Origin of the sequence: Pseudomonas sp. Kh14 (assembly GCF_900291005.1) — a bacterium.
In the GTDB taxonomy this organism is placed as follows: Bacteria; Pseudomonadota; Gammaproteobacteria; order Pseudomonadales; family Pseudomonadaceae; genus Aquipseudomonas; species Aquipseudomonas alloputida.
This window is the reverse complement of the sequence record NZ_OLKJ01000031.1, coordinates 1-115,343: the sequence shown is the minus strand read 5'-3', so window position 1 is coordinate 115,343 and position 115,343 is coordinate 1. Positions and strand designations below refer to the sequence as shown.

The window sequence follows — 115,343 nt, the reverse complement described above, 5'->3', positions numbered from 1 at the left end:
TACAGTGGTGCAACATGATTATTCACGCCTGGCACGAAGCCTGCTCAAGTCTCTACAAGGGCGTACTTCGCAGACCGGGAAACCGGGCAGTTCTTGGGAGTCGACCTTGGTGAACAGAGTATTGGTAGTCGATGACGAACAGACTCTTGCGCAGAACCTGCAAGCGTATCTGCAGGCGCAAGGCCTGGAAGTTCATGTTGCCCACGACGGTGCCAGTGGTATCGAACAGGCTGAAAGCCTGGCACCGCAAGTAGTTGTGCTGGATTACCGCCTGCCCGACATGGAAGGTTTTCAGGTTCTGGAGGCTGTACGCAAGAACAGGCAATGCCACTTCGTGCTGATCACCGCCCACCCCACCGTCGAGGTGCGTGAGCGGGCCGCCGAACTCGGAGTGAGTCACGTCCTGTTCAAGCCGTTCCCACTGATGGAGCTGGCGCGTGCGATCTTCGACCTGCTGGGCATCGAGCGCCGGCGCAGGGCCACGGACAACCCGGCCGAAGGGTTCGTCGAACGACGCCAGAACAGGAACGAATCGTTCCCCCTGCAGTTGTACGATGGAAGCTGGGTGTTGGCCGACCGCCGCCGTAACGGCGCCAAGCCACCAGGGCCCGACGACGATCAACTGCTCACAGGGGAATAGCGGCGCCCGCACCCCTGGCCGAGCCAGCCTGCGACGCGCCCCTGAGCGGAGTCGCAGGCCATGCCAGAAGCATTCGATGCAACCCCGGAATCTGCAAAGCCTGCACTGACGTCTTCGCGGGCATGCCCGCTCCCACAGGATGTATGCAGCCCACAGACCTGTGATGTACCTGTGGGAGCGGGCATGCCCGCGAAGAACCCAGCAAAAATTTCCGCCTACCCCCGCGAACTGCTGGCCCAGGCCCGCCTGCAAGCCACTGACGAGCGCCTGCTCGACTGCCTGGAACGCCTGACCTGCGACACCCCCGACACCTTCACCCGGCGCCTTGGCCTGACCCTGCATTACCCGGTACTCGACAGCCACAGCCTGCTGGCCAGCACCCCACGCTTCGACAAGGTGGCCTTGGCCCAGTGCCTCAAGCGCGAATGTGTGCTGATCGAGCAAGGCGGCCAGTTGCTGGGCGTGTTCGCCGACCCCTTCGACCCCGCTCGCCTGGCCTGGATCGACGACGTACTGCAAGGCGCGCCGCTTTACCTGGCCCACGCCGCCGACCTGGCCACCTTCCTGGCCCGTCATGAAGAAAGCTTCCACGCAGTCGATGCCCTTGACCACGACGCCGAAGCCAGCAGCGAGGGCGACCCGCTGCAACGCCTGTCGCTGGCCAGTATCAGCGAAGATCAGAGCCGCGTGGTCAAGCTGGTTAACTCCACCCTGTACGACGCCCTCAAGCTGCACGCCAGCGACATCCACCTGGGCATGACCGGCCAGGGCCTGACCATCAAGTACCGCATCGACGGCGTGCTCAACGGTGCCGGCAAGGCCAGTGGCAGCGCCTTCGCCGACCAGGTGATCTCGCGCATCAAGGTCATGGCCGAGCTGGACATCGGCGAAAAACGCGTGCCCCAGGACGGCCGCTTCAAGGTGGCCGTGGGCGACCGGCAAATCGACTTTCGGGTGTCGATCATGCCTAGCATCTTCGGTGAAGATGCCGTGCTGCGGGTGCTCGACAAGCAGGACTTGTCCGACCGGGTCAGCGGCGTGCAGCTGCAAGCTTTGGGCTTTGCCGACGAGACCTTGCGCGCCCTGCGCCGGTTGGCGGCAGAACCCTACGGCATGATTCTGGTTACCGGCCCTACAGGCAGCGGCAAGACCACCACCCTGTACGCCATGATCAGCGAGATCAACCATGGCGTGGACAAGATCATCACCATCGAGGACCCGGTCGAGTATCAATTGCCCGGCGTGCTGCAGATCCCGGTCAACGAGAAGAAGGGCCTGACCTTCGCCCGCGGCCTGCGCTCGATCCTGCGGCACGACCCGGACAAGATTCTGGTCGGCGAAATCCGTGACCCCGACACGGCCCAGATTGCCGTGCAATCGGCACTCACCGGTCACCTGGTGTTCACCACCATCCACGCCAACAACGTGTTCGACGTGATTGGCCGCTTCAGCCAGATGCAGGTCGACCCCTACAGCTTCGTTTCCGCGCTCAATGCGGTACTGGCCCAGCGCCTGATTCGCCTGGCCTGCCCGCACTGCGCCACGCCCTGCGAACACGATGACGACACCCTGTATGGCTCAGGCCTGACCCGCGAGGGGGTGGCCGGCTGGACGTTCGTCCGCGTCAAGGGCTGCGGCCACTGCCGTGGCAGTGGTTACCGCGGCCGCAGTGCCATTGCCGAACTGCTGCACCTGGATGATGACCTGCGGCAAATGATCGTGGAGCGCCGCCCGCTGGCGCAGATCAAGACGCTTGCCTGCCAGCGCGGCCTGCGCCTGCTGCGGGCCTCGGCCCTGGACCTGGTCCGCGATGGCCGCACCACCCTTGAGGAGATCAACCGTGTCACATTCATCTGACCGTTACTGCGCCGTATTGGGCGCCGAGGGTGTCGGCCTGGGTCGCTGGCACAAGAACCACCACCAATGGCTGGGCAGCCGCGCGTTCAGCAGCGACGTCACCCAACCGGCCTGGGAAGCTGCCGTCGATGCACTTGCTGCGCTGTTGGCCGAGCATGCGGTACGTGGCGCCCAGTTGCGGGTGCTGCTGTCGGCCCGCTACAGCCGCTTCTGCCTGGTGCCCTGGAGTGACGCCATCGGCCACCCTCGCGAGCTGGACGCCTATGCCCGCGCTTGCTTCGAAAACCTCTACGGGCAGCCGTTGGACGACTGGCGCATCGTGCTGTCACCGGAGCCTGCCGGTGCGGCGCGCATTGCCACGGCGCTGCCCGAAGCCTTGCTGCAGCGGCTGCAGGCACTGGGCCGGGAAAGCCGCCTGAGCCTGCGCTCGGTGCAGCCATACCTGATGGCTGCCTACAACCGTTGCTGGTCACAGCTGGAGCAGGGTGACTTCCTGTTCGTCCTGGCCGAGCCGCGCCGCAGTGTATTGCTGCTGGCCGCCGGCGGTGCCTGGCAACAAGTGCTGGCGCAAGGCTGCGCTGACAGCGACCAGGCCCTGCAAGCGCTGATCGAGCGTACCTGTGAGCTGTACGGCGAGCACCTGCCGCGGGTGTACCTGCATGCCCCGGGCCGCTGCGACGTGCCGCAACTGGCGGCGGTGCAATTGTGCCAGCCAGCCAGCGAAGCCGACCCGCTGTGCGCCATGTGGCGGGCGGTGGCCTGACATGCGCCGCCTCGACCTGGAATTCCAGCCACGGCGCAGCGGCCCGTTGGTTTGGTCGCTGCTCGTCCTTGCCAGCGCCATGGTCGCCGGCCTGATGCTGCTGCAGCAACGCTTGCAGACCGAGCACGTGGCGCTGGAAGCCAGCGTTCATAGCCTGGAACTGCAACTGGGCCGGCGCCCGGCCATCGCACAACCCAAGAACAGCGCTGCCAGCCGGGAGCAGGCTGAGCGCCTGGCACAAATGCGCAGTGTGTCGCAGCAACTGCAACGCCCTTGGCAGCAACTGTTCGCCATGCTTGAAGCCATGCCACAGGACGACGTCGCGCTGCTCGGCCTGACGCCGGATGCGCGCAAGGGCCAGGTGCGCATTGCCGCCGAGGCGCGCAACCTCGAAGCGATGCTGCAGTACCACCAGCGCCTGGAAGCCAGTGATGAGCTCAGCGACGTGTCGCTGCTCAACCACGAGGTGCTCGCTGCGCGGCCCGAGCACCCGGTGCGCTTCACCCTCACCGCCACCTGGGAGACCGGTCATGCGCGCCCTTGAATCGTTCAGCAGCCTGATCCTCCAGGAGCGCCTGCGCGTTGTCGGCCCGGTAGGCCTGGCTGCCGTAGCCGTAGGCCTGCTCGCCATTGGCGTGGGGTGTGCCGGGGTGCTGCCGCAATGGCAAAGCGTACGCGAACTGCGTGCCACCGAAGCGCAGGCCAGCGAACAGGTAGGGCGTGTCAAGCGGGGTGAGCTGAAGATTGCGGTCCAGCCCGAGCAGCAGGCCCTCGACAGCCTGCGCCAGCAACTGCCCGGTCAGCCCCAGGCCAGCGAGTTGATCGAGCGTCTGTACCGTCTGGCCAGCGCCGAGCGCATCAGCTTGGCCCGCGGTGAATACGCGTTGGGTATCGACCCCAAGACCCAGCTGGCCCGCTACCAGATCGTGCTGCCAGTGCGCGGCAGCTACCCGCAGATTCGCGGCTTTATCAAGGGCCTGCTCAAGCAACTGCCGACGCTGGTGCTGGAAGACCTTGAGCTGCAACGCAAGCGCATCGGCGACAGCGAGCTCAATGCCCGCCTGCGCATGACCCTTTATCTGTCGAGGTCGTGATGAACACACAACGTGCAGTCATCTGGGCCGGCTTCCTCGGTGTGAGCGCGGCGCTGGCCTGGGCACCGGACCATTGGTTTGGCCAGGACGATGGCGTCGCGGCCTTCGCGGGTAAACCCGCTCCTACAACAGAAAGCGCTGCGCCCATTGTAGGCGCGGGCTTGCCCGCGAAAGGGCCGGAACAGGCCTCCCGCGACCTGTTCCCAACCCAGCAATGGACCCAACCCAAAACCCTGGCCACGGTCACCGAACAACCCGTGATGACCGCACCTGTCGTCGCCGCGGCCCCGACGGCCCCGGAACTGCCTTTCCAGTTCATCGGCCGCATGGGTGACCGCGACGACCTGCAGGTCTTCCTGCAGAGCGGCGAAAAACTCTACGTCGTGCGCCAAGGCGACGTGATCGAAGACACCTATCGCCTCGATCGGGTATCGGCCAGCGAGCTGAACCTGGTCTACCTGCCTTTGCACCAGTCGCAGACCTTGTCTGTCGGGAGCGCACCATGAAGTCGTCAAAGCTGTGCAAGCCTGCTCCGTTTCTGCTCGTGGCGCTGTGCGTGGCCATTGCCGGTTGCGGCTCCAGTGCGGTTCGCCAGGACAGCGACCAGTTGATGAAAGAGGGCCAGTACGAGGCCGGCATCGCCCGCCTGGAAGAGGCCCTGCGCGACGACCCGCGTGATACAGAGCTGAATATCGCCCTGGCCCACAGCCGCCAGGCGGCGGTCGAGGCCTTGATTAGCCAGGCCGACAGCGACCGCGTCCGCCATGACTTCGCCAATGCCCGAATGGGCTATGGCCGGGTGCTCACCCTGGAGCCGAACAACCGCCGCGCCCAGGAAGGCATTCGCCAGCTGGAGCTGATCCGCACCCTGGACGAACGCGTAGCGCTTGGCCAGGCGGCGCTGCGCCAGGGCGACCTGTTCGGGGCCGAACGCTACATGCGCGAAGTCTTGCGTCTGGACCCGCAGAACCAGAAGGGCATGACCCTGCGCAGCGACATCGAAAACGTGCAGGCACGCACCGCGCAGCCGTACCCGCAATTGCGCAGCAAGCTCGAGCGGCCGGTCACCCTGGAGTTTCGCGATGCCAACCTGAAGACCATCTTCGAAGTGCTGTCGCAGGTGGCCGGCATCAACTTCATCTTCGACAAGGACCTGCGCCCGGACTTGAAGGCCACCATCTTCGTGCGCGAGGTGCGCATCGAGGACGCGATAGCGCTGCTGCTGGAACAAAACCAGCTGCGCCAGAAGATCGTCAACGACAACACCTTGATGGTCTACCCCGACTCGCCGCAGAAGACCAAGGACTACCAGGAACTGGTCATGCGCACGTTCTACCTGACCAGCATCGACGCCAACACCGCGTTGAACATGGTCAAGACCATGCTCAAGACCCGCGACGTGTTCGTTGACGAGCGCCTCAACACCCTGACCATGCGCGATACTCCGGATGCCGTGCGCATGGCCGAGAAGCTGCTGCAATCGCAGGACCAGTCCAACCCCGAGGTGGTGCTGGAAGTGGAGGTGATGGAAGTGGCCACCTCGCGCATCCTCGACCTTGGCCTGCAATGGCCCAACACCTTCGGCGTGCTGAGCGACGATGGCAACCCGGTCAGCGTGCTCGACCAGCTCAAAGGCATCAATTCCAGCCGCATCAGCATTGCGCCGGCGCCGCAGGCCAAGATCAACGCCCAGGACAAAGACATCAACACCCTGGCCAGCCCGGTGATCCGCGTCAGCAACCGCGAGCAGGCGCGCATCCACATCGGCCAGCGGGTACCGATCATCAGCGCCACCTCGGTGCCGTCGACTCAAGGGCCGGTCATTACCGAGAGCGTCACCTACCTGGACGTCGGCTTGAAGCTTGAAGTGCAGCCCACCGTGCACCTGAACAACGAAGTGGCGATCAAGGTGGCGCTCGAGGTCAGCAACGCCACCCCGCTGGAGGCCACCCGCCAGGGCACCATCCCGGTCCAGGTCGACACCCGCAACGCGCAGACCAGCCTGCGCCTGCACGACGGCGAAACCCAGGTGCTGGCCGGCCTGGTGCGCAACGACCACAACGCCAGTGGCAACAAGATTCCCGGCCTTGGCGACATCCCGGGCCTGGGCCGGCTGTTCGGCAGCAACAAGGACGACATGAGCAAGAGTGAGCTGGTGCTGGCGATCACCCCGCGCATCGTGCGTAACCTGCCGTACCAGAGCCCGTCGGACATGGAGTTTTCCACGGGCACCGAGTCGGCCATGCAGGTGCGCCAGATGGCGCCACTCCCGCCGATGGACGTACCTGGTAATGCGCCGACCACCGATGAACCGGTCGTGGACAGCCAGATGGCGGTCGCCCCGGTCAACGGGAGCCCACGGCCATGAACGCCCGGCGTCGCATGCACGGCTTCAGCCTGATCGAGGTGGTGCTGACCCTGGCACTGCTCGGGTTGCTCGCCAGCATGGCCGCGCCGCTGACCGAAACGGTGGTACGCCGCGGCAAGGAGCAGCAACTGCGCGAGGCGCTGTACCAGATTCGCGACGCCATCGATGCCTACAAGCGGGCCTTCGACGCCGGCTACATCGAGAAACGCGTGGACAGCAGTGGCTACCCGCCGAACCTGCAGGTGCTGGTAGAGGGCGTGCGCGATGTGCGCAGTGCCAAGGGCGCCAAGTTCTACTTCCTGCGGCGCATCCCGCACGACCCGCTGGTGGCGGCAAAGGATGAAGACGAAGGCGGCTGGGGCCTGCGCGCCTACGACAGCAGCCCCGACAACCCGCGCGAGGGCGAAGACGTGTTCGACGTTTATTCCAGGGCCCGCGGCAAAGGCCTGAACAATATCCCTTACGGGCAATGGTGACAGCCATGAAACGCAGCAAAGGCTTCACCCTGATCGAACTGCTGGTGGTGATGGCGATCATCGCCACGCTGATGACCATCGCCATGCCGCGCTACTTCAACAGCCTGGAAAGCTCGCGCGAGGCCACCCTCCGGCAAAGCCTGGCAGTGCTGCGCGAGGCGCTGGACCATTACTACGGTGATACCGGCCACTACCCCGATTCGCTGGAACAACTGGTGGAGCAACGTTACCTGCGCAACACACCGGTCGACCCGATCACCGAGCGCAGCGATGCCTGGCAACTTGTGCCACCGCCCGAGGGTGTGGCGGGCGGCGTGGCCGATATCAAGAGCGGTGCCACAGGGAGGGCGCGTGATGGCAGCCTCTTCGCTGAATGGTAAGGCCAACGGCGGCTTCACCTACCTGGGTGTGCTGCTGCTGATTGCGGTCAGCAGCGTGGCCCTGGCGGCCACCGGCACGATCTGGGCGAGCGCCGCCCAGCGCGACCGCGAACGCCAGTTGCTGTGGGTCGGCAGCCAGTATGCCCAGGCCTTGCGCAGCTACTATCGCGCCTCGCCAGGGCTGGCCCAGTACCCCCAGGATCTGGCCGACCTGCTGCAGGACAACCGCTACCCGCAGGCCAAACGGCACATTCGCAGGCTTTACCCTGACCCGATCAGCAACAGCGACGAATGGGGCCTGCTGCGCTCGATCGACGGCCGTATCACCGGGGTGTACAGCCGCTCGGACGCCACCCCTTTCAAGCGCAGTGGCTTCAGCGCCGAATGGAGCGGATTCGAGGGGATGGAGCACTACAGCGACTGGCAGTTCGTCGCCGAACAGGCCTTTACCGAAAGTGCACGCGGTGTGCAGACGAATGCAGGCCCGGGAGACACGCCATGAAGCGCCTGGCTGCGCTGTGCCTGGGCCTGCTGCTGATGGCAGGGGTGACTACCTGTGCCAGGGCCGGTGCTGAAGACGAGATGCAGGGCTTTATCGTCGACAACACGATCTCGCACATCGGCCACGACTTTTACTACTACTTCGCCGACCGCCTGCGTGCCACCAGCCGTCTGGACTTCAACCTGGTGGTACGCGAACGCCCCGATGCCCGCTGGGGCAGCCTGGTGACGGTGGAGTTCGAGCGTGAAGTGGTGTACCGCCGCTTCCTGCCACCGAACACCACCGAGCTCAAAGACGAGGCCGTCGCCGCCGCCGACCTGGTCAAGCAGCAGATCATTCAACGCAAGCTGCAACGCCTGCTACAGGACACCACCGACTTGGAGAGGGACGAGCTATGAACCACCACATTCCACGTTGCATTGCCGCCTGCCTGCTGGCCAGCGCCTGTGCTGCCCAGGCCACCGAGCTGGTGTACACCCCGGTCAACCCGGCCTTTGGCGGCAACCCGTTGAACGGCACCTGGCTGTTGAACAACGCCCAGGCGCAGAACGACTACGACGACCCGGACCTCAAGGACCGTGCCTCGGCCTTTACCGGCACCACAGCCCTTGAGCGCTTCAGCAACCAGCTGGAGTCGCGGATGTTGTCGCAGTTGCTGGACAACATCAGCAACGGCAACACCGGCAGCATGGCGACCGATGCGTTTCTCATCGACGTCATCGACGATTCCGGGGCCTTGAGCATCAAGGTCACCGATCGTGCCACAGGAGAAATTTCGATCATTGAGGTCAGCGGCCTGAACCCCTGAGAGGGAAGGGCTTTTATGTTGGGGAGAGAACACCATGAAACGTCTGCTGAGCACGCTGCTGATCCTCACCGCCCTAGGCCTGCAAAGTGGTTGCAGCCTGCGCGAACCCATGTCGGCCGAACAGGACTCGGAAACCCCGACCCTGACCCCAAGGGCCTCGACTTACTACGACCTGATCAACATGCCACGGCCCAAAGGCCGGCTGATGGCCGTGGTGTACGGCTTCCGCGACCAGACCGGGCAATACAAGCCGACCCCGGCCAGCTCGTTCTCCACCAGCGTCACCCAAGGCGCGGCCAGCATGCTGATGGACGCCCTGAGTGCCAGCGGCTGGTTCGTGGTGCTGGAGCGTGAAGGGCTGCAGAACCTGCTGACCGAGCGCAAGATCATCCGTGCTTCGCAGAAAAAGCCGGATGTGGCGGAAAACATCATGGGCGAGCTGCCACCGCTGCAGGCCGCCAACCTGATGCTCGAAGGCGGCATCATCGCCTACGACACCAACGTGCGCAGCGGCGGCGAAGGTGCCCGCTACCTGGGGATCGACATCTCCCGCGAATACCGGGTGGACCAGGTCACCGTCAACCTGCGCGCCGTGGACGTGCGCACCGGGCAGGTGCTGGCCAACGTGATGACCAGCAAGACCATCTACTCGGTAGGGCGCAGTGCCGGGGTATTCAAGTTCATCGAGTTCAAGAAACTGCTGGAAGCCGAGGTGGGGTATACCACCAATGAACCGGCGCAGCTGTGCGTGCTGTCGGCGATCGAAGCGGCGGTGGGGCACTTGCTGGCGCAGGGGATCGAGCGGCGGTTGTGGCAGGTCGCGGGGGATCCAGCTGATGGCAAGGCCACGGTGGACAAGTTCTTGAGCCAGAATCTGCAGCCTTGATGAGTGTTAAGGGCCTTTAGGCGGGCATGATGTTAGCCTTAGGCTGCGCAAGGCACTTGGTCACTGAAGTTTAAGGTAGAGTTTGCTGTTCGCCAGGAAGATCTGCAACTGGCTCAGTAGCGGTAATGGATGCGGTGGCCGGGGCGATATACGATGTTTGCGTTCGGCTACGTTAACGCTTTGTCAGTGAAGGGCTAGGTTGTTGTCGGAGTATACGCAGTTTCCTGCCCAGGATACCGTGCATTCTGCGTAGGTCATTGTAGGGGAGTCCGGCGTCCGTCATAATGGATTCTATTTTTAGATTGAGTGTTCGAGCCGTTACCCAGGCATCAAGTCCTGTGATTGTAACCCTTGATACTGCTTGTTTTTGATAGGCTACTAAGGCGTCTACCTCAGGAGGTGTAATACTGGTCGGCAGTGTGATATTTATGTCAGGGTGTGTTTCGGATCTTGGGGTGATGGCTCTCAATGTGGATTGAATTTCGTCAGGTGTTAAATTTTTAACGGTGTCGACTCCGCTGCCTGCTTGGTCGACTTTGCTGGTGCTTGAGGGCTTTCGTCTGATAAGGTCCTCGACAAAATCAAATTCCAAATCGTATGCGGGGTTTGTCTTTTTTATGGTTTTGCTTGCCGGATTTAGCTTGTATGGAGAAGTGGGGGATTTTTTTGTGCTTAGGTTGGATGTCGGGGTACGCCCCGATTGATCTGAGTAATTTGTCGGATCATTTTTACAATAAGCGTAAGCGTTGATCCCGCCTTTAGCGAATGGACTCAGATCGTCAGGGGAACAGAAGCGCATGAGGGCAGTATTATAGGCACGGCGCCCACTGCCCATCAGGTATAAATGTGCAGATACTGATCGGGGTTGGCCGGTAAAACCCGTTAATTTGAGCGTGGGCTCTGGCGGTTGCTCGTAGCCGTATGAGGTGTAAGCCTGCGGTAAGGAGGTGCTTTCCGTACTGCGTGTTATGGGTGATCTGGCCATGTCAGAGCCTACAAGCGTGGTCGCTGTCTGATTGGCTTCACACAATAATTCGGCCAGTACTACGGAGCTGTCACGGAAGAACGTAGCGCTGGCAGCGCTTGTCAGCACCGAGTGTAAGTGCGTATGCATGTAGAAGTGCAGGAGGTGACGTTGACTGCTCATCGAGATTTACCAAGGTTTTTTTGGAGTATGTTCGAGAAATTCATTTTCAGCGACTGATAAATTTGACAGTTGACTTCCGATGAATTGGTGGTAGTGCAGCGGCCTGAAGTGCCAGGCTTCGGCCATCGTCTATTGAATTCGAGAAGAAGCAAATACTCGCCGAGTTTCCGATGAACGAAATCCCCTTCTTGAGCCAGAATCAGCAGCAAGTGATCAGGTTCTAAGGTGTCTTCGCGGGCAAGCCAGTTCCTATGAACTGACGCTGCCTCGGACTTGGCGCGGGTTTGTTAGCGAAGATGCCGTGCAGGCGATTTATCTTCGACCTGATATTTTTGATAGTTGCGCCTGTGTTGAAGTATGCCCATTGTTCAGTAAAGGTTGGTTGGTTGGTTGGTTGGTTGGGAATGGGATAGGTAATGTTTAAATTTTTTTACAAGGGGCAGCGATTAGCTGCCAAGGTGAGTGCTGATAAGACTTGTAGTGTGTTTGCTGATGTTAATTTGGTATTGGGAGAGATTTGCGAAGAAACGCATTTGCTTCTGGCTGCAGATCGACAAAATCCCATACTTCAGGGCCGAAACACTCGATGCTATAGTCCTTATGGGTTTGATCAGGCTGCCTCCAGAGAATCACTCCTTGGTTATAATGGTGAGCATCGAGATGTGGCATCTGAATGCGATCTACTTGGTAGTGGGTGCGTGCCTACAGTTCGATGTTGATGCGTTTTTTTTCACCTGACGTGATAAGTCCATTTGGCGCGGATGGAATCAATGCGTACGCATATTGTGAGGGAGATCCGATTAATTACCTCGACACTGACGGGCGAATGAAAGTGCCAGTCATACCTTCCCCTTGGACATCTCGGCAACCTTACGGTGTAAGCTGGCGGTCGCATGCTATTCAACGTGCGCCAAAGCCAACGCCAACGGCGCTGTCCGCTATGTCGGCGTCTGTTGACGCGATGCCGGTTCATGGCAGTCATCCACTTTACTTGGGGGCTTATGGAAAGGAGACGTCAGGGTTGGCGGTGCCCAAGACGTTTTGGACGAGCAAAAGTCACGAAATACCGCGCGCGGGGGCATTTGCGAAAAACATGGTTGAACAGGCGCGGAGACAAGGGGTGAAGAGTGAAAGTCAAATCCCGGATGACCTGCTGATAAGTGCGATTGAGCACAAGGTTGTAAATGGTGGCGGTAGCTTTAAAAAATGGAGCGGGCGCGATGCGCTGAGGCAGTTGAAATATGTTGATGATAACAGCGCGCAGGTTAGCCTCAGGCGACTCATTAGTACCGTGGTGCGCTCCACTCATCCAGAATTCTATGACCCCCGATTAGTTAAGCGACCGAATACGAGCTCAGTATTTACGTCGTAGGCTAAGTTTGGTTGATGGAATGACGATCGCTTCCAACAGTGGGAGAGCCTGGTTTGATCGGGATTGCACGGGTATCAAGCTTGGCGCAAGCTCTGTTGGAGCGGGTTTACCCGCGAAGCGGCCGGTGCAGGCAACACAATCATTTGATTGACGCCGATACCCAGGGGCCTCCACTCAAACCGCGCGCCATGCCCCAGCCACGATGCGTTCACCAACCAGATGACGCCCAGCCATTTCTCCCGCACACTGCGGAAAATTCCCAAGCCCGTACCCCGTCACATCGCGGGGCACAGCCGGAGTAGAAAATGGCGCGACAACTTATAACAAACGCCCACGACCCGCTGCACGAATCCCGCGAGGCCCGCCTGAAGCTGGCAAGCGAAGGCGAACTACCGCTGGGCATGCTGCGCGACGAGATCGACGCCTCCTGGCGCCGCAGCCTGGGCCACGGCCTGGACTGTCTGCAGGGCGAACAGGTCGGCCTGGGCCTGGAGCAGGGCCATGACCTGCGCCTGCTGCTGGAGCGCAACCGCCTGCTGATCGATGCCGTTACTCCCGAACTCGACTACCTGGTCGCGCGCCAGGGCAAGGCTGGCATCGTCATCCTCGGCGATGCCCAGGCCAACGTGCTGGCCATCGAAGGCCAGAAGCACGTGCTGCAACGCGAAGGCCTGCGCGATCTGCACCCGGGCAGTTGCTGGAGCGAATCGCTGCGCGGCACCAATGCCATCGGCACGGCCGTGGTCGAAGGCCGGCCGACGCTGATCAACTGCGGCGAACATTACCTTGACCGCCTGAGCCCGTTCTCCTGTACCTCCGTCCCGCTGCGCGACCCGCGCGGCGAGGTGATCGGTGTGCTCGACATCACCCGCGAAGGGGTGATGGCGCAACCGCAGGACAGCCTGTCGACCCTTATGCTGGCGGCCGGCAACATTGAAAGCCGCCTGTTTGGCCAGTGCCACCCGGACCAGTTGGTGCTGGCCTTCCACAGCCGCCCGCAATACCTCAACAGTGCCTGGCACGGCCTGTTGGCCCTGAGCCTGGACGGCGAAGTGCTGGCTGCCAACGACAGTGCCTGCCAGCTGTTGCAGGTGCCGCGTCACGAACTGATTGGGCGGCGCAGCACCGACCTGCTGGGCGAACGTTCCCCGGCCTTTATCGCTCGCCTGTGGCAGGGCGGGGTCAGCAGCGTGCAGACCGCCAAGGGCGAGTTCTATTTCCGTGCCCTACAGCTGCCGCGCCATGGCCGGGTAACCCCCAGCACACCATCCAGCAAGCCGGCCTTGAGCAAACAGGCGCCTGCACTCGATGCTCTGGCCGGTGGTGATCAACGCCTGGCGCGCAACCTGCGCATGGCTCGCCAGGGGCTGGGCAATGGTTTGCCAGTGCTGCTGCTGGGCGAAACCGGTACCGGCAAGGAAGTGGTCGCTCGCGCCTTGCACCAGGCCAGCCGGCGTGCCGACAAACCGTTCGTGGCAGTCAACTGCGCAGCTATTCCCGAGGGGCTGATCGAGTCCGAGCTGTTCGGCTACCGTGAGGGCGCCTTCACCGGTTCGCGTCGTGGTGGCATGGTCGGGCGGCTGATGCAGGCCCATGGTGGCACGCTGTTCCTCGACGAAATCGGCGACATGCCGCTGGCCCTGCAAGCACGCCTGTTGCGGGTACTGCAGGAGCGCCGGGTAGCACCATTGGGGGCGGGTGACGAGCAGGACATCGACGTGGCGCTGATCTGCGCCACCCACCGCGACCTCAAGCGCCTGGTGCAGGAGCAGCACTTCCGTGAAGACCTGTTCTACCGGGTCAACGGCGTGTCGCTGCGCCTGCCGGCCCTGCGCGAACGTGAGGACCTGGCGGCGATCATCCAGGGCCTGCTGGACAAGGCCGATGCGCGTGGCGTAACCCTCGACCCGGCGTTGACCGCGTTGCTCGAAGGTTTCGACTGGCCTGGCAACATCCGTCAGCTGGAAATGGTGGTGCGCACCGCGCTGGCCATGCGCGAGGATGGCGAGCAGGTGCTGACCCTCGATCACCTCACCGACTGCCTGCTGGACGAACTGGCCAGCAGCGCAGCGCCCTCCGGCAGCCTCAAGGACAATGAACTGGAACAGATTCGCGGTGCTCTGGCGCGCCACCAGGGCAACGTCTCGGCCGCCGCCGCGGCACTGGGTATCAGCCGGGCGACGCTGTACCGCAAGCTCAAGCAGTTGCGCGGCTGACGTGGGCGGCCTGTTCGCAAGGCTGGTGGATTCCAGCGACCCTGTACTCATGCGCCAGGCGTTGGCCTGGCTGTATGGTTTCGTGCGCCCCCATCGGCGCGCCATCGGCCTTTTGCTCAGCTTGTCGCTGGGTGCATCGCTGCTGGCGTTGGCGCAACCCTGGCTGGTCAAGACCCTGATCGATGAGGGGCTGCTGGCCAAGGATTACCAAACGCTTTGGCACATGGCGGCAATCATGATCGGCGCGGGCCTGCTGGGCACAGTGCTGGCCGGCGTCAACCGCTACCTGCACACGCGCCTGTCGGGGCGCATCCTGTTCGCCTTGCGCGACGACCTTTACCGCCATCTGCAGCAGTTGTCGCCGACCTTTTACGGGCGGCGGCGAATCGGCGACATTCTTTCTCGGCTGGATGGCGATGTGGCAGAGATCCAGCGCTTTGCCGTGGACTCGCTGTTCTCGGCGGTGTCGGCGGTGATCGGCCTGGTGGGCGCGGTGGCGTTGATGCTGATGCTGTCGTGGCAGTTGTCCCTGTTGCTGGTGCTGCTGGTGCCGATCGAGGTGCTGTGGCTGCGCTGGATGCGGCGTAAGGTGGAGCGCGAAGTGCGCAACTTGCGTGAGCGCTCGGCGGATGTGTCGTCTTTCCTGGTCGAGACCCTGCCGGCGATGAAGTTCATTCAGGCGGCCGGCCAGCAAGGCCGGGAAGCAGGGCGCCTGGACCAGCTTGGGCAAGGTTACATGCGCCAGTTGCTGAAGGTGCAGGTGACCGAATTCTTCACCCAGGCCATCCCAGGCACATTGACCTCGTGGTGCCGCGCCTGTGCGTTTCTGGTCGGTGGCTGGTGGGTGATCCAGGGCACCTGGCAACTGGGCGCGTTGATCGCTTTTTCTACTTACATGGGCATGGCGGTTGGGCCGGTGCAGAGCCTGCTGGGCTTGTACGTGGCGGTGCAGCGCATGGCTGTCAGCCTGGGAAGGGTGATGGAATTGAAGCAGGAAGCGGTAGCGGTACATCAGACCGCCAACCCGCAGCCCATCCCCGATGGCCCCGGCGAGTTGCGCCTGGAGACGCTGAGCTTTGCCCATGAGGGGCGCCAGGGAGCGGTACTGAACAACGTGCAGGTGAGCATCCCGGGTGGCCTGAAAGTCGCCATCAGCGGTGCCTCCGGGGTGGGCAAGTCAACCCTGATCGACCTGTTGCAGCGCTTCTACGACCCGGACGCCGGGCGCATCCTGCTGGACGGCGTCGACCTGCGCGACCTTGACCTGGCTGCGCTGCGCAGGCGAATCGCCGTGGTCAGCCAGGACATCGTGCTGTTTCGTGGCACCCTGGCGCAGAACCTGGCTTATGGCGTGCCCGAGGCCAGCCGTGATGAACTGGAACGGGTGGTGCGCCTGGCGCGGCTGGACAGCCTGGTCGACAGCCTGCCGCTGGGCCTGGATGGCTTGCTGGGCGAGCGTGGCCAGCAGTTGTCCGGGGGGCAGAAACAACGCATCGCCATTGCTCGTGCAGTGTTGCAGGCCCCGGCGATTCTGGTGCTGGACGAGGCCACTTCGGCGGTGGATGAGGCCACCGAACGTGAAGTGATCGCGGCCATCGACCAACTGTTCGCCGGCCGCACGCGCATCCTGATCAGCCACCGGGCTTCGACCCTGGCCGATGCCGACCTGCATCTGCAACTGCATGACGGCCAGTTGCAGGTACTGGCGCAGGAGGTGGTCAAACATGGGCACTGACGTGCGCGTTGGTATCATCGACAGCGGCTGTTCGCCGCAGCAGGCCAACGGCTTGCTGGACGGCCGCCGTTTCTGGCTGGAAGACGGCCAGTTGCGCGAAGGTGAAATGCTCCCCGACCAACTTGGGCACGGCAGTGCGGTGTTCGCCAGCTTGCAACACCAGGCTGGTCCTGTGTCGGTGCTGGTGGCCCAGGTGTTCAGTGTCCAGGCCAGCACCAGTGCGTTGCAGGTGGCTGCCGCATTGCTGTGGCTGGTGGAGTCGGGGGCCACGCTGGTCAACCTCAGCCTGGGCTTGCAGCAGGACCGGCCCGTGCTGCACCAGGCCTGTGCCGAGGCTTTGGCCGCAGGTGTGCTGTTGTGTGCATCCAGCCCGGCGCAGGGGGGGGCGGTTTACCCGGCCAGCTACCCAGGCGTCATTCGGGTCACCGGCGATGCCCGCTGTGCACCGGGCCAGTGGTCGTGGCTGGGTACGCGACAAGCGGATTTTGGCGCTTACGTGGGCGCGGGTGAGCGGGCGGGTGCGAGCCTGGGTTGCGCGGCGTTGAGCGGGAAGATTGCCGCCTTGCTGCGTGATGCCCAGGGAATGGACCGCCAGCAGGTGCATGACTGGTTGCGTGAGCATGCGGCCTTCAACGGGCCCGAGCGACGGGGGGCCAGCCATGGTTGAGCCGCGCATTGTGGTGCTGGGCGCCGGCCCTGCGGGTGCCGCCACGGCCATTGGCTTGCGGCGGCTGGGTTACACCGTGACGGTGATATCGGAGTGGCGCCGTTTCGCGGCAGTTGAAGGCGTTTCGCAGCGGGTGCTGGAGGGCTTGCGTCACGCAGGCCTGGGCGGGGCCTTGAGCCAGGCGGCCATGCCGGCCACCCGCCAGGTGCACTGGAACGGCCAGCACCTGCACATGAACCAGGAGTTTTTGCTCGACCGGCAACGCTTTGACCGGGCGCTGCGCGAAGACCTTCAGCGCGCAGGCGTGAGTGTGGTCGAGGGGCGGGTGCGTGAGGTCGTGCAGAGGGGCGGTCATCATGTGCGTCTGGACGATGGGCAGGTGCTGACCGCTGATTTCCTGGTCGAGGCCCGAGGCCGTCAGGCGCCCCTGGCCGCAGACCGCCTGCGTGGGCCTGAAACGGTCAGCCTGCTCAATGTCTGGCAGGGTAGCCCCGGTGCGCCTGCGTCGGCGGTGGAGAGCCTGGAGGATGGCTGGGCGTGGATGGCACGGCTGGAAGATGGACGTTGTTACTGGCAAGTCACCCAGGACGCTGCCGGGCTGCCGGGAAAGGCTGGGTTGGCAGCGTACTGCGTGACGTTGCGGGGCCGTAGCGCGCTGGTCGCTGAACTGTTCGACGATCAGGCATTGATACCGGCACCGGTGCATGCACGCAGCAGTACCGCCATTCTGGCGGGTGAGTGTGTCGGGCAGGACTGGATCCGGGTGGGCGATGCGGCGATGGCCGTTGACCCGCTGTCGGGCAACGGGATTTTTCAGTCGCTATCTTCGGCATTGCAGGCGCCGGTGGTGATCAATACGTTGCTGCGCAGGCCTGAGCGGGCCGAGTTGGCGCGGCAGTTTCACCAGCAGCGGGTCGAGCAGCTGTTCTTGCGTTTTGCCCGTATTGGCCGGGATTTCTATGCCCAGGAACAAAACCGGGTGGGGCAACCGTTCTGGTCACGCCGCCAAGGCTGGCCGGATGCGCAACCCCTGCATCAGGCGGCTGATTGGCAAGCGGTGCGGGTTGAGCGGCGGCCTGTACTGCGTGATGGGCTGGTGGATGCGGCCGAGGTGGTGGTGACAGCGGACCAGCCGTTGGGGGTGTGGCATTTGCAGGGGGTGGAACTGGCGCCTGTGGTGCGAAAAATACGCAGTGGCCGGCCTGTTGAGGCGGTGTTGTCGGGGCTTGCGGGTGAACAGCAGAGGATGGTGCGGCGGTGGCTGGGGGAGCAGGGGTTGGTTTGAGATTGCCGGGGCTGCTTTGCAGCCCATCGCAGGCAAGCCAGCTCCCACAGGTACAGTGCAATTCTGCATCTTGCGCATACCTGTAGGAGCTGGCTTGCCTGCGATGGGCCGCAAAGCGGCCCTGTGATTTCCAATCAGAAGAAGGTCCCGACAATCAACTGCAGGTATGTCCCGGTATCCCGCCCACCCAGCTGCGTACCGCCATTGGCCGCACTGCGCTCCGGCTTGTAGAACCCCACCACCGGGCTGATCAGCAGGTGGTCGTTGACCATCCATTCCACATACAGGTCCAGCTCGCGCCCGCCAAGGTTGCCCTGGTCGGTGTCCAGTGTGTCGAAGTCGAAGTACAGTGCGCCGACGGTCAGGTTGTCCCGTGGCTTGCCCTTCAGCGCTACATGGTGCACCTGGCTGTTCTTGTTGAAGGGCCCGGCATAGTTGGCTGCCACTTCACCCTGGAACCATGTGCCGTAGCCCCGGCTCAGGCCATAGAACAGCGGGTCGAAGCCTTCGGAGAAGCGGCTGTAGCGGTAGGTGGCGGTGGGTGACCAGGGCAGTTGGGAGAAGGTCCAGTTGCCCTCCAGGTACCAGGCATTCTCGCGCCCGCCGGTCTTGTCCTGGGTCACGTACTCGGCGGCCAGCTCCAGGTCTTTGACGCCCAGGTTGCCGCGCCCGCGCAGGCTGGCGGTGTCCATGCCGTCGCGGTGTTCCAGGCCCATGATCTGTGCGTAGCGCGGGTCCACGTCGAGGCCGCGGATCCAGCTCAGGCCGACGGTGCCGGTATCGGCGACGTGCTCCAGGTTGGCGACCGCCAGGGAAGTGTCGGCCTGGTAGTGGTTGTCGGACTTCAACCACATCAGGTCGCCGCGCCAGCCCTGGTTGCCGCCCAGGCGCAGCACGGCGGTGCGGTCGAAGGCCTTGCGCGCGGCCAGGTAGTAGGCACCGCCGCGGTCGAAGTTGGCCCCCAGGTCGACCTTGCCCAGATTGACCGGGTCACCCTGGATGAGGAACCCATCACCCAGGGTGACGATCTGGCGGCCACCGGAAATGTCTACGCCATCTTCGCCCAGCGCCGGAAACAGGTTGGCCGAACGCCAGCCCAAATACAGGTCTTCGATGGCGGTGCGGCGTTCGTCACCCAGGGTCAGGCCGGCGGCGTCGCCATCGCCCCAGGTGGCGGAACTGAGCAGGCTGAAGGCGCCGTAGAGGGTGCCGCTATCGGCCAGGGTCTGGCTGCCGCTGAGGCCGTATTTTACGTAGCCTTCCTGCCAGGCGGTGCTGCCGGGCTGGCGGTTGCCGGCCTGGTTGAAGCTTTCGTCGCTGTGGAAGACGCCGAACAGGGCTTCGAGGTTGGCGTTGAGGGTGGTGCCATCGTGGTTGTACAGCTCGTAGGCGTGGGTGGCGGGGGCGGTTAGCAGCAGGGCCAATGTGCAGGCGAGTGTGTGCCTCATGGGTTTGCTCCATGGTTTTTATTGTTGTTTTTGTGTCGCCTGTACCGGCCTCTTGGCGGGTGAACCCGCGCCTACAAGTCACGTGATACCTGGTGCAGGAGCGGGTTCACCCGCGAAGAGGCCGGTACAGGAAAAAGGATCAGAGCTTGATCAACACCGATTTCAGCTCGGTGTAGTGCTCGATGGCCGCTGAGCCCATCTCACGACCAACGCCAGACATCTTGTAGCCACCAAACGGCAGCGCCGGGTCCAGCGCGCTGTGGCAGTTGACCCACACCGAGCCGGACTTGATGCGCGGGATCATGCGGTGCACAGCGGCCAGGTCATTGGACCAGATACTTGCGCCCAGGCCGTAGGGATTGTCGTTGGCCATGCCGATCACTTCGTCGATGTCATCGAATGGCATCGCCACCAGTACCGGCCCGAAGATTTCTTCCTGTACCAGTCGGTGACGCTGGTCCACATCGACAATCACCGTCGGCTTGACGAAGTAACCAGGCCCGAAACCTTCTCCCCCGCAGGCGATGGTGGCGCCCAGTTCGCGGCCAAGCTCGATGTAGCCGGTGACGCGGTCCTGCTGCTTGGCTGAAATCAGCGGGCCCATCTGCACCGCCGGGTCCAGCCCGTTGCCCAGCTTCATGGCATTGGCAATCCCGGCAATGTCGGCCACCACATTGTCGAAGTGCTTGCGGTGCACATACAGCCGCGAACCTGCGCAGCACACCTGGCCCTGGTTGAAGAAGATCGCCGTGGCCGCACCGGCTGCGGCTTCCTGCAGGTTGGCGTCGGGCATGACGATGGTCGGCGACTTGCCGCCCAGTTCCAGGGTGACGCGGGTCATGTTGTCCATGGCCGCCTTGCCGATCAGCTTGCCGACCTCGGTGGAGCCGGTGAAGGTCAGTTTGTCTACGCCGGGATGGCGGCTGAGCGCGGCGCCGGCGTTCAGGCCAGTACCGGTAACCACGTTGAACACGCCGGCCGGGTAGCCGGCCTCGTCGACCAGCTCGGCCAGCTTGAGCACGCTCAGTGGGGTTTCATCGGCAGGCTTGAGCACCACCGTGCAGCCAGTGGCCAGTGCCGGGCCGAGCTTCCAGCAGGCCAGCAGCAGTGGGAAGTTCCAGGCAACGATGGCGCCAACCACGCCCACTGCCTCGCGACGCACAAAGCCGTGGAACTGGTCGTTGGGCATCAGCGGCATGGACGCTTCGACGGTGCTACCCTCGATCTTGGTGGCCCAGCCTGCCATATAGCGCAGGAAGTCGATGGCCAGTTGCACGTCCATCACCTGGGCCACGGCGGCGCTCTTGCCATTGTTCAGGCATTCCAGTTCGGCCAGCTGACGCGCATCGCGTTCCATCAGGTCGGCCAGGCGCCACAGCAGGTTCTGCCGCTCGCGCGGGCGCATGCGGCTCCAGGGCGAGTCGTCGAAGGCCTGGCGCGCAGCGCGCACGGCGCGGTCGACATCTTCGGCCTCGGCGGCCGGCACTTCACCCAGCACCTCGCCGGTGGCCGGGTTGCGGAACGACAGGGTGCGACCGCTGGCGGCGTCCTGCCACTCGGCACCGATGCGCATCTTCAGCTTGCGTTCGAGAAAGGCGCGGGTGGCGGGCAGGATGGGCAGTTCGGAAAGCATGGGGCTGTGCCTCTTGTCATTGGATGTGACGGGCACTGGCGCAATGGCCGTGCCAACCTGGGCAGATGGCCGCAAAGCGTTGTGGGTGTTGGGTTTTGCCTGAGCGCAAGGTTGCGATTGCCGGGTTGCGCTGTTGCACATTGAGACTGTGTGAGACGGTGGTGAAACAGTGGCTGTTCGGCCTCTTCGCGGGCCTGTCTCAACATGAAACACCCTGTCGCGAAATGGCACGCTGCAAATGGCCATCCCGGCTCCTGGCCAAGCCCCGAAAACCGCTTAACAGGTTGAAAGGGAACGTTTTTACCCTAACTGGCACAGTTCCTGTATCACAACCGTCACATGCACACCTGCTGTACCAAAGCGTGCGAAAACGATAAGAACAACAACCGTGGAGGTCTGACCTTGAAGACGACTCGACTCCGGCGGCATGCGGGCAAACTGGCGCTGGTCGCCGCCGCGCTGCTGAGCACCCAGGCCATGGCGGCCGAGCAGGGCCCGAGCCTGTTGCAGAACAAGTGCATGGGGTGCCATATCCCCGAGGGCAACGACACCTATAGCCGCATCAGCCACCAGCGCAAGACACCGGAAGGCTGGCTGATGAGCATCGCCCGCATGCAGGTGATGCATGGCCTTCAGATCAGCGACGACGACCGTCGCACGCTGGTCAAATACCTGGCCGACAAACAGGGCCTGGCGCCCAGCGAAACCGATGGCGTGCGTTACGCCATGGAGCGTCGGCTCAATACCGTCGAGCACTTCGACACCCAGCTCAGCGAGACCTGTGGCCGTTGCCACTCGGGTGCCCGTGTCGCCTTGCAACGGCGCCCGGCCAAGGAGTGGGAACACCTGGTCCACTTCCACCTTGGCCAATGGCCGTCCCTTGAATACCAGGCCCAGGCGCGTGACCGCGACTGGCTGCCGATCGCCCTGCAGCAAGTGGTGCCGGACCTTGCCAAGCGCTTCCCGATGGACAGCGCGGCCTGGGACGAATGGCAGAAGGCCAAACCCAAGGCGGACGTACTGCCGGGGCAGTGGGCATTCAGCGGTCATATGTTGGCCAAGGGCGATGTCCGTGGGGTGATGAGCGTCACGGCCGGAGAGGGCGATACCTTCAAGGTCGAGGTCAAGGGCGCTTACGCCGACGGGACACCGTTCAACGGCAGCGGCTCGGCCATCCTGTACAACGGTTATGAATGGCGGGGCAATGTGAAGGTTGGCGATGACAACCTGCGCCAGGTGTTCGCCGCGCTGGATGGCGAAATGAAAGGCCGTATGTTCGAAGCCGATCACGATGAGCGCGGCCTGGACTTCAGCGCTGTAAAAGAAGGCAAGGCGCAGTTGCTGGCGGTACAACCGGCGTTCATCAAAGCCGGAGGCGAAAGCGAAATCACCCTGGTTGGCAGCGGCCTGACTGGCAAGCCGGACCTGGGCGCCGGGGTGGAAGTGACCGAAGTGCTGGAGCAGACCCCGACCCTGGTAAGGGTCAAGGCCCGTGCCGCGGCCGATGCCAGCCCAGGGCTGCGCGAGGTGGCGGTAGGTGCGCTCAAGGGCGTGAACCTGGCGGTTTACGACAAGGTCGACGAAGTGAAGGTCGTGCCGGCGTTCTCCATCGCGCGCATTGGCGAGAACGGCGCCTCCGTGCCGAAAGTGCAGGGGCGGTTCGAGGCCGAAGCCTGGGGTAAGGATGCCAATGGCCAGCCGCTGCGTATTGGCTACCTGCCGGCCAGCTGGAAGGTCGAGCCGTTCAACGAGCGTGCTGTCGAGGATGAAGACGTCAAGTTCGCCGGGCAGATGCAGGCCGACGGTGTGTTCGTGCCAGGCGGTGCCGGGCCCAACCCTGAGCGCAAGATGATGACCAACAACGCCGGTAACCTGAAGGTCATCGCCACACTGGCCGACGGTGGCCAGACCGGCGAAGGGCACATGATCGTCACCGTACAGCGCTGGAATAACCCGCCGCTGCCGTAACGGCAGGCTGCAACGGTTTTCCAACGGATCGATTATCGGGAGGTCGCCATGGGCGTACTACTGAATCTGGTCGAACGCAACCTGCACGAAGTACAGGTTGATGCCGACCGCATGCTGTTCCATATCCCCAGCAGTTCGCTGTTCACCGCTGACGCGGTGACCGGCGGCATCATCGACACCTTGCGCCAGCAAGGCTGCTCGGCCGAGGAGCTGATGCAGCGCCTTGGCCAGCAGTTTGCCGGCGACGATATCCAGGACACCCTGCGCGAGCTGATCGCGCTGGAGCTGGTCAGCGACGGCTCGCCGCTGACCCCGGAAATCGCCCTCAGGCAAGTCGAGCGCACCGCGCTTAACACCGTGGTGCTCAACGTCAACACCGGTTGCAACCTCAGCTGCACCTACTGCTACAAGGAAGACTTGGACAAGCCTTCCGCCGGCAAGAAGATGAGTACCGCCACCGCCGAAGCCTCGGTGGAGATGCTGCTCAAGGAATCACCCAACGAGCAGCGCTACAGCGTGGTGTTCTTCGGTGGCGAACCGCTGTCCAATCGGCCGTTGATCGAGCACATGGTGGCTTACTGCGAGCGACGGTTCGCCGAAGCGGGCAAGCAGGTGGAATTCATCATGACCACCAACGCTACTTTGCTGACCGAAGAAATCATTGATTGGCTCAACGCTCACCGCTTTGGCCTGTCGATCAGCATCGATGGCCCCAAGACCGTGCATGACCGCAACCGTATCACCGTGGGCGGGCAGGGCACCTATGACGTGGTGCGGCGCAAGGCCGACCTGCTGCTGTCGCGCTACACCAGCCGCCCGGTGGGCGCGCGGGTCACGCTGACCCGTGGCATTACCGACGTTGAAACCATCTGGAACCACCTGTTCAACGAAATGGGTTTCGCCGAGGTCGGCTTTGCCCCGGTTACTTCTGGCGACATGGCTGACTTCAACCTCACTGGCGACGAGCTGGTGCAAGTCTTCGCCAACATGAAGGCACTCGGCCGGCGCTACCTGGAGGCGGCACTGGAGCACCGCAACATCGGGTTCTCCAACCTGCATCAGTTGATCACCGACATCCACGAAGGCCACAAGAAGGCCCTGCCGTGTGGCGCCGGGTTGAAGATGTTGGCAGTGGATCATGAAGGTGAGTTGAACCTGTGCCACCGCTTCACCGGCTCCAGCCTGCCCACCTTCGGTAACGTGCACCAGGGCGTGAAGCAGGCGCAGCTCAACGACTTTCTGTCGCAGCGCCTGGACCGCAGCAACACCGGCTGCGAAAGCTGCCGCATCCGCAACCTGTGCTCCGGCGGCTGCTACCACGAAAGCTATGCGCGCTACGGTGACCCGCAGCACCCGACATACCACTACTGCGAACTGATGCGCGACTGGGTGGACTTCGGCATCGAAGTCTACAGCCGCATCATGGCCGCCAACCCGGCCTTCATCGATCGCTATATCACCCCGCGGAAGGCGCACTGACATGAAGCACTTGAAGCCCCTGAACAACAAGGCGCGCATCCTGGAGCAGGCCGCCGCCGAAGACCGTGTCGAAGAAGTGATGGCCATGAGCGCGGTGGCCGGCTGCACGGCCACTACCGACCCAGGCTGGGAGGTGGACGCCTTTGGCGGCGTGAGCTCGCTGTGTCAGCCGATGGAGGCCGACCTTTATGGTTGTTCCGACCCTTGCTGGTGGCCGGCCCAGGTGCCGGACATGATGAGCACCTACCAGGACTGGAACGCCCAGGCGACCAACTCGGCAGAGGACTGGCGCAACCTCGGCACCGTGTTCCCGAAAGACAAGTGACGGCCCAACAAGAATGACAAGGGGAAACCGCATGAAAGCTGGACGCTGCGCGCCATTGGCGCTCACCATCGCCGCCATGGCTTGCGCCGGGCTGGCACAGGCCGACGACACTGGCCCGGCACTCAAGGCTGGCCACGAATACATGATCGTGACCAACTACCCGAACAACCTGCATGTGGTCGATGTGGCCAGTGACACGGTCTACAAGAGCTGCCGGATGCCGGACAAGTTTGGCCCTGGCACCGCAATGATGGCGCCGGACAATCGCACCGCCTACGTGCTCAATAACCATTACGGCGACATCTACGGCATCGACCTGGACACTTGCAAGAACACCTTCCACGCCAACCTGTCCAGCGTAGCCGGTGAGGTCGGCCGGTCGATCTATTCGTTCGCCATCAGCCCTGACGGCAAAGAGGTGTACGCCACGGTCAACCCGACCCAGAGGCTGAACGACCATTACGTGGTCAAACCACCGCGGCTGGAGGTGTTCAGCACCGCTGATGGCCTTCAGGCCAAGCCCGTACGTACCTTCCCGATGCCGCGCCAGGTGTACCTGATGCGCGCCTCCGACGATGGCAGCCTGTACGTTGCCGGGCCGGACATTTACAAGATGGACGTGAAGACCGGCAAGTACACGGTGGCCCTGCCGCTGCGCAGTTGGAACCGCAAAGGCTACAGCGGCCCGGACGTGCTGTACTTCTGGCCGCACCAGAGCCCGCGCCATGAGTTCACCATGCTGTACACCATTGCCAGGTTCAAGGATGACAAGCAGGACCCGGCCACCGCCGACCTGCTGTATGGCTACCTGAGCATCGACCTGAAGACCGGCAAGACCCACACCCAGGAGTTCGCCGACCTGACCGAGCTGTACTTCACCGGCCTGCGCTCGCCCAAGGACCCGAACCAGATCTACGGCGTGCTCAACCGCCTGGCCAAGTACGACATCAAACAGCGCAAGCTGATCAAGGCGGCTAATCTGGAGCACACCTACTACTGCGTCACGTTCGACAAGAAGGGCGACAAGCTTTACCTGGGCGGCACCTTCAACGACCTGGCGGTGTTCAACCCGGATACGCTGGAAAAGGTAAAGAACATCAAGTTGCCGGGTGGTGACATGTCTACCACGACGCCGCAGGTGTTCGTTCGCTAAACCGGTGTGTGCTTCTTCGCGGGTAAACCTACAAAGGACGGCGCCACATTTGAGGCCGGTGGAGGTTTTTGTAGGAGCGGGTTTACCCGCGAAGAGGCCAGCACAGAAAACACAAGAACAACAAGAGAACGCCCATGCCCCAGCCAAGCTACACCCAGGGCAACCAGGACAAGCCCCTGCTTACCCAATGCATCGGTGACGCCTTCGACGCCACCGTGGCCCGCTTCCCCGACCGTGAGGCGCTGGTGGTTCACCATCAGGCCCTGCGCTACACGTGGCGGCAACTGGCCGACGCCGTCGACCAGCACGCCCGCGCGCTGATGGCCCTGGGCGTGCAGCCCGGTGACCGCCTTGGCATCTGGGCACCCAACTGCGCCGAGTGGTGCATCACCCAGTTCGCCAGCGCCAAGGTTGGCGCGATTCTGGTCAATATCAACCCGGCCTACCGCTCCAGCGAACTGGACTATGCCCTTGGCCAGTCCGGCTGCCGCTGGGTGATCTGTGCCGACGCATTCAAGACTTCCGATTACCACGCCATGCTGCAGGGCCTGCTCCCGGGCCTGGCCAGCAGCCAACCGGGTGCGCTGATCTGCGAGCGCTTCCCCGAACTGCGTGGCGTGGTCAGCCTGGCGCTGTCGCCACCGCCGGGGTTTCTGGCCTGGCACGCATTGCAGGCCCGTGCCGAGGTTGTCAGCGGCGAGGCCCTGGTCGCGCGCCAGGCACAATTGCGTTGCGACGACCCGATCAACATCCAGTACACCTCAGGCACCACCGGTTTCCCCAAGGGGGCCACCCTTAGCCACAGCAATATCCTCAACAACGGGTACATGGTCGGTGAAAGCCTGGGCCTTACCGAGCACGATCGGCTGGTGGTGCCGGTGCCGCTGTACCACTGCTTCGGCATGGTCATGGCCAACCTTGGCTGCATGACCCACGGCAGCGTACTGATTTACCCCAGCGATGCCTTCGATCCGCTGGCCACGCTGCGCGCAGTGGCGCAGGAGAAAGCCACTGTGCTGTATGGCGTGCCGACCATGTTCATTGCCCAGCTGGACCATCCGCAGCGTGGTGAATTCGACCTGTCGAGCCTGCGCACCGGGATCATGGCCGGCGCGACCTGCCCGATCGAGGTGATGCGCCGGGTGATTGGCGAGATGCACATGGCCGAAGTGCAGATTGCCTATGGCATGACCGAAACCAGCCCGGTGTCCTTGCAGACCGGTGCCGCTGACGACCTGGAGCGTCGCGTGACCAGCGTCGGTCGCACCCAGCCTCGGCTGGAGAGCAAGGTGGTGGACGCCGAAGGCAACACTGTCCCACGTGGCGAGATCGGCGAACTGTGCACCCGCGGCTACAGCGTGATGCTGGGTTACTGGAACAACCCCAAGGCCACCGCCGAGAGCATCGACGCAGAGGGCTGGATGCACACCGGCGACCTGGCGGTGATGGACGAGCAGGGCTATGTGCGGATTGTCGGACGCAGCAAGGACATGATCATTCGCGGCGGCGAGAACATTTACCCGCGTGAGCTGGAGGAGTTCTTCTTCACCCACCCGGCGGTGGCCGATGTGCAGGTGATTGGCGTGCCGTGCAGCAAGTACGGTGAAGAGATCGTGGCCTGGGTGCGGCTGCACCCTGGGCATGCTGTCAGTGAGCTAGAGTTGCGTGAGTGGGCGAGGGCAAGGATTGCGCACTTCAAGGTGCCCCGGTATTTCCGTTTTGTCGACGCGTTCCCGATGACGGTTACGGGCAAGGTGCAGAAATTCCGGATGCGCGAGATCAGTGTCGAAGAGCTGTCTGCCAGATGACCTTTTACGCGCCCTGGGTAAAAGCAACGGCCTTGCTCAAGATTTGAACCGCCTGCGCGCTCGCCCGTAGGAGCGGGTTCACCCGCGAAAGGGCCGGTCCTGCTGGCCAGTGAATTACCTGTGTTAACGGTGTCATGCCCTCAGTCCTGCAGCCGCTCCGGGCTGTTGAAGTTGCTTAGCCGGCGATCACTCTCGGCGCACTCCAGCCCCTGCACCGCCTCCCGCAGCAAGGCCTTTTGCAAACTCCGCTCACCCGCTGCCCAGGCCTGTTCCAGCACCGGCAACACCCGCTTGGGCAGTACGCTGAACATCGGCTGCCAAAAACCACCCTGACGCACCATTGCCGCGCTGTTACCGGCCACTGCCAGCCGCAGCAGGCCCTCGATCAATTCGCGATCAACCAGCGGCGCATCGCAAGCCAGCACCACCACCCACCCATGACGTGCCACCCTGAGCCCGGCAATCACCCCCGCCAGCGGCCCGGGGAAGTCGGCTTCTGCATCGCCCACCAACTGGTCGGCGTATGCCCGGTAAGCCGCCTGGTTGCGATTGCAGGAAATCACCAGGTCGTCGCTCAGTGGCCGCACCGCTCGATGAACATGTGCAATCAACGGCTCGCCTTGCCAGTCCACCAGGCCCTTGTCACGGCCGCCCATGCGCTGGCCGCGGCCACCGGCGAGAATGAGTATGGAGCAGGGGGGGAGTGCGTCAGGCATGAAAAAGGGTTCCGGGCAGTCATTGCCGGGAACCCTCCCATTTCACACGGGGCTTGTCCAGTCAGCTTTCGCGGGGCACGGGTTGCCCGTCACTGTCATGCGCCTGGCGTCGCCCGGACAGGCGCATCACCACCACGAAGAATACCGGCACGAAAACCACCGCCAGGGTGGCGCTGAGCATCCCGCCGATCACCCCGGTGCCAATCGCCTGCTGGCTGGCAGAGCTTGCGCCGCTGGCGATGGCCAGGGGCACCACGCCGAGGATGAACGCCAGCGACGTCATCACGATCGGCCGCAGGCGCAGGCGGGCCGCTTGCACGGCGGCGTCGACGGCGTCTACGCCCTGGTCTACCAGATGCTTGGCGAACTCGATGATCAGGATGGCGTTCTTCGCCGACAGGCCGATCAGGGTGATCAGGCCAACCTTGAAGAACACGTCGTTGGGCATGCCGCGCAAGGTCACCGCCAGCACCGCACCGAGCACACCGAGCGGAACGACCAGCAGTACCGCAGTCGGGATCGACCAGCTTTCGTACAGCGCAGCCAGGCACAGGAACACCACCAGCAGCGACAGCGCCATCAGCATGGGTGCCTGGCTACCGGACAGCCGCTCCTGCAGTGACAGGCCGGTCCATTCCAGGCCGGTACCGGCCGGTAGCTGCGCCACCAGCCGCTCGACTTCGGCCATGGCCTCGCCCGAGCTATAGCCGGCGGCTGGCTCGCCTGAGATCGACACCGCCGGGTAACCGTTGTAGCGGGTCAGTTGCACCGGGCCGCTGACCCACCTGGCCTGCACGAACGCACCCAGTGGTACCATCTTGCCGCTGTCATTGCGCACGTGAATGTTCAGCAAGTCTTCGACCTGGCTGCGCTGGTCACCTTCGGCCTGCACCACCACCCGCTGCATACGGCCCTGGTTGGGGAAATCGTTGACGTAGCTGGAGCCCACGGCCACGTCCAGCACCGTGCCGATATCGGCAAACGACACACCCAGTGCATTAGCCTGGCGGCGGTCGATTTCCAGTTGCACCTGCGGGCTTTCCGCCAGCGAGGCTTCGCGCACGTTGGTCAGCACCTTGCTTTTGCTGGCGCTTTCGAGCAGCTGGTCACGGGCTGCCATCAGCTCGGCGTGGCCCATGCCGCCACGGTCCTGAAGGCGAAATTCGAAACCGGTCGACTCACCGAGGCCGTCGATGGGGGGCGGCAGTACCGAATAGGCAATCGCGTCCTTGAGCTGGGTGAAGGCCATGGTCGCGCGGTCGGCGATCGACTGGGCGCTGTCGTCGGCGCCGCGCTCGGACCAGTCCTTGAGGGTGGTGAAGGCCAGCGCCGCGTTCTGCCCGCTACCGGAGAAGCTGAAGCCGAGGATCAAGGTGGTGTTGCCCACGCCCGGTTCTTCGGCGTTGTGCGCCTCGATCTGCGCGGCTACCTGTTCGGTGCGCATGCGGCTGGCGCCCGGCGGCAGTTGAATGTCGGTGATGGTGTAGCCCTGGTCTTCGGTGGGCAGGAATGCCGTAGGCAGCTGGCTGAAACCGTAGCCCAGCACCGCCAGCAGCACCGCGTACACCAGCAGGTAGCGGCCGCTGCGTTTGAGCGCCTGCACCACCCAGCGCTGGTAGCCGTTGCTCATGCTTTCGAAGCGGCGATTGAACCAGCCGAAGAAGCCTTTGCGTTCATGGTGCTCGCCTTTGGCCACGGGCTTGAGCAGGGTGGCGCACAATGCCGGGGTCAGGCTGAGGGCGAGAAACGCCGAGAACAGGATCGACACCGCCATCGACAGCGAGAACTGCTGGTAGATCACCCCCACCGAGCCTTGCATGAAGGCCATGGGCAGGAATACCGCCACCAGCACCAGCGTGATGCCGACGATTGCACCGCTGATCTGGCCCATGGCCTTACGCGTGGCTTGCTTGGGCGGCAAGCCTTCTTCGGCCATGATGCGCTCGACATTCTCCACCACCACGATGGCATCGTCGACCAGAATGCCGATGGCCAGCACCATGCCGAACAGTGTCAGCACATTGACCGAGAAGCCCATGGCCAGCATCACGGCGAAGGTGCCCATCAATGCCACTGGCACGACCAGGGTCGGGATCAGCGTGTAGCGCAGGTTCTGCAGGAACAGGAACATGACTGCGAACACCAGCAGCATGGCCTCGAACAGGGTGTTGATGACCTGCTCGATCGACACCTTGACGAACGGCGAGGTGTCGTAGGGGATGTCGTACTTGACGCCTTCCGGGAAGTAGCGCGCCAGCTCCTGCATCTTCGCCCGTACCAGGGTAGCGGTTTCCATGGCGTTGGCGCCGGGCGACAACTGCACGCTGAAGGCCGTGGCCGGTTTGCCGTTCAGGCGCGTGCCGTACTGGTATTCCTGGGCACCGATTTCAACCCGGGCGACATCCCCGATGGTGACCGTGGAGCCGTCCGGGTTGGCGCGCAGGACAATGGCAGCAAACTCTTCGGGGCTGCTCAACTGGCCTTTGACCACCACGTTGGCGGTGATTTCCTGGGTGCTGCGGCTGGGCAGATCGCCGATGCTGCCAGGGGCGACCTGGGCGTTCTGCGCGGCGATGGCTTCGGCTACATCGTTGGGCGTGAGGTTGAAACCGATCAGCTTGCGCGGGTCGATCCAGATGCGCATGGCCCGTTCGGAGCCATACAACTGGGCCTTGCCGACGCCCTTGAGGCGGCGGATTTCATCCATCACGTTCCGTGCAAGGATGTCCGACAGCGCGGTTTCATCGAGCTTGCCGTCTTCGGAGGTGAGGGTCGCCAACAGCAGGAAGCCGGTGGACACTTTCTCCACCTGCAGGCCCTGCTGGGTGACCGGGCGCGGCAGGCGCGACTCGACCACTTTCAAGCGGTTCTGCACGTCGACCTGGGCCAGGTCCGGGTGGGTACCCGGGGCGAAGGTGGCGGTGATGGTGGCGCTGCCCAGGCTGCTCTGCGACTCGAAGTACAGCAGGTTGTCGGCGCCGTTGAGCTCCTGCTCGATCAGGCTGACCACGCTTTCGTCCATGGTCGCCGCCGAGGCGCCTGGGTACACGGCGTAGATTTCCACCTGCGGCGGTGCCACGTTGGGGTACTGGGCCACCGGCAGTTGCGGGATGGCCAGCGCGCCGGCCAGCAGGATGAACAGTGCGACCACCCAGGCGAATACCGGGCGATCGATGAAGAATTGCGGCATGAATCAGGCCCTCACTGGCCGGTATGCTGTGCGATGGGTGGGGCAGCGGGCGTATTGTCGACCTGCACCTGGTCACCGGCCTTGACGTGCTGCAGGCCCTCGACCACCACCCGCTCACCGGCCGCCAGGCCCTCGCTGACGATCCAGCGGTCACCCTGGGCGCTGCCCAGTACTACCTGACGGTCGCTGACCCGGGCGTGCTGGTCCACCACCAGCACCTTGGGCATACCGGCGCTGTCGCGCAGGATGGCGCGTTGCGGCACGCTCAGGCCCTTGGGTTGCACCGCTTGTTCCAGGCGTACCCGCACGTAGCTGCCTGGCAGCAGGTCGAGGTCCGGGTTGGGGAACTCGCTGCGCAGGGTGATCTGGTTGGTGCTGGGGTCGACGCTGATGTCGGAGAACAGCAGCTTGCCCGGCAGCGGATAGGCGCTGCCGTCATCCTGGATCAGCGTGGCGCGTGCCTGGCCGTCGCCCACCTGCTGCAATTCGCCGGCGCGCAGGGCGCGCCGCAGGGCGTTGAGCTCGCGGGTAGACTGGGTGACATCGGCATGGATCGGGTCCAACTGCTGGATGGTCGCCAGCGGGGTGGTTTCGTTTTGCCCGACCAGCGCGCCTTCGGTGACCTGGGCGCGGCCGATACGGCCGGAGATCGGCGCGGTCACGGTGGCATAGCCGAGGTTCAGCCGGGCGCGCTCCAGCGCCGCCCTGGCTTCGGCCACTTCGGCATCGGCCTGCAGGAAACTGGCCTTGGCGTTGTCGTATTCCTGGCGGCTGACGGCTTTGTCGTCGACCAGCTCGCGGTAGCGCTGCTCCTGCAGGCGCGCCTGGTACCGGGTGGCCTCGGCCTTGGCCAGCGTGGCGCGGGCGCTGTCGTGGTCGGCCTTGAACGGCGCCGGGTCGATCAGGAACAGTACATCACCCTGCTTGACGTCGCTGCCTTCGCGGTACACCCGCTTGAGCACCACGCCTGCGACCCGCGCACGCACTTCGGCGGTGCGTGGCGCGAGGATACGGCCGCTGAGTTCACTGCTGATGGCCAGTGGCTGCAGTTGCAGGGTTTCCACGCGCACTTGCGCAGTGGGGGCCTGTTCGTCTGGCTCGGCGCTGTCGCTGCAGCCGGTCAGGGACAGGCTCAGCAATGCCATGAGCGCCAACGGGCGCAGGCATGGGGAGAGGGTAGTAGGCATGCGGATCTTCCGATGATGACCGTGTGTATGCTAAGGCAGACGCTGCCTGGGCGGCTGTTAATACCTGTAGGGCGAGTGTGAAAAAGTGTGAAGAATGATCCTTTCGAGTGGTTGGGTTCTATATTCTGCATGGGCCTGTGCTGGCCCTTTCGCGGGTGAACCCGCTCCTACGGGGACCTGCAGGAGCGGGTTTACCGGCGAAGTGCTCGCCACAGGCTTACTTCAACCCAGACGCCCAAGCACCTATGCCGAACATTTTCCTGGTCGAAGACGACAGCGCCCTGTCCGAGCTGATCGCCAGCTACCTGCAACGCAACGACTTCCATGTCCAGGTGATCGCCCGGGGCGATCATGTGCTGGACGAGTACCGTCGGCAAAGGCCTGACCTGGTCATCCTTGACCTGATGCTGCCGGGTATCGATGGCCTGCAACTGTGCCGGCTGCTGCGCCAGGAGTCGCAGACCCTGCCAATCCTCATGCTGACTGCCCGCGACGACAGCCATGACCAGGTGCTTGGCCTGGAAATGGGGGCCGACGACTACGTGACCAAACCCTGTGAGCCACGCGTGCTGCTGGCCCGGGTGCGCACGCTGCTGCGCCGCAGCAGTGTCAACGAACCGCGCCTGGACAACGACCTGATCCTGATTGGTGGCCTGCGCATCGACCTGGCCGAGCGCACGGTGAGTTGGCGCGGGGAGGAGGTGGAGTTGTCCAGCGGCGAGTACAACCTGCTGGTGGTGCTGGCGCGCAATGCCGGTGAGGTGATGAACCGCGACCGTATCCTGCAACAACTGCGTGGCATCGAGTTCAATGGCACCGATCGCTCCGTTGACGTGGCCATTTCCAAACTGCGGCGCAAGTTCGACGACAACGCCGGCGAAGCGCGCAAGATCAAGACGGTGTGGGGCAAGGGCTACCTGTTCAGCCGTGTCGAGTGGGAGTGCTGATCGGCCATGCTCAAGATCCTGGTGCGGTTGTACCTGGTGATCATCGTCGCCTACGCCGGTGCATTGCTGTTCATCCCTGACACCATCGTCGGCCTGTTCCGCGACCGCTTCATGGCCTACAACCTGGACCAGGCCAAGGGTGTACAGGCGTTGATCGTGCGCCAGTTCCGCCAGGCCCCGCGCGAGCAGTGGTCAGCGGTGGAGCAGGAGCTGGCCAGTGATTTCGCGCCGCTGGAACTGCAGTTGCAGCGCATGGACCAGGCCGCTTTGAGCGATGAAGAGCAGGCGCGCCTGGAGCATGGTCTGTACGCAGTGCGCATTGCCGAGTGGGGCTATTACGAGACGGTGCTGGCGCCGCTGGACAAGGAGTGGCTGGTAAGCCTGCATTCCCCGCCAGACCCGCTGGACATCAACGTGCTGTCGTGGGGCGTGACCGTATTGATTGGTGCAGCCATGCTGGGTTGCCTGCTGCTGTGGGTCTGGCCGCACTGGCGTGATCTGGAGCGCCTCAAGGAGACCGCTCGGCGCCTGGGCCAGGGGCAGATGGCCGAGCGTACGCACATTTCGCCTCACTCCAACATTGGTGAACTGGCCGGGGTATTCGACACCATGGCCAGTGACCTGGAACGCCATGTCAACCAGCAGCGTGAACTGCTCAATGCGGTATCGCACGAGTTACGCACGCCACTGACCCGGCTGGACTTCGGCCTGGTGCTGCTGTTCGACGAAGTGCCGCCAGCCAGCCGCAAGCGCCTGCTGGAGCTGGTCGGGCATGTGCGCGAGCTGGATGAACTGGTGCTGGAGCTGCTGTCCTATAGCCGGTTGTACAACGCCGACCAGGCGCGGGAGCGGGTGGAGGTATCGCTGCTGGAGCTGGTCGACAGTGTGCTTGGCGGCTTTGCCGAGGAGCTCGATGGCCGGGGTATCCAATGGGAAGTGCGGGCCGAGGGTGAGTTGCCGCGCTTTGTACTGGACCCGCGGCTGACGGCGCGCGCGGTGCAGAACCTGGTGCGCAATGCCATGCGCTATTGCGATGAAAGCCTGTTGCTGCGCTTGCGCCTGGAAGCCGATGGCGCCTGTCTGCTGACGGTGGAGGATGACGGGATTGGCGTCCCTGTGGAGGAGCGCGAGCGGGTTTTCCAGCCGTTCTACCGTCTGGACCGCAGCCGCGATCGCAACACCGGTGGTTTTGGCCTGGGGTTGGCAATCAGCCGCCGGGCGATCGAGGGGCAGGGTGGCACCTTGACCCTGGCGCAGTCGGCGCTGGGTGGGGCGCAGTTCAGGATTCGTTTACCCGCCGGAGGATAGGGGCGCTGCAACCGCGAAGAGACGGGCCTGCTAATCCTGCTCTGCCAGCTCGCTGGACCACGACACAAAGCGGTCCTTGCCAGTGTGCTTGGCTTCATATAACGCCTGGTCGGCGCGGACCAGCGCGGTGGTCAGGCTCTCTCCCCGGTTGATCTTGGCCAGGCCAATGCTGATGGTGACCGGGTGCTCGCCAGTGTCCTCGCGCACGCGCTGGCACAGCGCTGCCACTCGCTGCTCGGCCCCTTGCTGATCCAGCCCTTCAAAGAAGATCGCAAACTCTTCACCTCCCAGCCGGGCAAACGCCTGATCGGCCATGCTTGTCTTGATATGCAGGGCCACGCGCTTGAGCACTTCATCGCCCACGTCATGGCCGAAACGGTCATTGACCCGCTTGAAATTGTCGATATCGATCATGGCCAGGTACTGCCCGGACGTCGCCATCCGTAGCTGGCGGTCGGCCTGGGCCATGAACGAGCGGCGGTTGGGAATGTCGGTCAGGGCATCGACGTAGGCCTGCTCCAGCAACACCTTGGACAGGTAGAAATTGTGCAGCTTGGCATTGCGGATCTGCAGGTAGCTGTAGCTGACCAGGCCGCTTAGAAACACGGCATAGCTGATCAGCATGGCGCCTTCGAGCGCATCGGGCTCGATGCGGGTGTGGTAGAACGGATTAAGCATCACCCAGGTGATGACCATGGCGCAGAAGAATGACCAGCGCCGCACCGGCAGCACCGACATGGCATACAGCACGGTGGACACCCCGAGCACCAACCAAACTGGGCGCAGGGCTATCGGGATGCCTTCGATCACCAGGCGCATGCCCAGGGTGATGACGGTAATGAACAGCAGGTTGAGCACGTCGAAGTGATGGCTGCGGCGGGTGAAACGCAGCACTACGATCAGGCTGCCGAGCAGGGCGATAAACAGGAAGGACAGCCAGGTGAAGCTTTGGTCGCCGAGGAAGCTGACGATCAGGTCGAAGACCAGCCAGATCAGGACGCTGATCGAGAATACCAGCAGGCAGAATGAGCGCATGGACTCGAATTCGTGCTGGCGGAACTCGGCGCGCAGGGCGGCGGGCGCGACCTGCTGGCGTACGTGGGCTTCGATGGTCTTGAACATCGGTTGGCTCCGGAGGCTACTACTTTTTCAGGCCTGGACCTTTCGCGGGTAAACCCGCTCCTACAGGGGCCGTACGGTGCGGGAGACCCGTGGGTTTATCCGCGAAGAGGCCGGCCCTGGCGATTCAGTGCTGTGGCAAGATACCCCGGGCCCAGGGCCGGTAGCGCAAGGCAAACACTGCCTCGGCATGGCACCCGCTACTCAGCCTGGGTTCGGCAGGCTCCGCCCGAAACGCCTGCTCGGGTGCGCTCACCTGGCGGAACGCCTCGCGCACCACACCCACCCGGCACGGCAACGCCTGCTCATAGCCCTGACGCACCAACGCCGGCAAACGCCCGGTGCCGGCGCCATCCTGCCACCACACAGTCAAGCCCAAGCCGGCCAGTTGATCCAGCCAGACGGCATTGACCCGCGGCGACAGCTTGCCTGTGCTGAAGGCGCTGATATGCAACGGCTTGTCCAACTGGCGGTTGAAGGCCTGCAACTGGCTGTACAGCGCATCGCGCCGTTCGGTCTCGCGTAGATGCTGGTCGTCCAGTTCCATGGGCAGGTACCAGCCGTCCACTGGCAATTGCCAGGCCTGGCGCAGTTGCTGGTACTGGCTGAGCGACCGCCCCAGCTGCGCTTTCCAGTAGCTGTTCAGGCCCTCGCCATCCAGCTCGTCGAGTCGCTGGTAGTAGGCCGGGTCCATGTACAGCCCCAGCACCAGCTGCAAGCCCTCGGCGCGCGCGGTGCGCAGGCTGTTGGCCAGCCAGCCCTGGGCACCGCCGAAATCGCTGTCGCCATAGGCACTCCATTGCACGATCAGGGTTTTGCCACCCTTGGCCGCGGTGGCTTGCCACAGTTGCTGCCACTGGGCGGGTGTGACGCTGGCATCGCGGTTAAGGGGTTGGTAGAACAGGCGCTGGTCAGCTGTGGCCGGTAGGCACAGGGCCAGCAGGCAGAAGGCGATGAGCGTACGCATCAGAAGGTCATCTCCGCACCGACCAGCACACCGTTGGCGCGCTCGTAGAGGTTACCGCCCAGCGATTGCTGGTACTCGGCACGCACTTTCAGCGAGCCGCGGTAGGCGTTGTAGCGGTCGTCGTCGAACCACCATTGCCAGCGCACGCCAACCCCGACGCGGGCGTCCTGGCGCCAGTCGTTGCTGGGGTCCTGGCTGGAGAACTCGACAAAGCCGTAGGGCATGAGCGTTTGCGGCGAGCTGCCCGGCAGCTTCCAGGCGTGGCCCTGCTGGTAGCGCGACAGCCAGGCATGGTCGCCGGCGCGGGTCCACCAGGCAGCATCGAGGTAGAGGAACCGTTCGTTCCAGTCGTCCTCATCGATGCGCCAATCGTTGCGCCAGCCTCCCTGGTCGAGGAACGAGGCGGTGGCGCGCAGCAGCAGGTCATTGCTCGATTCGGCGTGGTGGCGCAAATCGCCCCAGTTGCCGCCGACCTTGGCCGGGCTCAGCAACTGGCCAAGGCTTAGGCCGCGATAGTGTGCTTCGTCGATCTGCCGCTGGTGGTAAAGCTCGGCATACAGGTTGAGGTTGGCCTGGCCGAGCGGCTTGTAGCGCAGGCCGACACCGGTTCCCATGCTCTGGGCATAGTCGGTGCGGCTTTGGCCACCGAACAGTACCCGGCCATACACTGACAGGGTGCTGCCATCGCGGCTGGGCTCCTCGCCCAGGGCATGGTCCCACATGGCCAGCTGCACGTTCTGCGATTGCGCCCGGCGCGAGCTGCCGCTGCGCTGGCCGTTGTCGAGAAACTTGTCGTTGGTCGAGGTGCCGGCCGGCGACCAGGTGCTGGCCAGGGTAATGGTGTCGCGCCGTGACAGGCTCTCGTGGGCGCGGCGCTGGCGGTATTTGCGGGCCTCCAGGCTGCCGTATTCGTCATCACCGTCGACCAGGTTCTGCTCTACGTCGAGGATGCGGCGCAGTTCGCGGCGTGCCGCAGCGCTGTCGGCATGTTCGTCGTAGCGCAAGGCGAGTGTTTCGCCAAGGCGGTAGTCCTCGGGGAAGTCGTGAGTGGCGTGTTCAAGGTAGGGGATCGATTGCATGCGCTGAGCCTTGTCTGTCGAGCCAGCCAGGCGCATGCCGTAGTCGGCGCGATAGCGCGGCTGGTTGGGGGCCAGGCGCACGGCTTCGGCCAGCCAGGCGGTGCTCTGCGCACTGTCGCCGGCCAGTTGCGCGGTGCTGGACGCGGCGTAGTAGTGGTCGGCGCGCGGGCTGTGCGCCAGCGCCTGGCGCTGGAAGCCCAGCGCGGCCTGCGGGTCACCTTGGCGCTGGGCGATGGCGGCGCCCAGCGCCCAGTCATCAGCGCTCTGGTGCGCGGCAGCGTCCCAGTAGCGGCGTGCTGCATCGGCGTCGCCTGCATTCAGCGCGCCGCGGGCAGCGGTGAGGCGGGCATTATCGGTAAAGGCGCTGTCTGGCAGGCTGCGCCAGATGGGCTGGGCGGTTTCGGAGTCGCCGGCCGCTTCGAGTGCGTAGGCCAGCGGTAGACGGTTGCCAGGGTCGCCCAAACGCTCGGCAGCCTGGTAGTAGACCACCGCCTCACCTGGCTGGTCGGGCATGGCGCAACGGCCGAGGGCGCGGTACTGGCCAGGTTCGCTCGGGGTGGCCGGCACTGCCTGGCGCACGGCATCGCACTGGCCGGCCTCAGCCAGCCGCCCGAGCAACTGGGCGCGGGTGTTGGCGTTGACCCGGGGTATCAGGCCGAGCATGCGGCGGCTGTCCAGGGGCCCGTCGTCACGGGCATACAGGTTGGCCAGACGCTGTAGCAGCGATGGGCCGAGGCGGCCCTGGTGGCGGTCGTAGGCTTGCTCCAGCAAGTGCCGTGCGTGATCGCCGTGGCCCTGTTCGGTCAACAGGAAGGTGGTTTGTTCCAGGGCGGCGAGGTCGCCGGTCTGCCGATAGCGTTGTTCCCATTCAGCGGCGGTGCGCGGCTGCGGGGGCGGCGGCGGGGCGCCATACAAGCGCTGCTTGAGCACGGCATAGGCCTGAGGGTCGGCGCTGGCGGAGCAAGCCTTGAACTGTTCCCGGGCCAGGTCCGGGTCTTGATGTGACAGCCAGTCGACCGTTTCAAGGCAGGGGCGCTGCAGGTCGTTGCTCAGGCGCCGCACCAGCGCTGCATCGTCGCCTTCGCGGGCCAGTTGCCAAAGTTGCTGGCGCTGCTCGGGTTGCTGCAGTTGATCTGGCGGTAGCGACTGCAGCCAGCGTTGGGCTTGCTGGTGGTGGCCGACGGCAATGGCGCGGTTGGCCATGGCCAGCCGCGTCAGGTTGGCCGCTGCGCAGGAGGGGGCGTGGGCCAGCAGCGCAGTCAGGCCCTTTTCGTCGACTTGCTGGATATAGGCATTGGCCAGGCGTTGCCAGTCTTGGGCAGGCAACTGGCCTGTGTCGGCCAGCGGCTGCAGTTGCTCGATGGTCTCTTTCCAGTTGCGCAGCTGTTCGGCGAAGGTGGCCCGGGCCAGGCGCAGGACCTGGCCGTCCCCACCGGGCGGCAGTTGGTTGAGCCAGCCCAGCGCTTTGGCGGCGCCACCAAACTTGGCCAGGCTCAGGCTGTAGGCCTGCCACAGCTGTACCCGGTGGTTGCCGTCGCTGGCGGCCAGCCATTGTTCCACCTGGCTGGCCGGTGGCGGGTCCTGCTCGATCCAGGTCAGGCGCAGCTCCAGCAGGGCGTCGGCGTATTCGGGGCTGTCGCCTAGCTGCTCAGCCAGCGCTTGGGCCTCCTTGTAACGGCGCTGGTGGGCCAGGGCTTCGACCAGCAGGGCGCGGGCTTCGTCGTTGTTCGGCACCCGGCCCAGGACATGGCGGGTAAGGCGCTCGACTTCAGCCCAGTTGTCTTTCCTGGCCTCGCGATAGCTGCGGTCCATGAACGGAAAGCTGGTGAACCGCTGGAAGTCGGTCATCGGCGCCGAAGCGGCAACGGGCAGGGCGGCGGAGCACAGCAGCAGGCCAGTGAAGGTGAGGGAAAAACGCGGCTTCATGCCACCTCCCGGGTCAGATCAATCGCCACTTGCTGTTCGCTGGCCTGTTCGATCAGGGCCTGCTCCAGCACCTGCCTGGTGATGATGCCGCGGGCAATCAGGTGCTCACCGAGGCTTTGGTGTTCGGGGTCGAAGTCGATCAACGCCTGGTTGAACAGGGTGACAGGGACCATGCCGCGCACCTGCAGCAGCGCGCCTAGCATGACTTGGTGATGGCTGACCCGCTCCAGCAGCGCTTCGTCGTCCTGGTGGCGTTCAAGCACAGCCAGCATGTCTCGGGTTTCTTGATGCTGCCAGGGGCTTGGGTAGTGGTAGCGAAGGCCCAGCGTGACCCGGCCCTGGGGGGCCAGGCGTGCCTTGACCGGGCGTTTCAGCTGGCGGCTGATCACACCCAGCGACACCTGGCTGACCGGGCTTTCACTGGCCAGAATCAAGGTGTCGCCGTCTTCGTCCACTGGCAGTACGCCGTAATGGGTGGCCAGCTTGCGCGGCAATTTGGCGATCAGTTGCGGGCTGAGCTTGAACGGGTTCAGCGGTGCCCAGGGCAGGTCCAGTTGTTCGGCCAGGGTGGCCACCAACTGCTCACTGTTCAGCCAGCCACGCAGTAGCAATTCGCGGCCCAGGCGCCGACGAACCGGGCTGGTGATGGCCTGCTGCAACTGTTCGTCGGTGATCAGGCCCTTGGCCACCAGGCGCTGGCCCAGTGGTGTGCGAGCCGGGGAGGCGATGGCGGGGAACTCGTGGGTGGTCTTGTCCCAGGCCACGCGCCGCGAATCGCCCATTTCCATTACCTGGCGCAGTGCACGCAGGTTGGCGAAAAAGTTGACGAAGTTGCTCCACATCATCCGCGGGGCCGACAGCAGGCCCTCGCCGATGCCATAGAAGCGGGTGACGAACCAGGCGCGCTGGAACAGCCGGTTGAGCAGCATCAGGCCGTTCAGCCACAGCAGGGTCGACAGCAACCAGCTGTCGCTGAGGATCGACATGAAGCGCCACGACTCCGGCGCAATGACCGTGACTAGCCACATGGCCAGCAACACCAGCAGTAACAGGTTGACCAGGAAGCTCAGCAGGTAGGCGAACAGCCCGCGGCGGTCACGCCAGAGGAAATAGTTGAGCGCGCCCTTGCGGCTCCAGCCGAGGTTGCTGGTGCCTTGGAACACGATGCCGACGATCCAGCGCGACTTCTGCCGGATGGCATGCTGCCAGTCACGCGGGAAGTGCTCGCGCACGCAGATCACCTGGGAGAATTCGCGGCTCATGCCTGGGCGCCATTCCTGCTTCAGGGTCAGCGCCGGGTCGGTAATGGAGTAGCGGGCGAAAATGCACTTCATGCCTTTTTGCTTCAGGCGAAAGCCGATGTCGTAGTCTTCGGTCAAGCTTTGAACGTCGAAGGCGATGCCGTCGCCGTCCTCGAGCAGTGCGCTGATGGCGCGGCGGCTGAAGCAGGTGCCGACGCCGGCACTGGGGACCTGGCCGGTCAGCGCTTCGCGCACGATCACGTCCTTGCCGTGGTTTTCGGCAAACTCGTCGACATAGTGGCCGGCAGTAAAGCCCTTCCATTCCGGTGCGTAGGGATACACCGGGATCTGGATCATGTCCTTGCTCGGCAGCAGGTAGTTGAACAGGCGCAGCTCCATCGGCGAGATCACGTCTTCGGCGTCATGCAGGATGAAACCGGCGAACTCGATGCCGGCGTCCTGCTGGAAGCGCAGCAGCGCGTCGATGATGTTGTTCAGGCAGTCGGCCTTGCTGGTGGGACCGGGGCGGGCGCAGACCACTTTGTGCACGTTGGGGAAGTGCAGGCACACCGCGTCCACGTCAGCCTGGGTTTGCGGGTCGTTGGGGTAGGTGCCGACAAAGATCTGGTAGTTCTCGTAGTCGATGGTCGAAGCGGCCAGGCGCGCCATTTCACCGACCACGCCAACTTCGTTCCAGGCAGGGACCATGATGGCCAAAGGTTTTTCCGGGACTTCGTACAAGCGCTTCTCATCGGCCCTTTCGAACTTGCCGTAGATGCGAAAACGCCGGATCAGCGTGCGCCCCCAATAGCACAGATCGATGAACAGGTCGTCCAGGCCCAGCAGGAACATCAACGAGGCAAGGGTGATCGCCAGGAGCTTCAGGCCGAACAGCAGGTAAGTGAGAAAATCGATGAATACCAGGCTCATGTGTCAGCCACCGGCAGGGCAGAGTGGGCCATCGTCTTATCCTCGCTCGTTCCCTCGACGAAGGTGCAGGAGATGTCACTGTCATGTACGGGATAGATACAAGCAGCCGAATGCGGGATTGTCCAAATTTCGGGCTGTTTCTTGCGGGCTGCATCTTGTAGCTTTACAGGTCGTTCATTCAGGGAGCTGAACATGCAAGGTAAGGCCCGCAAGATCGTCCAGGCCATTCTCTATGAGGCCATCGCCGTCGCCTGTGTGGCGCCCGCACTGGAGCTGGCGTTCGGCGCCGGCATGGCGCAGTCGACCGTGCTGTCGGTGCTCATGTCAGGCATCGCGATGAGCTGGAACATGGGTTACAACTGGGCATTCGAACGTTGGGAAGCGCGCCAGCCCAAACGTGAGCGCACTTTCCTGCGGCGCCTGCTGCATGCGCTGGGCTTCGAGGGTGGGCTGGTGGTGATCCTGTTGCCGCTGGTGGCGTACTGGCTGGACGTGAGCCTGTGGGCCGCACTGCTGACCAACCTGGCGTTGTTCGTGTTCTTCTTCGTTTACGCCTTTGTCTTCCAGTGGGGCTTCGACAAGGTGTTCGATGTGCCGCTTTCGGCGCAGCAGGCCAAGTGTTGACTTTCGGCTGCGAGGCAGGCTAAGTTCCTACCCCATGAATACATTCCCGCACGTGAACGCCATTATTATTACCGCCATTATCAGCTTGGCGGGCTAGCGCGTACGTGCACCGAACCCGCCCTGGAGGCGGGTTTTTTCTCTCTGACTCCTGGGCAACGTAAAAATAGCCAAGGAGTCATCGATGACCAGTTTCAGTGTCCCTCGTACTACCGTCACCCCCCAGCAATTGCTGTCGGAGCAGGTGCGGCGCATTCTTGCGGCGCCGGTGTACGACCTGGCCATTGAAACGCCCCTGCAACCGGCCCCGGCCTTGTCTGCTGCCCTGGGCAACCAGGTGTTGCTCAAGCGCGAAGACCTGCAGCCTACGTTTTCGTTCAAGATCCGGGGGGCCTACACCCGCCTGTCGCGACTGACCGATGTGCAGCGTGAGCGCGGGGTGATCACCGCTTCGGCGGGCAACCATGCCCAGGGCGTGGCCTTGGCCGCATCGCATCTGGGTATGAAGGCAACCATCGTCATGCCCACCACCACGCCATCGTTGAAAGTGGAAGGCGTGCGTTCGCGCGGCGGGCATGTGGTGCTGCATGGCGAGAGCTTCCCCCATGCGCTGGCCCACGCACTGAAGCTGGCCGACAGCGAAGGCGCGACCTTCGTGCCACCGTTCGATGACCCGGATGTGATCGCCGGGCAGGGTACCGTGGCCATGGAAATCCTACGTCAGCGCCCGGGGGCGCTGGACGCTATCTTTGTGCCCGTGGGCGGTGGCGGCTTGATCGCCGGTATCGCCGCCTACGTGAAGTACCTGCGCCCTGACGTGAAGGTGATCGGCGTCGAACCGGTGGATTCCAACTGCCTGCAGGCTGCCATGGCCGTCGGCGAACGCGTCATCCTGCCGCAGGTCGGCACCTTTGCCGATGGTGTGGCGGTGGCGCAGATCGGCGCCCATTGCTTCGAGCTGTGCCGCCACTTCGTCGACGAGGTGGTGACGGTGAGCAGTGACGAACTGTGCGCGGCGATCAAGGATATCTACGACGACACCCGTTCGATCACCGAGCCGTCCGGGGCCTTGGCCGTGGCCGGTATCAAGAAGTACGTGGCGCGTGAAGGTGTGCAGGGACAGACCCTGGTGGCCATCGACTCCGGGGCCAACGTCAATTTCGACCGCTTGCGCCATGTGGCCGAGCGGGCCGAGTTGGGCGAGCAGCGCGAGGCGATCATCGCGGTGACAATTCCGGAACAGCCGGGCAGCTTCCGGGCCTTTTGCCAGGCACTGGGCAAGCGGCAGATCACAGAATTCAACTACCGCTTCTACCCCGGCAAGGAGGCGCGCCTGTTCGTGGGCGTGCAGACCCACCCGGTGCATGACCCCCGTGAGCAGTTGCTGGCCAGCTTGCGGGAGCAGGGGTACAGCGTGCTGGACCTGACCGACAATGAGCTGGCCAAGCTGCATGTGCGCCATACCGTGGGTGGGCATGCCGCGTCAGGGGCTGATGAGCGGGTACTGCGCTTCGAGTTCCCCGAACGGCCAGGGGCGTTGCTGGGGTTTCTGGAGCGGTTGGGCAAGCGTTGGAACATCAGCCTGTTCCATTACCGCAACCATGGTGCGGCGCAGGCGCGGGTGTTCGCTGCTTTGGAAGTGCCAGAGGACGAGTTGGCGGGCTTGCCGGTGACGCTGGACGAGATGGGATATCGGTACTGGGACGAGACTGACAACCCGGCGTACAAGCTGTTCCTGGGCTGACGCGCCTGTGTGGCCAATGCAAGCGTGTCTAGCTGCTTGCCGCCTGTGTTCGCTGCGTGACCGCCCCGCCCAAAGGGCAGGGCGATTCCTGCGAGTGGGTTTCAACGCTCGCGCATGAAAAAGCCGGCAACGAACTTGCGGAATGTTTCCAGGCTTTTGAAGTCGGCGTAGCGCTTGAAGTTCTCGGTATCCGGCTCGGGGCCGATGGGCTGTTCCAGCAGCGACACTGACAACACCCGGTCCTGGTCCGAGGTCAGCACCAGTTCATCCATCACCTGCCCACCGATCACGGGGCGACGCATCTGCACTTTCACCCCTTTACTGGCCATCCAGTCGATCAGCGACACCAATGCCTTGAGCGGCTCGCGTTCTTCATCGCGGTACACCGGGAACAAGTGCGCGCGCGACAGCACGGGCACACTGGCCACATGGATCAGCTCATAGAAATGGCTACCGGCGCTGGTCGGCGAGTAGATCATCAGCGCCAGCAACGGCCCGGTGGTGCGGCTCCCGCCCCAGTACAGGTGATGCCCCTGGAAGTCGAAGCCGTCCTCGCTGCGGTTGTTGAACAACTTGCGCCCTTTGATCTGGTCGACGCAGTCCAGCAGCAGGCCGTGGCGGCGATGGTTGCCGAACACAGAAGCTTCGCGCAGGCGGGACTTGAGCATCATCATGTGCTTCATGTCCAGACGGGTTTCCAGGTAGTTGCTGGCGGGCACCCGCTCCAGCAGCGGATAGCGGCTGGCCACGCTGCGCAACTCGGCAAACTGTGTGGTCAGGTCTTTCTTCAGGCGGGTGGCGTAAAGGTTGAGCCCGCTGGTTTCAATCCAGGTCAGCAGCAGTGACAGCAGGCGCTGCTGTTCGCGTCTGTCGTTGCCATCGCCGGCGCCACCGGCCGTGCCAGCACGGAAGTCGCTGATCAGGCGCAAGGGTGTATCGGGTGGCAGCCAGGCGGCGGGTGGGGCGGGGTCGTTTTCACGTTCGGCGGCTTCCCGCTCGTCCTTGGTGAACGGGCAGCCAGGCGCGTGCTCGGCGGTGCCCGGGTTGTTCTTGAGGAAAAGTGTGCCGGTGCTGCCGTTGAGAGTGACATTGAGCACCGGCAAGGCATCGTTGCGGCAGTCACAAGCCAGCCACTGGTTGGCGTTGCGCACGTTCATCAGTAGCTGGTTGGCCTGTAGCAGGCGCGGGCCGGCAAGGCTGCCGGTGGCAAAGCCGACCAGCAGTTCCTCTTCAGCGGGGGTCAGGCTGCGCACCTGGGTGGCGGTTTTGTCGATGATTCGCATGAAGCAGCTCCAAGCTACGAGCCTCAAGCTTCAAGCAAAGTCGCGCGGCTTTCAACTCGCCGCTTTGCTACCGCCGAACATCTTCGCGGCACGGGCGCGAATCTGATCGGGCGTCAGGTCCTCTTTGTGGGTGGACACGAACCAGATGTTGCCAAACGGATCTTTCAGGGTGCCGCTGCGGTCACCGTAAAATTGGTCGGTCAAGGGATGTAACTGGATGCCCCCGGCGGCCAGGGCCTGGGCGTAGACCTTGTCGCAGTCTTCAACATACAAGTGCAGGCCAACACCCGCACCGTTGAGCTTCTGGCTGGCGGTGAGGCCGCCTTCCATGTCGCAGGGGTCGCCCAGCATCAGCGACGAATCGCCGATTTTCAGTTCGGCATGGCCAACGCGACCGCCCGGGGCATCGAGGCGGAACATTTCCACCGCCCCAAAGGCTTGCTTGTAAAACTCGATGGCCTTGGCGGCGTCGTTGATGGCCAGGTAGGGCGTGATGCTGTGCTGGCCTTCGGGAATAGGTTTGACTGCCATGTTCGACTCTCCTGTGCAATGGGCGCCGAAAGGCGCCCTGTTGCTTAGAGTCGTTCGCCCAGATGGAAAATCGACAGTGATGCTAGATCGATTGTCTATAAGCGCGGCGGTCAGAAGATGTAGTCGGTGGTCAGGAAGCTCGACTGGCGGTTGCGAATGATCTCGCTGATCAGCGCTTTGTTGGCCTCCTGGAAGCGCGTGGCGACCAGCGTCCGGATGGAGAACACACGCAAAGCGTCATCCACCGAGAGCGTGCCCTCGGCGCTGTTCTTGCGGCCGTTGAACGGGTAGGTGTCAGGGCCGCGTTGGCACTGAGCATTGATGTTGATGCGCCCGACCTGGTTGGCGAAGATGTCGACGAGGCTGCCGATGGTGGCCGGGTCGTTGCCGAACAGGCTCAGTTGCTGGCCGTAGTCGGAGTCCAGCACATAGTCGATCACTGTCTGCAGGTCGCGGTAGGGCACCACCGGTACCAGCGGGCCGAACTGCTCTTCGTGGTACACGCGCATTTCCCGGCTGACCGGGTACAGCAAGGCCGGGTAGAAGAATGAGCCGCGGCTGTGCCCGCCATTTTCGTTGAGCACGCGCGCGCCCTTGGCCGTCGCATCGGCAACCAGGCCATCGAGGTAGTCGACCTTGCCAGGCTCGGGCAACGGTGTCAGCGCCACGCCAGGTTCCCACGGCATGCCGGGCTTGAGCGCCGCCAATTTGTGCTGAAACTTGTCGAGGAAGGCCTCGACCACATCCTCGTGCACGAACAGGATCTTCAGTGCCGTGCAGCGCTGGCCGTTGAACGACAACGCCCCGGTGACGGCCTCTTCGACAGCGTTGTCGAGGTCGACCTGGGGCAGCACGATGCCCGGGTTCTTGGCGTCCAGGCCCAGTGCGGCGCGCAGACGATGCGGGCGTGGGTGCAGTTTTTTCAGGTCGCTGGCGGCCTTGTGGGTGCCGATGAAGGCGAATACATCGACCTTGCCGCTGGCCATCAGCGCGCTAACCGTTTCCCGGCCGCGTCCATAGATGACATTGATCACGCCTGCCGGGAAGCTGTCGCGGAACGCTTCGAGCAAGGGGCGGATCAGCAGTACGCCGAACTTGGCCGGCTTGAACACCACGGTGTTGCCCATGATCAGCGCCGGGATGAGCGTGGTAAAGGTCTCGTTCAGCGGGTAGTTGTAGGGCCCCATGCACAGGGCCACGCCCAGCGGGGCACGACGGATCTGGCCGAGGGTGCCTTGTTCCAGCTCGAAGCGGCTGGAGCGGCGGTCCAGGTCCTTGAGGGCGTTGATGGTGTCGACGATGTAGTCGCAGGTGCGGTCGAATTCCTTCTCCGAATCCTTCAGGTTCTTGCCGATCTCCCACATCAGCAGCTTGACCACGGCCTGGCGCTGTTCACGCATACGGGCAAGGAAGGATTCCACATGCTGGATACGCTCGGCCACGCGCATGTTCGGCCAGGCGCCACGGCCTTTGTCATAGGCCTGCACGGCGGCATCGAGGGCGGTAAGCGCGGTCTCGGCATCCAGCAGCGGGGCGCTGCCCAGTATGACCTGATGCTCCTCGTCGCCTTGCTTGAGCCACACCGGGCTGCGCACCGTGGCCAACGGGCCGTCCCAGCGCCTGAGCTCACCGTTGACCAGGTAATCGCGTTGTTCCAGTGGGGCTCCCAGGCGCCAGGTGTCCGGGATGTTCTCGGCGCTGGGGAAGAGTGAATCGAGCAAACGGTCCATGGGTACTGCACCTCACATCAAAGGGCGGTTTTCAAGTCAGTTGAATCGTTTCAGTTATGAGCATGCACTGGCTGCCGGAAAAACACCAGTCTGGTTCAACATGGCCGCCAATGCCTACCCGGCAAGCAGTCAGCGAACTGAAAGGCGTTGATGCAAAGTAGGCATCAAAGTTTACTCATTGATAGCGAAGTAGCCAGCGGACGCTTGATGGGCATGGTTATAGCAAAAGTTGTGTTGAGCATTGGTTTGATGCGGGGAATTTGACGCCATGAAACTTGATCAAAAGTCAGCCAGAAGCCGCTTGCCAAAGCGTTTGCAGGCATCTTAAATTGTTACTGAATGTGATAGTAAAGTTTCAAGTAAAACAATAAAAATCAGAGTGTTAAGTTTTTTTGCCGGGTTTTTTCTCTTGTTCCGATTGGCCAACAGTGCACTTCAAAGGACGCCGAAGAAGAAATGAAAAAGACCTTGACGACTGTGGCGCGCAAGCTCCTGTCGCCCTCCCTGCGCTACGAAATCAGGCTGCTGGCCAGCAAAATGCGAGAAATGTTGGCGCGTGCCTGTCTCTGGCGTTGGGAAGTCGCCAGGTTCCGCCCGCAACAGGAGAGCCCGTACGAAATCCTCTACATCGGCCGCAAGCAGCAACGGGAAATGGCCAAGCTGCTGATCGGTGGCAAGGGCCAGGGCAGCGCATCGATCGTGGACGGTGCAAGTGCCACGGCGGCTGCCAGCCACGTCGTGGTCATCAGCGAAATGCCCACGTCGGGGTCGCTGTCAGTCCCCCACTACCTGAGCGCCGTGGTGCCGCTGGGGCGCCCACTGGAAGACATCACTGCCCGCTACGACAGCGAACTGCGGCGCAGCATTCGCAAGAACCGGCCGCTTTATCACATGCGCCAAGCCCTTTCGGACGAAGAAATCGCCATGGCCGACCGGGATCTGCTGCGCCCTTATGCTTCGGCCCGGCAGGGCATTCATGCCGCGCAGTTTCCTACCGAAGAGGTGTTCCGTATTGCCAAGAGTGTCGGCCGGCTTGACTTGATCATGCTGGGCGATGAGGTGATCGGCTGCCACCTGGGGTGTGAAGTGGTACGCGGCGGCAAGCGTTACTGGAGCACGTTGCGCTTTGGCTATTGCGAGGCGGTGTTTTCCGATGCGAAGAAATTGCGCGAGGTGAATTCGATCACCACTTTCATGGCGCTTGAATGGGCACTGGAACAGGGCTTCGATTATTACGACATCGGCCTGTGTCTGGCGCGCCCGGACGACGGCCTGCTGAAGTGGAAGCGCCGCCGCGGTGGTGATATCGATTCGCTGGGTAACCATGCGTACCTGTTTGTCCGCCTGCCCAAGACCGGTACGGCAAAGTTCCTGTGGGACACGCCGATGTTCGCGGTCGAAGGCGACAAGCTGACGTTGCATCTGGGGCTCCCCGATGGCCCAAGCGATGAGGAAGTTGCCAGCCGCTATCACGAAATGGTGTTTGGTGGCCTGCACAAGATTTATCTCTACGGAGGCAGCGGGGCAGGCGAACCGTTTGTGGAAACATTGCGCAGCCGTTACGCCAGCTTGCAGTCACCGCCCACCATGGAAAGAGTCACGAGTAGTTGAGTAACTGCCAGGGATGCTTTGATCTGGCGCCGGGCGCCGGGCTCCAGTCTTCGTCATCAGGGGGGACGCTTCATGGGAAGCGACATCTCGCAGTTCAGTGCATCGCCCGCAGGCAGGCAACACAGCTGGACCTTGGCCGCCTACCGATACATGGCGCGCAAACGGCTGGGCGGCAAATCGGCGATCGATCTCAAGAGCGTCGCCACCAAAAGTTGGGACATTGCCCCGGGCGAAGCCACGGTTTCGCCGCCGGCCATTTTCCTGCCTGGCCAGCTGGAGCGGGTGACGGGCTGGGAAGGCAAGCGGTTTTACCCCTACGTGCACCCGGCGCAGACCATGGCGGGAGGTGTCCACACGTTGCAAGGACCAACCCGCGGCTACCTGATCAAGGATGTATGGCTGGTCGATGGGGCATTGTACAAGGGCAAGGCCAGCCACTGGCTGTCACAGAAGCCGAGTACCTTCCCGACCATCCTCATCGACCATGAAATCGACCGCGCTGCGATCTACTGCACGCTAAACGGTAATACCTGGTTCGGCACCTGGCTGATGGAAGATTGCCCGACCTATGCGCTGGCCTGCAACGAGGGCATCCCGGTGACCAGCGCCCCCTCTGCCAGGTATCCGCTGTTCACCCAGGCACCGGCCTATGAAGACTGGCTGGACATGAAGCCTTTGCGCCTGCGCAGTGCGTTCTTTCGCGAGCTGGTGCTGTTCGATGACCAGAGCAACAACCGCAGCCGGCATGCTCGCTACCGAGCCATGGGTGACAAGCTGCTGTCGCATGTGACGCACACGCAGCACCCGGGGGTTTTCCTGTTGCGGGGCGGTGATGGTGACCTGCGCCTGTTGCGCAACGAGCTGGAGCTTGCCGAACACCTGCGCACGACCCGCGGTTTTCGCATCGTCAACCCGCTGAAGTCCGATGTACCGAGTATTGTCGCGGCCTGCGCCGGGGCTAAAGTGGTCATCGGGGTGGAGGGTAGCCAGTTGGTGCATGGCGTGAATGTGCTGCAGGCTGGAGGCTGCCTGCTGACTTTGCAGCCGCCGAACCGTTTCGTCAGTTACTACAAATACCTGACGGATCGTGATCACCAGCATTTCGGCTTTGTGGTAGGCCTGCCGGACGGCGATGGTTTCCGGATCGATATTGACGAGGTGGAGCGCACGCTGGATCTGTTCCCTCGATAAATGTGTAGTATCCGTGCATGGATCAGCGGCAGGCAGGGCAGTAGAGGATGATCGAGGTATCACGGTTTTGGCGCGACCCTGCCTTGCCGTTCGTTGAAGCCCGACGGGTAGGGGACGGGCGCAAGGTGTGCTACGCCGCGCACTCCCACGAGAGTTTCTCCATCGGGGTGATCACGGGGGGACGTAGCACTTACATCAACAGTGACCAGTGCGTTGAGGTTGGGGCGGGTACCACGGTGTTGATGAATCCAGGCGTGGTGCATACCTGCAACCCTGTTGCCGGGGAACCCTGGTCTTACCTGATGCTGTTTGTCGATCAGCCTTGGTTGCAGGCAGTGGGTTTTACCCTGCCCACGCAGACCTGGAGCCGCTCGCCTGTGTTGTATGGGCGGCTGTTGCAGGCCTTTGCCGACCTGTTCGATGCCAGGCTGCCTGATCGCGAAGCCCGCCTGGTGGCCCTGTTTCACGAGTTGCCGGGCATGCTTGGCGGTAATGCCAGCGAGGGTGGCGAGGGCAATCCACGGCTGGATGCAGCGGCAGCGTTCATACGCGCCCATCGCAGTGACCCGCTCAGCCTCGAGGACATCTGCGGGGCCTGTGGCCTGTCCCGTTCCTACCTGATTCGTGCCTTTCGCCAACGCTTCGGCCTGACGCCGCATGGCTACCTGCTAGACCAGCGCGTGCAACTGGCCCGGGCGCAGTTGCGCCAGGGCCGCTCAATTGCTGAAGTTGCACAGGAGGCCGGGTTCGCTGATCAGGCACACCTGCAGCGGGCATTCAAACAGCACCTGGCGGCGACACCGGGGCATTACAGAAATGCCGTCGCTAGCCTGGGCGCTCCTGCAGGAGCCGTGCAAGCCTTAAAGGATCAGGTAAACCGCGCTGGCGACCAATAACACGGCCAGGCTCCGATTGAGCATGCGCAGGTGACGTGGGTTGTCCAGGTACTGGCGAATCACGCTGCCGGCCCAGGCCCAGCAGGCCACCGAGATGAAACAGATCGGCCCGTAGATCCAGGTAAACAGCCAGAGCAAGTGCTGTTCACCGCCGGTGTAGGCACCCACCCCGGCAACGGCTGCCAACCAGGCTTTGGGGTTCAGCCACTGCATCGCTGCGCCGTGCCAGGCTGAAGGGGCTTGGGTAGGCTGTGCGTTGTTCAGGTTACCGTCGTCACTGGCCAGCTTCCACGCCATGTACAGCAGAAACACCACACCGCCCCAGTGCAACATCAGGCCCAGCAAGGGCCAGCGCAACAGCAGTTGATGCAGGCCCAGCCCGACCAGCACCAGCAACAGGCAGAACCCCAGCGTGGCGCCGGCCACATGTGCAACGCTGGCGCGCAGGCCATGGCGGGCACCGCTGCCAAGGGCGACGATGTTGACCGGGCCGGGGGAGATCGAGGCCGCAAGGGCGAAGGCGGCCATGGACAGGTATAGGCTCATGAGGAAGATCCGCGTGGTTGGGGAGGCGTTATCCTCGCGTGGCCGGCGTTCTGATGTATTGAACAAAAGTACCTGCGCACGACTCGCGCCTGCAGGGCTAATGGCGATCCAGGGTTGTTACAGGTTTTGTAATAGTTTTGCGCTACTACAGAAACCTGCTGTGCTTGTAGCATCGTTCTCCCAATTTGTTATCAAGGTCTATATGAGCACCTTCGCGGAGCCCCCCAGTCTTCGGCCTTTCTGGCCATCCTTCTCCCGTCCTTGTGACGTGCCCCTCGTGAGTACCCGCTAATGGAATGGCTAGCCGACCCCACGGCCTGGTTAGGCCTGTTGACGCTTATCGTCCTCGAGCTGGTGCTGGGTATCGACAACCTGGTGTTCATTGCCATTCTCGCCGACAAGTTGCCGCCCCATCAGCGCGACCGCGCGCGGGTCATTGGCCTGAGCCTGGCGCTCATCATGCGCCTGGGCCTGTTGGCCAGCATTTCGTGGATGGTCACCCTGACCGCACCGCTGTTCGAAGTGTTCGGCAAGAGCTTCTCTGGCCGTGACCTGATCATGCTGTTCGGTGGTGTGTTCCTGCTGTTCAAGGCCACCATGGAGCTGCATGAACGCCTGGAAGGTCACGTGACCCAGGCCAGCGGCACGCTGCGCCATGCCGCGTTCTGGCCGATCGTTGCCCAGATCGTGGTACTGGACGCGGTATTCTCGCTGGATGCCGTGATCACGGCGGTCGGCATGGTCGATGAGTTGTCCGTGATGATGATCGCGGTGATCTTCTCGATCGGTATCATGATCGTTGCCAGCAAGCCACTGACCCGCTTCGTCAACGCCCACCCCACGGTGATCATGCTGTGCCTGGGCTTCCTGATGATGATCGGTTTCAGCCTCACCGCCGAAGGCCTGGGCTTCCATATCCCCAAAGGCTACCTGTACGCGGCCATCGGCTTCTCGATCCTGATCGAGCTGTTCAACCAGCTGGCCCGTGCCCGCCGCAAGCGCAGCTTGCAACAGCATCGGCCGTTGCGCGAACGCACTGCCCATGCCGTGCTGCGCCTGCTGGGCGGCCGCCGGGTCGAGGCTGACGAGGTTGGCGAGGAGATTGCCGACCTGGTCGAGGGCGGCGGGGAACAGGTGCTGTTCGACCGCCGTGAGCGGGTCATGATCAGCGGCGTGCTGAACCTGGCCGAGCGGCCGATTCGTACGGTGATGACAGCCCGTGCCGAGGTTGATGTGATCGACCTGGCGCAACCGGCCGACGCCATTGCCCAGGCCCTGGCCAATTCGCCGTACTCGCGCCTGCCGCTGATCCGCGATGGTCGCGTGGACGAGCCCTTGGGCTTTGTGCACAAGAAGGAACTGCTGAAAGAACTGCTCTCGGGCAGCCAGCCCGACCTGGAAAGCATGGCCCGGGCGCCGTTGAACCTGCTGGAGAGCTTCAGCATCCTCAATGCCCTGGAGCAAATGCGCGGTCAATCGACCCACATTGCCTTCGTGGTCAACGAGTTCGGTGACTTCACCGGGCTGTTGACCATGACCGACATCCTTGAGTCGATTGCCGGTGAGCTGCCGGATGCCAGTGAAGTCGAAGGCCCGGGCATCGTTCAGGAGGGCGAAGGCTTTGTGGTGAGCGGTGCGCTGAATCTCAGCCAGGTGCAGGCGCGTACTGGCTTCAGCGCCCGTGCTACCGAGGATTACCAGACCCTTGCGGGCCTGGTGATGAGCTTGCTCGACCGCCTGCCGATGGTCGGTGACCGGCTAGCCTGGAATGGCTGGATGCTGACCGTGGAGGCGGTTGAAGAGCGACGGGTACGCCAGGTTCGGCTTACACCGAACGGCGACGCTGACGTAGCAGGTGCTTGAAGCCCTCAAGCACCAGCACCAGTACTGCGGCCCAGATTGGCAGGTAGGTCAGCCACTGATCCGGGCCGATGGTTTCGCCCAGCAGCAACGCCACGCCCACCAGCAGCACGGGTTCGACGTAGCTGAGCAGACCGAACAGGCTGAATGGCAGCATGCGGCTGGCCAGCACGTAGGCAATAAGCGCCGAAGCGCTGATCGCGCCAAGGATCGGGACCAACACATACAGCCCGGGGTGTGCTTGCAGGTCAGCGCTGGAAAGTGGGCTCTGGATCACGAAGTACAGCGCCCACGGCAGCAGCAGGCACATGTCGCACCACAGGCCGCCCAGGTGGTCGGTGCGGCAGTGTCGACGCAGCACGAAGTAGACCGGGTAGCCGATCGTTACCAGCAGGGTTTCCCAGGCAAAACTGCCATTTTGGTAAAGCTCGTGGCCCACGCCCAGTGCGGCGCAGGCCACGGCTACCGTCTGCAGGCGTGACAGGCGCTCGCCATAGACCAGCCGCCCGGTCAGAACCATGGCCAGTGGCAGCAGGAAGTAACCCATCGACACTTCCAGGCTGCGCCCATGCAGAGGCGCCCAGAGAAACAGCCACAGTTGCACCCCCATCAGCCAGGACGTGCCGACCATGCCGAGCAACAGCACCGGCGTGCGTTTTACCCGGCCCATCAGTTCGCCCACCCGCTTCCAGTCTTTCGAGACAAGCATGAACAAGGTGAGGCAGGGCAGTGTCAGCAGGGTGCGCCAGCCAAAGATTTCTTCGCCATCGAGTGGCTTGAGCAGGGAGGTATAGAAGTACATCACAGCGAACAGGCAGGACGCCATGACCGATGAAACAATGCCTTTTGACACGAATGCCTCGAATACGGGAATTGAGCGGGTTGATCAACTGCGCATGATCTCAGGGGGCGCATCTTGCGGCAACTGCGTTGCACCCGGGCGAGTGGCCAGAGCTTCGAGGAACTGGGCGGCCGGCATGGGCCTGGCGAACAGGTAACCCTGCTGGAAGTCCACCCCGTGCGCGGCCAGGTAGTCGCGCTGCATGTCGGTTTCCACTCCCTCGGCAACGATGCCCAGGTCCAGCTTTCCCGACAGCTCGATGATGGTCTCGAGTATGTGCACTGACAGCGCATCGGCGCCGATCATGGCAACGAAGCTCTGGTCGATCTTCAGGTAGTCGACCTTGAATTGCCGCAGGTAGTTGAGGCTCGACTGGCCGGTGCCGAAATCGTCGAGGGCAATCATCACGCCCATGGCATGCAGGTTTTCGAACAACTCAAGGGTGACCGGCGTAGGCTCGATCAGCTTGCGCTCTGTCAGTTCCAGGGTCAGCACCACCCGGCCGGGCGGAAAGTGCTGCAGGAACGTACGGCAGTCATCCAGCAGGCTGAGGTCGCGGCAGTGGTCAGCGGTGATGTTGACACCAATATGGAAGCCGTCTTCCAACAAGCCGGCATAGGGCGCCAGGCTTTGCGCGGTATGTGTCAGCAGCGCGCGGGTCATGGCGACAATCTGCCCGCTGTGTTCGGCATAGGGGATGAACAGGTCGGGGCGAACCAGGCCTTCTCGTGGGTGGTGCCAGCGCATCAGCACTTCCGCACCGGCCCAGCGGTAATCGCCCTTGCGCACCACTGGCTGAAAATACGGCAGGAATTCATCGGCCTGCAGGGCACGGTCCAGTTCGGCACGCGGTGAGGTGGCGCGGCGAATCTGCCAGCGGCATGCCAGCGCCGCCAGGGCACCCAGTACCAGCAGCAGACTGAACAGGCCAGGGTAGTGGCTGCGTAACAGTTGGCCTTGCTTGTCGGCACTGTAGCCGCCCTGCACGCTGAAAGGGTAACGCGTCGAGCCTAACAGCACGTTGGCACTGGCGGCAGCAGGGGAGACGCCTTTGTGGACCACGCCGTCCTTGCCCATCCAGGCGTCGCCCACGCGGATTTGCAGTTCTTCATCGGGGCCGATCAGGCGCAGTGCTGTCAGCAGGTGGTCGCCATCCACCGTGGTGATTGCACCGTGGTCGCCGTCGCTGGCACGGTAGACCAGCAGCGGGTGGCCCGGCGTAACCGAGTTGCCGTCCATCAGCCATAACTTGCCGTCGACGTAATCGCCAGGATTGACCGGTTCTTCGAACTCGCCGAACAGCGAGGTGCAATAAAGGGTGTTGTGCCTGAACAGGTTGGTCGAGCGCACGAAGGCATTGCGGGTAACCTGGGCCCTTAGCATAAGCTGGGCCTGCTCGCATGAACTGTCAGTCAGAGGAAGTAGCGAATTGGCGGCATGGGACAGGTTGTCGAGGATGTGTTCGACGTGTTCCAACGCCTGGCGGGTGGTGGCGTGGCTGCTGGCCTGCATTTCACGTTCGACCTGCCAGTTCATCACGGCCAGGCCGCACATGACCGGCAGCAGGCCGACGACCCAAGGCAAGAGCGTGCGCCAGCTGAGTGCGGCGCGGCGTTTGGCGGTAAGGGGCATGCTGACCTGACTATCATGGCGTAAAACGAGAGGATAGCCGTTTGTCGCCGCGTACGAGCAACTAAAACGCGACAAACCATTTTACGCAATGTAGAATCGATTTACGAATACAACAATAAGGTCCTTCACGTCCGAAGGATCAAGCCCGCCGAGAATGGGTCCATATGACATACCATGGGTTCAAGCTGATCATAGGTGACTTCCTCGCCCGCAGCGTGCGCGGTATCCCGTGCTCACCGCCGTTTCTGTTCCACATCCTACGCAATCTATAATTTTCGCAGCAGATGAGGACACGAACATGGCTGATATCTTCGACAATCCAATGGGCCTGATGGGCTTCGAGTTCATCGAACTGGCTTCGCCGAGCCCTGGCGTACTTGAGCCTGTATTCCAGATACTGGGTTTCACCAAAGTGGCCACCCACCGCTCCAAGGATGTGCACCTGTATCGCCAGGGTGGCATCAACCTGATCCTGAACAATGAACCCAAAAGCATCGCTTCGTACTTTGCCGCTGAACACGGCCCGTCGGTATGTGGCATGGCCTTTCGCGTGCGCAATGCCCATGAGGCCTATGCCCGCGCCCTGGAACTGGGCGCCCAGCCGGTAGAAATCGAAACCGGCCCGATGGAATTGCGCCTGCCGGCGATCAAGGGTATCGGGGGGGCACCGCTCTACCTGATCGACCGCTTCGAGGAAGGCAGTTCAATCTACGACATCGACTTCAACTTCATCGAAGGCGTGGATCGTAACCCGGTAGGTGCTGGCCTGAAAATCATCGACCACCTCACCCATAACGTCTACCGTGGGCGTATGGCCTACTGGGCCGGGTTCTACGAGAAGCTGTTCAACTTCCGTGAAATCCGCTACTTCGACATCAAGGGCGAATACACTGGCCTGACCTCCAAGGCCATGACTGCGCCTGATGGCATGATCCGCATCCCGCTCAACGAAGAGTCGTCCAAGGGCGCAGGGCAGATCGAAGAGTTCCTGATGCAGTTCAACGGTGAAGGTATCCAGCACGTGGCCTTCCTGACCGATGACCTGCTCAAGACCTGGGATGCGCTGAAGGGGCTGGGCATGCGCTTCATGACCGCGCCACCGCAAACCTACTACGAAATGCTCGAAGAGCGCCTGCCTGGCCATGGTGAGCCGGTCGACCAACTGCAAGCCCGTGGCATCCTGCTCGATGGTGCCTCGCAGCCCGAAGACAAGCGCCTGCTGCTGCAGATTTTCTCGGAAACCCTGCTTGGCCCGGTTTTCTTCGAGTTCATCCAGCGCAAAGGTGACGATGGCTTCGGTGAGGGCAACTTCAAGGCGCTGTTCGAATCCATCGAGCGTGACCAGGTACGCCGCGGCGTGCTGAGCACAGACTGACCGCCCCTGGAGTACCGTCGTCGTCATGTTTGTTCGGCGGCGGTACCCCGTCTGTTGGCACGTGCCCTGAACAGGGCCAGGTAGACGATCGAGCCGGTCACGATCCCCACCAGCATCAGCGAGGGGACGATCTGCAGCACCGACTGGCGGATTTCCTGAGCGGTGAAACCCTCTGGGTAGCCACCTTTGACCGTGTATCCATACTTGGCCGACATGGCGCTTGTAAAGAATTCGGACTGTGAAGGGCGCTCAAGGTCACGGCTGTCACCATTGCTCCATATGTAGCGGTCGCCAAATTCAACCAGCAGTGTCAGCCCATCCAGAAAGCCATCCAGTTCATTGCGAATCTGCATGGCATAGGCTGTCACGATGATGCTATGGCTTTTGCCCTTCTGGTGAAAGTCGACCAGCAGCTTCTGGCGCGTGTCAGGGGGGCCGTAGGACAGCGCGACCCGCTGGCCGGACGACGCGAATGATGAATAATGCTCCAGCGAACCTGAAGCCGTGCTGCAGTAGGGTTGATTGTCTTTGAGCAAGGTCAGCGACCTGACCATGGAGCGAATGGCAACCTGGTCCTGCAAGGCACTTTTGACGTTATCGCAAGATTCCCCTGCAAATGGCAGGGTGCGCAGGGCCGTCTCGTGCATTCTGTCCAGTGCATTGTCGACACTGAAAACCGCCTCCTGAACGGAAATGCTGGCGTTTTCCGCAAGTTTCGCTTCCAGCTGGAAAGCCATCACCAGCAAACCGGAAACCACAGGCACCAGCGCCACTGCAATGAGCAGCAGCAGCTCCACCATGCTGCGCCCCGCGTGCATGATTTTCGACATAGGCTAATAGTTCTCCGCTCTGAAACTGTCCGTGGTGAACAGCTGAGCCCTGAGCCTATGTATTTGCTTTCCGGGCTGCTGTAGTCCGGCTGCAGTTGAAGCGGTAGGAAATCGAGCGCCTTGATGTAGCTAAGTGCCCTTGAGCTTTTTCAGCACTGTCTCGGCCAGCAAGGCAGTGGAAGCGGGGTTCTGCCCGGTGATCAGCCTATCATCGTCGACCACGTACGGCTTCCACGGCTCATCATGTTTACTGTACTCACCGCCGCGAGCCCCGAGTTCGTTCTCCGTCAAGAACGGCACTACGTCGTCCAGTTCGGCCAGTTTTTCCTCTATGTTGGAAAAGCCGGTCACCTTGCGGTCTTTGAGGAGCAGGCAGTTGTTACTCAGCTTGATGTTCAGCAGGCCGACAACGCCGTGACAGACTGCTGCGACAATGCCACCTTTTTCGTAGATTTTGCGTGCCAGGTCCTGCAGAGCATGGTTGTCTGCGAAGTCATACATCACCCCATGCCCACCGGTGTAATAGATGACGCTGTATTCGTCAGCCTTCACCTGCCCTGGGGCCAAGGTACTGCCAAGGCGCGTCATGAAGCGCTTGTCGTCGTACCACTGCCAGTCCAGGTCCGGGGCCATCTGCAGGCTGTGCGGGTCGACGGGAACGTAACCGCCCTGTGGGCTGACATAGTCGACCGTGTAGCCGGCCTTTTCGACTTTCTCGACAAAGTGAACGGCTTCACCCAGCCACAACCCGGTCGCCCGTTTGAGGGTTGGATACTTCGCTGTATTGGTCAACACCACCAGAATTTTCTTGCTCATGACCCTTGCTCCCGTCGGCAACCTGAATGGGCCGGTGCTTCCTGGCCCGAGGGAAAACCTAAATAGCATAGCTGCCACCAGCAAGTCCGCCATGGTGTTCGGGACGTGCTGTGCTAACTTGAACCCATCCCCGGGCGAGCGTGCCAGGCTTGGCGGCGCTGTGGTCAACCCTGAGTATTGCTGGAGTCACGATATTGGTCGCTAACGGTAATTCACGCGAGCCCGCGCCGCAGGTCATCCTGCAGTCGCCTGTTTTGCCATTGATCGAGCCGATGGGGGAGCGGATTTCCCAGTTCGACTGGTGGCGTACCTCGCTTGGGCCATTGTCGCGCTGGCCTGCTTCGTTGCGCATTGCCGTGGACATGATGCATTTGTCACCCTTCCCGTGCGCGGTGGTCTGGGGGCCCGACCTGTGTGTAGTGCATAACGATGGCTACCGGGCGTTGCGGGCATTGCCGGATGCGCTGGGCATGGCGTTCGATACCCTGTGGAGTGATATCTGGCCTGCAGTGGGACCTTGGGTCTTCAAGGCACTGGAGGGCCAGTCGAATTTTGTCGAGGACCCACCCCTGCGTATCGTCCGCAATGAAGGCGCCGAACCGCTATGGTGCGCATTCGGTTATGCCCCCCTGCACGATGAGCTCGGTAACGTGGCAGGGTTTCTGCACACAGTGATCGAGACCACGGCCAGCGTCGAGGCACACCGCCATTGGCGTGATCAGATGCAGAGCTTTGAACGCCAGGTTGAGCAGCATGTGGCCGAGCGAGAGCAGTTCTGGTTGCTGTCGCGTGAAGCGATGATGATGCTCACCCCTGAATTGAAACTGCATGCTGCCAACCCGGCCTGGTACCGCATTCTGGGCTGGACACAAGAGCAGGTGCAGGCGATGTCGGTGATGGAGCTGGTGCACCCGACAGAGCGTACCGAAGTACGATTGGCAGTGTCCGGGCTGTTCCAATGCAGCCACGCGGAGCAGCTGGAGATCCGCCTGCGACACCGCGATGGTCACTATCACTGGTTTCGCTGGAGTGCGCGGTTTGACGGCAGCCTGCTGACGGCGGTTGGCCGGGACATCACCGCAGACCGTGAAGAGGCTGCGCGTCAGGCAGAGGCGCTGATGCACAACAGTGAGCGTATGGAGGTGGTTGGCCAGTTGGCGGGCGGCATGGGCCATGAAATGAACAACTTGCTGTCCGGTATCGGTGGCAGCCTCGAACTGCTGCAGCGGCGCCTGCAGGAGGGGCGGCTGGAGCGTGTGGAGGCCTACGTGGACGTTGCGCGCGACTCGGTGCAGCGTGCCATGGACCTGACCCATCGGTTGATCGCATTTTCCCGCCATCAGCCATTGGCCCCTCGGCCACTGGACTTCAATCGGCAGTTACGTCTGAGCGAACCCCTGTTGCTGCGGGCGCTGGGGGCAGAGATGCGTTTGCACTGGCAACTGGACGTTGCACCTTGGGCAGTGAGCCTGGACGTACCCCAGCTAGAGAATGCCTTGATCCACTTGTGTGCCAATGCGCGTGAAGCGTGCCTGGAACAGGGCAATGTCACCATCAGCAGCGTCAACGAACGGCTGACCGCCTTTTTCCCGGATGAAGGTGGCTTGCCGCCAGGCGACTATGTGGCCTTGCATGTCGAGGATGATGGCCATGGCATGGCCGCGGCGGATATCGCCCGGGCTTTCGAACCGTTTTACACAACCAAACCTCTCGGGCGTGGGGCCGGGCTTGGTCTGTCGATGGTATATGGCTTCGTCCGTCAGTCGGGCGGGTATGCCTGGATCGAGTCGGCGCCAGAGCAGGGCACCAAGGTGTCCATGCTTTTCCCCAGGTGCCATGAGCCGGTTCCGGATGAGCCCGTGCCGGTACCGCTTTCGCAGCGCATGGCACTTGGCAAGCGCCTGCTGCTGGTGGATGACGAGCTTGATCTGCGCGCGGTCATGCGCGAGTACCTGACTGAGCGTGGGTTTGACGTCACGGATGTGGGCGATGCCAATAGCGCACTGGAGCGCTTCCGCCATGGCGGCCCTTTCGATCTGGTCATAACCGATATCGGTTTGCCGGGTGGGTTCAGTGGCCGGCAAGTGGCGAAGGCCATGCGCATGCAGCTTGCACAGCAGAAAATTCTGTTCATCACCGGTTATGCGGATCAGTCCATTGAAGCGCAATTGCTCGATCAGCCGGGCACGGCATTGTTGAACAAGCCGTTTTCGCTGGCGCTGCTTGCCGATGAGGCGCTACGCATGCTTGACGCGTAAGGCGCTTCAAGGCTTGCCTAGAATCTGTGTCACTCGCGCCTGCAACTGCTGCAACTCGAAGGGCTTGCAGATCAGGTGCATGCCTGCGCCCAGGAAGCCTTCGCGGGCCATGGCCGTTTCCGCGTAACCGGTGATGAACAGCACCGGTAATCGAGGCCGCAGGCTGCGGGCAATTTCTGCCAGTTGCCGGCCGTTCATGCCGGGCAAGCCGACATCGGTGATCAGCAAATCCACCGGTTGTGCCGAGCGCAGCACCTTCAGTCCCTCGCTGGCGTCGGCTGCGCTTTGGCAGGGGAAGCCGTTTTCGCACAGCGCCTGGCAGAGCAGTTGGCGCACATGGGGATCGTCCTCGACAATCAGCACCTGTCGGCTGCAGCCATCTTGCCTTGGCGGCACAGGCTCGCTGGATGGCAGGGCCTGGTCGACATGGCGTGGCAAATACAGCTCCACCTGGGTTCCCTGGCCAATCTCGCTGCTGAGGGTGATATGCCCATGGGACTGCTTGCTGAAGCCGTACACCATCGACAACCCCAGGCCAATGCCCTGGCCGGTCGCCTTGGTGCTGAAGAACGGTTCGAAGGCGTGCTCCAGCGTGCTTTGCGCCATGCCTTGGCCGTTGTCGGTGATTCGCAGTCGCACATAGTCGCCAGTGCGCAAAGCGCCGTCAGCAGTTTGCTCGGTGGCGATGTGATGATTGTTCGCCTCGATGCGCAGCAGGCCACCGTTGGGCATGGCCTCGCTGGCATTGAGCAGCAGGTTGCCGAGGGCTTCTTGCAACTGCTGGTCATCCGCCTCCACAGGCCACAGGTCTTTGGCCGCTTGCACTTGCAGGGTTATCGACGGGCTCAGGCAAGCTTCGAGGCGCTCTGTCTTGAGCAAGGTAGGCAGGTCTATACGTTGGCTGTGCAGCGATTGGCGGGAAGAGAAGGCAAGCAGGCGGTGGGTCAGGCGGGCGGCGCGTGAAACGGCCTCGCGGCCCATGTACAGAACGCCATCCAGTCCCTCGCCGCGGCCTTGGCTCAGCCGCCGCTGGATAAGTTCAAAGCTGCCGCTGATGCTGGTGAGCAGGTTGTTGAAGTCATGCGCCACGCCGCCGGCCAGTTGGCCGATGGCCTCCATCTTGCGTGCCTGGCAGCGGGCGAATTCACCGCGGTCCTGCTCTTCTTCCGGCGTTGAAGGCCGGCTGTCCAGGCGCTGCTGCAGGCCATGGAGTTGATCACGTGTAACGTACTGTCGCCGCCGGTTGCGCAGCGCGGACCGTGTCATGTGCAGTAACTGGGCATTTTCGTAGGGCGCGACCAGCCATAGCAGATTGCCCACCGGATGATGACTCACGCCAGCGGGCGACCAGGTGCTCTGGCTCAGCAGCACGATGGGCAAATCCGACCAGCTCGGTTGCTGGTCGATGAATGACTGCAGCAAGGCGCTTGGGCCTTGGCTGAACACCTGCTCGGCAATGATCGCCAAGCCTGCACCTTCGGTCAGACGCGCCTGCAGGTTGGCCAGGTCGACCGCGCAGAGGCTGTTGATGCCGGCGGAAGTCAGCAGACGTGAGGTATCCGCCGCCAGTTGTGGCGGTGCGAGGATCAAGGCACGTTCATCCAGCGCCAACGAACTGGCCAAAACGACTCTCCTTTAGGGTGGCCTGATACCCACTGGACCCTGGCACAGGCTCAGGGTTCAACTGAATCCAGGCACTGCCTACAGGCCCTGTTGCAGCGCAGGGTCGTCCGGGTTCTGGCGCTCCAGCTCGGCTAGCGATACTTGCACGTTCTGCAGTTGGCCGGACTCTTTCCAGTACTGGATCAGCAGCACCCGCGCCCGGCGATTGGCTGGTTGGCGATTGAGCACGGTTTCCAGTTGCTTCTGGGCGGCGTCGAGCTGGTCCAGCTCATGCAGGGTGACCGCCAGGGTGTAACGGTAATCGGCGTTGTCCGGGTCTAGTTCGACGGCGCGGGACAGGGCCAGCAAGGCGTACTCGCGCTGTTCGTGGCGCTTCAGCCAAAGCCCTAGCTCATACTGCAGAAAGGCCGAGTCGGGGCTCAGCGCCAGGGCTTTGCCCAGCACCTGGCGGGAGGCGTCGTGGTGGCCCTGGCGCTCGAGCAGGCGTACCTGAGTCGCCAGGGCATCGAGGTTGCCTGGGGCAACCGCGAGCGCACGTTGCAAGGCCACAGCAGCGTGCGTGTAGTCGTTTTCGTGCAGGTACAGCCGCGCCAGGTGCACTTGGGCGTCGGCATCTTCAGGCTGTTGCTCGAGGGCTTGCTGGTATTGCTCCAGGGCTGACTGCAGGGGGCCGAAATAGAGGCCGATGGCGTCGGGATCGAGGCCCAGCAGGGCATCCACGGCGGCAAAACGCACGCTTTGCTCACTGTCGTCCAGCAGCGGGCCGAGTACCAGGCTGCGCTGTGCTGGCGGTAACAGGCGGCGGATACTGGCAATGGCCGCTCGACGCACCAGCGGCTCGGCATGTTCCAGGTCCTGGCGGGCCAGTTTCAACGCCTGCGGCGAGGGGTAGTTGGGCAACTCGGCGTACAGCGCCGCACGGCGGATCGCAGGCAGGTCGGTACGTTGCAATTGCTGGTACAGCACCCGTGCGGCACCGGGTTGGCCGTCGTGGGCCTGGCGCAGCGCCTTGGCGTAGCTGTGTGCTGGCAAGGTCGGCGGGGTTGGCGGGGCGTCGCGCCACAGGTAGCCGAACAGGGCCGATACCAGAATCGACAACAGCAGGGCGATCAGGTAGCGGTTGCGTCGGGGCATCGGACGATCCGTGGGGGCGGGAAGGGCAGAGCTTGGGCCAGCCGGGGGGTAAATGCAACCGAACCGGGCACGCCGCTCGCCTGGCGCCAGGCCTGAGGTGGCATTCCATGCACTGCGTATTGGGGTGAATACGATGGCAAACATAAAAAAGCCCCGCGGGCCATGGCCTGCGGGGCAAACGGTTGGGGGAGGAGCCAACCAAAGGAGTCGTTGAGACAGTGGAATCAGTGTGCGCTGGCCACTGTCTCCGGTTGCCAGCCGCCACCCAGGGCCTTGTAGATCGAAACGATGCCGCGATAAAGGTCGACTTCACCCTGAGCTTGTGCATCTTCAGCACTTAGCCGCTCACGTTCGGCATCGAGCAGTACCAGGTAGTCCACGGTACCCTCGCGATATCGAATCGAGGCCAGTTCTGCAGCCTTGCGGCTGGCGTCGCTCTGGCGCATCAGCGACAGCAGACGCTGCTGGGTCTTGTCGTAATCGCTGAAGGCGTTGGCCGACTCTTCCAGTGCCAGCAGCACCTGCTGTTCGTAGTTGGCCAGTGCCCCTTCGGCATCGGCCTTGGCGCCGCGCAGGCGGGCCCGCACGCTGCCCAGGTCGAAGGCCGCCCAGGTGATGCTCGGGCCCAGCGCCCAGGCGTTGGCCGCCGACGAGCCGATCTGCGAGCCGCGTGCGGCGGTAAAGCCGAGGAAGCCACTGAGGCTGACGCGGGGGAACAGGTCGGCGGTGGCCACGCCAACGTTGGCGGTGGCGGCCGCCAGCTGGCGCTCGGCGCTGCGGATGTCCGGGCGGCGGCGCAGCAGCTCACCCGGGTCACCGACCGGCAGCGCCTTGGCGATGGCCGGCAGGGCCTTGGGCGACAGGTCTACGCTGAGCGCGTCAGGGCGCTGGCCGAGCAGGGTGGCGATGCGATGCCGCGCTCGTGCCTGTTCGGCTTGCAGTTGCGGCACGGTGGCTTCGACCCCGGCCAGGCGCGCATCGGCGCGCACCACGTCGAGGTCATTGCCCACGCCCGCATCGCGCAGGGTTTCGGTGATGGTGCGCGATTCCTGCTGGGTCTTCAGGTTGGCCAGGGCGATCTTCTCGCGCAACTGGGCACCGCGCAGTTGCCCGTAGGCATCGACCAGTTCGGCGATCAGGCTGACCTGCAACTGTTGCAGGTCGGCGGCGGCCACTGCTTCCTGGGCTTCGCTGGCTTCGATCTGGCGCTGGATGCGCCCGAACAGGTCAAGTTCCCAGGCCATGTCCAGGCCCAGGTCGTAGCGCTCACTATTGACCCGTTCGGTGGTCTGGCCGGGGATCTGACCCTTACCGATGTCGCTGCTGGCACGGCTGGTAACCACCGGGAACGGGTCGTTCTCGGCATCTTCTCGAATCGAGCGAGCGGACTTCAGGCGGGCGAAAGCCACGCGCAAGTCACGGTTGCCGTCCAGCGAAGCCTGCACCAGCTGGTTCAGCACCGGGTCGTCGAACTGCTTCCACCACAGGCTCTCGAAGCGGCTACGGTCGTAGGCCCTGGCCTGCACATCGCTGCCCAGTTGTGCAGGTTCGGTGGCTGGCGCCTGGTAGTCCGGGCCTACCGCACAGGCCGCCAGGGCCAGTGCCAGCAGGCTTGGGGTCAAGGGTTTGAGCAGGTTCATGCATGGTTCTCCAGCACTTGAGCGTGTTCAGCCTTGCGGGCCTGGCGACGCTCGACGAAACGGCGGATCAGGAAGAAGAACACCGGGGTCAGGAACAGGCCGAACACGGTCACGCCGATCATCCCCGAGAACACCGCCACACCCATGGCATGGCGCATTTCCGAACCTGCACCGGAGCTGAACACCAGGGGCACCACACCCATGATGAAGGCGATCGAGGTCATCAGGATCGGCCGCAGACGCAGGCGGCAGGCTTCCAGCACCGCAGCCAGCGGATCGAGGCCCTTGGCCTGTTCGTCCTTGGCGAACTCGACGATCAGGATCGCGTTCTTGCACGCCAGGCCAACCAGTACGATCAGGCCGATCTGGGTGAAGATGTTGTTGTCGCCACCCGATACGATCACACCGGTGATGGCCGACAGCAGGGTCATCGGCACGATCAGGATCACCGCCAGCGGCAGGCTCCAGCTTTCGTACTGGGCGGCCAGCACCAGGAACGCCAGCAGCACGCACAGCGGGAACACCAGCAATGCGGTATTGCCCGAGAGGATCTGCTGGTAGGTCAGGTCGGTCCACTCGAAGGTCATGCCGTTGGGCAGTTCCTCTTTCAGTAACTTCTCGATCGCAGCTTCCGCCTGACCAGAGCTGTAGCCCGGGGCGGCAGCGCCGTTGATCTCGGCAGTGATGAAGCCGTTATAGTGCATGACCCGGTCCGGCCCGGAGGTGTCGCTGACCTTGAGGAAGGTCGCCAGCGGGATCATCTCGCCAAGGTTGTTGCGCACCTTCAGTTGACCGATCTGCTCGGCATCAAGGCGGAACTGCTGCTCGGCCTGGACGTTGACCTGGTAAGTGCGGCCAAAGCGGTTGAAGTCGTTGGTGTACAGTGAACCCAGGTAAACCTGCAGGGTGTCGAAGATGTCGGTGATCGCCACACCGTGGGTCTTGGCCTTTTCCCGGTCGATGGCGGCATCGACTTGTGGCACGTTGACCTGGTAGCTGGTAAACAGGCCTGCCAGCTCCGGGACATTGTGGCTCTTGGCGATGATGTTCTGGGTTTCCTTGTACAGCGCTTCGTAACCCAGGTTGCCACGGTCTTCGATTTGCAGACGGAAGCCGCCAATCGTGCCCAGGCCCTGTACCGGCGGCGGTGGGAAGATCGCGATGTAAGCGTCCTGGATGTCGGCGAACTGGGCATTCAGCGCGGCTGCGATGGCTGCCGCCGACTGGCTCGGGTCCTTGCGCTCATCGAATGGCTTGAGCGGGGTGAACACGATGCCGCTGTTAGGGCTGTTGGTGAAACCGTTGATCGACAGGCCCGGGAAGGCTACCGAGTCGGCCACGCCAGGCTGCTTGAGGGCGATTTCGCTCATGCGCTTGATCACCGCTTCGGTACGGTCGAGGCTGGCCGCGTCCGGCAGCTGGGCGAAGGCCACCAGGTACTGCTTGTCCTGGGCCGGCACGAAACCGGTCGGCGTGGACGAGAAGCCGAGGTAGGTCAGGCCCATCAGGCCGGCATACACGAACAGGGCGATGCCGCTGGAGCGGATGACGCGGCGCACGCCACCGACGTAGCTGTGGCTGGCCCGGTCGAAGAAGCGGTTGAAAGGGGAGAACAGCCAGCTGCCCAGCAGCTTGTCGAGGAACCGTGAGAAACGGTCCTTGGGGGCGTGATGGTCCTTGAGTAGCACCGCGGCCAAGGCTGGCGACAGGGTCAGCGAGTTGAACGCCGAAATGACGGTCGAGATGGCGATGGTCAGGGCGAACTGCTTGTAGAACTGCCCGGTCAGGCCGGAAATGAACGCTGCAGGTACGAACACCGCGCACAGCACCAGGGCGGTGGCGATGATCGGCCCGGTCACTTCGCTCATGGCTTTTTGCGTGGCTTCCAGCGGTTTGAGGCCCAGCCCGATGTTACGTTCGACGTTCTCCACCACGACGATGGCATCGTCCACCACAATACCGATGGCAAGCACCAGCCCGAATAACGACAGCGCGTTGAGGGAAAAACCGAACAGGTGCATGACCGCGAAGGTACCGATCAGCGAGACCGGCACAGCCAGCAGCGGGATGATCGAGGCGCGCCAGGTCTGCAGGAACAGGATCACCACCAGCACCACCAGCACCAGGGCTTCGAACAGGGTGTGCACCACCGCTTCGATGGAGCCGCGCACGAAGATGGTCGGGTCATAGACGATGCTGTAGTCCATCCCTTCCGGGAAGTCCTTTTTCAGCTCGGCCATTTTCGCCCGCACTTCGTCGGAGATCTCGATGGCGTTGGAGCCTGGGCGCTGGAAGATCGGGATGGCCACCGCCGGCTGGTTGTTCAGCAGCGAGCGCAGGGCGTACTGGCTGGAGCCGAGTTCGACCCGGGCGATATCTTTCAGGCGGGTGATCTCGCCATCGGCACCGGCGCGGATGATGATGTTTTCGAACTCTTCCTCGTTGACCAGACGGCCCTGGGTATTGATCGACAGCTGGAAACTGGTCGAGCCTGGGGCAGGCGGCGCGCCCAGCTGGCCGGCTGCCACCTGGCGGTTCTGCTCGCGGATTGCCGCGACCACATCACTGGCCGTCAGGTTGCGCGAAGCGGTCTTGTTCGGGTCCAGCCAGACGCGCAGCGAGTAGTCGCCCATGCCAAACAGCTGCACGTCGCCTACGCCGCCCAGGCGCGCCAGTTCGTCCTTGATGTTGAGGATGGCGTAGTTGGACAGGTAGAGCATGTCGTAGCGGTTGTCCGGCGAGGTCAGGTGCACGACCATGGTCAGGTCAGGCGAGGCCTTGTCGACGGTGATACCGATACGGGTCACTTCCTCGGGCAGCTTGGGCTGGGTGCGGGTCACGCGGTTCTGCACCTGCACCTGGGCGTTGTCCAGATCGGTACCCAGGGCGAAGGTGATAGTCAGCGTCAGCTTGCCGTCCGCAGTGGATTGGGAGGACATGTACAGCATGTTCTCCACACCGGTAATGGCCTGCTCCAGTGGCGCGGCAACGGTTTCACCGATGACCTTGGGGTTGGCGCCGGGGAAGTTGGCGCGCACCACCACGGTGGGCGGTACCACTTCGGGGTATTCGCTGATCGGCAGCTGGAACAGCGAGATAGAACCCGCGATCAGCAGCACCAGCGACAGCACCGCGGCAAAGATCGGCCGGGTAATGAAGAATTTCGAGAAGTTCATCGGTAGGGTCCCTTAACCGCGTGGCGCCTGGGCGCTGGCGACTTTCACGTTGTTGCCCGCCACCTTCGGCGCCGGGTTGCTGGCCTCCAGGGCCTGACGCTGCTGGGCGAGGGCGGCGAGGGTTTGCTCGCTGGCCATCTGTGTTTCTTCCGGGGTTACCGGCGAACCAGGGCGCACGCGCTGCAGGCCCTTGACCACGATGCGGTCGTCCTTGCCCAGGCCGCTGCGCACGATGCGCAAGCCTTCCAGCTTTGGCCCCAGTTCCACGGCGCGATAGGTGGCTTTGTTGTCCTTGTCCATGACCAGCACAAACTTCTTGCCAAGGTCGGTACCCACGGCTTCGTCGTTGATCAGCATGGCGTCGTACTGGGCGCTGCCGACCAGCTTCAGGCGCGCATACAGGCCCGGGGTGAACTGGCCGTTGCTGTTGTCGAATACCGCGCGGCCGCGGATGGTGCCGGTGCGCGGGTTGACCTGGTTGTCGACGAAGTTCATCTGGCCCAGATGCGGGTTGCCGCTTTCGTTGGTCAGGCCCAGGTATACCGGGGTGCTCTGGCTCCGCTGGCCTTCACGGGCCAGCTGGGTGTACTTGAGGTACACGCGCTCGTCGGCGTCGAAGTAGGCGTAGACCTTGTCGGTGGACACCACACTGGTCAGCGGGGTGACATCGGCGGTAACGATGTTGCCGGCGGTGAACTCGGCGCGGCTGACACGGCCGCTGATGGGCGCGGTGACGCGGGTGAAGCTGAGGTTCAGGCGTGCCAGGTCGAGCTGGGCCTGGATCGCATCGACGCCGGCACGGGCTTCGGCGGCGGCACTGCTGCGCGATTCGGCCAGTTCGGCGGAGATGGCGTTGCTATCACGCAGGCGCTCGCCACGGCGGGCTTCGTTGGCGCTGCGGATGGCGGTGGCCTTGGCCTGTTGCAGTTGGGCTTCGAGGCGGCGGACTTCAGCCTGGAACGGGCGCGGGTCGATCTGGAACAGCAGGTCGCCTTTCTTGACCTGGGCGCCTTCGGTGAAGGCGACCTGGTCGATCTGGCCGGAGACCCGCGGGCGCACTTCGACGGTTTCCGGGGCTTCGAGGCGGCCGGTGAACTCGTCCCATTCGGTGATCGGTTGTTCGATCACCTTGGCCACACTTACCTTGGGCGCGGCGGGAGCCTGCACGGCGTCGGGGGTTCGACCGCAAGCGCTGATCACCACCACTGCCAGGGCAGCGAGGGGGAAGCGCAAAGGTTTGAGTGATTGTTCCATGGAGAACTCCGCCAAAGTATTAGTAGTGGGCGGAGTGTGAGTGTGTTGCGCGCGAGGCACGAATCGAACGGGACGAAGGTTAATATCACGCTGAATGATAAGTGGGGATCAACTATCGATGGCGGCCAGGGTTGGGCGCAGAACACCGCCTGCGCGGGCTCCGGGTTACGCGAAAGCCTGGGCCTGGCCATTCAGTGAATACTTGAGGCCAGCTCGAATATCGGCATGTACATAAGGATCACGATCAGGCCGATCAGCAGGCCGATGAAGGTCATCAGCAGCGGTTCGAACAGTTTGACGAACCATTCCACCCAGCGGCCGATTTCCTGGTCATGGAAGTCGGCGCAGCGCTCCAGCATCTCGCCCAGGTTGCCAGACTGCTCGCCAGCGCGCAGCAGGCGCAGGGATACCGGCGTCACCAGGTGCCCAGCGGCCAGTGCATCGGAAAGGGGCAGCCCTTCGCCCACGCGCTGGCTGGCCTGCTCCAGGCCCTGCGCTGCTGCGTTGCCGAGCAGGCCGCGGGCCATGCCCATGGCGGTGAGGATGGGGATGCCGCCTTGCAGCAGAATGCCCAGCGAGCGATAGAAACGCGCCAGCTCGTACATCATCAGGCGCTGGTGCAGTGCGGGCAGACGCCGCAGTTGGCAGGAGGCCCAATAGCGTACACGCGGGTGCCGGCGTAGCAGCCAAAGCGCCGCGACCCCACCGACGGTGCCCAGCGCCAGTGGCGCTTGCTGGGCATGCAGAAACAGGCCGACCTGCATCAGCACCCGTGACAGCCAGGGTAGCTCGGTGCCCATGCCCTCGAACACCTGGCTGAAACGCGGCACCACATATCCGAGCAGGAACAGCACCACACCGCCTCCCACCAGCAACAGCAGTAACGGGTAGACCGAGGCACCCACCAGCTTCTGCCGGACCAGGTCCAGGCGCTGACGATAGCTGATATAGCGGGTGAGGGCGTCGCCCAGAGCACCGGTGCGTTCGCTGGACTGCACCAGCGCCACATACAACGGCGGGAAAACCCGCGGTTGCTGGCCCAGCGCCTGGGACAGCGAGCGGCCCTCGTACAGCTGGCGCACCAGCTCGGCGAGCACCTTGCGCGCTGTCGCGGCCGGGCTCTTCTCCGCCAGGCTTTCCAGTGCGTCGATCAGCGGCAGGCCGGCATTGAGCAAGGTTGACAGTTCCTGGCTGAACAACACCAGGTCGAATGCCGCCTCACGGCGCCAGGCCATGCCGCGCAGGGCGCCGCTGCTGCTGCGCAGGCTGAGCACACGCAGGCCTTGGTCTTCGGCCTGGCGGCGGGCCTGGTCGGCGTCCTCGGCGTCGATCTGCAACTGCACCACGCCCTGCCTACCCAGGGCCTTGAGGCTGTAGCGCATGGCCGCTCTCCTTACTGCCAACTGGTGATTTCGGCGTTTTCGCCATCGCCGCCCGGCTGGCCGTCCTTGCCCATCGACAGCAGGTCGTACTCACCGCCGTTCTCACCGGGTTGCCGGTAGATATAAGGGCGGCCCCACGGATCTTGCGGCACGGCCTTCTGCAGGTACGGGCCGGTCCAGCGAGCCTCGCCACTGGGCGCGACCACCAGCGCCTGCAAGCCTTGTTCGCTGTTGGGGTAGTGGCCGACCTCCAGGCGATACAAGTCCAGGGCCTTGCTCAGCCCCTCGATCTGCGCCCGCGCTACCTTGGCCTCGGAGCGGCCGAGCTGACTGAAGTACTTGGGTGCGACGATGCCGGCCAGCAGGCCGAGTACCACCAGGACCACCAGGAGTTCAAGCAGAGTGAAGCCACGTTGCGGGTTGGTTCTGCGCTGCATGGTGAAACCCTCCACTGCATGGGAACAAGCGTTGACAGGCACCATGCAACAGCCGTGCACGTCTGCCTCGGGGCCTTGCGTCATGCGGCACAGGAAGCGGCACAGTGCTTGCGTCGTGGTGACTGTCCTCGGGTTTTCCGGGGCATTTCCCCCACATCGGGGGCCACGACGAAGAGGCGACCGGCATGCGTGGACTCATCCTTGGTTTGATCTGGCTGGCGGCAGGTGCTGCCCAGGCCGATGTGTACATCTCAATCGATGCCAAGGGTGGCTACGTACTGACCAATGTCCATCGACCCGGGCGACACTACGAGAAGGTGATCAACGAGCCGCTGGCCCAGGGTGGGCCGGTCAAAGCGCAGATGATCACCGGCCGCCCTTACGCCGAGGTAGTCGCCACGGCTGCGCGTGTCCACAACCTACCGCCGGCGCTGCTGCATGCAGTGATCAAAGCCGAGTCCGGCTACAACCCCAAAGCCCGTTCGCGGGCGGGTGCAGTGGGGTTGATGCAACTGATGCCGGACACCGCCCGCGAGATGGGGGTGCAAGACCGCCTCGACCCGGAAGACAATGTGCAAGGCGGGGCACGCTACCTCAAGCAGATGCTCACCCTGTTCGACAATGACATCACCTTGGCCGTGGCGGCCTACAACGCCGGCCCGGATGCTGTGCTGCGGCGCGGTGCCGTGCCGCCGTTTGCCGAGACCCGGCGCTATGTGCCCACGGTGTTGCGGGAGTATCGCAAGTTGCAAGGGTTGGCTGACGATTCGCCTTTGTAACGACTGGCTTGCAGCTCACGCATTCCCACAGGGTCTGCACCACCTTCAGGCTGTTTCGGGTAGGCGAAGTGAGGAGGGGTCAAATACCCTTCGGCGGATGCCATCAATTTAATACCATGGTTTCCCCAAGCCTGGGCTATAACCTTCTAAAGGTGACCAGCTGAGGTGTCCGTTATGGACGTCGCCCCTCGTTCCGACACTATTGACGTGCCTGCCGATAGCGAGTTGGCCGCCCCGCGCAAGCCATTCAACCTGCTGCGCTGGTATGCCTGGGTCAGTTTAGCCATCATCCTCTCGGTGGCTGCCGGGTTGGGGTTGATTTCCAGCCGCTTCATCATCGACGAGAGCGTCGAGCGCGATGCGTTACTCACCGCACAGTTCATCACCTCCATCGCCGATGCCGAAGTGCGCCATGTGTCGATCCCCAATGTGCGGACCATGGGCGAACTGCTCGACCCGCGCACAGACCGCAATAACTTGCCCGACGTCGACCCGCAAGCCCGGCGCAAGGCCCGCGGCGAGTTCCTTGACCATATCGCTCACCTGCCCGATATGTTGCTGGCCAATATTTATGCTTTGGACCATACAGTGATCTGGTCCACCAACCCGGCACTGATCGGCAAGCTGATTGAAGGCGACGAAGACTTGAATCGGGCTTTCGAGTACAAGATGCGGGTTTCGGCCAGCTACCAGAATTTCGAACAGGCCCGCTCCGAGCAGAAGTTCATCATCCCGCCCCGGCAGCTATTGATCGAGAACTATATTCCGCTGTTCGATGCCGATGGCGAGCAGGTCACAGCGATGGTCGAGATCTATAAAGAGCCCCATGACCTGATCGCACGCATCGAGCATGGCCTGGTCCTGATCTGGTTGGCCATAACCGTCGGCGCTGCACTGGTCTATGTCGGCCTTTACGGCATCATGCACCGCGCTGCACGGCTGCTGGCGGTGCAGCAGAAACGCCTGATCAGCAGCGAAACCTACGTGGCACTGGGTGAGGTGTCTTCGGCGGTGGCCCATAGCCTGCGCAACCCGCTGGCCAGCATCCGCTCAAGTGCCGAACTGGCCCTGGCGTTCGACGAAGGCCCGGCGCAACGCCAAGTCAACGATATCATCAGCCAGGTCGATCGCATGTCGCAGTGGATCCGCCAGATGCTGCAGTCACTGCGGCCGCTGAACGACGAGGCGTTGGCGGTGGACTTGCCGCAGGCGTTGCAGGAAAGCCTGCAGACCTACGCTGTGCCACTGGCGCGCGGCGGAGTAAGCCTGGACCTGCAACCGTTACCGGCCGTGCAAGTGTTGGGGCACCCGGTATTGCTGCGCCAGGTGTTCAGTAGCCTGATCGCCAATGCCCTGGAGTCGATGGAGCAGGGCGGGCGGTTGCGTATCGAGGTGGTACGTCACAACCGGCGCAGCTTGACCTTGCGTTTGTCCGACAATGGCAAGGGCATGAACGAAGAGCAGCAGCGTATGGCTTTTCGGCCGTTCTTTACCACCAAACAGGGTGGACTGGGGGTGGGGTTGGTGCTGGTGAAACGCATCATGGAACGTTTCGGCGGTACGGTCCGGCTCAGCAGCAGCGAAGGCCATGGCACGAGGGTTTCGTTAAGCTTCCGACTGGCCTGAGTACGTCAAATGACATCAATATAGTTTAGTAAGATGTTGATATGTAAAGGATTTACGGTTTTGGGTGAAAATCACCCAAATGTGGGGGATCTTCCTCTGATCACGTTTAATAAGTTCTGGCAACCTGCTGAAAAATAAAGGTTTTAATTTAGCATTTTTCTGCTGGCCAAGTTTTTGCAGCGAAGTTTGTGAAGCGCGACACGCGACAAATGGCAGCTGCGACTGCCCAGGTGGATTGCTACCCAGTGGCTGCTGCCATTGGCCTTGATGCAGTTCTGAACGTATACCCTGCGCGGGAACCACGCGATGCAGATGCTGGAAGACGAAGCGCCCGACAAGGCCAATGCGACCGCCAGCGGACGGGCCGTACCCTTGCGTGAATTCAACCTGCTGCGCTGGTTTTCGGTGATCAGCCTGTTGATCATTGCCTCGGTGGCAGGTGGGCTTGGTTATGTGTCGACGCGCTTCGTGGTGCGCGATAGCGTGGAGCGCGATGCCATGCTTACAGCGCAGTTCATTCAGGCAATGGCCCAGGCCGAAGTGCGGCATTCGCAATTGCCGCCTGGCAGCACCATGGGCGATTTGCTGGACCCGCGGCTGGACCAGCAGCACTTGCAGTTCACCCCGGCCATAGCCGAATCGACCCGTATCGAGTTCCTCGATCATGTCGAGCACCTGCCGGACACCTTGCTGGCCAACGTCTATGCCCGCGACCGCACCATTGTCTGGTCCACCAACGTAGAGCTGATCGGCAAGCGGATAGAAGTTGATGGCGATCTTGAGCGGGCCTTCCGTTCGCGCAAGGCGGTGTCGGCCAGTTATCACAAGGCCGCCGAGGATCGCGAAGAGCAGAAGTTCCAGCGCGCACCACGCTACCTGTTCATCGAGAACTACATCCCGCTGTTCGACAGCCAGGGTAAGCAGGTACTGGCTATGGTGGAAATCTACAAGGAGCCGCAGGACCTCATCCGGCGCATCCAGCGCGGCTATGTGCTGATCTGGGCCTCGACACTGGTGGGTGGGGCGTTGATTTACTTCGGCCTGTTCTGGATCGTGCGCCGTGCGGCGCACATGCTGCATCTGCAGCAGGAGCGGCTGGTGGCAAGCGAAACCTACGTGGCGCTGGGAGCAATGTCGTCGGCCGTGGCTCACAGCATGCGTAACCCGCTGGCCAACATACGCTCCAGCGCCGAACTTGCCCAGGAAACCGCCAACGCTGCTGCGCAGAAGAACATCACTGACATCATCAGCCAGGTCGACCGCATGTCGCGCTGGGTGCGCGACCTGCTGGTGTCGTTGCGCCCGGCCAGTGACAAACCCGAGGCCGTGGACCTGGTAGCGGCCATCGAGGACACACACCTTGCCTTTGCCCGGCAGATCGAACGCAACGGCGTGCGCTTCCATTTCGAAGGGCCTGACGTGCAATGGGTGGTCAGCCAGCCGCTGCAGCTCACGCAGATTCTCAACAGCCTGTTTTCCAACGCCCTGGAGGCCATGCCCGCTGGCGGGATGCTCAATGCCCAGGTCAATGTGCAAGAAGGCCTGCGTGCCGAGTTCGTGCTGACCGACACTGGCAAAGGCATGAGCCAACAGCAGGAACGGATGGTGTTCAAACCGTTCTTCACGACCAAGCAGGGTGGCCTCGGTGTAGGCCTGGCCCTGGTCAAACGCATCATGGAACGTTTTGGCGGCTCGGTCAGCCTGAGCAGCCGCGAAGAGGAAGGAACCCGCGTCAGCCTTACATTCAATATTGCAGCGGGAGGGGAACATGGACCACAGCATCCTGGTCGTCGAGGATGATGAAATCCTTGCCGACAACATTCGCACCTACCTCAGCCTCAAGGGCTACGAAGTCATCGTGTGCCATAGCGCGGAGCTGGCGCTGGAGCACATAAAGCGGGCGCAACCTGACGCGGTGCTGACCGACAACTCGTTGCCAGGCATGAGCGGGCACGACCTGCTACGTACCCTGGTGGCCCAGGCGCCGGACCTGAAAGTGATCATGATGACCGGCTACGGCAATGTCGAAGATGCCGTGCAGGCGATGAAGGAGGGCGCGTTTCATTACCTGACCAAGCCGGTGGTATTGGCCGAGCTCAAACTGACCCTGGACAAAGCCCTGGCTACCGAGCGCATGGAGCGCACGCTGTCGTTCTACCAGGAGCGCGAGGCGCAGAAGTCCGGGTTGCAGGCTTTGATCGGCGAGTCGCCAGTGATGCTCACCCTCAAGCACACCCTGCGCCAGGTACTCGATGCCGAACGGCGCATGGCCAGTGACGACCTGCCACCGGTGCTGATCGAAGGCGAGACCGGTACTGGCAAGGAACTGGTGGCCCGTGCCCTGCATTTCGATGGTTCGCGCAGTAAGGGGCCGTTCATCGAGTTCAATTGCGCTTCGATCCCTGCCAACCTGCTTGAGGCCGAACTGTTTGGCCACGAGAAGGGCGCGTTCACCGATGCCAAGGAGCGCCGCGTAGGCCTGGTGGAGGCTGCCGATGGCGGTACCTTGTTCCTTGACGAGATTGGCGAAATGGACCTGGTGCTGCAGGCCAAGCTGCTCAAGTTGCTGGAAGACCGCAGCATCCGCCGGATTGGTGCCGTGAAGGAACGTAAGGTGGATCTGCGAGTGATCAGCGCCACCAACTGTAACCTGGAGCAAATGGTGCAGCAGGGCAAATTCAGGCGTGACCTGTTCTTCCGCCTTCGCATTATCGCCCTGAAGGTGCCGCGCCTTTATTCGCGTGGGCAGGACATCCTGCTACTGGCGCGGCATTTCCTTGCCCACCATAGCCGGCGCTATGGCAAGCCGAACCTGCGCTTTTCGGCCGAGGCTGAAAGCCTGCTGCTCGGTTATAGCTGGCCTGGCAATGTGCGTGAATTGCGCAACATGCTGGAGCAGACTGTGTTGCTGGCGCCGAACGAGGTGGTGCAGGCGCATCAGTTGAACCTGTGCATGACCTTGGTTGACGAGCCGTTGGCGCAACAGCCGATGGCGGCCATGTTCGAACTGCCGCGGCACGAGCCAGAACCGGGTACAAGCCTGCCTGACATGGAGCGCGACCTCGTCTGCAAGACCCTGGACCGCACCGACTGGAACGTGACCAAGTCGGCGCGGATGCTTGGGTTGTCGCGGGATATGTTGCGTTACCGGATCGAGAAGCTGGGGCTGACCCGGCCTGACAAGCGTCAGTGGTAGTACAGGCCGTGTCGTCAGGGGTTACCTGTGCCCGAGCTGCCTTCTCCTTGCCGGCCGGTACCTTCCGACCCACTGCCATCCATCCCCGGCAGATCGCGGTTGTCATTCTGCTTCGCCGGCGGGCTTTGCGGTTCGTTGCCCTGTATGCGCGGGTCGGTGTCCCGCGGCAAAGGCTTCTCGATCGGGTTGAGGGTGCTGTCCACGCCTGGCTGTGGCGCCGTATTGTGCGGGTCGTCGGGGTAGGTCGGACCTGTGCCGACAGCAAAGGCCAGCGGCGAGGCGAGCAGGGCAATCGACAGGATGATTGAGCGGGGCATGGCAGGCTCCTTTTGCTGTATGGGTAAGGCTCATACTTCTCTTCGGCCTTACCCGGAACGTCAAGGTGCCATTACCCCGATCAACGGTCACACCACCAGCGACAGCAACATGATGAAAATGATGCCGACGATGGACAGGATCGTCTCCATCATGCTCCAGGTCTTGAAGGTTTCTGCCACGGTCATGTTGAAGTACTGCTTCACCAGCCAGAAGCCGGCGTCGTTCACATGCGACAGGATCAGCGAGCCGGCACCGGTTGCCAGTACCAACAGCTCACGGTTCACCCCCGGCACCAGGTCGATCACCGGTGCCACGATACCTGCGCCGGTGATGGTGGCGACCGTGGCGGAGCCGGTCGCGATGCGGATCACCGCCGCCACCAGCCATGCCAGCATGATCGGCGAAATTTCTGCCTGCACCGCCATCTGCCCGATCACGTTGCCTACGCCGGTGTCCACCAGCATTTGCTTGAAGCCACCGCCAGCGCCGACGATCAACACGATGGCGGCAGTCGGTGCCAGGCTCTGGTCAAGCATCTTCATGATCTGCTGGCGGTTGAAGCCGCGGGCCGAACCGAAGGTGTAGAAGGCCAGTAGCAGGGCGGCGAGCAGGGCGGTGATCGGGTGGCCGATCAGGTCCATCCACTGGCGCACGATGTGCTCGGCAGGCAGCACCACGTCGGCGAACGTTTTCAGCAGCATCAACGCGACCGGCAGCAGTACGGTGATCAGGGTGATGCTGAAGCTTGGCAGGTTGCCCTGATCGGAGTCCTTGGCGATCTGGTCCATCAGCTCCTGGGACGGGTTGCCTGGGATGTAGCGGGAAATGAAGTTACCGAACAGAGGGCCGGCGATGATCGCGGTGGGCAGTGCGACGATCAGGCCGTAGAAGATGGTCTTGCCAATGTCCGCGTGGAAAATGCCGATCGCCAGCAAGGGGCCCGGGTGTGGTGGTACCAGGCCGTGCACCACCGACAGGCCGGCCAGCAGCGGAATGCCGATTTTCACCAACGAGACGCCCGAGCGCCGGGCGACGATGAACACCAGGGGAATCAGCAGCACAAAGCCGATTTCGAAGAACAGCGGGATGCCCACCAGGAAGGCGGCGAACATCATCGCCCAATGCACGTTCTTCTTGCCGAAGGCGCGGATGAGGGTTTGTGCGATCTGGTCGGCACCACCGGAGTCGGCCATCAGCTTGCCGAGCATGGTGCCCAGGGCGAGCACGATACCGACGAAGCCAAGTACGCCGCCAAAACCGTCCTGGAACGATTTCATGACCTTGTCCACCGGCATGCCGGAAGTCAGGCCCAGGAAGCCGGCCGCGAGGGTGAGGGCGACGAAGGGGTGAACCTTGAAATGGGTGATCAGCAGGATCAGCCCGACGATGGTAACCAGCGCGTCGAGCAGCAGGAAGGTATCAGTAGCCAGTCCGAACATGGTTTGAAGGCCTCGGTCTTATCGTTGTTTTGGGCGTAGCTTTTTGGAGTCTTTGCCGCGTTTACGGGTTGGGGTAGCGCTGTCTTTGGTGAGACGGAAATGCCGCCGAGGTCAGGCGGTTTGTGCCAGGCCCGGCTCACCGCAGTGCTTTAGCCAGTGGTCCACCGCTTCGGCCAGTGCTTCGATCGGTTGGGTGGCGTCCAGTGCAAGCGTTAGTGGCTCGCCGCGTGGCGATTCCAGGGCAGCGAACTGGCTGTCGATGAGGCTGGCCGGCATGAAGTGCCCTGGGCGAGCCAGTACGCGTTTTTCGGCCTCGGCAGGCGACAGTTCGAGGAACACGAACACCAGCCCGGGCATGGCCTCGCGCAGGGTGTCGCGGTAGCGGCGCTTGAGTGCCGAGCAGGTCAGGATCGGGCGTTCCCCGGCCTGGGTGGTGGTTTGCAACTCTTCACCAAGGCGTACCAGCCAACCGGCACGGTCGCTATCGTCCAGCGGGATGCCAGCGCTCATCTTGCGGATGTTTTCGGCAGGGTGGAAAGCGTCGCCTTCAATCAGGCGGCCGCCGCTTCTGGCAGCGATGGCGGCGCCGATGCAGCTTTTGCCACAACCGGCCACGCCCATCACTACAATGGCGGACAGGGGAGAATTCATCAGTACCTCCTGCGGGTGAGATAGCGCTGTCTCGCCGATGACGAACAGCCACCTCCCCGGTGTTATTGGTCTTGTCCTTACGCAGTATGGACGCCTGGTGGCGAGCGCGTGGTGGCTGCTACCAAAGATTACATTGCCTGCATCCTGAGACAGCGCTACCTTAGTGGCCGTTCCCTCTCCTTGCAAGTAGTAAAATTACAACATTCATGTCCCGCACCGGCTCCCGAACTACAGGTCGTCCCACCCTGGCTGAAGTTGCCAGACTTTCCGGGGTTTCCCCGATCACCGCTTCGCGTGCCTTGCGCGGGGTCAGCACCGTTGCGCCTGACCTGGTGGAAAAGGTCATCGCCGCAGCGGCGAACCTTGGTTATGTGGCCAACCCGGCGGCCCGGGCGCTGGCGTCGGCACGCAGCCAGTCGGTGGTGGTGTTGATCCCGTCGTTGTCCAACCAACTGTTCATCGACACCCTGGAGGCCATTCACGAGGTCATGCGCCCTCGTGGGCTAGAGGTGCTGATCGGCAACTATCACTACGACCTTGCCGAAGAAGAGAACCTGATCCGCAATTACCTGGCCTATCAGCCCTGCGGCATTTTGCTGACCGGCTTTGAGCGTAGCGATGCTGCCCGGCAGATGCTGGCTGCCAGCGGCGTGCCGTGTGTGCACATGATGGAGCTCAATGGCGAGCCAGGGGCTTTGTCGGTCGGCTTCTCGCAGCATCAGGCCGGGCGTGCTGCTGCACGGCACCTGATCGAGCGCGGGCGCAAGCGCCTTGCATTCATTGCCGCGCAGCTGGACCCGAGGGTGATGCAGCGTGCCGAGGGTTTCCGTCAGGCATTGGCAGAGGCCGGTTTGCAGGCCGCCGAGCTGGAGGTGTTGGCCCCGGAGCCATCGTCGATTGCCCTGGGCAGCGCGCTGTTCAGTCAACTGATGCAGCAGGCGCCGGATGTCGACGGCATCTTCTTCTGTAACGACGACCTGGCCCAGGGCGCGGTGCTGCAGGCCTTGCGTCAAGGTGTGGAGGTGCCACGCCAGGTGGCGATGGTCGGTTTCAACGATTTGCCTGCGTCGGCGCATATGGTCCCGCGGCTGACCTCCATTCGCACACCGCGGGCCGCGGTGGGTCGGGGCGCAGCACAGGCGCTGCTGGCGTTGCTGGATGGCAAGCGGGTGACGAATGCGCAGCAGGATCTGGGCTTTGAGCTGATGGTGCGGGAGAGCACCTGAGAGTGCCCGCCAAGGCCTTCTCGCGCGAATCCCACAGGAATGATTGGCCCGAAACGAAGGTGTAGCGGGTTTACCTGCGAAGCGTGCGTTGCGGGGCATGGCACCGGCTGTGCCGGTGTTCGCGGGTGAACCCGCTCCTACGGGGGGGCGCGCTGGTTCAAGACAGGCGCTGTAGATGCCACGACTTGCCAACGGCGATCTATGCTCAGAAAACCGCGCATAGGGAGCCCCGCGTCATGTTCGATTTCCACCGCAAGTCTGATTTGGCAGAAATCCAGCGCAGCCGCCAGGCGTTGGCCAATGCGCAAGCCAAACTGTCCGCAATCGGCCGTTCCATGGCGATGATCGAGTTCGCCCCTGACGGTACTATTCTCGACGCCAACGAGCGCTTCTGCCAGGCCATGGGCTACAGCGCCGACGAGCTGCGTGGCGAGCACCACCGGTTGTTCTGTGAGCCGGACTATGCAAAAAGCGCCGAGTACCAGCAACTGTGGCGCGAGTTGGGGCAGGGCAAGGCTATCAGCGGTACGTTCGAGCGTATCGACAAGGCGGGGCGCGAGGTCTGGCTGGAAGCCAGCTACATGCCCGTGCTGGACGAGCATCGGCAAGTCACCAGCGTAATCAAGGTGGCGTCGGACATCACCCAGCGGGTGGTGCTGGAGCACGAGAGCGAAAGCCTGCTCAAGGCCATCAGCCGCTCCATGGCGGTGATCGAGTTCACCCCCCAAGGCCGGGTGATCAAGGCCAACCAGAATTTTCTCGACACCATGGGCTACCGCCTCGATGAAGTGGTTGGCCGCCACCACGGGCTGTTCTGCCTGGCGCATGAACGCGAATCGGCCCAGTACCGAGAGTTCTGGGCTTCGCTGAACCGTGGCGAATACCACTCGCACCGCTTCGAACGCGTCAACAAGCAAGGGCAGACCGTTTTTCTGGAAGCCTCCTACAACCCGATCTTCGACAGCAAGGGCCGCCTGTGCAAAGTGGTCAAGTTTGCCAGCGACATCACCCACCAGGTCTGCACCCAGCAAAGCGCCGCCCATGCCGCCCATGCCAGCTCGGTGCAGACCGATGCCTGCGCGCGCAAGGGTACCGAAGTGGTGCAGCAGGCGGTGCAGGTAATCGAGCAGATTTCCCAGGAGCTTAACGACGCTGCGCGCAGCATCGACGCGGTAAACAAGCAGTCGGATGTGATCGGGCAGATTGTGCTGACCATTCGGGGCATCGCCGACCAGACCAACCTGTTGGCCCTTAATGCAGCCATCGAGGCAGCGCGTGCCGGCGAGCACGGGCGCGGCTTTGCCGTGGTGGCCGATGAGGTGCGCAATCTGGCCGCGCGAACCAGCAAGGCCACCCTGGAAATCGTCGATGTGGTGCGGCAGAACCACGACCTGTCGCTATTGGCAGTGGCCAGCATGCAATCGAGCCTCAACCGCACCGGTCACGGCGTGGCGCTGGCCAATGAGGCGGGAACGGTGATCATGGAAATCCAGCAAGGCTCACGGCACGTCGTGGACGCCATCAGCCAGATAACTTCGACGCTGCAATTGCATTGAGCGCCTCGCGCATCTCGTCAAGCAGTGCCTGCAGGCTCAGTTGCAGTTGCGCGCGTTGTTCGACGGTCGGCAGCCCTTTTGCGTGGGCGTGTTCGATAGCTTCACAGTCTTTGACCACAGTGCGCACCCTGATCATTTTGGCGCCACCCTTGATGCGATGGGCGAGGGCGCGCACGGTTTCATCAGGGGCGTCTGTTGCCAAGGCACGCAGGGCGGCCAGGTCTTCACCGACGCTTATCGACAGTTGCTCCAGCAAATGCCGCGTCAACTGTTCGTCGTCCTGGGTCAGGTGACGCAGTTCGGCCAGGTCGAATCCACTATGGAAAGGCTCCGGCGACGGCTGCTGAGGGCGCACCTGGGGCAGATGGATCTTGAGCGTGCGCAGACCAATTGGCTTGAACAGGCATTCGTCCATGCCGCTGGCCAGGCAGCGAGTACGCTCCTCGGCCTGGGCGTTGGCGGTCACGCCAAGAATACGGCCTGCTGGCAGGCCGCGCTCGCCCTCCAGGCTGCGAATGCGCCGGGTGAGCTCATGCCCGTCCATGACCGGCATGCTGCAATCGGTGATCACCAGGTCGAAGCGCGCTTCCTGCCAGCGTGCAAGGGCGATCTCGCCATTCTCCGCCAGTGTCACATGGTGCCCCAGGGTTTGCAGTTGCCGTTCCAGCAAAAGCAGGTTGGCCGGGTAGTCGTCGACCACCAAGATATTGAGCGGGCCGCTGTTACTTTCATGTGTGGTGAGTTGTGGGTCCGCTTGTGCCGGTGCTTCGCAGACGGGTAACCGCAGGCTGACTTGTACCCGGGTGCCAACGCCCTCGACGCTCTGAAGGCTCAGGGCGCCGCCCATCAGTTCGGCCAGGGTACGGCTGATGACCAACCCCAGGCCTGCCCCTTGACGTGCCCTTGGGCCATCGACCTGAACGAAGGCACTGAACAGCCTGGCCTGGTCGGCGGGGCTGATGCCGATGCCGGTGTCGCGCACATCCAGCTCGATAGCCAGAATGCCGTGGCCGGCAACTTTGGGCAGCAGCAGGCATGCCTGCACTTCACCACGGTCGGTGAACTTGATGGCGTTGCTGATCAGGTTGGACAGAATTTGCTTGAGTCGCAGTGGATCAGCCAGCACCCATACCGGCTCTGCGGGCAGCTCGCCGTGTAGATGCAACCCTTTGGCCCGGGCATTGCCTTCGAACACCCGCAGCGTGGCGCGCACCAGTTCGACCAGATTGGTAGGCACTGGCTGCAGGCTGATGTGCCCGGATTCGATGCGGGAAATGTCGAGAATATCGCCAATCAGCTCAAGCAGGCCAATGGCCGAATCATGCGCGGTCTGCAAGGTCTGGGCGTCGCTGCGGCCGCTGCGGCTATCTTCCAGGGCCAGTTCCAGCAGACCGATCACGGCATTCATCGGGGTGCGGATCTCATGGCTCATGGTGGCCAGGAAGGTGCTTTTGGTCTGGCTGGCCTGTTCGGCATCGTCCTTGGCCTGGCGTAACTGTTCCAGCAGCCCGCGGCTCAGCGCGAGCTGTGCCTGCAGCGCGTGCTGTGCCTCGGTTCGCTGGTTGATCAGCTTGCGCAGGTAGCTGTTCCAGAACACCACCCCGGCCAGCAGCAGGGCCGACAGCACCAGCACCTGCAAAGCCAGGGTGCGGTAGTCGCGCCAGGGACTGTCGCTCACCAGTGTGCTGGTGCGCCAGCGGTTGATCAACTGGTCCAGTTCTTCAGGTGGAATGCTTAGCAGCGCCTTGTCGAGAATGGCCTGCAGTTGGGGCTGGTCGGCGGCTACGGCAAAGGCGGCAATGGCCGGGGCGTCGTCGAGCATGTTGGCGATGCGCAAACGGTCCTTGAACACATGGCTGATGTAATAGGCAGCATTGATATGGCTGCTCAGGGCCGCGTCGGCAACACCGTTGGCCACGGCCTCCATCTGGCCCAGTGGGTTGTCAACTTCGACTATCTCGGCCTGCGGGTATCGCTGTTGCAAAACGGCCTGCTGCGGTGAGCCGCGCACCAAGGCGATGCGCTTGCCATCCAGGGCCTTGGCCTGTGCAGGTGATTCACCGTCGTTGCGGGTAACAAGCACGCGCGGGCTGACCAGGTAGGGGCGGGTATAGCGCAGTTGCTTCAAGCGGTCGGCACCATAGCCCAGCGCCCCGATCATCTGTGCCTCGCCCCGCACCAGGCGGTCGATCATGGCCTGCGATGAAGCACTCTCGACGGGTTTGAACTGCAGCCCCGTGCGCAGCGAGATCTGCTTGAGCAGGTCCAGGGTGATACCGCTAGGGCGGTGCTGGGCATCGTTGAACGTCAACGGTGCCAACGAGGTATTGACCAGTACGCTGATAGTGGGGTGGGCGGTGATCCAGGATTCTTCTTCTTCGCTCAAGGCTGTGAGGTGGCGCTGCAGCAGCAGGCTGGTGTTACCACTGCTCCAGCGGCGCAGAATGTTCAGGCGTTCACTTTCGCTTATGCGTGACAGCGCCTTGTCCACCAGCCGATGCAGGCGCGGGTTGTCGCTGGCGATGGCGAAGGCAAAAGCCTCTGGGGCCAATTGAGAGAAATGGTCGATTTTCAACGTGCCCTGAAAGCTTTTGCCGATCATGTAGTCAGTGCTGATGGCATCGCCCAGATAGGCGTCTGCCTCGCCCAGCGCCACGGCAGCGAGCCCGGCCAGGGTCGAGCGGTACAGGCTCAGTTGCGCCTTGGGGTACAGTGTGCGAACGCTGACGGCCGGCAGGTAGTGATCGACCATCGCCAGGCGCAGGCCGGCGAGCTCGGGCGTACTTTTCAAGCTGCGCCCTTCACGGGTGACGATCACTGGCAGGTCGTCGGCATAGGGGGTGCTGAGGCTTAGCTCGGCGTCCGCCGCCTCGAAGGCGTTGGAGCTACCCAACAAGTCGATACGGCCATCACGCAGGGCAGTGATGGCCTCGTGACGGCTGTCAAAACGACGTACTTCAATGGGGATGTCCAGCTGTTCGCCGATGATGCCGGCGTAGTCTGCGCTCAGCCCCTCATAGTCATGCTGGCTGACGTTGATTTCGAACGGGGGGTAGTCGGGGCGCGCACTGCCCAGTACCAGGCGTTGGCGTTGTTTCAGCCAGTGGCGATCATCGCCGGATAACGTCAGCGGGGCAGCGGCACTGATCGAGCGCGCCAGCAGGTGGCGTGGTTCACTGCTGGCCTGCAGTTCCGGGGAGTTGGCCAGGCCGATAGCCAGAAGGACGCTCGCCAGCAACTGTTTCATGGCAGCCGAGCGCTCAATAGACGCTGTTGCGCTTGGCCAGGTCGACCATTTCCACCAGCGACTCGGTCTTGAGCTTCTCCATGATACGGCCCCGGTAGGTGCTGATGGTCTTGGCGCTGAGGTTCATGCAAGTGCCGATGTTCTTGTTGTTCTCGCCGCGCGCGAGGCGCCGCAGCACTTCCATTTCTCGGTTGGAGAGACTGGCCAGGCGCACTGGCTCGCTCTCCAGCGAGTTGCTGTTGACCGACATTTGCGGAAAGGTCGAATAACCTTTGATCAGCGCCTTGAGGGCGAACAGCAGGGCCTCGTGGTCCTCTTCCTTGGTGACGAAGGCGCCTATTCCGGCATCCAGGCAGCGACGCACATACAGATCGGTGGCCTGGCCGGTCAGCACCATGATCTTCGGTACCGGCTCAAGGCTCTGCAATCGCTTGATGACTTCCATGCCGTCCAGGCCGGGCAGGCCGATGTCGAGAATGACTACGTCCGGGCGCAGTTCGCGGGCTACCTGAGCCACTTCACTGCCATTGCCGACCTCGCCGATGACATGGAAGCGCTCGCGCTCGAGCAGTAGGCGCAACGACAGCCGGACAATAGGGTGGTCGTCGACGATCAGCACGGTTGTCATGAGGAAAACTCCTGTAGGGATGTGGTCCGCTTCCTGGAACACTCAGGAATACGTCTGTAAGTGGGGTTATCGGAAGCGCTGCACGATACGACCATTCCCGAAATTTGGTAATGCCGAGTATAGAAGTGTTGAAATCCTCAGGGCATATTGTTGAAAAGTCCTACAAGAAACAGGAAAGACATCACCCTGAAAAAGCGGTGATGCCGGTCTTTGCAGTTGTTCAGGCGCAGGCAGCGTGCGGTTTGTGTATCCGCAGCGTGGAGGCAGGGTTGTTGGTCAATGCCTGCCCGACCCGCGTCGGGCGGGCTACCAACTGCCCGGTACAATTCGGGCAGCGGCCTTGGAAGCGGGTTTCGGCACAGGCACGGCAGAACGTGCATTCGAAGGAGCAGATCATAACGTCGGGGCTGTCACCCGGCAGGTCGGCATCACAGCACTCGCAGTTGGGGCGTAGTTCCAGCATGGGCATGACTCCTGTTCGCAGGCGGGAACCCGGAGTCTGCTACGCCCGAGGCAAGGCTGGCAATGTTCAGTCGCCAGGGCGGTACAGGTGGGCATGCCCGGCACGGTACAACGCCGATTCAGCGAACGGTGTGTCACCCAGCACGTGGCCTACCAGGATCAGCGCCGTGCGCCGGAAATCCTTGGCCGCTACGCGTTCGACGATATCGCCGAGGTTGCCGCGCACCCAATCCTGGTCTGGCCAGGTGGCCCGATGCACCACCGCAACAGGGCAGTGCGCGCCGTAGTGCGGCATCAACTCATCGACAATGCGCGACAGGTGCTTGACCCCTAGGTGAATTGCCAGCGTACTGCCATGGCGCGCCAGGTCGCCCAACTGCTCACCCGGCGGCATGGGCGAGCTGTCACCATAGCGAGTAAGGATCACCGTCTGCGCCACTTGAGGCAAGGTCAGCTCGCAGCCGAGCAGGGCGGCGCTCGCTGCCGTGGCGGTAACACCGGGGATGATCTGGTAACCGATGCCCAGCGCCTGCAGGTGGCGAATCTGCTCACCGATGGCGCCGTACAGGCTGGGGTCGCCGCTGTGCACCCGGGCCACATCCTGACCTTTTTCGTGTGCGCTGCGCATGGCGGCGATGATCTGTTCCAGGTGCAGTTCGGCGCTGTTGATCACGGTTTCGGCCTGGTGGCCTTCGAGCACGGCGGCGGGTACCAGTGAACCGGCATAAATGATCACCGGGCACTGACGAATCAGCCGTTGGCCCTTGACCGTGATCAGCTCCGGGTCGCCGGGGCCGGCACCGATAAAGTAGATGGTCATGCAAAGTCCTGGCAAGAATGAGGGGGCGAAACGCTCAGCAGGCCAGGGCGAGCGTCGCCGGGCCCAGTACCTGGCGCGTCAGCAGCAGCCTGGCCGTACCCTGCCGCTGGTTGGCCAGGGCCAGTGCCGCGCTCTCGGCTACGCCCCAGCAGCCACTGTGCCGGTGGGTAGCGGCGGAACGGTGGCTGAGCAGTGGTTCATAGGGTTGCAGTTGCGCGCCATGGTACAGCACCAACGGCAAACCGAGGTGCTCTGCCAGTTGCAACAAGCCGGGCTCGTCTGCCTTCAGGCTGATGCTTGCGATGCCGCGCAGGTCAGCCAATGCCAGGCCCTGTTTGTCCAGGGCCTGGCACAGCAAGCGTTGCAAGGTATCCGCCGGGCAACCCCGGCGGCAGCCAAAACCGGCATAGAAGGCAGGCATCAAGCCTGGCTGGAACGGCGGAACAGCCAGGCGCTGAGCAGGCCCAAGGCCAGCCAGAAGGCGGCGTTGGTGAGCCAGGAGGCTACCTTGAACTGGGTTTCCAACGCTTCCGGGGCCAGGCTTTCGTGCACCTCGGGTTGCGGTGCACCGATCACATGAGGAATGACCAGCAGCACGGCGCCCAGCGCCTTCAGCAGCCAGTGCCGGGCGAACACCAGCAAGGCCAGGCCCAGCGCTGTGGCACTGGCTGTACCGACCCACCAGGTTTGGCGTTGCCCCAGGTCGGCGGCCGCCGTACCCGGCAGTTCTGGTGGCAAGCCCAGGGTTGGGGCCAGGCAGAAAACGGCGAAGCCAGCCAACCCCCACAGTGCGCCGGTGGCGGCGCGTTTGGGCTCGCGAAGGCTGTACAGGGCGGCGAGGATCAGGGCGAAGCCGACCGCGACCACCAGGTTGCCGCCTGTGGTGGACAGCACGCGCTGCCAGCCGTCTTCCGGCGACCAGGCTTCGGCGCTGTGTTCATGAGCGGCGACTTCGCCAACGTGTTCGTGGTGTGCGGCCGGGGCCGAGGACTCGTAGGTTTCCGCCTCCAGAATCAGCGGAGCCACCCAGAAGCTTTGCAGCAAGGTCAGCAACAGGGCTGCAAGGAGCCCGCTGAAGCCCGCAGTACGGGCAATGCGCGTGATCATCAGGCGTACTCAGTGGCAGGGGAAGGCGGCGCTGTGACGGGTGTCGTGGGCGGCGTTGTGCACGGCCTCGATGTGCGAGAACCCGGCAAAGTAGACCAGGCACAGACCCAACAAGCTGGCACCGACGGCGATGGTTACACGCTGGCTGAGCGTAACGGGGGTAGCAAGGCTGTGTTGTTTGGCGCTGGTGACGGGCATGACGCGATCCTCTGCTTTTTGTGGGCAATGGGCGAGCGCGGCAGCCCCGGACGTGGTCGCCCAAGGGAATGCAACAGCGCCCGCCCACCGCGGGGTGTTCATGAACGCCAGGCCGGTCTCCGGGCTTGCGAGGAAGAGCTGGGCTCCTGGAACGCGTCACCTTCCCATGCCGTACTACGAGGCACAGTGGTACAGACGCTTCACTCGCTTACCGTTGCGGGGGCAGCACCGGCATTGTCCGGCCCTGCTGAAGGGCCTGGGACGCACCGGTTTCCCGTTTCACCCCCTGAGGGGCACCTGAACGCGAGGCATAAGGAGAGCATGGGGCGGGCTTGGCGTCAATGTCATACAGCGCGCGAGGCCGTCGAACAGCAGGTACGACAGGCTCTCAGGCCTGCAGTCTTCTTCCAGCAGGCAGAAGTGCAGAAACCGGGCGATCACCCGCGGGCGAATGCCGCCAGCTTGTCGCCATCCAGCCGGTAGCGCACCCACTCATCCTGCGCCTCGGCCCCCAGCTTCTGGTAGAAGCCGATCGCTGGCTCGTTCCAGTCCAGCACACTCCATTCCAGACGCCCACAGTTGTTCGCCACCGCTTCGCGGGCAATGTGCTGCAACAACTGCCGGCCGGCACCATCGCCGCGTTGTTCGGGGGTTACGTACAGGTCTTCCAGATAGATGCCATTGCGCCCGAGCCAGGTCGAGTAGCTGTAGAAGTACACGGCAAAGCCGATTGCACGGCCATCACGCTCGCACATCAGGGCGTGCACAGTGCTGCCTTCGTCGAACAGGCTGTGCTCGATGTCGGCAAGGGTGGCGACCACCTCGTGGCGGGCGCGTTCGTACTCGGCGAGTTCGGTGATGAAGGTGAGGATCTGCTCGGCATCGGTACGCACGGCAGGGCGAAAGGTGAGGCTCATGGTGACGGCTTCCTTGGTCCGGATTGGCGATACAGTGATTTGTATCTGCATAATTTAATCAAACTGTAACGGTCGCTGGGAGAGGCGACTCCGGTAGTGTGACAGCACCTATAAAGAAAGTGGAATGCCCGCCATGCTTGCCTCTGCCGACCTGCTGACCGCCTTTGTGCTGTTTGCCTTCGTATCTTCCATCACGCCTGGCCCCAACAACACCATGTTGCTGGCCTCGGGGGTGAACTTCGGCGTGCGCCGCTCGGTTCCTCATGCCTTGGGTATCAGTTTCGGTTTCATGATGATGGTGCTGGCTGTCGGCCTGGGGCTGGGGGAGGTATTCAAGGCCTGGCCACCACTGTACACGGTGCTGCGCTACGCTGGCGCCGCCTATCTGCTGTACCTGGCCTGGAAGATCGCCACTTCCGGGCCGGTCGGCACGGCCTCGTCCAGTGCCCGCAAACCGCTGGGCTTCTGGGGTGCGGCGGCGTTCCAGTGGGTCAACCCCAAGGCTTGGGTGATGGCGGTGGGGGCGATTACCACCTACACGCCAGCGCAAGGCTATGTAACCAACGTGATCGTCATTGCGGCCTTGTTCGCTTTGGTCAACTTGCCCAGCGTGGGGGTATGGGTGATGTTCGGCAGCGCCCTGCGCAACCTGTTGCAAAATTCGCGCTGGCTGATGCTGTTCAATGTCGTGATGGCCCTGTTGCTGGTGATTTCCCTGTACCCGCTGCTGTTTGTAGAATCAGCGTTTTCCTGACCCCGAGAGTACAGTAAGCCGATGCAGTTGATTCCCTGGTCCCACGAATGCGCCGAAGGTTTCACCCTGCGTGGCTGGCGAACTCCGGCCAGTGGCAAACCGCTGCTGCACTTTCTGCATGGCAACGGCTTCTGTTGCCTGGCCTACCAACCGTTGCTGATGCGCCTGGGCGAGCATTTCGACCTGTGGCTTTGCGACGTTCAGGGCCATGGGGACAGTGATCATGGCGGGGTGTTTCGCGGCTGGAACCGCACTGCTGCCTTGGCAGTGGAAGCCTTTCAGGCCGGGCGTGGCGAGTACGGCGACGTACCAAGGTTTGCCGCTGGGCATAGCTTCGGTGGTGTGCTCACGGGGCTGATCCTGGCCGGTGAGCCGCAGCTGTTTGCACGTGCCGTGCTGCTCGACCCGGTACTCTTCAGCCGACGCATGATCGGCGTGATGGGGGCGGCAGCCCTGGTCGGCCTGCATCAGCGCCATGCGCTGGCCCGCAAGGCTGCCAGCCGCCGCAGCCACTGGCCCGATCGCGAGTCGGCGTTGGCCTCGCTGGAAGGGCGCGGCATCTTCAAAGGCTGGACCCATGCGGCACTGCAGGCCTATGTCGAGCATGCCATCGGTGAGTGTGGCGAGGCCGTAGTGCTCAAGTGCCGGCCCAGCCGTGAAGTGGAGATCTTCAGTTCGTTCCCTAAACGCATGTGGGCCAGTCTGGCCGCAATCAGGACGCCGACACGAGTGTTGTACGGAGAAGACACCTATCCCTTCGTGCCACACTCGGTGAATCGCCTGGCGCTGCTCAACCGCAATGTGACCGCACGGCAAGTTCCCGGTGGGCACTGTTTCATGCAGGAAGACCCGGCCATGACGGCCGAGCAAGTGCTCGATTTCTTGCAGGGTTGACTGTTCCGCAGGTGGGACGATGCATGCCATTTTAGCCATCTACCGCGTGATTAACATCATTGATAAGGTTATCTCAGCCAAGAGAGGAGCCTTCTCATGAAAACGATTCTGGGTATTCACCGAAGCCCCCACGCCCATTGGGTGGGTGATGGTTTCCCGGTGCGCAGCCTGTTCACCTACGACAACCTGGCCAGCCGGATCAGCCCGTTCCTGCTGCTGGATTACGCTGGCCCGCATGATTTCGCCCCTACCCAAGCACGACGCGGTGTAGGCCAGCATCCGCATCGCGGCTTCGAGACCGTGACCATCGTCTACCAAGGTGAACTGGAGCACCGTGACTCCACCGGTGCTGGCGGCTTGATCGGCCCAGGTGACGTGCAGTGGATGACGGCGGCCAACGGCATCATTCATGAAGAGTTTCATTCCCCCGACTTTGCACGCAGTGGCGGCACGCTGGAAATGGTCCAGCTGTGGGTGAACCTGCCGGCGCGGCACAAGCGTGCAGCGGCCGGCTACCAGACGCTGCTGGCCGGCGACATTCCGTGGAAGCGCTCGACGGTGATGCCGGGAGCTTGCGGGTGATTGCCGGTGACTATCACGGCCACCAGGGGCCGGCTCGAACCTTCACCGCGATGGACGTGTGGGATTTGCGGCTCAACGCCGGCGCGGCCTTGCAGTTGCCGGTTGCTGCCGGTCGCAATGCGGCGCTGGTGGTGATGCGTGGTAACGTTCGAATCAATAGCGAGCGCGAAGCAGGCCCGTCGAGCCTGGTGCTGCTCGACCGGGAGGGTGTAGACGTAGCTGTCGAGGCGCTGGACGATGCAAGTGTGCTGCTGCTCAGCGGTGAGCCAATCGATGAGCCGATCGTCGGCTACGGCCCGTTCGTGATGAACAGCCAGGCAGAGATTGCCGAGTCGTTCGATGATTTTCATGCTGGGCGGTTTGGACAGATGCAGGACGAGAGGGGAGGCGCCGCGCACTGATCCTGTTAATTTGTTGGCCTGCTCCGGCCCCTGTCGCTGGCAGGTCTTCTCCCACGGCGACCCGGCTGTACATCGGTCAACGCTTTGCTGACCAAGACCACTCGTCGTCAAGTCTGCTAATGCAGTCGAACACTCGGCCCCCGCGGAGAATCTTCCACTAAGGTGCTAAAGGATCCCCCGCAAGCTCATTGCCCGGGCGCATGGACAGCTGGCCGAGCATGCGCAATATCAATTGGCGCCCCGCCCGACAAAGGCGTACTCCCAAACAACAGGCCATCCCACAGAGAGGGTCGTACCATGTCGTTGATAGGCGTTTCGATACTAGAGATGCGGCAACTGATCGAGCAGGCCTGCTTGCCAGACCGCTGTGAAGTCAGCTGCCCGGACGGCGCCCACCTGACCATCCGCCTGGGTCAGGGCCAGGATCTCGATCAGGGCGTGACGCTCAGCGGGGTCGCGCTGCAAAACCTCAACAGTTGCCGTGATCTGGTCAACCTGGTGGACCAGCTGCATGCGCTGCGTGACAACCACCCGGCGCCGCTCAAGGCGATCGCCTGAACGCGCCTGTCGTGCCCCGGTCAGTCCAGGCTGGCCGGGCGTACGTATTCCGGCATCAGGCCGTTGAACCAGAACAGGATCATTGCCACAAGGATGGTCACCAGCAGTAGCAACCCTACCCCCCAAACGCACGTTGCAAACAATAACGCCTGCTCTTTCTTCAGCCGCATGAAAGTCTGCAACCCGCCAAACAGCAACACGCTGGCATACACAGAGGCAGCCATTAGCGCGGCAAAGGCGAGCCAACGAATTGGCATCAGACCAACCACTCCGGCAAAGAACCACGGCGTGGCGCAATAGGCGGCAAAACCGATACACTGGTTCAGACTGGGCTGTGTATCGAACCCTCGTGACATCCAGCGGATCATCACTCCCATCAGCATCACACCTATCACAGTGGTGGTATACAGCAGGCCTGCCAATTGCGCGGCGCTGCCGATGCTAAGGCGTACCCGCTCCTCGGCCGCCAAGCTCCAGCCGAAGGTGGTAGTGCCGACGAAGAGGCACACGGCGGGTATCAGCGCCAAGGCTAGCAGGCGTGGCAGGTATTGCTGTGGGTTGTCTTCCTCGGCCCGGCGGATGTCCAGCCAGGCGTCGGCGGGGTGGGTGAAGAGCTTGAATAACGGACTGTTCATAGCGTTCTCCGGTAGGCAAGAGCCCTTTTGCTATGGAGACACGCGGCTGTCAGCCAGTTCAGCCTGGATGGCCGCCGTTGATCGGCTTATTGCAGTTCCAGCAGCAGGTTCAGGCCACCGTCGCCGCACTTTCCCTTCTCGCGAACCACGCCGTGGTAACTCCGCCCATCCCAGACGAAGGCCACACTGTGAGCTCGGTCGATTTTGTCAGGCAGTGGGGGGCAAACGTGCAGGCGCAGCCCTGGGCGACCCTGCAGGTTGAGGGCGGCGAGTTGGCATTGGCATTCCACTCGTTGCGCCACCGGGCCGAACAGGGTGTCGCGTACGTAATCGAGCTGCAGCGAAGCATTGGGTGCGCGGCCAGGCATCTTCATCGGTACATGGCTCCGTTGCAACGGCTCGAAGAACCAGGCGGGTTGGGCATGGCAGGCTCCAGACAAAAGAAAGGCGGCTTATCATTCGAAGCTTGCCTGGCCAAGATGTTCAATGTGTTTCATGTGCGTTCATCTTGTTTTGCGCTGGATGGCAGATGACGGCCTCTGTTCAGGCACCCGCCTTGCGCAAGGTCAGGTTGATCCGCCGTTCGCCCAGGCGCGGATGCACACCGGGTTTGATCGGTAGCACGCCGTGGAAGCGCAAGCGGTCTTCGCCGCCCCAGACCAGCACATCGCCGTGGCTCAGCGCAATGCGCTGAGCCTTGTCGGCACGCTGCAGGCCGCCGAACAGGAACACCGCCGGCAAGCCCAGCGACACCGACACGATCGGCTGGCCGAAATCCTGCTCGTCGCGGTCCTGGTGCAGACTCAGGCGTGTGCCCGGCAGGTAATGGTTGACCAGGCAGGCATCCGGCACGAAACCGTCAAACCCGGCCATGGCTGCAGCGCGGGAGGCCAAGGCGAGCAAAACCGGGGGCAGGGCGGGCCAGGGCTGGCCACTGAGTGGGTCGGTGGGGCTGTAGCGGTAGCCATGTTGATCACTCACCCACCCCAGCGTACCGCAGTTGGTCAGGGCCACTGCCATGCGCAGACCTCCAGGGGTGTACATGTGCCGGAACGGCGCAGCACGCAGCACCGGACGCAGGGCATCGAGCAGCGCCTCGGTTTCGGCCAGGGCGAAGCCGGGCAGCAGCACGGTGTGGCTGGCCAGGCGTTGCGGCTGGGTGCCGAACAGGTCGAGGTCGGACTGGATCATGCTGCTGCACATCTTCGAGCGGTTTGCCATTGTACCCGACAGATACACGTCAGGGGATTGCACACGCCGGCCGGATCGAATGATGGCAGAGGGCGGGATAACAGAAAAAGGAACCGCGGCACCAGGGAGAGAAGCACCGCGGTTCAAGGGGGAGCGGCTTACTGCTGGGTCACAGTGGCCAGGTTCGCGCTGCCCAGCTGGGTGATGGTGGCGGATTGAGCGACACCACTCTGGTCGACGAACGCCTTGTTGCTTTGGCCCCCCTGGGTCACGTAGGCGACGTTGATGCTGTCGGTCTGTTTGATGGTGGCTTCGTTTCCGCTTCCGTAGAGTTGGTTGGTGTAGCTCTGGTTGCTATAGCCGGACTGGTCGAGCGTGATGGTGTTGCCGGTGCCCTGGCTGCTGCCGTAGGCATAGTTGTCGGTACCACGCTGGTCGGCGATCAGAATGTTGTCAGTGCCGTTTTGTTCGAAGTACAGCTCGTTGCTGACGTCATCCTGCTTGGTCGACATCTGGTTGCCTGTACCCGTCTGGCTCAGCGTGGCCTGCTGGTCAGCGCCCTTCTGGGTCAGATTGACGCCGTTGCCATTGCCCGTCTGGTTGATGGTGGCGTTCTGGTTGGTGCCGAACTGGCCACCCATCTTGGCGCCTTTCCAGTTACTGGCGGTGATGCTGTTGCCATTGCCTTGGGTGTTGATGGTCAGGTTGAGGTTCTCACCATTCTGATAGGTGAAATGCAGGTTGTTGTTGCCGGTCTGGGTAATGGTGGTGGTCGAGTTGTTGGTCTCGAACTGGTCCGACCAACTGGCGTTGGCATTGCCTTGCTGCGACAGGCTGACCTTGTTGCTGACGCCGAAGCTCTGGTCGATATAGCCTTCGTTCGACTGGCCGGTCTGGACCACGGAGGCCTGGCTACCGATCTGTGTGTCCTGCCACACTTCCACGGAGTTGCCGCCCCCGTACTGGCCAATGGCAATGGTGCCACCTGTGCCTTCGCGCTGGTCGCCATAGGCCCAGTTGCCGTGGCCATCCTGATAGACCTGGATATCGCCATCGACCTGGTTCAGGTGCTCGGCGGTGGCGTAGTTGTCCTGGCCGGTCTGGTTGACGGTGCTGCGATTGTTGCTGCCACCGAAGGTCTGTTCGATGAACGCCTCGTTGCGCTGGCCGGATTGCAAGCTGGTGGCTTTGCTGCCTTCCTGGCTGTCCTGCCACACGGTGGATTTATTGCCGACGCCTTGTTGGGTTTGCAGCGATTCGTTATTCGACCCTATCGACTGGCTGGCGAAGGCATCGTTGTAGCTGCCTCCCGCCTGCTGGGTGATCTGGCTGCCGTTCTCGAACAGTTGCTCAGCGTAGCCAGCGTTGTACTGGCCGGTGGCACTCTGGTGTATATCGCTGGTGCTTTCGGCCTGCACGGCGAGGTGGTTGTGGCCCTTGCCAGTCTGGTTCTGGGTGGCCGAGGCGAAGGATGCCTGGGTCTGAGAGACCTCGGCGATGTTTTCCTTGCCGTCCTGGGTCTGGGACGAGGTGCTGTCAGCAGCCATGGCCTGACCTGCGAGGGCCAGGACGATAGCGGCACTTAACGGAGCGAGCTTGTACATGGTGGTGCCTCCAGGTCTATCGGTATTGGGTGATCTGAACATGCTGGCCATTGCCAGCCTGGGTCACGGAGCTGTTGAGCCCTGAGCCGGACTGCACGATGCTGGCGCTGTTGTCGTTGCCGATCTGCTCGATGGCGGCGTTGTTGCTGCTGCCGCTCTGGCGAATCGACGCACTGTTGCCATTTCCCTGTTGGCTGATGATGGCCATCAGGTCACTGCCTTCCTGCAAGATGTGCGCTTCCTGGGCACCGCCGGACTGGACGATACGGCCCAGCAGGGCCTGTCCGTTCTGGTCGAGGGCGGCGCGGTTGCCTGACCCTTGCTGCTCGATCACCGCAGCCTGGCCGGCACCGGCCGGCAGCAGGCGGATGATCACTGGTTCACCGAGGTCGTTGCCGGGTGCAAGGTCGGCATTGTCCATCAGGTCCTCTGCCCAGCAGGCCTGGCCCACCAGGGCCAGGCAGAGCAACAGGGAGTACAGCCGTTTCATCGAAGCCTCCGGCTTTTACTGCACGACTACGTTGACGGTGCGCGTGGTGCCTTGGCTGGTGGTGATCGTCGCCGTCGGTGCCGCAGTCGGGATGATCGTGGTGCTATTGCTTACCACCAGGCGCCAGCGGCCGGTCAGCGCTACCGTGGCCGTCCCCAAGGTCTGGACGCCCGTGGTAGTGGTTACCTGCACGGTTACGGTATTGCCGGTGGTCACCGACGAGGTGCCACTGATGTCCCAGTTGTAACGGTTGTTGGAGCGCGCCGTGACCGTGGCTGTCGTGACGGCGAAGGTTTCAGCGGCAGGCCGAGGCGACACGTTGACGGTGACCGTACTTGGGGTGGACAGCCCCCCCAGCGAGTCACGTGCCTGGTAGGTGAAGGTGGTGGTGAAGGCTGTGGTTACAGTGGCCGGTGGGGTATAGGTCACGGTTGTGCCGTCGGTGCTGACCGTGCCACGGCCGGCGGCCGGCTGGGTGATGTTGGCCACACTCAGCGGTACGTTGCCTTCTGGATCGGTGTCGTTGGCCAGCACGTTGATGGTCAATGGCACGCCCAAGGTGGCGACGGTTTCCGGGTTGGCAGTCGGTGCCTGGTTAGGTGCGACGTTGATGGTGACCGTGGCCGGTTCCGACTTCAGGCCCTTGGCATCCACCGCCCGGTAGCTGAAGTTGGCTACCAGCGGTTGTGTGGCCCCGGTCGGCGGTGTGTAGGTAACCGAGGTGGTGCCGTTCAGCACGACGCCGCCAAGGCCGGTCCCGGGTTGGGTCAGGTCGCTGATGGTCAGCGGCACGTCGCCATCCGGGTCGCTGTCGTTCAGCAACAGGTTGAGTGTGATCGGTACACCGACACTGGTGCTGCCGACATCGGCCTGGGCCAGCGGTGGCTGGTTGGCGGCCTCGACCGGGGCGCTGCCGACCACGATCACCGGCTCCACATCACTACCGCCATGGGCAGACTTGACCGTAACGGTAGCGGGCGGTTGAGCCAAATCGTTGACCGTGATGCTTTGCAGTGTGCCCGATTTCGACATGCGGCCGTAGCCTTGGGCGAGCAGGTCGGGGACCGTTACTTCGTCGCTGGAGCTGGCCTCGATCAACAGACGTTTGTTGGCCCAGTCATAGCGTGCGGTGCTGACTTTGACCACGTCGCTGAGCTTGCTCGAGAGCGCAGTCGGCTGGGTGCCGCCGACTGCGTTGCTGGCGGTGACAACCACCACCGCTGGCGGCACCGACTGGTTGAACTGCTGGCTGAAGAACAACCCGTTGTTGTCCGAAGTCAGGGTGAACTGACAAGGCGAAGGCGGCGTGCCGATCAGTGCCAGGCCATTGCGCATGCACAAGCTGGCCTCACTCGGGGCCTTGGCGAACACTTCCACGCGGGTGCCGCTGCCGTTGCGCGAATAGGTGGCGCGCTCCAGGGTGACCGGGGTTTGTGCTCGCTGGTCCAGCACCTTGCCAGACACGGTGAACGTGTTGGTCTGAATGGCGCCCGCGGGCCCTTCGATGCGCACGAAGTTGGTATTGAAGGGGCTACCCGTGACCGCTTCGGTGATATTGGGGTCGCCGATGTAGGTTTCGGTGGTGCCCGTGTCAGGATTGACCTCGGTATATGGCCCGCCAACCCCCTTCAGCCAAGGGCCGATCGCCCCCCCCAGCGCCCCCTGGAAGTTGCCCGGAGCACCGATACCGATGTCCCGGGTGATGTTGATCGCGCGACGACCTGCCGTGGTGACGTTGACCGTCTCCACCCCGTAAGGGTGCGTGATGGTGTAGGTACCGGTGCGTGGGACCGATGCGCGGATACGGATGCGGGCGAAACTTTGCTGATCACCGTCTACCGGGTTTTCAGCAGCGAAGGCTGCCTCTATACCGGCAACGTAGACCTCCAGTTCATATCCGCTGTTACCCACTTGTGGTATCGAGGTTTCGGCCAGGAACCAGAACATCTCGGGTGGCCAGTTATCTGGAAATACCAGCGGCAGGGCATCGTCATAGACCCCGGGCTCGGGCAACAAGGTGCACATGTAGGCGGGCGCCCCTGGTGCGCCTGGCGCACGGGTGCTGGTGGCACGCGACTGGCACAGCTCCAGGGATTGGTCGAGGCTGTCCTTGTACCACATCGGATAGCCACCTGTGGCGAAAGTGTAGGGCCCCGGATCGACATCAGACAGCGCGGCGAACGCGGCGCTGGTAACGGTAAGAGAGAAACCGGCGGCCAACAGCGCACGGCGCGACCAAGTGTTCATGCTGCCTCCTTGAAGGCTGAGCCTTTGTCTGTTCATGGCACCAGCACCACGTCTTCGGTGTCGCTACCACCGTTGGCGCTGGTGACCTGCACCTTGGCCGGCGGAATGGGCGAGAGGGTCATGCTCAACGTCTTCACGGCGCCGGTACCGCCCAGGTTGCCGATCAGTGTGCCGTTGCCGGTATGTGCGGTAAGTACTGGAGGTGTTGTTTCGTCACTGGTGCTGGCCACCAGGGTCAGCTCGCCGGTGGACAGGCGGTACTGGGCTTGCGTGATGGTGACCAGGTCGGTCAGGGGAACGTTGCTGGTGGTCAGGCTGCTGGTCGGGATTGCCACGCTGTTGTCAGCGGACAGTGTCACGATGGTTCCGGCCGCCGGGTTGAGGGCTGACTGGGCGTACCAGGCGCCGGTGCCGTTGGCCTCGGTGAGGCTCAGGTTGGGGGTCTGGCTGGTCAGGGTGACGCTTGCCGGTGGCGGCGGGGCCAACACGAAGATGTCTTGCTGGGCGATCAGGTCGCCGTTCTCGGTATGGCGTGAGTAAGTGCTGCGTTGTGGCATCAGCGGGGTGGGCAGGGCCACTTCGGAAAGCTTGCCCGAGACAGCGAAGAGCTCGGTGCGCAGGTCGATGCCACCAGGGCCTTCGATGCGTACGTAGTTTGTGTTGAATGGGCTGCCCGTCACCCGTTCTTCCAGGTTCGGGTCACCGATGAAGCGCTCGTTGCCTTCGGTGTAGGGGCCGTTGACACTGCGCAGGAACGGCCCGACATCGCCCTTGAGTGCGCCGGTGAAGTCGCCTGCGCCGGCGATGCCGATGTCGCGGGTCATGTTGATCGCCCGGCGCCCTGCAACGGGCACATCGAACACTTCAACACCATAGGGGTGGGTGACCACGTAGGTGCCCGCGGTGGGTACGTCGACCCGGATACGGACCCGGGCGAAGCTGACCTGGTCACCCTCGACAGGTTCTTCGGCGGCGAATGCCGCTTCGATCGCGGTACCGTAGCTGAGGTCGATGCCACTGGCGGCGTCGACGATGGCAGCGTCAGCAGTGAACCAGAACGCTTCGTCAGGGAAGTTGGTGGGGAAGACGATGGGTTGGGTATCGTCGAACACACCAGGCGTGGGCAGCAGCGTGCACATGTATGAAGGTGCGCCGGGCGCGCCGGCGACCCGGGAGCTGACCGCCTTGGTCAGGCACAGGTCGAGGGTACGACCGTGGCTGTCCTGGTACCAGGCGGGGAAGCCGCCATTGGCTGGGACGTAAGCGCCTGGATCGACAGCGTTCAAGGCGGCTTGCGCGGGAAGCTGGAGCATGCCGGCGAAAATCGCCACTGCCAGCGGGTGGGGTATCGGTCGGTGCATGAGTCAATTCCTCCTGCAAACGGGCCCATGGACTTGGGGCGTCTGGGAGGAGATCGGCAAGACCTGTGCCAAACCCTGAAAAATGCTGTGCAGGCCTTGTGGGGCAGGGGGTTCAGATTTTCAGTAGGGCTTTATGCCAGCGGCTGGCGGTGGGCAGCGTTCCCCCAAGGTTGGGGATTGGGGGCCGGTAATTTCAACCCGGTTTTCGATGCAGAGCCGAGTTCTGAGCGAAATACAGCGCCAGCAGCGTAAACCCGCTGGATGCATGGCCACCCGGCCAGCAACGGCCATCGCCGGGCTTGCTCCATAAAGAGAAGTTTTCGAACCATTCGACCCGGGGCTGCGAACCGCCATACAACGTGGTTTCCACAGGGCAATACACGCTGGTATGGCTTTTCAGGTAGTGAATCACGGTGGTGCTCAGTGCGAACGCTACCACCACGAACAACAGGTCGCGTCGGTGTTGGGTGGCAAAGCGCAGTACCGGTGCAATACGGACCTTTTCCAGCGCCTGGGCAAGGCCCAATTGGGGGCGGTTGGCCAAGCGCGGCCAGATGAACGACAGCAAACTGCCTATGACGGCCAGTTCACCGGTCCAGTCCGGCAGGATGCGTGGCCATTTGTGGGTGATTCTCTCGAATAACGGGTTGTGCAGCAGCGGGAACTGGCCAGTGGCCGGGTCAAGCAGGGAATGCTCAGAGTTCCTTGGCATCAATGAGTGTGTGCCATTCATTGGCCGCCATCTGGCCGAGCACCTTCGTCTTGCCATCGTTGCCACGCGTAATGAACAGGGCGCTGGCATAGCTGTTCGCTGTTGCGCTAGAAGGCGCTTTGAGCGCCTGCTCCAGTTGTTCCATGCAGCCGCTGTGGCTGACCAGCACGAGGTTGTGGCCTTTTCGCTTGAGGGCAAAGGCATTTTCGGCAAAGTGGCCGTCACACTGATTAAGCCAGTCTTGTGTGGCAATGGTTTTACCGAACATGGCTTGTGCGGTCTGCCGGGTTCGCACCTCTGGGCTGGTCCAGACATCAACTGCGCCCAGGCCAAGGTGTTGCAACCCGAGGCCTACATCGGTGGCCACCTGCCTGCCCACGACAGTGATACCGCTGGGGTCATCCAGGCAGGCATCACTGGAGCGGTCGCAGCGTTCGGCATGGCGCAGTACGACAATCACCGAGCCTTTCGCCCAATCGGTATACAGCCCACTGTGTTGCAGGTGATGGGGATTGCCCAGGTTGGGGATGGTCGCGCGCTGCTGCGCCCAGCCTTGCGCTACGCAGAACAAGAGCAGCAGGCACAAGACTACCCATTGCGCCGTGCCCCAAGGCCATTGGTATATCGGCGCAAGCCGTGAAACGGGGGAGTCGTCGATAACGTCGTGCAGCATGCTTGCCACTTCAGTCAATCTGCTCAATGCAAGAGCGACGGCACTGTAGGCAGTGGGATGTCGGCAGAGGGTGAGGCTGGTGTGGAAAAAACCTTGGCCGTTAGGCGTGCAGTGGAGGTCAAGCCAGGTAAGAAGGCAGAAATGAAACCGGTTTCAAAACCTTTCTGAACGCGCTAGATTATTCGGCTGTGTCTTGATGGCCTATCAAGATCACCTCTCAATTGAAAATCAGATGGCGCTTATCAAGGCCACCCCCACAGCCGATGAGGATTCGCAATGCCTGAGCATGCCCCAGACAACCCGCGCAGGGATTTTCTGCGCAAGACCTTGACCCTGATCCCTGTCGTTACAGTGGCCAGCACGGGGCTTGGCGTGGGCGCCAGCCAGCTGCTTGCGGCCCCGCAACCGCATCAGCAACCGAAAGTGCCGGCCACGCCGCCTGCGGGCAATTATCAACCAACATTCTTCAGCGCCGAAGAATGGGCTTTTGTACAAGCCGCCGTGTCGCGCATCATCCCGGCCGATGAGCTTGGCCCAGGGGCACTCGAAGCGGGTGCCGCCGAGTTCATCGACCGGCAGATGAATACCCCCTACGCGACCGGCGCACAGTGGTACATGCAAGGGCCGTTCAACGCCGACGCCGCGCCCGAGCTGGGCTACCAGCTGCAGCTCAGCCCGCAACAAATCTACCGCCTGGGCATCGCTGCCGTGGACGGCTGGTGCAAGGCCAATAGCGGACAGGTTTTTGCTGCGCAAGATAGCGCTACCCGGGACCGCATTCTCAGCAAGTTGGAGGCAGGAGAGCTGGTTTTCGACACCGTTCCGGCCAAGGTGTTCTTCAGCCTGCTGGTGCAAAACACGCGTGAAGGGTTCTTCTGCGACCCGATTCATGGCGGCAACAAAGGCATGGTCGGCTGGACCCAGATCGGCTTCCCCGGCGCCCGCGCCGACTTCATGGACTGGGTCGAGCGCAATGAGCCTTACCCGTTCCCGGCTGTATCGATCCGTGGTGAGAGGGCCTGAGGCATGGCGACTGTGTTGAACAAAGTGGATGCGGTGATCGTCGGCTTCGGCTGGGCCGGTGCGATCATGGCCAAAGAGCTGACCGAGGCCGGGCTGCACGTGGTAGCCCTGGAGCGGGGGCCGATGCAGGATACCTACCCCGAAGGCAGCTACCCACAGGTGATTGATGAGCTGACCTACAGCGTGCGCAAGAAGCTGTTCGTCGATGTATCGAAAGAAACCGTCACTGTCCGCCATAGCGTGAATGATGTGGCATTGCCCAATCGCCAGTTGGGCGCATTCCTGCCGGGCAAGGGCGTGGGGGGCGCGGGCCTGCACTGGTCGGGTGTGCACTTCCGGGTCGACCCCGTCGAGTTGCGCCTGCGCAGCCACTATGAAGAGCGCTACGGGCGCACGTTCATTCCCGAAGGCATGACTATCCAGGACTTCGGCGTAAGTTACGAAGAGCTGGAGCCCTATTTCGACTTTGCCGAAAAGGTCTTTGGCACTTCAGGCCAGGCCTGGACCGTCAAAGGCCAGGTGGTCGGTGAAGGGAAGGGCGGCAACCCCTATGCGCCAGACCGTTCCAACCCGTTCCCGCTGCCCGCACAGAAGAACGTTGTATCGGCAAGGCTGTTCGAAAAGGCTGCCACCAGACTGGGCTACAAACCTTACAACCTGCCGTCGGCCAACACCTCGGGGCCATACACCAACCCCTACGGGGCGCAGATGGGGCCGTGCAACTTCTGCGGTTTCTGCAGCGGCTACGTGTGTTACATGTACTCCAAAGCCTCGCCCAACGTGAATATCCTGCCGGCGCTGCGCCAGGTGCCCAACTTCGAGTTGCGGCCCAATGCCCATGTACTGCGGGTGAACCTGGACGACAGCAAGCGCAAGGCCACCGGCGTGACCTACATCGATGCCCAGGGGCGCGAGGTGGAGCAGCCGGCAGAGCTGGTGATTCTGGCGGCTTTCCAGTTCAACAACGTGCGTCTGATGCTGCTTTCCGGCATTGGCAAACCTTACGATCCGGTGAAGAACGAGGGTGTGGTCGGGCGTAACTTCGCCTATCAGAACATGGGGACAGTCAAGGCGTTCTTCGACAAGGACACCTACACCAACAACTTCATCGGCGCAGGTGGCAATGGCATTGCCATCGACGATTTCAACGCCGACAACTTCGACCATGGCCCGCACGGCTTCGTCGGCGGTTCGCCAATGTGGGTGAACCAGGCCGGCAGCCGGCCGATTGCCGGTACCTCCAACCCGCCGGGCACACCGGCCTGGGGCAGTGCCTGGAAAAAAGCCACGGCCGACTACTACACCCACCAGGTGTCGATGGACGCCCACGGCGCCCATCAGTCCTACCGTGGCAATTACCTGGACCTGGACCCCACCTACCGCGATGCCTACGGTCAGCCGCTGCTGCGCATGACGTTCGACTGGCAGGAAAACGACATCAAGATGAACCAGTTCATGGTCGACAAGCTGAGCAAGATCGCCCAGGCGATGAACCCCAAGGCCATTGCTGTGCTGGGCAAGCAGGTCAAGGACCACTTCAACACTACCAGTTACCAGACCACCCACCTGAACGGCGGGGCGATCATGGGCACCGACCCCAAGACCAGTGCACTGAACCGCTACCTGCAAAGCTGGGACGTACACAACGTGTTCGTTCCGGGGGCTTCGGCGTTCCCGCAGGGGCTGGGTTACAACCCGACCGGGCTGGTGGCCGCACTCACGTACTGGTCGGCTCGCGCCATCCGTGAGCAGTACCTGAAAAACCCCGGTCCGTTGGTCCAGGCTTGAGGAGCGATGAGCATGAAGACACTGTTGATCGCAACCTTGGTGCTGGGTGCCGGCGCGGCTGCACAGGCCGTAGCGAATGACGATGCGCAGGTACGCCTGGGCGAGTACCTGGCCCGCGCCGGTGACTGCGTGGCCTGCCATACCGCCAAAGACGGCAAACCCTTTGCCGGTGGGTTGCCGATGGAAACGCCGATTGGCACGGTGTACTCCACCAACATCACCCCGGCGGCCAGTGGCATTGGCCAGTACAGCTTCGAAGACTTCGACCAGGCCGTGCGCAGGGGTATCGGCAAGGACGGCAGTACGCTCTATCCGGCCATGCCATACCCGTCGTATGCGCGGGTCAGCGAGCAGGACATGCAGGCGCTGTACGCCTATTTCATGAAGGGCGTGGCGCCTGTCGAGCAGGCGAACAAGGCCTCTGACATTCCTTGGCCGCTGAGCATGCGCTGGCCACTGGCAATCTGGCGCGGCCTGTTCGCACCAGAGGCCAAGCCCTGGCAGGCATCGGCGACAGCTGACCCTGTGGTGAACCGCGGTGCGTACCTGGTCGAGGGCCTTGGGCATTGTGGTGCTTGTCATACGCCGCGGGCGCTGACCATGCAGGAAAAGGCCCTGAGCGCTGCTGATGGCGAGCAGTTTCTGGCCGGCAGCGCACCGCTGGAAGGCTGGATTGCCAAGAACCTGCGTGGCGATCACAAAGACGGCCTGGGCAGCTGGAGCGAAGCGCAGTTGGTGCAGTTCCTCAAGACTGGGCGCAGTGATCGCAGCGCCGTGTTCGGCGGCATGAGCGATGTGGTCGAGCACAGCATGCAGCACATGAGTGATGCTGACTTGACCGCTATCGCCCGCTACCTGAAAACCCTGCCGCCAAGTAATCCGGATGACCAGCCGCATGTATACGACAAGCAGGTCGCGGATGCGCTATGGAAGGGTGACGACAGCAAGCCTGGGGCGGCGGTGTACATCGACAACTGCGCGGCCTGCCACCGCACCGACGGGCAGGGTTACACCCGCGTGTTCCCGGCCTTGGCCGGCAACCCGGTGGTGCAGACTGCGGATGCCACGTCGCTGATCCATGTGGTGCTCGCCGGTGGCACGGTACCGGCAACGCACAGTGCGCCGTCGAACTTCACCATGCCGGCTTTCGGCTGGCGTCTGAGTGACCAGGAGGTTGCCGAGGTGGTGAATTTCATTCGCAGCAGCTGGGGTAACCAGGGCAGTGCGGTCACGGCCGGTGATGTGAAGTCGCTTCGCTGACATGTATTTCTGCGCCCTCGCCCGTAGGAGCGGGTTTACCCGCGAACACGGGCGAAGCCCGTGCCATCCCCTAACGTAATCAGATTCCAGGACAAGCCCTGCCGACAGATATAAATCTATTAATATCAATTATCTATGCAATATTCTTAATGCGATTTAACATTTTATGTCTCCGTGTCCGACCAACGGCCTGTTGACGAACCCGCGCATTTTTGCTGTATTGAAACCGGTTTCATCACTATTAAAACAATCATAAGGAAAACCCATGACCGACGCGCCTGCCCATACCCGCGAACGGGTCACCATCAGCGAAGTGGCGCGTGTTGCTGGCGTTTCCAAAGCCACCGTCTCCCGTTACATCGGTGGCGACCGCCAATTGCTGGCCGAAGCCACGGCCAAGCGGCTGGAAGAGGTCATCGAACGCCTCGGCTATCGCCCCAACCAGATGGCTCGCGGCCTCAAGCGCGGCCAGACGCGACTGATCGGCATGCTGGTGGCCGATATCCTCAACCCCTATTCCGTGGCCGTGATGCATGGCGTGGAAACCGCCTGCCGTCAGCATGGTTACAGCCTGGTAGTTTGCAACACCAACCGCGACGACGAGCAGGAGCGTCACCACCTGGTGGCCCTGCAGAGCTACAACGTCGAAGGGTTGATCGTGAACACGCTCGGTCACCACCCCGGCGAACTGCTCAACCTGCAGCGTGACATCCCCATGGTGCTGGTCGACCGCCAATTGCCCGAGCTGAATGTTGACCTTGTCGGCCTGGACAATGCTGATGCAGTCGAGCAGGCCCTGGACCACCTGCAGGCCCAGGGCTACCGCGACATCCTGGCGGTCAGCGAACCCCTCGATGGCACCAGTTCACGCCTGGAGCGGGTGCAGGCGTTCGGCGCATCGATCAGCCGTCGGCCAGGCATGCGTCAGCAGGTACTCGAAATCGGTGCCGGGCTGCAGGGCCAATTGGCTTCGTTTCTTGCCCACAGTGGTCATGGTCCGCAAGCCATCTTCACCTTCAACGGCGTTGCCACCTTGGCGGTGACCCGGGCCCTGCTCGAGGCCGGGCGCAACCTGGTTGCCGATGTCGGGCTGATCGCCCTCGACGACCTCGACTGGTACCCCTTGGTCGGCAAAGGCATCACCGCACTGGCCCAGCCCACCGAGCGTATCGGCGTGGCGGCATTCGAAAGCCTGCTCGGTCGTTTGCGCGGCGACAGCGGCGCAGCCCGGCGCATCGACTTCAAAGCCAACCTGATCATCCGCGGTTCAACCCAACCCCAGTAAGAAAACGGCAGGCTTGTGCCTGCTGCTGATCAAAAATGAAACCGGTTTCATAAGGACAAGAACAATGCAAGCGAACCCCGTTTCCATCAGTCTCTCCAGCTACGGCGCCGACTTTGTGCGCCAACGTGGCCAGGAGCAGTTTCTGGACCTGCTGGCAGCCGCTGGCGTCAGCCGCGTCGAATTGCGCGAAGAATTGTTCGCCAGCGCACCGGACGCAGCTGCGCTCGGTAGGGTCATTGCCGCGCTGCGCCTGGAATGCCTGTACTCCACCCCCCTTGAACTGTGGAACGCTCAAGGCGTGCCCGACCCGCTGCTGGTGCAGAAGCTGGAAATTGCCCGGGCGCTTGGCGCGGTGGCGCTGAAGGTTTCCTTGGGGCACTTCGATGAGCACTGCGATGTGACGGCCCTGGCGTCGCTGCTGCCTGCGCAGGGGCCTCTGTTGCTGGTGGAAAACGATCAGACCGCACAAGGTGGCAGGATCGAACCGATGCTGCAGTTTTTCCAGCGTGTCGACCCGCTTGGGCTGCGCCTGGGCATGACGTTCGATATCGGTAACTGGCAGTGGCAAGGCGAGCCTGCGCGGCAAGCTGCAAGGCAGCTAGGCCGTTGGGTGCGCTATGTGCATTGCAAGGCTGTGCAGCGCCGGGCCGATGGCCGTCTGGTGGCCATACCGCCGCAGGCTGCGGACCTGCAGGAGTGGGCAGCGCTGATGGCCGAGTTCGCACCGGGCGTGGTGCGCGCCGTCGAGTACCCCCTGGTGGGCGAAGACCTGTTGGCGCTGACGCGGGCCCAGGTGCGTCACCTTTCTGCACTGGGCGCGGCGCAGGAGCTGGACCATGCATGAACATGACGTGCTGTGTTTCGGCGAGACCATGGCCATGTTCGTTGCAGAGCAAGCCGGTGACCTGGCCGGTGTCGGACAGTTCGGCAAACGCATCGCCGGCGCCGACAGCAACGTGGCGATTGGCCTGGCGCGGCTGGGTTTCAAGGTGCGCTGGCTGAGCCGGGTAGGTGACGATTCGCTGGGCCGTTTCGTTCTCGACAGCTTGCGCGGCGAAGGCCTTGACTGTTCCGGCGTCGAGGTGGATGCCAACTACCCGACGGGTTTTCAGCTCAAGGCCCGCAGCGATGATGGCAGCGACCCGGCAGTGGAGTACTTTCGCCGCGGTTCGGCGGCCAGCAGGCTGTCACCTGCGATGGTGAGCCCCGTTTGGCTGCAGGCTCGGCACGTGCACGCTACCGGTATTCCGCTGGCGCTGTCGGACAGCTCGCGGGCGCTGTCCCACACGCTGCTGGATGCAATGCGCGCAGCCGGGCGCAGCATATCGTTCGACCCTAACCTGCGCCCCTCGCTGTGGCCCGATCAAAGCAGCATGGTGCGTGAAATCAATGCCCTGGCGGCCAAGGCCGACTGGGTTTTACCGGGGTTGGAAGAGGGGCGGTTGCTGACTGGTCAGCACACCCCGGCCGATATCGCCGCGTTCTACCTGGACCAAGGGGTGGAACTGGTGGTGATCAAGCTGGGCGACGCTGGCGCCTACTTCCGCAGCGCCAAGGGCGAAGGGCAGGTAGCCCCCGTGCCAGTCAGCCGCGTGGTGGACACCGTCGGTGCAGGTGATGCCTTTGCCGTCGGTGTGCTCAGTGCGCTACTGGAGGGCCGTCCGGTAGCCGAGGCGGTAGCGCGCGGCAACTGGTGCGGCAGCCGTGCCGTGCAGTCGCGGGGCGACATGGAAGGGCTGCCGCTGCGCGATGAACTGGAGGCCTACGACCTGCGCAGAAGCGCATGAGCCGATCCCGAAACACCTGTTGCAACAAAAACAACAAGCTCAGGAGAAACAATCCATGCAAAGCCAAAGCCTGGCACCTCGCCGCTGGTGGTACATCATCCCGATTGTGTTCGTCACCTACAGCCTGGCGTACCTGGACCGCGCCAACTACGGCTTCGCCGCCGCCTCCGGCATGGCCGAAGACCTGCACATCACCCCGGTGCTGTCTTCGTTGTTGGGTGCGCTGTTCTTTCTCGGTTACTTCTTCTTCCAGGTGCCCGGCGCCATCTACGCTGAAAAGCGCAGCGTGAAGAAGCTCATCTTCGTCTGCCTGATCCTGTGGGGCGGCCTTGCCACGCTTACCGGCATGGTCAGCAACGTCTACATGCTGATCGGCATCCGCTTCCTGCTCGGGGTAGTGGAGGCTGCGGTCATGCCGGCCATGCTGGTGTACCTGTGCCATTGGTTCACCCGGGCCGAGCGTTCGCGCGCCAATACATTCCTGATGCTGGGCAACCCGGTGACCATTCTGTGGATGTCGGTGGTGTCCGGTTACCTGATCAAGCATTACGACTGGCGCTGGATGTTCATCATCGAAGGCCTGCCCGCCGTGATCTGGGCGTTCTTCTGGTGGCGCCTGGTGGATGACCGCCCGGCCCAGGTGGCTTGGCTGAGCGAGCAGGAAAAGGCCGCCTTGGCGCAGGCACTGGCTGCCGAGCAGCAGGGTATCAAGCCTGTAAAGAACTACCGCGAAGCGTTCCGCTCGCCGCAAGTGATCATCCTGGCGCTGCAGTACTTCTGCTGGAGCATCGGCGTGTATGGCTTCGTGCTGTGGCTGCCGTCGATCCTCAAGCAGGCGGCGAATGTCGATATCGTGCAGGCCGGCTGGCTGGCCTCGGTGCCCTACCTGGCGGCGGTGCTGGCGATGGTGGGCGTGTCCTGGGCGTCCGACCGCCTGCAAAAGCGCAAGCGCTTCGTCTGGCCGCCGCTGCTGATTGCCGCGTTGGCGTTCTATGGTTCCTACGCCTTGGGCAGCGAGCATTTCTGGCTGTCGTATGCATTGCTGGTGGTTGCTGGCGCCTGTATGTACGCACCCTATGGCCCATTCTTCGCGATCGTGCCCGAGATCCTGCCGGCCAACGTCGCAGGCGGCGCCATGGCGCTGATCAACAGCATGGGGGCGCTGGGCTCGTTTGGCGGTTCGTGGCTGGTGGGCTACCTCAATGGGGCTACGGGCGGGCCCGGCGCCTCTTATCTGTTCATGTGCGGTGCGCTGCTGACGGCAGTGGCGCTTACCGCTGCGCTCAATACTTCCCAGACCTCTGGCCGGGCAAAGCGCGATAGTTCGCGCCTGGCCATGAACCATTAGGAAACCTGCAATGAAGAAGCGAATCGTCCTGTATAAACGCCTGTCCGAAGACCTGATGGCACGCCTGCAAGATCGCGTCGAGGTGACCTGGGTGGATACCACCCAGCCCGATGGCCTGGCCCGCCTGCGCGATGCATTACCGGGGGCGCATGGGTTACTGGGGGCCAGCCTGCGCCTGGATGCCAGCCTGCTCGACCTTGCCCCGCAACTGGAAGTGGTGTCGAGCGTTTCGGTAGGCGTGGACAACTACGACATTGCTGAACTCAGCAGGCGTGGTGTGATGCTCACCAACACGCCCGACGTGTTGACCGAAACTACGGCCGACACAGGCTTTGCCTTGATCCTGGCTACCGCCAGGCGGGTGGTGGAGCTGGCGAACTGGGTGCGTGACGGCCGTTGGCAGGCCAACCTGGGGCCGGCGCATTTTGGCAGTGATGTGCACGGCAAGACGCTAGGCATCGTCGGCATGGGCCGCATTGGCGAGGCCCTGGCCCGGCGCGCGGCCGCTGGTTTTGGCATGCGCGTGCTGTATCACAGCCAGCGTGCCAAGCCCGAGGTGGAAGCACGCTATGCCGCATGCCAGTGCAGCCTGGATGAGCTGTTGCAGCAGGCAGATTTCGTTTGCCTGACGGTGCCATTGAGCGCCAGCACCGAAGGCCTGATAGGCGCACGGGAACTCGCGTTGATGAAGCCTGAGGCAATCCTGGTGAACATCTCACGCGGGCGTGTGGTGGATGAGCAGGCGCTGATCGAAGCGCTGCGGGCCAGGCGCATCCGAGGTGCGGGGCTGGACGTGTTCGTGCACGAGCCGCTGCCGACCGATTCGCCGCTGTTGCAGCTGGATAACGTGGTAGCGACCCCGCATATCGGCTCGGCGACCGAGGAAACCCGCCAGGCCATGGCGCGTTGCGCGGTGGACAACCTGCTCAGCGCGCTGGCCGGTGAACGGCCGGTAAACCTGGTCAACGGCTGACGCGCCCCCGTTCCCACAGGGGCCGCGCAGCCTTTGAAACGATCAGCGGCAGTTGCCTGCCTTGCGATACCCCGCTGCCTGCGCTTCACCTTCGTTTGCGAAGGTAACCTGGTTCTTCGCTGCAACCTGGTTGTAGCCCGGGCAGCCGACTGACAAGTGATAGACGTGGCTGTTGCGGTTGCCAAGCACGGCACCGACCGAACCGGCACTGGCCAGGCTTGGTTTGGCCTCTGGCTTGGCCGCTTTTACCGGCACCGCCTGTACCACGCCGCTGCCAACCGGCTTGTAGCCGGCGGTCCACTTGCGTTCGCCGCTTACGAACGGGTTGGCATGGCCCATGATCGCGGCAATGCGCCGGTCGCGTTCTTTCTCCCAGGCCGACACCGGGTGTTGCTTGTCCCAGGCCATCAGCAGCTGTTGCTGTTGGCGCGACATGTTCAGCTTGTAGCGGTCGAACATGTAGAACGTGGTGCGGGCCACCAGCCCTTTGACTTCGTCACGCGGTTCGGCGGTGCGCTGGACGAAATCGACCTTGGTGGTGCATTGGCCGTATTCGCCGGCATTGCCAGTGACCATGCCGTAGTTGAAGTTACTGCGGTCACCGTTGACCTCACCCACGGCCGGGTAAAGGTTGAACAGGTCGGCCTCCATGGCGCGGAACACCGGGTCGTTGTCCACGCAGTGCTCACGGCCGCCGTTCTTCCAGCACTGGCGCTGGTTGCCGAAGGTGTGGGCGGGCACGATGTGTTCCCACTCGGTGCGTTCGGCACGGTTCTGCTGCTTGCGCGTCTGGTAACCACACGAGGCGGCATCGATGCGTCCGCCAGACTTGCCCACCCAGGTCCATTTGCAACCGCAGTACAAGTCGCCCATGGCACTGCTGGCCTGGTCCAGGTAGACCTTCTGCTTGGCCACCACCTTGGCTTCGGTGAAGGTGGCCGGCGGATTGGCCAGAGCGGGGAGGGTAAAGGAAAATAATAAGGTTATGGCGTAAAGCAGTGATTTCATGGGGAAAACATATTTCAGGTTGGGCCGGGCATTGTAATGGTTTCCCCGGGGCTGACCAGCTCACGGAGCCATACCAATGGTCGGCCAGGGTCGTCGCTGCCCATACGGCTGAATGTGGCTGAGTCGAGCATGTCCCGCACTTGGGTGCCCATGCGCAGCAGGTGCTCGACGAAACCGGCACCGATGTCACCGTAGTCCTCCAGGGAAACCCCGCTCTGGTTGTGCTGGATTGCGAGGTGGTAATGACTGACACCATCGCCGTTGCCGCTACCGCCCAGTACCACCGTGAAGCGTGGGCCAAGCAGGGCGGCCAGGCGTTCCCGCACCAGATCGAGCAGGGCGAGGGGTATTTCATTTTCGCGCAGTGATGTAGGGAAACAGGGTGTGAACGGAGGCATGAGGGTGTCCTGCTGGGCGGGGTTCGAGTGCTGGCCAGCTTAGGCAAGGTGACTGTCAACTTGGGTAAAGCGGGGGTAAAAGCGGGTAATGCTCAGCCCCGCTGCGCGGTTCATTTCAAGAGCAGCCTCAGAAGGTCTGCCCCAACGAGAACTGGAACACTTGGGTTTCGGCGTTATCCGGCTTCTTCAATGGCGCCGCCAGGCTGAAACTCAGCGGCCCCATCGGGCTGTACCAGGTCACGCCAACCCCCAGCGACACAGCCATCTGCGCCAGGTCGGCGCTGCCGCAGCCTTGAGTGGTGGACAGGTAGCAGGTGTCGGCATATACGTTGCCGGCATCGACAAACACCGAGCTGCGCAGCTGGCTCTGGTCCTGCACGAAGGGCAGCGGGAACAGGTACTCGGCACCGCCGGTAATCAGGATATTACCCCCCAGCACATCGGTGTCGCGGTCGGAATAGTAAGCCTGCCCAGCGCTGGAATAGGCCCCGGTAGCCGGCGTGCTGCGCGGGCCGAGGGTGCCGTCCTTGAACCCGCGTACCGACCCCTGCCCACCGGCGTTGTAGCTTTCATAGAACGGCAAGCCGTCGGTGGAGCCATAGCCGTTGCCGTAGCCCAGGTTGGTGTGCAGGCGCAGCGTGGTGTTGCTGGTGACCGGCAGGAAAGCCTGGCCGTTGTAGTCAAGCTTGTAGAACGAAAGGTCGCTGCCAGGGGTGGTAGCCATCAGCGTCAGGCTCTGCGAGTGGCCGCGGGTGGCTAGCACGCCTTTGTTGAGGGTAGATTCCGACCAACCGATCGACGCCTTGAGGTTGTTGAAGCTTTTGCCTTCGCGGGAGATGAAATCGTAGATCTCGTCAGCGCTGTAGGTGCCGGGCGAAATGTCGTCGTGCTGCAGGGTCAGGCCGTAGGTAAGACGCGAGGTTTCGTTGATCGGGTAGCCGAAGCTGACCCCGGCGCCGTAGCTGTTGATTGCATAGTACGAAACCCCATCGTCGTAGTAATCGCTGTAGTCGGTGCTGTTGTAGAACAGGTTGTAGCCCAGGCTGACGCCGTCGGCGGTGAAGTAGGGGTCGACGAAGCCGAAGTTGTACTTGGTCTGGTATTCCGAACGGGTCAGGCCGATGGATACCTTGTTACCGGTACCGAGGAAGTTGCTCTGGCTGATCGAAC

At 62.7% G+C, this 115,343-nt stretch carries 97 protein-coding genes, 2 pseudogenes and 1 riboswitch; of the genes and pseudogenes, 51 read left to right on the top strand and 48 right to left on the bottom strand.

All coding sequences use genetic code 11. The features are described 5' to 3' along the window. Positions 1-106 precede the first annotated feature (106 nt). From FQ668_RS16465 to FQ668_RS16405, 13 genes are all read left to right on the top strand, one after another. On the top strand, positions 107-640 hold the full coding sequence (locus tag FQ668_RS16465; RefSeq protein WP_019437656.1) for a response regulator: 534 nt from the start codon (positions 107-109) through the stop codon (positions 638-640). Positions 641-823: 183 nt separating this feature from the next. Next, positions 824-2,497 carry a GspE/PulE family protein gene (locus FQ668_RS16460; protein WP_014590780.1) on the top strand — a complete coding sequence of 558 codons (1,674 nt, stop codon included), beginning with the start codon at positions 824-826 and terminating at the stop codon, positions 2,495-2,497. Then, a complete protein-coding gene (locus tag FQ668_RS16455; protein WP_019437657.1) occupies positions 2,481-3,260 on the top strand; it encodes a hypothetical protein in 780 nt (259 codons plus the stop codon). The genes FQ668_RS16460 and FQ668_RS16455 overlap by 17 nt, the downstream gene beginning before the upstream one ends. A 1-nt stretch (position 3,261) precedes the next feature. Then, complete coding sequence (locus FQ668_RS16450) at positions 3,262-3,804, top strand: pilus protein (protein ID WP_019437658.1); 543 nt, start codon at positions 3,262-3,264, stop codon at positions 3,802-3,804. Beyond that, a complete protein-coding gene (gene pilO / locus FQ668_RS16445; protein ID WP_014590783.1) occupies positions 3,791-4,354 on the top strand; it encodes a type 4a pilus biogenesis protein PilO in 564 nt (187 codons plus the stop codon). Before FQ668_RS16450 ends, pilO begins: the two co-directional genes overlap by 14 nt. Beyond that, the gene (locus FQ668_RS16440) at positions 4,354-4,860 is read left to right on the top strand and encodes a hypothetical protein (protein ID WP_014590784.1); all 507 of its coding nucleotides are present in this window, start codon (positions 4,354-4,356) and stop codon (positions 4,858-4,860) included. The genes pilO and FQ668_RS16440 overlap by 1 nt, the downstream gene beginning before the upstream one ends. Further along, on the top strand, positions 4,857-6,722 hold the full coding sequence (locus FQ668_RS16435) for a secretin N-terminal domain-containing protein (protein WP_014590785.1): 1,866 nt from the start codon (positions 4,857-4,859) through the stop codon (positions 6,720-6,722). The genes FQ668_RS16440 and FQ668_RS16435 overlap by 4 nt, the downstream gene beginning before the upstream one ends. Further along, a complete protein-coding gene (locus FQ668_RS16430) occupies positions 6,719-7,198 on the top strand; it encodes a type II secretion system protein (RefSeq protein WP_014590786.1) in 480 nt (159 codons plus the stop codon). Before FQ668_RS16435 ends, FQ668_RS16430 begins: the two co-directional genes overlap by 4 nt. 5 nt (positions 7,199-7,203) lie before the next feature. After that, positions 7,204-7,578, top strand: a complete 375-nt coding sequence (locus FQ668_RS16425; RefSeq protein ID WP_003247965.1) for a type II secretion system protein — start codon at positions 7,204-7,206, stop codon at positions 7,576-7,578. Then, a complete protein-coding gene (locus FQ668_RS16420; RefSeq protein ID WP_014590787.1) occupies positions 7,553-8,080 on the top strand; it encodes a type II secretion system protein in 528 nt (175 codons plus the stop codon). Before FQ668_RS16425 ends, FQ668_RS16420 begins: the two co-directional genes overlap by 26 nt. Further along, positions 8,077-8,478, top strand: coding sequence for a curli production assembly/transport protein CsgE (gene csgE, locus FQ668_RS16415; RefSeq protein WP_010954337.1), 402 nt, complete (start codon positions 8,077-8,079; stop codon positions 8,476-8,478). The genes FQ668_RS16420 and csgE overlap by 4 nt, the downstream gene beginning before the upstream one ends. Then, the gene (locus FQ668_RS16410) at positions 8,475-8,888 is read left to right on the top strand and encodes a curli assembly protein CsgF (protein ID WP_014590788.1); all 414 of its coding nucleotides are present in this window, start codon (positions 8,475-8,477) and stop codon (positions 8,886-8,888) included. Before csgE ends, FQ668_RS16410 begins: the two co-directional genes overlap by 4 nt. 34 nt (positions 8,889-8,922) lie before the next feature. Further along, positions 8,923-9,774 (top strand): CsgG/HfaB family protein, encoded by an 852-nt coding sequence (locus FQ668_RS16405; RefSeq protein WP_014590789.1) that lies wholly within the window; start codon positions 8,923-8,925, stop codon positions 9,772-9,774. Positions 9,775-9,946: 172 nt separating this feature from the next. Here the strand turns inward: FQ668_RS16405 and FQ668_RS16400 are convergent, their stop codons facing one another. After that, a complete protein-coding gene (locus FQ668_RS16400) occupies positions 9,947-10,921 on the bottom strand; it encodes an RHS repeat-associated core domain-containing protein (protein ID WP_080590228.1) in 975 nt (324 codons plus the stop codon). A gap of 712 nt (positions 10,922-11,633) precedes the next feature. On the opposite strand from FQ668_RS16400, the gene FQ668_RS29035 reads away from it, so the two are divergent. The 5 genes from FQ668_RS29035 to FQ668_RS16370 all read left to right on the top strand — a co-directional run bounded on the left by FQ668_RS29035 (position 11,634) and on the right by FQ668_RS16370 (position 18,196). Next, positions 11,634-12,293 carry an RHS repeat-associated core domain-containing protein gene (locus FQ668_RS29035; RefSeq protein ID WP_306109845.1) on the top strand — a complete coding sequence of 220 codons (660 nt, stop codon included), beginning with the start codon at positions 11,634-11,636 and terminating at the stop codon, positions 12,291-12,293. A gap of 305 nt (positions 12,294-12,598) precedes the next feature. Further along, a complete protein-coding gene (locus FQ668_RS16385) occupies positions 12,599-14,509 on the top strand; it encodes a sigma-54-dependent Fis family transcriptional regulator (protein WP_014590790.1) in 1,911 nt (636 codons plus the stop codon). A gap of 1 nt (position 14,510) precedes the next feature. Next, positions 14,511-16,244 (top strand): ABC transporter ATP-binding protein, encoded by a 1,734-nt coding sequence (locus tag FQ668_RS16380; protein ID WP_019437661.1) that lies wholly within the window; start codon positions 14,511-14,513, stop codon positions 16,242-16,244. Then, positions 16,234-16,911: a S8 family serine peptidase gene (locus FQ668_RS16375; protein WP_019437662.1), complete on the top strand. Its 678-nt coding sequence runs from the start codon at positions 16,234-16,236 to the stop codon at positions 16,909-16,911. The genes FQ668_RS16380 and FQ668_RS16375 overlap by 11 nt, the downstream gene beginning before the upstream one ends. Next, positions 16,904-18,196, top strand: coding sequence for an NAD(P)/FAD-dependent oxidoreductase (locus FQ668_RS16370; RefSeq protein ID WP_019437663.1), 1,293 nt, complete (start codon positions 16,904-16,906; stop codon positions 18,194-18,196). The genes FQ668_RS16375 and FQ668_RS16370 overlap by 8 nt, the downstream gene beginning before the upstream one ends. Before the next feature lie 134 nt (positions 18,197-18,330). On the opposite strand, the gene FQ668_RS16365 is transcribed toward FQ668_RS16370, so the two are convergent. Continuing rightward, positions 18,331-19,644 carry a hypothetical protein gene (locus FQ668_RS16365; RefSeq protein WP_019437664.1) on the bottom strand — a complete coding sequence of 438 codons (1,314 nt, stop codon included), beginning with the start codon at positions 19,642-19,644 and terminating at the stop codon, positions 18,331-18,333. A 139-nt stretch (positions 19,645-19,783) separates the two neighbouring features. Beyond that, positions 19,784-21,277, bottom strand: a complete 1,494-nt coding sequence (locus FQ668_RS16360; protein WP_019437497.1) for an aldehyde dehydrogenase — start codon at positions 21,275-21,277, stop codon at positions 19,784-19,786. A 402-nt stretch (positions 21,278-21,679) separates the two neighbouring features. Between FQ668_RS16360 and peaA the strand changes: the two genes are divergently transcribed. The 5 genes from peaA (at position 21,680) to FQ668_RS16335 (ending at position 28,010) form a co-directional block, all read left to right on the top strand. Beyond that, positions 21,680-23,245 carry a quinohemoprotein amine dehydrogenase subunit alpha gene (peaA, locus tag FQ668_RS16355; protein ID WP_026031870.1) on the top strand — a complete coding sequence of 522 codons (1,566 nt, stop codon included), beginning with the start codon at positions 21,680-21,682 and terminating at the stop codon, positions 23,243-23,245. 48 nt (positions 23,246-23,293) lie between these two features. Beyond that, positions 23,294-24,724: a quinohemoprotein amine dehydrogenase maturation protein gene (peaB, locus tag FQ668_RS16350; RefSeq protein ID WP_019437499.1), complete on the top strand. Its 1,431-nt coding sequence runs from the start codon at positions 23,294-23,296 to the stop codon at positions 24,722-24,724. Between the two features lies 1 nt (position 24,725). Beyond that, entirely contained in the window at positions 24,726-25,049 is a 324-nt protein-coding gene (qhpC, locus tag FQ668_RS16345; RefSeq protein ID WP_014590799.1) for a quinohemoprotein amine dehydrogenase subunit gamma, read from the top strand. A 31-nt stretch (positions 25,050-25,080) separates the two neighbouring features. Next, entirely contained in the window at positions 25,081-26,202 is a 1,122-nt protein-coding gene (gene peaD / locus FQ668_RS16340; protein WP_019437500.1) for a quinohemoprotein amine dehydrogenase subunit beta, read from the top strand. A 134-nt stretch (positions 26,203-26,336) separates the two neighbouring features. Next, positions 26,337-28,010 carry a fatty acid CoA ligase family protein gene (locus FQ668_RS16335; RefSeq protein ID WP_019437501.1) on the top strand — a complete coding sequence of 558 codons (1,674 nt, stop codon included), beginning with the start codon at positions 26,337-26,339 and terminating at the stop codon, positions 28,008-28,010. A gap of 140 nt (positions 28,011-28,150) precedes the next feature. Here the strand turns inward: FQ668_RS16335 and mobA are convergent, their stop codons facing one another. From mobA to FQ668_RS16320, 3 genes are all read right to left on the bottom strand, one after another. After that, on the bottom strand, positions 28,151-28,726 hold the full coding sequence (gene mobA / locus FQ668_RS16330) for a molybdenum cofactor guanylyltransferase MobA (protein ID WP_019437502.1): 576 nt from the start codon (positions 28,724-28,726) through the stop codon (positions 28,151-28,153). A 61-nt stretch (positions 28,727-28,787) separates the two neighbouring features. After that, a complete protein-coding gene (locus FQ668_RS16325) occupies positions 28,788-31,916 on the bottom strand; it encodes an efflux RND transporter permease subunit (RefSeq protein ID WP_135199003.1) in 3,129 nt (1,042 codons plus the stop codon). An 11-nt stretch (positions 31,917-31,927) separates the two neighbouring features. Beyond that, a complete protein-coding gene (locus tag FQ668_RS16320; RefSeq protein ID WP_019437504.1) occupies positions 31,928-33,103 on the bottom strand; it encodes an efflux RND transporter periplasmic adaptor subunit in 1,176 nt (391 codons plus the stop codon). 245 nt (positions 33,104-33,348) lie between these two features. Between FQ668_RS16320 and FQ668_RS16315 the strand changes: the two genes are divergently transcribed. Further along, positions 33,349-34,050 (top strand): response regulator transcription factor, encoded by a 702-nt coding sequence (locus FQ668_RS16315; protein WP_019437505.1) that lies wholly within the window; start codon positions 33,349-33,351, stop codon positions 34,048-34,050. Positions 34,051-34,056: 6 nt separating this feature from the next. After that, the gene (locus tag FQ668_RS16310) at positions 34,057-35,358 is read left to right on the top strand and encodes an ATP-binding protein (protein WP_014590806.1); all 1,302 of its coding nucleotides are present in this window, start codon (positions 34,057-34,059) and stop codon (positions 35,356-35,358) included. A gap of 30 nt (positions 35,359-35,388) precedes the next feature. Here FQ668_RS16310 and FQ668_RS16305 read toward each other — a convergent pair whose 3' ends face one another. From FQ668_RS16305 to nrfB, 4 genes are all read right to left on the bottom strand, one after another. Further along, positions 35,389-36,480: a diguanylate cyclase gene (locus FQ668_RS16305; RefSeq protein ID WP_019437506.1), complete on the bottom strand. Its 1,092-nt coding sequence runs from the start codon at positions 36,478-36,480 to the stop codon at positions 35,389-35,391. A 124-nt stretch (positions 36,481-36,604) separates the two neighbouring features. Next, positions 36,605-37,444 (bottom strand): DUF4434 family protein, encoded by an 840-nt coding sequence (locus FQ668_RS16300; protein ID WP_019437507.1) that lies wholly within the window; start codon positions 37,442-37,444, stop codon positions 36,605-36,607. Then, complete coding sequence (locus tag FQ668_RS16295; RefSeq protein ID WP_019437508.1) at positions 37,444-40,449, bottom strand: phage receptor; 3,006 nt, start codon at positions 40,447-40,449, stop codon at positions 37,444-37,446. The genes FQ668_RS16300 and FQ668_RS16295 overlap by 1 nt, the downstream gene beginning before the upstream one ends. Further along, positions 40,446-42,620 (bottom strand): cyclic di-3',5'-guanylate-activated glycosyltransferase NrfB, encoded by a 2,175-nt coding sequence (nrfB, locus tag FQ668_RS16290; RefSeq protein ID WP_014590810.1) that lies wholly within the window; start codon positions 42,618-42,620, stop codon positions 40,446-40,448. Before nrfB ends, FQ668_RS16295 begins: the two co-directional genes overlap by 4 nt. A 192-nt stretch (positions 42,621-42,812) precedes the next feature. Here nrfB and FQ668_RS16285 point away from each other — a divergent pair, with 192 nt between their 5' ends. After that, entirely contained in the window at positions 42,813-43,244 is a 432-nt protein-coding gene (locus tag FQ668_RS16285) for a PACE efflux transporter (protein ID WP_019437510.1), read from the top strand. A 181-nt stretch (positions 43,245-43,425) separates the two neighbouring features. Further along, a complete protein-coding gene (ilvA, locus tag FQ668_RS16280) occupies positions 43,426-44,985 on the top strand; it encodes a threonine ammonia-lyase, biosynthetic (RefSeq protein ID WP_019437511.1) in 1,560 nt (519 codons plus the stop codon). 101 nt (positions 44,986-45,086) lie between these two features. Here ilvA and FQ668_RS16275 read toward each other — a convergent pair whose 3' ends face one another. The 3 genes from FQ668_RS16275 to FQ668_RS16265 form a co-directional block, all read right to left on the bottom strand. Next, positions 45,087-46,268 (bottom strand): hypothetical protein, encoded by a 1,182-nt coding sequence (locus tag FQ668_RS16275; RefSeq protein WP_019437512.1) that lies wholly within the window; start codon positions 46,266-46,268, stop codon positions 45,087-45,089. A gap of 51 nt (positions 46,269-46,319) precedes the next feature. Beyond that, entirely contained in the window at positions 46,320-46,799 is a 480-nt protein-coding gene (locus FQ668_RS16270; RefSeq protein WP_014590814.1) for a VOC family protein, read from the bottom strand. A gap of 110 nt (positions 46,800-46,909) precedes the next feature. Continuing rightward, entirely contained in the window at positions 46,910-48,529 is a 1,620-nt protein-coding gene (locus tag FQ668_RS16265) for an NADP-dependent glyceraldehyde-3-phosphate dehydrogenase (protein ID WP_014590815.1), read from the bottom strand. Between the two features lie 456 nt (positions 48,530-48,985). Between FQ668_RS16265 and FQ668_RS16260 the strand changes: the two genes are divergently transcribed. The 3 genes from FQ668_RS16260 (at position 48,986) to FQ668_RS16250 (ending at position 52,227) form a co-directional block, all read left to right on the top strand. Then, positions 48,986-50,140 carry a hypothetical protein gene (locus tag FQ668_RS16260; protein ID WP_019437513.1) on the top strand — a complete coding sequence of 385 codons (1,155 nt, stop codon included), beginning with the start codon at positions 48,986-48,988 and terminating at the stop codon, positions 50,138-50,140. A gap of 72 nt (positions 50,141-50,212) precedes the next feature. After that, positions 50,213-51,331 carry a glycosyltransferase 61 family protein gene (locus tag FQ668_RS16255; protein WP_019437514.1) on the top strand — a complete coding sequence of 373 codons (1,119 nt, stop codon included), beginning with the start codon at positions 50,213-50,215 and terminating at the stop codon, positions 51,329-51,331. Between the two features lie 47 nt (positions 51,332-51,378). Next, the gene (locus tag FQ668_RS16250) at positions 51,379-52,227 is read left to right on the top strand and encodes an AraC family transcriptional regulator (protein WP_019437515.1); all 849 of its coding nucleotides are present in this window, start codon (positions 51,379-51,381) and stop codon (positions 52,225-52,227) included. Here FQ668_RS16250 and FQ668_RS16245 read toward each other — a convergent pair. Then, positions 52,192-52,773 (bottom strand): LysE family translocator, encoded by a 582-nt coding sequence (locus tag FQ668_RS16245; RefSeq protein ID WP_019437516.1) that lies wholly within the window; start codon positions 52,771-52,773, stop codon positions 52,192-52,194. The two genes, FQ668_RS16250 and FQ668_RS16245, sit on opposite strands and share 36 nt — an antisense overlap. Before the next feature lie 291 nt (positions 52,774-53,064). Here FQ668_RS16245 and FQ668_RS16240 point away from each other — a divergent pair, with 291 nt between their 5' ends. Beyond that, complete coding sequence (locus FQ668_RS16240) at positions 53,065-54,636, top strand: TerC family protein (protein ID WP_010954303.1); 1,572 nt, start codon at positions 53,065-53,067, stop codon at positions 54,634-54,636. Here FQ668_RS16240 and rarD read toward each other — a convergent pair. Together rarD and FQ668_RS16230 are read right to left on the bottom strand one after the other, a co-directional pair. Then, on the bottom strand, positions 54,599-55,486 hold the full coding sequence (rarD, locus tag FQ668_RS16235) for an EamA family transporter RarD (RefSeq protein WP_023389884.1): 888 nt from the start codon (positions 55,484-55,486) through the stop codon (positions 54,599-54,601). The genes FQ668_RS16240 and rarD overlap by 38 nt on opposite strands. Before the next feature lie 33 nt (positions 55,487-55,519). After that, positions 55,520-57,106, bottom strand: coding sequence for an EAL domain-containing protein (locus FQ668_RS16230; protein ID WP_014590820.1), 1,587 nt, complete (start codon positions 57,104-57,106; stop codon positions 55,520-55,522). A 298-nt stretch (positions 57,107-57,404) separates the two neighbouring features. On the opposite strand from FQ668_RS16230, the gene hppD reads away from it, so the two are divergent. Further along, positions 57,405-58,481, top strand: a complete 1,077-nt coding sequence (hppD, locus tag FQ668_RS16225; RefSeq protein WP_019437518.1) for a 4-hydroxyphenylpyruvate dioxygenase — start codon at positions 57,405-57,407, stop codon at positions 58,479-58,481. A 23-nt stretch (positions 58,482-58,504) separates the two neighbouring features. On the opposite strand, the gene FQ668_RS16220 is transcribed toward hppD, so the two are convergent. Further along, a complete protein-coding gene (locus FQ668_RS16220; RefSeq protein ID WP_019437519.1) occupies positions 58,505-59,311 on the bottom strand; it encodes a CSS-motif domain-containing protein in 807 nt (268 codons plus the stop codon). A 129-nt stretch (positions 59,312-59,440) separates the two neighbouring features. After that, the gene (locus tag FQ668_RS16215; RefSeq protein WP_019437520.1) at positions 59,441-60,127 is read right to left on the bottom strand and encodes a type 1 glutamine amidotransferase domain-containing protein; all 687 of its coding nucleotides are present in this window, start codon (positions 60,125-60,127) and stop codon (positions 59,441-59,443) included. A 194-nt stretch (positions 60,128-60,321) separates the two neighbouring features. Here FQ668_RS16215 and FQ668_RS16210 point away from each other — a divergent pair, with 194 nt between their 5' ends. Continuing rightward, positions 60,322-62,385, top strand: coding sequence for a PAS domain-containing sensor histidine kinase (locus tag FQ668_RS16210; RefSeq protein WP_026031871.1), 2,064 nt, complete (start codon positions 60,322-60,324; stop codon positions 62,383-62,385). A gap of 6 nt (positions 62,386-62,391) precedes the next feature. On the opposite strand, the gene FQ668_RS16205 is transcribed toward FQ668_RS16210, so the two are convergent. From FQ668_RS16205 to gspG, 7 genes are all read right to left on the bottom strand, one after another. Continuing rightward, positions 62,392-64,008, bottom strand: coding sequence for a response regulator (locus FQ668_RS16205; RefSeq protein ID WP_019437521.1), 1,617 nt, complete (start codon positions 64,006-64,008; stop codon positions 62,392-62,394). Positions 64,009-64,086: 78 nt separating this feature from the next. Next, positions 64,087-65,142 carry a tetratricopeptide repeat protein gene (locus FQ668_RS16200; RefSeq protein ID WP_014590825.1) on the bottom strand — a complete coding sequence of 352 codons (1,056 nt, stop codon included), beginning with the start codon at positions 65,140-65,142 and terminating at the stop codon, positions 64,087-64,089. 224 nt (positions 65,143-65,366) lie between these two features. Continuing rightward, positions 65,367-66,782, bottom strand: coding sequence for an efflux transporter outer membrane subunit (locus tag FQ668_RS16195; protein WP_019437523.1), 1,416 nt, complete (start codon positions 66,780-66,782; stop codon positions 65,367-65,369). Next, a complete protein-coding gene (locus FQ668_RS16190) occupies positions 66,779-69,958 on the bottom strand; it encodes an efflux RND transporter permease subunit (RefSeq protein ID WP_003253849.1) in 3,180 nt (1,059 codons plus the stop codon). The genes FQ668_RS16195 and FQ668_RS16190 overlap by 4 nt, the downstream gene beginning before the upstream one ends. Before the next feature lie 12 nt (positions 69,959-69,970). Next, on the bottom strand, positions 69,971-71,212 hold the full coding sequence (gene mexE / locus FQ668_RS16185) for a multidrug efflux RND transporter periplasmic adaptor subunit MexE (protein WP_003253847.1): 1,242 nt from the start codon (positions 71,210-71,212) through the stop codon (positions 69,971-69,973). Positions 71,213-71,403: 191 nt separating this feature from the next. Further along, positions 71,404-72,594 carry a type II secretion system F family protein gene (locus FQ668_RS16180; RefSeq protein WP_019437524.1) on the bottom strand — a complete coding sequence of 397 codons (1,191 nt, stop codon included), beginning with the start codon at positions 72,592-72,594 and terminating at the stop codon, positions 71,404-71,406. Between the two features lie 11 nt (positions 72,595-72,605). Further along, the gene (gene gspG, locus FQ668_RS16175) at positions 72,606-73,031 is read right to left on the bottom strand and encodes a type II secretion system major pseudopilin GspG (protein WP_003253843.1); all 426 of its coding nucleotides are present in this window, start codon (positions 73,029-73,031) and stop codon (positions 72,606-72,608) included. A 185-nt stretch (positions 73,032-73,216) separates the two neighbouring features. Here gspG and FQ668_RS16170 point away from each other — a divergent pair, with 185 nt between their 5' ends. The 4 genes from FQ668_RS16170 (at position 73,217) to FQ668_RS16150 (ending at position 78,632) form a co-directional block, all read left to right on the top strand. Next, positions 73,217-73,810 (top strand): lytic transglycosylase domain-containing protein, encoded by a 594-nt coding sequence (locus tag FQ668_RS16170; RefSeq protein WP_014590828.1) that lies wholly within the window; start codon positions 73,217-73,219, stop codon positions 73,808-73,810. 174 nt (positions 73,811-73,984) lie between these two features. Further along, the gene (locus FQ668_RS16165) at positions 73,985-75,436 is read left to right on the top strand and encodes a HAMP domain-containing sensor histidine kinase (RefSeq protein WP_014590829.1); all 1,452 of its coding nucleotides are present in this window, start codon (positions 73,985-73,987) and stop codon (positions 75,434-75,436) included. Between the two features lie 306 nt (positions 75,437-75,742). Beyond that, positions 75,743-77,236 carry a HAMP domain-containing sensor histidine kinase gene (locus FQ668_RS16155; RefSeq protein ID WP_144180417.1) on the top strand — a complete coding sequence of 498 codons (1,494 nt, stop codon included), beginning with the start codon at positions 75,743-75,745 and terminating at the stop codon, positions 77,234-77,236. Then, positions 77,205-78,632: a sigma-54 dependent transcriptional regulator gene (locus FQ668_RS16150; protein ID WP_014590831.1), complete on the top strand. Its 1,428-nt coding sequence runs from the start codon at positions 77,205-77,207 to the stop codon at positions 78,630-78,632. The genes FQ668_RS16155 and FQ668_RS16150 overlap by 32 nt, the downstream gene beginning before the upstream one ends. A 14-nt stretch (positions 78,633-78,646) precedes the next feature. Here the strand turns inward: FQ668_RS16150 and FQ668_RS16145 are convergent, their stop codons facing one another. From FQ668_RS16145 to FQ668_RS16135, 3 genes are all read right to left on the bottom strand, one after another. After that, the gene (locus FQ668_RS16145; protein WP_014590832.1) at positions 78,647-78,949 is read right to left on the bottom strand and encodes a hypothetical protein; all 303 of its coding nucleotides are present in this window, start codon (positions 78,947-78,949) and stop codon (positions 78,647-78,649) included. Between the two features lie 87 nt (positions 78,950-79,036). After that, positions 79,037-80,389, bottom strand: coding sequence for a GntP family permease (locus tag FQ668_RS16140; protein WP_014590833.1), 1,353 nt, complete (start codon positions 80,387-80,389; stop codon positions 79,037-79,039). Positions 80,390-80,500: 111 nt separating this feature from the next. Further along, positions 80,501-81,040: a gluconokinase gene (locus FQ668_RS16135; protein WP_076403124.1), complete on the bottom strand. Its 540-nt coding sequence runs from the start codon at positions 81,038-81,040 to the stop codon at positions 80,501-80,503. 206 nt (positions 81,041-81,246) lie between these two features. Here FQ668_RS16135 and FQ668_RS16130 point away from each other — a divergent pair, with 206 nt between their 5' ends. Both FQ668_RS16130 and FQ668_RS16125 read left to right on the top strand, forming a co-directional pair. Continuing rightward, a complete protein-coding gene (locus tag FQ668_RS16130) occupies positions 81,247-82,266 on the top strand; it encodes a LacI family DNA-binding transcriptional regulator (protein ID WP_014590835.1) in 1,020 nt (339 codons plus the stop codon). Between the two features lie 236 nt (positions 82,267-82,502). Continuing rightward, positions 82,503-83,822 carry a PAS domain-containing methyl-accepting chemotaxis protein gene (locus FQ668_RS16125; protein ID WP_119713562.1) on the top strand — a complete coding sequence of 440 codons (1,320 nt, stop codon included), beginning with the start codon at positions 82,503-82,505 and terminating at the stop codon, positions 83,820-83,822. Here FQ668_RS16125 and FQ668_RS16120 read toward each other — a convergent pair. The 8 genes from FQ668_RS16120 to FQ668_RS16085 all read right to left on the bottom strand — a co-directional run bounded on the left by FQ668_RS16120 (position 83,788) and on the right by FQ668_RS16085 (position 91,201). Beyond that, a complete protein-coding gene (locus FQ668_RS16120) occupies positions 83,788-87,069 on the bottom strand; it encodes a transporter substrate-binding domain-containing protein (protein ID WP_014590837.1) in 3,282 nt (1,093 codons plus the stop codon). The two genes, FQ668_RS16125 and FQ668_RS16120, sit on opposite strands and share 35 nt — an antisense overlap. A 13-nt stretch (positions 87,070-87,082) precedes the next feature. Continuing rightward, a complete protein-coding gene (locus FQ668_RS16115; protein ID WP_014590838.1) occupies positions 87,083-87,697 on the bottom strand; it encodes a response regulator transcription factor in 615 nt (204 codons plus the stop codon). A gap of 220 nt (positions 87,698-87,917) precedes the next feature. Beyond that, positions 87,918-88,160, bottom strand: coding sequence for a DUF1272 domain-containing protein (locus FQ668_RS16110; protein ID WP_019437528.1), 243 nt, complete (start codon positions 88,158-88,160; stop codon positions 87,918-87,920). 66 nt (positions 88,161-88,226) lie between these two features. After that, positions 88,227-88,979: a precorrin-4 C(11)-methyltransferase gene (cobM, locus tag FQ668_RS16105; RefSeq protein ID WP_076403122.1), complete on the bottom strand. Its 753-nt coding sequence runs from the start codon at positions 88,977-88,979 to the stop codon at positions 88,227-88,229. 34 nt (positions 88,980-89,013) lie between these two features. Continuing rightward, on the bottom strand, positions 89,014-89,400 hold the full coding sequence (locus FQ668_RS16100) for a cobalamin biosynthesis protein (RefSeq protein ID WP_019437529.1): 387 nt from the start codon (positions 89,398-89,400) through the stop codon (positions 89,014-89,016). Further along, a complete protein-coding gene (locus FQ668_RS16095) occupies positions 89,400-90,086 on the bottom strand; it encodes a CbtA family protein (protein ID WP_014590841.1) in 687 nt (228 codons plus the stop codon). The genes FQ668_RS16100 and FQ668_RS16095 overlap by 1 nt, the downstream gene beginning before the upstream one ends. A gap of 9 nt (positions 90,087-90,095) precedes the next feature. Next, positions 90,096-90,284 carry a CbtB domain-containing protein gene (locus tag FQ668_RS16090; RefSeq protein ID WP_014590842.1) on the bottom strand — a complete coding sequence of 63 codons (189 nt, stop codon included), beginning with the start codon at positions 90,282-90,284 and terminating at the stop codon, positions 90,096-90,098. Between the two features lie 92 nt (positions 90,285-90,376). After that, positions 90,377-90,600, bottom strand: a riboswitch (cobalamin riboswitch). Between the two features lie 121 nt (positions 90,601-90,721). Beyond that, positions 90,722-91,201: a GNAT family N-acetyltransferase gene (locus FQ668_RS16085; protein WP_014590843.1), complete on the bottom strand. Its 480-nt coding sequence runs from the start codon at positions 91,199-91,201 to the stop codon at positions 90,722-90,724. 124 nt (positions 91,202-91,325) lie between these two features. Between FQ668_RS16085 and FQ668_RS16080 the strand changes: the two genes are divergently transcribed. The 4 genes and pseudogenes from FQ668_RS16080 (at position 91,326) to FQ668_RS16065 (ending at position 94,390) form a co-directional block, all read left to right on the top strand. Beyond that, positions 91,326-91,955 carry a LysE family translocator gene (locus FQ668_RS16080; protein ID WP_019437530.1) on the top strand — a complete coding sequence of 210 codons (630 nt, stop codon included), beginning with the start codon at positions 91,326-91,328 and terminating at the stop codon, positions 91,953-91,955. Between the two features lie 21 nt (positions 91,956-91,976). Continuing rightward, positions 91,977-92,849: an alpha/beta fold hydrolase gene (locus FQ668_RS16075; protein WP_019437531.1), complete on the top strand. Its 873-nt coding sequence runs from the start codon at positions 91,977-91,979 to the stop codon at positions 92,847-92,849. A 96-nt stretch (positions 92,850-92,945) separates the two neighbouring features. Further along, a pseudogene (locus FQ668_RS16070) lies at positions 92,946-93,832 on the top strand (pirin family protein). A 297-nt stretch (positions 93,833-94,129) separates the two neighbouring features. Continuing rightward, on the top strand, positions 94,130-94,390 hold the full coding sequence (locus tag FQ668_RS16065) for a DUF1652 domain-containing protein (protein WP_012052201.1): 261 nt from the start codon (positions 94,130-94,132) through the stop codon (positions 94,388-94,390). Between the two features lie 20 nt (positions 94,391-94,410). On the opposite strand, the gene FQ668_RS16060 is transcribed toward FQ668_RS16065, so the two are convergent. From FQ668_RS16060 to FQ668_RS16020, 9 genes and pseudogenes are all read right to left on the bottom strand, one after another. Then, a complete protein-coding gene (locus FQ668_RS16060) occupies positions 94,411-95,025 on the bottom strand; it encodes a Yip1 family protein (protein WP_019437532.1) in 615 nt (204 codons plus the stop codon). An 86-nt stretch (positions 95,026-95,111) separates the two neighbouring features. After that, positions 95,112-95,399, bottom strand: coding sequence for a hypothetical protein (locus FQ668_RS16055; protein ID WP_003253801.1), 288 nt, complete (start codon positions 95,397-95,399; stop codon positions 95,112-95,114). 169 nt (positions 95,400-95,568) lie between these two features. After that, on the bottom strand, positions 95,569-96,228 hold the full coding sequence (gene alkB / locus FQ668_RS16050) for a DNA oxidative demethylase AlkB (RefSeq protein WP_019437533.1): 660 nt from the start codon (positions 96,226-96,228) through the stop codon (positions 95,569-95,571). 146 nt (positions 96,229-96,374) lie between these two features. Continuing rightward, the gene (locus tag FQ668_RS16045) at positions 96,375-97,820 is read right to left on the bottom strand and encodes a curlin (RefSeq protein WP_019437534.1); all 1,446 of its coding nucleotides are present in this window, start codon (positions 97,818-97,820) and stop codon (positions 96,375-96,377) included. A 16-nt stretch (positions 97,821-97,836) separates the two neighbouring features. Beyond that, positions 97,837-98,310, bottom strand: coding sequence for a curlin (locus FQ668_RS16040; protein ID WP_019437535.1), 474 nt, complete (start codon positions 98,308-98,310; stop codon positions 97,837-97,839). Positions 98,311-98,325: 15 nt separating this feature from the next. Continuing rightward, complete coding sequence (locus FQ668_RS16035; RefSeq protein WP_019437536.1) at positions 98,326-100,557, bottom strand: Ig-like domain-containing protein; 2,232 nt, start codon at positions 100,555-100,557, stop codon at positions 98,326-98,328. 32 nt (positions 100,558-100,589) lie between these two features. Continuing rightward, complete coding sequence (locus FQ668_RS16030; RefSeq protein WP_014590852.1) at positions 100,590-101,918, bottom strand: hypothetical protein; 1,329 nt, start codon at positions 101,916-101,918, stop codon at positions 100,590-100,592. A 229-nt stretch (positions 101,919-102,147) separates the two neighbouring features. Further along, positions 102,148-102,606 (bottom strand): annotated as a pseudogene (locus FQ668_RS16025) (acid phosphatase); the annotation flags it as partial. A 7-nt stretch (positions 102,607-102,613) separates the two neighbouring features. Next, on the bottom strand, positions 102,614-103,303 hold the full coding sequence (locus tag FQ668_RS16020) for a histidine phosphatase family protein (RefSeq protein ID WP_023390062.1): 690 nt from the start codon (positions 103,301-103,303) through the stop codon (positions 102,614-102,616). 276 nt (positions 103,304-103,579) lie between these two features. Between FQ668_RS16020 and FQ668_RS16015 the strand changes: the two genes are divergently transcribed. From FQ668_RS16015 to FQ668_RS15980, 8 genes are all read left to right on the top strand, one after another. Continuing rightward, positions 103,580-104,326 (top strand): gluconate 2-dehydrogenase subunit 3 family protein, encoded by a 747-nt coding sequence (locus FQ668_RS16015; protein ID WP_014590855.1) that lies wholly within the window; start codon positions 103,580-103,582, stop codon positions 104,324-104,326. Between the two features lie 3 nt (positions 104,327-104,329). Next, positions 104,330-106,114: a GMC family oxidoreductase gene (locus FQ668_RS16010; protein WP_019437539.1), complete on the top strand. Its 1,785-nt coding sequence runs from the start codon at positions 104,330-104,332 to the stop codon at positions 106,112-106,114. Positions 106,115-106,126: 12 nt separating this feature from the next. Further along, positions 106,127-107,374: a cytochrome c gene (locus FQ668_RS16005; RefSeq protein WP_019437540.1), complete on the top strand. Its 1,248-nt coding sequence runs from the start codon at positions 106,127-106,129 to the stop codon at positions 107,372-107,374. Positions 107,375-107,639: 265 nt separating this feature from the next. Beyond that, complete coding sequence (gene ptxS / locus FQ668_RS16000; protein ID WP_010954253.1) at positions 107,640-108,659, top strand: transcriptional regulator PtxS; 1,020 nt, start codon at positions 107,640-107,642, stop codon at positions 108,657-108,659. Positions 108,660-108,723: 64 nt separating this feature from the next. Next, positions 108,724-109,503 carry a sugar phosphate isomerase/epimerase gene (locus FQ668_RS15995; RefSeq protein WP_019437541.1) on the top strand — a complete coding sequence of 260 codons (780 nt, stop codon included), beginning with the start codon at positions 108,724-108,726 and terminating at the stop codon, positions 109,501-109,503. Continuing rightward, positions 109,496-110,446 (top strand): sugar kinase, encoded by a 951-nt coding sequence (locus FQ668_RS15990; protein ID WP_019437542.1) that lies wholly within the window; start codon positions 109,496-109,498, stop codon positions 110,444-110,446. The genes FQ668_RS15995 and FQ668_RS15990 overlap by 8 nt, the downstream gene beginning before the upstream one ends. Positions 110,447-110,501: 55 nt before the next feature. Beyond that, complete coding sequence (locus FQ668_RS15985) at positions 110,502-111,794, top strand: MFS transporter (protein ID WP_010954250.1); 1,293 nt, start codon at positions 110,502-110,504, stop codon at positions 111,792-111,794. A 10-nt stretch (positions 111,795-111,804) separates the two neighbouring features. Then, on the top strand, positions 111,805-112,767 hold the full coding sequence (locus tag FQ668_RS15980; protein ID WP_014590861.1) for a D-glycerate dehydrogenase: 963 nt from the start codon (positions 111,805-111,807) through the stop codon (positions 112,765-112,767). A 42-nt stretch (positions 112,768-112,809) separates the two neighbouring features. On the opposite strand, the gene FQ668_RS15975 is transcribed toward FQ668_RS15980, so the two are convergent. From FQ668_RS15975 to bamA, 3 genes are all read right to left on the bottom strand, one after another. Then, positions 112,810-113,775, bottom strand: coding sequence for an endonuclease (locus FQ668_RS15975; protein WP_014590862.1), 966 nt, complete (start codon positions 113,773-113,775; stop codon positions 112,810-112,812). 14 nt (positions 113,776-113,789) lie between these two features. Beyond that, on the bottom strand, positions 113,790-114,173 hold the full coding sequence (locus tag FQ668_RS15970; RefSeq protein ID WP_014590863.1) for a hypothetical protein: 384 nt from the start codon (positions 114,171-114,173) through the stop codon (positions 113,790-113,792). A 127-nt stretch (positions 114,174-114,300) separates the two neighbouring features. Next, the coding region (gene bamA, locus FQ668_RS15965) for an outer membrane protein assembly factor BamA (protein ID WP_144180415.1) at positions 114,301-115,343 on the bottom strand (1,043 nt) is incomplete at its 5' end.

Coding starts and splice junctions, on each gene's coding strand:
- FQ668_RS16460 (WP_014590780.1), top strand. CDS start 824: ATGCCCGCGAAGAACCCAGCAAAAATTTCCGCCTACCCCCGCGAACTG.
- FQ668_RS16450 (WP_019437658.1), top strand. CDS start 3,262: ATGCGCCGCCTCGACCTGGAATTCCAGCCACGGCGCAGCGGCCCGTTG.
- pilO (WP_014590783.1), top strand. CDS start 3,791: ATGCGCGCCCTTGAATCGTTCAGCAGCCTGATCCTCCAGGAGCGCCTG.
- FQ668_RS16440 (WP_014590784.1), top strand. CDS start 4,354: ATGAACACACAACGTGCAGTCATCTGGGCCGGCTTCCTCGGTGTGAGC.
- FQ668_RS16435 (WP_014590785.1), top strand. CDS start 4,857: ATGAAGTCGTCAAAGCTGTGCAAGCCTGCTCCGTTTCTGCTCGTGGCG.
- FQ668_RS16430 (WP_014590786.1), top strand. CDS start 6,719: ATGAACGCCCGGCGTCGCATGCACGGCTTCAGCCTGATCGAGGTGGTG.
- FQ668_RS16425 (WP_003247965.1), top strand. CDS start 7,204: ATGAAACGCAGCAAAGGCTTCACCCTGATCGAACTGCTGGTGGTGATG.
- FQ668_RS16420 (WP_014590787.1), top strand. CDS start 7,553: ATGGCAGCCTCTTCGCTGAATGGTAAGGCCAACGGCGGCTTCACCTAC.
- csgE (WP_010954337.1), top strand. CDS start 8,077: ATGAAGCGCCTGGCTGCGCTGTGCCTGGGCCTGCTGCTGATGGCAGGG.
- FQ668_RS16410 (WP_014590788.1), top strand. CDS start 8,475: ATGAACCACCACATTCCACGTTGCATTGCCGCCTGCCTGCTGGCCAGC.
- FQ668_RS16405 (WP_014590789.1), top strand. CDS start 8,923: ATGAAACGTCTGCTGAGCACGCTGCTGATCCTCACCGCCCTAGGCCTG.
- FQ668_RS16400 (WP_080590228.1), bottom strand. CDS start 10,921: ATGAGCAGTCAACGTCACCTCCTGCACTTCTACATGCATACGCACTTA.
- FQ668_RS29035 (WP_306109845.1), top strand. CDS start 11,634: ATGTTGATGCGTTTTTTTTCACCTGACGTGATAAGTCCATTTGGCGCG.
- FQ668_RS16385 (WP_014590790.1), top strand. CDS start 12,599: ATGGCGCGACAACTTATAACAAACGCCCACGACCCGCTGCACGAATCC.
- FQ668_RS16375 (WP_019437662.1), top strand. CDS start 16,234: ATGGGCACTGACGTGCGCGTTGGTATCATCGACAGCGGCTGTTCGCCG.
- FQ668_RS16370 (WP_019437663.1), top strand. CDS start 16,904: ATGGTTGAGCCGCGCATTGTGGTGCTGGGCGCCGGCCCTGCGGGTGCC.
- FQ668_RS16365 (WP_019437664.1), bottom strand. CDS start 19,644: ATGAGGCACACACTCGCCTGCACATTGGCCCTGCTGCTAACCGCCCCC.
- FQ668_RS16360 (WP_019437497.1), bottom strand. CDS start 21,277: ATGCTTTCCGAACTGCCCATCCTGCCCGCCACCCGCGCCTTTCTCGAA.
- peaB (WP_019437499.1), top strand. CDS start 23,294: ATGGGCGTACTACTGAATCTGGTCGAACGCAACCTGCACGAAGTACAG.
- qhpC (WP_014590799.1), top strand. CDS start 24,726: ATGAAGCACTTGAAGCCCCTGAACAACAAGGCGCGCATCCTGGAGCAG.
- peaD (WP_019437500.1), top strand. CDS start 25,081: ATGAAAGCTGGACGCTGCGCGCCATTGGCGCTCACCATCGCCGCCATG.
- FQ668_RS16335 (WP_019437501.1), top strand. CDS start 26,337: ATGCCCCAGCCAAGCTACACCCAGGGCAACCAGGACAAGCCCCTGCTT.
- mobA (WP_019437502.1), bottom strand. CDS start 28,726: ATGCCTGACGCACTCCCCCCCTGCTCCATACTCATTCTCGCCGGTGGC.
- FQ668_RS16325 (WP_135199003.1), bottom strand. CDS start 31,916: ATGCCGCAATTCTTCATCGATCGCCCGGTATTCGCCTGGGTGGTCGCA.
- FQ668_RS16320 (WP_019437504.1), bottom strand. CDS start 33,103: ATGCCTACTACCCTCTCCCCATGCCTGCGCCCGTTGGCGCTCATGGCA.
- FQ668_RS16315 (WP_019437505.1), top strand. CDS start 33,349: ATGCCGAACATTTTCCTGGTCGAAGACGACAGCGCCCTGTCCGAGCTG.
- FQ668_RS16310 (WP_014590806.1), top strand. CDS start 34,057: ATGCTCAAGATCCTGGTGCGGTTGTACCTGGTGATCATCGTCGCCTAC.
- FQ668_RS16305 (WP_019437506.1), bottom strand. CDS start 36,480: ATGTTCAAGACCATCGAAGCCCACGTACGCCAGCAGGTCGCGCCCGCC.
- FQ668_RS16300 (WP_019437507.1), bottom strand. CDS start 37,444: ATGCGTACGCTCATCGCCTTCTGCCTGCTGGCCCTGTGCCTACCGGCC.
- FQ668_RS16295 (WP_019437508.1), bottom strand. CDS start 40,449: ATGAAGCCGCGTTTTTCCCTCACCTTCACTGGCCTGCTGCTGTGCTCC.
- nrfB (WP_014590810.1), bottom strand. CDS start 42,620: ATGAGCCTGGTATTCATCGATTTTCTCACTTACCTGCTGTTCGGCCTG.
- FQ668_RS16285 (WP_019437510.1), top strand. CDS start 42,813: ATGCAAGGTAAGGCCCGCAAGATCGTCCAGGCCATTCTCTATGAGGCC.
- ilvA (WP_019437511.1), top strand. CDS start 43,426: ATGACCAGTTTCAGTGTCCCTCGTACTACCGTCACCCCCCAGCAATTG.
- FQ668_RS16275 (WP_019437512.1), bottom strand. CDS start 46,268: ATGCGAATCATCGACAAAACCGCCACCCAGGTGCGCAGCCTGACCCCC.
- FQ668_RS16270 (WP_014590814.1), bottom strand. CDS start 46,799: ATGGCAGTCAAACCTATTCCCGAAGGCCAGCACAGCATCACGCCCTAC.
- FQ668_RS16265 (WP_014590815.1), bottom strand. CDS start 48,529: ATGGACCGTTTGCTCGATTCACTCTTCCCCAGCGCCGAGAACATCCCG.
- FQ668_RS16260 (WP_019437513.1), top strand. CDS start 48,986: ATGAAAAAGACCTTGACGACTGTGGCGCGCAAGCTCCTGTCGCCCTCC.
- FQ668_RS16255 (WP_019437514.1), top strand. CDS start 50,213: ATGGGAAGCGACATCTCGCAGTTCAGTGCATCGCCCGCAGGCAGGCAA.
- FQ668_RS16250 (WP_019437515.1), top strand. CDS start 51,379: ATGATCGAGGTATCACGGTTTTGGCGCGACCCTGCCTTGCCGTTCGTT.
- FQ668_RS16245 (WP_019437516.1), bottom strand. CDS start 52,773: ATGAGCCTATACCTGTCCATGGCCGCCTTCGCCCTTGCGGCCTCGATC.
- FQ668_RS16240 (WP_010954303.1), top strand. CDS start 53,065: ATGGAATGGCTAGCCGACCCCACGGCCTGGTTAGGCCTGTTGACGCTT.
- FQ668_RS16230 (WP_014590820.1), bottom strand. CDS start 57,106: ATGCCCCTTACCGCCAAACGCCGCGCCGCACTCAGCTGGCGCACGCTC.
- hppD (WP_019437518.1), top strand. CDS start 57,405: ATGGCTGATATCTTCGACAATCCAATGGGCCTGATGGGCTTCGAGTTC.
- FQ668_RS16220 (WP_019437519.1), bottom strand. CDS start 59,311: ATGTCGAAAATCATGCACGCGGGGCGCAGCATGGTGGAGCTGCTGCTG.
- FQ668_RS16215 (WP_019437520.1), bottom strand. CDS start 60,127: ATGAGCAAGAAAATTCTGGTGGTGTTGACCAATACAGCGAAGTATCCA.
- FQ668_RS16200 (WP_014590825.1), bottom strand. CDS start 65,142: ATGCCCCGACGCAACCGCTACCTGATCGCCCTGCTGTTGTCGATTCTG.
- FQ668_RS16195 (WP_019437523.1), bottom strand. CDS start 66,782: ATGAACCTGCTCAAACCCTTGACCCCAAGCCTGCTGGCACTGGCCCTG.
- FQ668_RS16190 (WP_003253849.1), bottom strand. CDS start 69,958: ATGAACTTCTCGAAATTCTTCATTACCCGGCCGATCTTTGCCGCGGTG.
- mexE (WP_003253847.1), bottom strand. CDS start 71,212: ATGGAACAATCACTCAAACCTTTGCGCTTCCCCCTCGCTGCCCTGGCA.
- FQ668_RS16180 (WP_019437524.1), bottom strand. CDS start 72,594: ATGCGCTACAGCCTCAAGGCCCTGGGTAGGCAGGGCGTGGTGCAGTTG.
- gspG (WP_003253843.1), bottom strand. CDS start 73,031: ATGCAGCGCAGAACCAACCCGCAACGTGGCTTCACTCTGCTTGAACTC.
- FQ668_RS16170 (WP_014590828.1), top strand. CDS start 73,217: ATGCGTGGACTCATCCTTGGTTTGATCTGGCTGGCGGCAGGTGCTGCC.
- FQ668_RS16165 (WP_014590829.1), top strand. CDS start 73,985: ATGGACGTCGCCCCTCGTTCCGACACTATTGACGTGCCTGCCGATAGC.
- FQ668_RS16155 (WP_144180417.1), top strand. CDS start 75,743: ATGCAGATGCTGGAAGACGAAGCGCCCGACAAGGCCAATGCGACCGCC.
- FQ668_RS16150 (WP_014590831.1), top strand. CDS start 77,205: ATGGACCACAGCATCCTGGTCGTCGAGGATGATGAAATCCTTGCCGAC.
- FQ668_RS16145 (WP_014590832.1), bottom strand. CDS start 78,949: ATGCCCCGCTCAATCATCCTGTCGATTGCCCTGCTCGCCTCGCCGCTG.
- FQ668_RS16140 (WP_014590833.1), bottom strand. CDS start 80,389: ATGTTCGGACTGGCTACTGATACCTTCCTGCTGCTCGACGCGCTGGTT.
- FQ668_RS16135 (WP_076403124.1), bottom strand. CDS start 81,040: ATGAATTCTCCCCTGTCCGCCATTGTAGTGATGGGCGTGGCCGGTTGT.
- FQ668_RS16130 (WP_014590835.1), top strand. CDS start 81,247: ATGTCCCGCACCGGCTCCCGAACTACAGGTCGTCCCACCCTGGCTGAA.
- FQ668_RS16125 (WP_119713562.1), top strand. CDS start 82,503: ATGTTCGATTTCCACCGCAAGTCTGATTTGGCAGAAATCCAGCGCAGC.
- FQ668_RS16120 (WP_014590837.1), bottom strand. CDS start 87,069: ATGAAACAGTTGCTGGCGAGCGTCCTTCTGGCTATCGGCCTGGCCAAC.
- FQ668_RS16115 (WP_014590838.1), bottom strand. CDS start 87,697: ATGACAACCGTGCTGATCGTCGACGACCACCCTATTGTCCGGCTGTCG.
- FQ668_RS16110 (WP_019437528.1), bottom strand. CDS start 88,160: ATGCTGGAACTACGCCCCAACTGCGAGTGCTGTGATGCCGACCTGCCG.
- cobM (WP_076403122.1), bottom strand. CDS start 88,979: ATGACCATCTACTTTATCGGTGCCGGCCCCGGCGACCCGGAGCTGATC.
- FQ668_RS16100 (WP_019437529.1), bottom strand. CDS start 89,400: ATGCCTGCCTTCTATGCCGGTTTTGGCTGCCGCCGGGGTTGCCCGGCG.
- FQ668_RS16095 (WP_014590841.1), bottom strand. CDS start 90,086: ATGATCACGCGCATTGCCCGTACTGCGGGCTTCAGCGGGCTCCTTGCA.
- FQ668_RS16090 (WP_014590842.1), bottom strand. CDS start 90,284: ATGCCCGTCACCAGCGCCAAACAACACAGCCTTGCTACCCCCGTTACG.
- FQ668_RS16085 (WP_014590843.1), bottom strand. CDS start 91,201: ATGAGCCTCACCTTTCGCCCTGCCGTGCGTACCGATGCCGAGCAGATC.
- FQ668_RS16080 (WP_019437530.1), top strand. CDS start 91,326: ATGCCCGCCATGCTTGCCTCTGCCGACCTGCTGACCGCCTTTGTGCTG.
- FQ668_RS16075 (WP_019437531.1), top strand. CDS start 91,977: ATGCAGTTGATTCCCTGGTCCCACGAATGCGCCGAAGGTTTCACCCTG.
- FQ668_RS16065 (WP_012052201.1), top strand. CDS start 94,130: ATGTCGTTGATAGGCGTTTCGATACTAGAGATGCGGCAACTGATCGAG.
- FQ668_RS16060 (WP_019437532.1), bottom strand. CDS start 95,025: ATGAACAGTCCGTTATTCAAGCTCTTCACCCACCCCGCCGACGCCTGG.
- FQ668_RS16055 (WP_003253801.1), bottom strand. CDS start 95,399: ATGAAGATGCCTGGCCGCGCACCCAATGCTTCGCTGCAGCTCGATTAC.
- alkB (WP_019437533.1), bottom strand. CDS start 96,228: ATGTGCAGCAGCATGATCCAGTCCGACCTCGACCTGTTCGGCACCCAG.
- FQ668_RS16045 (WP_019437534.1), bottom strand. CDS start 97,820: ATGTACAAGCTCGCTCCGTTAAGTGCCGCTATCGTCCTGGCCCTCGCA.
- FQ668_RS16040 (WP_019437535.1), bottom strand. CDS start 98,310: ATGAAACGGCTGTACTCCCTGTTGCTCTGCCTGGCCCTGGTGGGCCAG.
- FQ668_RS16035 (WP_019437536.1), bottom strand. CDS start 100,557: ATGAACACTTGGTCGCGCCGTGCGCTGTTGGCCGCCGGTTTCTCTCTT.
- FQ668_RS16030 (WP_014590852.1), bottom strand. CDS start 101,918: ATGCACCGACCGATACCCCACCCGCTGGCAGTGGCGATTTTCGCCGGC.
- FQ668_RS16020 (WP_023390062.1), bottom strand. CDS start 103,303: ATGCTGCACGACGTTATCGACGACTCCCCCGTTTCACGGCTTGCGCCG.
- FQ668_RS16015 (WP_014590855.1), top strand. CDS start 103,580: ATGCCTGAGCATGCCCCAGACAACCCGCGCAGGGATTTTCTGCGCAAG.
- FQ668_RS16010 (WP_019437539.1), top strand. CDS start 104,330: ATGGCGACTGTGTTGAACAAAGTGGATGCGGTGATCGTCGGCTTCGGC.
- FQ668_RS16005 (WP_019437540.1), top strand. CDS start 106,127: ATGAAGACACTGTTGATCGCAACCTTGGTGCTGGGTGCCGGCGCGGCT.
- ptxS (WP_010954253.1), top strand. CDS start 107,640: ATGACCGACGCGCCTGCCCATACCCGCGAACGGGTCACCATCAGCGAA.
- FQ668_RS15995 (WP_019437541.1), top strand. CDS start 108,724: ATGCAAGCGAACCCCGTTTCCATCAGTCTCTCCAGCTACGGCGCCGAC.
- FQ668_RS15990 (WP_019437542.1), top strand. CDS start 109,496: ATGCATGAACATGACGTGCTGTGTTTCGGCGAGACCATGGCCATGTTC.
- FQ668_RS15985 (WP_010954250.1), top strand. CDS start 110,502: ATGCAAAGCCAAAGCCTGGCACCTCGCCGCTGGTGGTACATCATCCCG.
- FQ668_RS15980 (WP_014590861.1), top strand. CDS start 111,805: ATGAAGAAGCGAATCGTCCTGTATAAACGCCTGTCCGAAGACCTGATG.
- FQ668_RS15975 (WP_014590862.1), bottom strand. CDS start 113,775: ATGAAATCACTGCTTTACGCCATAACCTTATTATTTTCCTTTACCCTC.
- FQ668_RS15970 (WP_014590863.1), bottom strand. CDS start 114,173: ATGCCTCCGTTCACACCCTGTTTCCCTACATCACTGCGCGAAAATGAA.